The sequence below is a fragment of the Enterobacter sp. V87_3 genome (assembly GCF_029967835.1).
Lineage (GTDB): Bacteria > Pseudomonadota > Gammaproteobacteria > Enterobacterales > Enterobacteriaceae > Enterobacter > Enterobacter cancerogenus.
Genome location: NZ_JASCAM010000028.1, coordinates 1 through 115,343, shown reverse-complemented (window position 1 = coordinate 115,343; position 115,343 = coordinate 1). Strand labels below are relative to the sequence as shown.

Annotated in this window: 101 protein-coding genes, 1 tRNA gene and 1 other RNA gene (1 of these 103 running past the window's edge); 39 read left to right on the top strand and 64 right to left on the bottom strand. The window is 56.2% G+C overall.

Features of this window, described 5'->3' with window-relative positions; genetic code table 11:
• The 3 genes from mutH to QLG21_RS17450 form a co-directional block, all read left to right on the top strand.
• A protein-coding gene (mutH, locus tag QLG21_RS17460) for a DNA mismatch repair endonuclease MutH (protein ID WP_058608555.1) crosses the window boundary here: on the top strand, window positions 1-654 show its 3' portion. Its footprint begins 39 nt before the window's first position; the window shows 654 of its 693 coding nt (coding positions 40-693); its start codon lies off the left edge, out of view; it ends in the stop codon at window positions 652-654.
• Window positions 655-783: 129 nt separating this feature from the next.
• Entirely contained in the window at window positions 784-1,002 is a 219-nt protein-coding gene (locus tag QLG21_RS17455) for a YgdI/YgdR family lipoprotein (protein ID WP_006178316.1), read from the top strand.
• A gap of 131 nt (window positions 1,003-1,133) precedes the next feature.
• A complete protein-coding gene (locus QLG21_RS17450) occupies window positions 1,134-2,174 on the top strand; it encodes an NADP(H)-dependent aldo-keto reductase (protein WP_282484877.1) in 1,041 nt (346 codons plus the stop codon).
• A gap of 94 nt (window positions 2,175-2,268) precedes the next feature.
• On the opposite strand, the gene lplT is transcribed toward QLG21_RS17450, so the two are convergent.
• Window positions 2,269-3,462, bottom strand: coding sequence for a lysophospholipid transporter LplT (lplT, locus tag QLG21_RS17445; RefSeq protein ID WP_102890265.1), 1,194 nt, complete (start codon window positions 3,460-3,462; stop codon window positions 2,269-2,271).
• Window positions 3,455-5,614, bottom strand: a complete 2,160-nt coding sequence (aas, locus tag QLG21_RS17440) for a bifunctional acyl-ACP--phospholipid O-acyltransferase/long-chain-fatty-acid--ACP ligase (RefSeq protein WP_282484876.1) — start codon at window positions 5,612-5,614, stop codon at window positions 3,455-3,457. Before aas ends, lplT begins: the two co-directional genes overlap by 8 nt.
• 619 nt (window positions 5,615-6,233) lie before the next feature.
• Here aas and galR point away from each other — a divergent pair.
• Window positions 6,234-7,250: an HTH-type transcriptional regulator GalR gene (galR, locus tag QLG21_RS17435; protein WP_282484875.1), complete on the top strand. Its 1,017-nt coding sequence runs from the start codon at window positions 6,234-6,236 to the stop codon at window positions 7,248-7,250.
• Here galR and QLG21_RS17430 read toward each other — a convergent pair.
• From QLG21_RS17430 to QLG21_RS17415, 4 genes are all read right to left on the bottom strand, one after another.
• The gene (locus QLG21_RS17430; RefSeq protein ID WP_102890263.1) at window positions 7,211-7,687 is read right to left on the bottom strand and encodes a GNAT family N-acetyltransferase; all 477 of its coding nucleotides are present in this window, start codon (window positions 7,685-7,687) and stop codon (window positions 7,211-7,213) included. The two genes, galR and QLG21_RS17430, sit on opposite strands and share 40 nt — an antisense overlap.
• A complete protein-coding gene (locus QLG21_RS17425; protein WP_006178324.1) occupies window positions 7,684-8,457 on the bottom strand; it encodes a GntR family transcriptional regulator in 774 nt (257 codons plus the stop codon). The genes QLG21_RS17430 and QLG21_RS17425 overlap by 4 nt, the downstream gene beginning before the upstream one ends.
• A gap of 91 nt (window positions 8,458-8,548) precedes the next feature.
• Complete coding sequence (locus QLG21_RS17420; RefSeq protein WP_282484874.1) at window positions 8,549-9,976, bottom strand: glycoside hydrolase family 1 protein; 1,428 nt, start codon at window positions 9,974-9,976, stop codon at window positions 8,549-8,551.
• Between the two features lie 7 nt (window positions 9,977-9,983).
• On the bottom strand, window positions 9,984-11,309 hold the full coding sequence (locus QLG21_RS17415) for a PTS transporter subunit EIIC (RefSeq protein ID WP_282484873.1): 1,326 nt from the start codon (window positions 11,307-11,309) through the stop codon (window positions 9,984-9,986).
• Between the two features lie 300 nt (window positions 11,310-11,609).
• Between QLG21_RS17415 and QLG21_RS17410 the strand changes: the two genes are divergently transcribed.
• Complete coding sequence (locus tag QLG21_RS17410; RefSeq protein WP_006178327.1) at window positions 11,610-12,647, top strand: LacI family DNA-binding transcriptional regulator; 1,038 nt, start codon at window positions 11,610-11,612, stop codon at window positions 12,645-12,647.
• Here QLG21_RS17410 and lysA read toward each other — a convergent pair.
• Window positions 12,617-13,879 (bottom strand): diaminopimelate decarboxylase, encoded by a 1,263-nt coding sequence (gene lysA / locus QLG21_RS17405; protein ID WP_058608563.1) that lies wholly within the window; start codon window positions 13,877-13,879, stop codon window positions 12,617-12,619. The genes QLG21_RS17410 and lysA overlap by 31 nt on opposite strands.
• Before the next feature lie 123 nt (window positions 13,880-14,002).
• Between lysA and QLG21_RS17400 the strand changes: the two genes are divergently transcribed.
• Window positions 14,003-14,929: a LysR family transcriptional regulator gene (locus QLG21_RS17400; protein WP_282484872.1), complete on the top strand. Its 927-nt coding sequence runs from the start codon at window positions 14,003-14,005 to the stop codon at window positions 14,927-14,929.
• On the opposite strand, the gene QLG21_RS17395 is transcribed toward QLG21_RS17400, so the two are convergent.
• Entirely contained in the window at window positions 14,924-15,616 is a 693-nt protein-coding gene (locus QLG21_RS17395) for an aspartate/glutamate racemase (RefSeq protein ID WP_101737036.1), read from the bottom strand. The genes QLG21_RS17400 and QLG21_RS17395 overlap by 6 nt on opposite strands.
• 135 nt (window positions 15,617-15,751) lie before the next feature.
• On the opposite strand from QLG21_RS17395, the gene QLG21_RS17390 reads away from it, so the two are divergent.
• Window positions 15,752-16,075, top strand: a complete 324-nt coding sequence (locus QLG21_RS17390) for a cupin domain-containing protein (RefSeq protein ID WP_058608566.1) — start codon at window positions 15,752-15,754, stop codon at window positions 16,073-16,075.
• A 44-nt stretch (window positions 16,076-16,119) separates the two neighbouring features.
• Here the strand turns inward: QLG21_RS17390 and wzz(fepE) are convergent, their stop codons facing one another.
• Window positions 16,120-17,244 (bottom strand): LPS O-antigen length regulator Wzz(fepE), encoded by a 1,125-nt coding sequence (gene wzz(fepE) / locus QLG21_RS17385; protein WP_058608567.1) that lies wholly within the window; start codon window positions 17,242-17,244, stop codon window positions 16,120-16,122.
• 544 nt (window positions 17,245-17,788) lie between these two features.
• Here wzz(fepE) and QLG21_RS17380 point away from each other — a divergent pair.
• The 4 genes from QLG21_RS17380 to QLG21_RS17365 are packed head-to-tail and all read left to right on the top strand — an operon-like array spanning window position 17,789 to window position 22,014.
• Window positions 17,789-18,679: a sugar ABC transporter permease gene (locus QLG21_RS17380; RefSeq protein ID WP_137849889.1), complete on the top strand. Its 891-nt coding sequence runs from the start codon at window positions 17,789-17,791 to the stop codon at window positions 18,677-18,679.
• Window positions 18,672-19,574, top strand: coding sequence for a carbohydrate ABC transporter permease (locus QLG21_RS17375; RefSeq protein ID WP_006178334.1), 903 nt, complete (start codon window positions 18,672-18,674; stop codon window positions 19,572-19,574). The genes QLG21_RS17380 and QLG21_RS17375 overlap by 8 nt, the downstream gene beginning before the upstream one ends.
• Window positions 19,575-19,586: 12 nt before the next feature.
• A complete protein-coding gene (locus QLG21_RS17370; RefSeq protein WP_101737035.1) occupies window positions 19,587-20,714 on the top strand; it encodes an ABC transporter ATP-binding protein in 1,128 nt (375 codons plus the stop codon).
• A gap of 13 nt (window positions 20,715-20,727) precedes the next feature.
• The gene (locus QLG21_RS17365) at window positions 20,728-22,014 is read left to right on the top strand and encodes an ABC transporter substrate-binding protein (protein ID WP_006178337.1); all 1,287 of its coding nucleotides are present in this window, start codon (window positions 20,728-20,730) and stop codon (window positions 22,012-22,014) included.
• A gap of 86 nt (window positions 22,015-22,100) precedes the next feature.
• On the opposite strand, the gene QLG21_RS17360 is transcribed toward QLG21_RS17365, so the two are convergent.
• The 3 genes from QLG21_RS17360 to kduI form a co-directional block, all read right to left on the bottom strand.
• Window positions 22,101-23,534 (bottom strand): sugar porter family MFS transporter, encoded by a 1,434-nt coding sequence (locus tag QLG21_RS17360; protein WP_265348730.1) that lies wholly within the window; start codon window positions 23,532-23,534, stop codon window positions 22,101-22,103.
• Between the two features lie 294 nt (window positions 23,535-23,828).
• Window positions 23,829-24,590: a 2-dehydro-3-deoxy-D-gluconate 5-dehydrogenase KduD gene (kduD, locus tag QLG21_RS17355; protein WP_006178340.1), complete on the bottom strand. Its 762-nt coding sequence runs from the start codon at window positions 24,588-24,590 to the stop codon at window positions 23,829-23,831.
• Between the two features lie 63 nt (window positions 24,591-24,653).
• Window positions 24,654-25,490 (bottom strand): 5-dehydro-4-deoxy-D-glucuronate isomerase, encoded by an 837-nt coding sequence (gene kduI, locus QLG21_RS17350; protein WP_137849892.1) that lies wholly within the window; start codon window positions 25,488-25,490, stop codon window positions 24,654-24,656.
• Between the two features lie 412 nt (window positions 25,491-25,902).
• Here kduI and QLG21_RS17345 point away from each other — a divergent pair, with 412 nt between their 5' ends.
• Complete coding sequence (locus tag QLG21_RS17345) at window positions 25,903-27,078, top strand: oligogalacturonate lyase family protein (protein ID WP_006178342.1); 1,176 nt, start codon at window positions 25,903-25,905, stop codon at window positions 27,076-27,078.
• A gap of 161 nt (window positions 27,079-27,239) precedes the next feature.
• On the opposite strand, the gene QLG21_RS17340 is transcribed toward QLG21_RS17345, so the two are convergent.
• From QLG21_RS17340 to QLG21_RS17330, 3 genes are all read right to left on the bottom strand, one after another.
• Window positions 27,240-27,923 carry an oligogalacturonate-specific porin KdgM family protein gene (locus QLG21_RS17340; protein WP_006178343.1) on the bottom strand — a complete coding sequence of 228 codons (684 nt, stop codon included), beginning with the start codon at window positions 27,921-27,923 and terminating at the stop codon, window positions 27,240-27,242.
• A 316-nt stretch (window positions 27,924-28,239) separates the two neighbouring features.
• Entirely contained in the window at window positions 28,240-29,418 is a 1,179-nt protein-coding gene (locus tag QLG21_RS17335; protein ID WP_006178345.1) for an acetyl-CoA C-acetyltransferase, read from the bottom strand.
• Window positions 29,419-29,511: 93 nt separating this feature from the next.
• Complete coding sequence (locus QLG21_RS17330) at window positions 29,512-30,378, bottom strand: LysR family transcriptional regulator (protein ID WP_006178346.1); 867 nt, start codon at window positions 30,376-30,378, stop codon at window positions 29,512-29,514.
• A gap of 105 nt (window positions 30,379-30,483) precedes the next feature.
• Between QLG21_RS17330 and QLG21_RS17325 the strand changes: the two genes are divergently transcribed.
• Together QLG21_RS17325 and QLG21_RS17320 are read left to right on the top strand one after the other, a co-directional pair.
• On the top strand, window positions 30,484-30,945 hold the full coding sequence (locus tag QLG21_RS17325) for a multidrug/biocide efflux PACE transporter (protein WP_042321875.1): 462 nt from the start codon (window positions 30,484-30,486) through the stop codon (window positions 30,943-30,945).
• A 119-nt stretch (window positions 30,946-31,064) separates the two neighbouring features.
• Window positions 31,065-32,294 (top strand): amino acid permease, encoded by a 1,230-nt coding sequence (locus QLG21_RS17320; RefSeq protein WP_058608570.1) that lies wholly within the window; start codon window positions 31,065-31,067, stop codon window positions 32,292-32,294.
• A gap of 39 nt (window positions 32,295-32,333) precedes the next feature.
• Here QLG21_RS17320 and QLG21_RS17315 read toward each other — a convergent pair whose 3' ends face one another.
• From QLG21_RS17315 to yjdI, 6 genes are all read right to left on the bottom strand, one after another.
• Window positions 32,334-34,550 carry a TonB-dependent receptor gene (locus QLG21_RS17315; RefSeq protein WP_282484871.1) on the bottom strand — a complete coding sequence of 739 codons (2,217 nt, stop codon included), beginning with the start codon at window positions 34,548-34,550 and terminating at the stop codon, window positions 32,334-32,336.
• Between the two features lie 10 nt (window positions 34,551-34,560).
• Entirely contained in the window at window positions 34,561-36,660 is a 2,100-nt protein-coding gene (locus tag QLG21_RS17310) for a S9 family peptidase (RefSeq protein WP_282484870.1), read from the bottom strand.
• Between the two features lie 17 nt (window positions 36,661-36,677).
• A complete protein-coding gene (locus tag QLG21_RS17305) occupies window positions 36,678-37,454 on the bottom strand; it encodes an energy transducer TonB (protein WP_282484869.1) in 777 nt (258 codons plus the stop codon).
• Complete coding sequence (locus QLG21_RS17300) at window positions 37,451-38,311, bottom strand: ChaN family lipoprotein (protein WP_282484868.1); 861 nt, start codon at window positions 38,309-38,311, stop codon at window positions 37,451-37,453. Before QLG21_RS17300 ends, QLG21_RS17305 begins: the two co-directional genes overlap by 4 nt.
• Window positions 38,312-38,505: 194 nt before the next feature.
• Entirely contained in the window at window positions 38,506-38,778 is a 273-nt protein-coding gene (locus QLG21_RS17295; protein ID WP_088208591.1) for a GNAT family N-acetyltransferase, read from the bottom strand.
• 10 nt (window positions 38,779-38,788) lie between these two features.
• Window positions 38,789-39,019 (bottom strand): 4Fe-4S mono-cluster protein YjdI, encoded by a 231-nt coding sequence (yjdI, locus tag QLG21_RS17290; protein ID WP_006178359.1) that lies wholly within the window; start codon window positions 39,017-39,019, stop codon window positions 38,789-38,791.
• Between the two features lie 771 nt (window positions 39,020-39,790).
• Between yjdI and QLG21_RS17285 the strand changes: the two genes are divergently transcribed.
• The gene (locus QLG21_RS17285; RefSeq protein ID WP_102890252.1) at window positions 39,791-40,597 is read left to right on the top strand and encodes a DUF4225 domain-containing protein; all 807 of its coding nucleotides are present in this window, start codon (window positions 39,791-39,793) and stop codon (window positions 40,595-40,597) included.
• On the opposite strand, the gene QLG21_RS22150 is transcribed toward QLG21_RS17285, so the two are convergent.
• Entirely contained in the window at window positions 40,594-41,079 is a 486-nt protein-coding gene (locus QLG21_RS22150; RefSeq protein WP_348994646.1) for a hypothetical protein, read from the bottom strand. The two genes, QLG21_RS17285 and QLG21_RS22150, sit on opposite strands and share 4 nt — an antisense overlap.
• A 369-nt stretch (window positions 41,080-41,448) precedes the next feature.
• Here QLG21_RS22150 and QLG21_RS22145 point away from each other — a divergent pair, with 369 nt between their 5' ends.
• The 4 genes from QLG21_RS22145 (at window position 41,449) to QLG21_RS22140 (ending at window position 44,159) form a co-directional block, all read left to right on the top strand.
• Window positions 41,449-41,901 (top strand): DUF6538 domain-containing protein, encoded by a 453-nt coding sequence (locus QLG21_RS22145; protein ID WP_348994647.1) that lies wholly within the window; start codon window positions 41,449-41,451, stop codon window positions 41,899-41,901.
• 78 nt (window positions 41,902-41,979) lie between these two features.
• Complete coding sequence (locus QLG21_RS17275) at window positions 41,980-42,465, top strand: PAAR domain-containing protein (protein WP_102890251.1); 486 nt, start codon at window positions 41,980-41,982, stop codon at window positions 42,463-42,465.
• A 17-nt stretch (window positions 42,466-42,482) separates the two neighbouring features.
• Complete coding sequence (locus tag QLG21_RS17270) at window positions 42,483-43,640, top strand: PAAR domain-containing protein (RefSeq protein WP_282484867.1); 1,158 nt, start codon at window positions 42,483-42,485, stop codon at window positions 43,638-43,640.
• Window positions 43,641-43,895: 255 nt separating this feature from the next.
• On the top strand, window positions 43,896-44,159 hold the full coding sequence (locus QLG21_RS22140; protein WP_337249755.1) for a hypothetical protein: 264 nt from the start codon (window positions 43,896-43,898) through the stop codon (window positions 44,157-44,159).
• Between the two features lie 470 nt (window positions 44,160-44,629).
• Here the strand turns inward: QLG21_RS22140 and QLG21_RS17265 are convergent.
• Together QLG21_RS17265 and actS are read right to left on the bottom strand one after the other, a co-directional pair.
• Window positions 44,630-44,703 (bottom strand) — tRNA-Gly (locus QLG21_RS17265).
• Between the two features lie 80 nt (window positions 44,704-44,783).
• Window positions 44,784-45,527, bottom strand: a complete 744-nt coding sequence (actS, locus tag QLG21_RS17260; RefSeq protein ID WP_042321883.1) for an amidase activator ActS — start codon at window positions 45,525-45,527, stop codon at window positions 44,784-44,786.
• Between the two features lie 151 nt (window positions 45,528-45,678).
• Here actS and idi point away from each other — a divergent pair, with 151 nt between their 5' ends.
• On the top strand, window positions 45,679-46,221 hold the full coding sequence (gene idi, locus QLG21_RS17255) for an isopentenyl-diphosphate Delta-isomerase (RefSeq protein WP_282484866.1): 543 nt from the start codon (window positions 45,679-45,681) through the stop codon (window positions 46,219-46,221).
• Window positions 46,222-46,268: 47 nt separating this feature from the next.
• Here the strand turns inward: idi and lysS are convergent, their stop codons facing one another.
• The 5 genes from lysS to xerD form a co-directional block, all read right to left on the bottom strand.
• The gene (gene lysS, locus QLG21_RS17250; protein WP_006178365.1) at window positions 46,269-47,786 is read right to left on the bottom strand and encodes a lysine--tRNA ligase; all 1,518 of its coding nucleotides are present in this window, start codon (window positions 47,784-47,786) and stop codon (window positions 46,269-46,271) included.
• A gap of 9 nt (window positions 47,787-47,795) precedes the next feature.
• Window positions 47,796-48,894, bottom strand: a protein-coding gene (gene prfB / locus QLG21_RS17245; RefSeq protein ID WP_282484865.1) for a peptide chain release factor 2 whose coding sequence is annotated in 2 segments (ribosomal slippage) — window positions 47,796-48,818 and window positions 48,820-48,894 — 1,098 coding nt in all. Because the reading frame shifts where the segments join, the coding sequence is not laid out codon by codon here.
• A gap of 89 nt (window positions 48,895-48,983) precedes the next feature.
• Complete coding sequence (recJ, locus tag QLG21_RS17240; RefSeq protein WP_102890247.1) at window positions 48,984-50,717, bottom strand: single-stranded-DNA-specific exonuclease RecJ; 1,734 nt, start codon at window positions 50,715-50,717, stop codon at window positions 48,984-48,986.
• 5 nt (window positions 50,718-50,722) lie between these two features.
• Complete coding sequence (gene dsbC / locus QLG21_RS17235; protein WP_006178371.1) at window positions 50,723-51,436, bottom strand: bifunctional protein-disulfide isomerase/oxidoreductase DsbC; 714 nt, start codon at window positions 51,434-51,436, stop codon at window positions 50,723-50,725.
• Between the two features lie 28 nt (window positions 51,437-51,464).
• Window positions 51,465-52,361 (bottom strand): site-specific tyrosine recombinase XerD, encoded by an 897-nt coding sequence (gene xerD / locus QLG21_RS17230; RefSeq protein ID WP_282484864.1) that lies wholly within the window; start codon window positions 52,359-52,361, stop codon window positions 51,465-51,467.
• Between the two features lie 101 nt (window positions 52,362-52,462).
• Between xerD and fldB the strand changes: the two genes are divergently transcribed.
• On the top strand, window positions 52,463-52,984 hold the full coding sequence (gene fldB, locus QLG21_RS17225; protein WP_006178373.1) for a flavodoxin FldB: 522 nt from the start codon (window positions 52,463-52,465) through the stop codon (window positions 52,982-52,984).
• Between the two features lie 7 nt (window positions 52,985-52,991).
• Here fldB and QLG21_RS17220 read toward each other — a convergent pair whose 3' ends face one another.
• A complete protein-coding gene (locus tag QLG21_RS17220; RefSeq protein ID WP_058608592.1) occupies window positions 52,992-53,402 on the bottom strand; it encodes a protein YgfX in 411 nt (136 codons plus the stop codon).
• Entirely contained in the window at window positions 53,383-53,649 is a 267-nt protein-coding gene (gene sdhE / locus QLG21_RS17215) for an FAD assembly factor SdhE (RefSeq protein WP_006178375.1), read from the bottom strand. Before sdhE ends, QLG21_RS17220 begins: the two co-directional genes overlap by 20 nt.
• 294 nt (window positions 53,650-53,943) lie before the next feature.
• Here sdhE and ygfZ point away from each other — a divergent pair, with 294 nt between their 5' ends.
• On the top strand, window positions 53,944-54,924 hold the full coding sequence (gene ygfZ / locus QLG21_RS17210) for a tRNA-modifying protein YgfZ (protein WP_058608593.1): 981 nt from the start codon (window positions 53,944-53,946) through the stop codon (window positions 54,922-54,924).
• Window positions 54,925-55,022: 98 nt separating this feature from the next.
• Here the strand turns inward: ygfZ and QLG21_RS17205 are convergent, their stop codons facing one another.
• Window positions 55,023-55,682: a hemolysin III family protein gene (locus QLG21_RS17205; RefSeq protein WP_006178378.1), complete on the bottom strand. Its 660-nt coding sequence runs from the start codon at window positions 55,680-55,682 to the stop codon at window positions 55,023-55,025.
• Between the two features lie 266 nt (window positions 55,683-55,948).
• Here QLG21_RS17205 and QLG21_RS17200 point away from each other — a divergent pair, with 266 nt between their 5' ends.
• Both QLG21_RS17200 and QLG21_RS17195 read left to right on the top strand, forming a co-directional pair.
• Window positions 55,949-56,680: a MurR/RpiR family transcriptional regulator gene (locus QLG21_RS17200; protein ID WP_101738561.1), complete on the top strand. Its 732-nt coding sequence runs from the start codon at window positions 55,949-55,951 to the stop codon at window positions 56,678-56,680.
• A gap of 115 nt (window positions 56,681-56,795) precedes the next feature.
• Window positions 56,796-58,229, top strand: a complete 1,434-nt coding sequence (locus tag QLG21_RS17195; protein ID WP_058608594.1) for a 6-phospho-beta-glucosidase — start codon at window positions 56,796-56,798, stop codon at window positions 58,227-58,229.
• Window positions 58,230-58,317: 88 nt separating this feature from the next.
• Here QLG21_RS17195 and QLG21_RS17190 read toward each other — a convergent pair whose 3' ends face one another.
• The 8 genes from QLG21_RS17190 to QLG21_RS17155 all read right to left on the bottom strand — a co-directional run bounded on the left by QLG21_RS17190 (window position 58,318) and on the right by QLG21_RS17155 (window position 68,387).
• On the bottom strand, window positions 58,318-59,061 hold the full coding sequence (locus QLG21_RS17190) for an SDR family oxidoreductase (RefSeq protein WP_282484863.1): 744 nt from the start codon (window positions 59,059-59,061) through the stop codon (window positions 58,318-58,320).
• Window positions 59,062-59,131: 70 nt separating this feature from the next.
• Window positions 59,132-62,005, bottom strand: coding sequence for an aminomethyl-transferring glycine dehydrogenase (gcvP, locus tag QLG21_RS17185; protein ID WP_282484862.1), 2,874 nt, complete (start codon window positions 62,003-62,005; stop codon window positions 59,132-59,134).
• A 124-nt stretch (window positions 62,006-62,129) separates the two neighbouring features.
• Entirely contained in the window at window positions 62,130-62,519 is a 390-nt protein-coding gene (gcvH, locus tag QLG21_RS17180) for a glycine cleavage system protein GcvH (protein WP_006178383.1), read from the bottom strand.
• Window positions 62,520-62,542: 23 nt separating this feature from the next.
• Window positions 62,543-63,637 carry a glycine cleavage system aminomethyltransferase GcvT gene (gene gcvT / locus QLG21_RS17175; RefSeq protein ID WP_088208583.1) on the bottom strand — a complete coding sequence of 365 codons (1,095 nt, stop codon included), beginning with the start codon at window positions 63,635-63,637 and terminating at the stop codon, window positions 62,543-62,545.
• A gap of 436 nt (window positions 63,638-64,073) precedes the next feature.
• The gene (gene ubiI / locus QLG21_RS17170) at window positions 64,074-65,276 is read right to left on the bottom strand and encodes an FAD-dependent 2-octaprenylphenol hydroxylase (RefSeq protein ID WP_282484861.1); all 1,203 of its coding nucleotides are present in this window, start codon (window positions 65,274-65,276) and stop codon (window positions 64,074-64,076) included.
• 12 nt (window positions 65,277-65,288) lie between these two features.
• The gene (gene ubiH, locus QLG21_RS17165) at window positions 65,289-66,467 is read right to left on the bottom strand and encodes a 2-octaprenyl-6-methoxyphenyl hydroxylase (protein WP_282484860.1); all 1,179 of its coding nucleotides are present in this window, start codon (window positions 66,465-66,467) and stop codon (window positions 65,289-65,291) included.
• Window positions 66,464-67,777 (bottom strand): Xaa-Pro aminopeptidase, encoded by a 1,314-nt coding sequence (pepP, locus tag QLG21_RS17160; RefSeq protein WP_282484886.1) that lies wholly within the window; start codon window positions 67,775-67,777, stop codon window positions 66,464-66,466. The genes ubiH and pepP overlap by 4 nt, the downstream gene beginning before the upstream one ends.
• Before the next feature lie 31 nt (window positions 67,778-67,808).
• Window positions 67,809-68,387: a YecA family protein gene (locus tag QLG21_RS17155; RefSeq protein WP_072208719.1), complete on the bottom strand. Its 579-nt coding sequence runs from the start codon at window positions 68,385-68,387 to the stop codon at window positions 67,809-67,811.
• A gap of 167 nt (window positions 68,388-68,554) precedes the next feature.
• On the opposite strand from QLG21_RS17155, the gene zapA reads away from it, so the two are divergent.
• The 3 genes from zapA (at window position 68,555) to QLG21_RS17140 (ending at window position 69,729) form a co-directional block, all read left to right on the top strand.
• Complete coding sequence (gene zapA / locus QLG21_RS17150; protein ID WP_006178390.1) at window positions 68,555-68,884, top strand: cell division protein ZapA; 330 nt, start codon at window positions 68,555-68,557, stop codon at window positions 68,882-68,884.
• Between the two features lie 41 nt (window positions 68,885-68,925).
• Window positions 68,926-69,109, top strand: a non-coding RNA gene (gene ssrS, locus QLG21_RS17145) — 6S RNA.
• Window positions 69,110-69,132: 23 nt separating this feature from the next.
• Entirely contained in the window at window positions 69,133-69,729 is a 597-nt protein-coding gene (locus QLG21_RS17140) for a 5-formyltetrahydrofolate cyclo-ligase (protein ID WP_282484859.1), read from the top strand.
• Window positions 69,730-69,830: 101 nt separating this feature from the next.
• On the opposite strand, the gene serA is transcribed toward QLG21_RS17140, so the two are convergent.
• Both serA and rpiA read right to left on the bottom strand, forming a co-directional pair.
• Window positions 69,831-71,063, bottom strand: a complete 1,233-nt coding sequence (gene serA, locus QLG21_RS17135; protein WP_006178392.1) for a phosphoglycerate dehydrogenase — start codon at window positions 71,061-71,063, stop codon at window positions 69,831-69,833.
• A gap of 266 nt (window positions 71,064-71,329) precedes the next feature.
• Entirely contained in the window at window positions 71,330-71,989 is a 660-nt protein-coding gene (gene rpiA, locus QLG21_RS17130) for a ribose-5-phosphate isomerase RpiA (protein ID WP_101737021.1), read from the bottom strand.
• A 127-nt stretch (window positions 71,990-72,116) separates the two neighbouring features.
• Here rpiA and argP point away from each other — a divergent pair, with 127 nt between their 5' ends.
• Window positions 72,117-73,010: a DNA-binding transcriptional regulator ArgP gene (gene argP, locus QLG21_RS17125; protein WP_006178395.1), complete on the top strand. Its 894-nt coding sequence runs from the start codon at window positions 72,117-72,119 to the stop codon at window positions 73,008-73,010.
• 48 nt (window positions 73,011-73,058) lie between these two features.
• On the opposite strand, the gene QLG21_RS17120 is transcribed toward argP, so the two are convergent.
• Both QLG21_RS17120 and argO read right to left on the bottom strand, forming a co-directional pair.
• Window positions 73,059-73,799 (bottom strand): oxidative stress defense protein, encoded by a 741-nt coding sequence (locus tag QLG21_RS17120; protein ID WP_006178396.1) that lies wholly within the window; start codon window positions 73,797-73,799, stop codon window positions 73,059-73,061.
• A 92-nt stretch (window positions 73,800-73,891) separates the two neighbouring features.
• Window positions 73,892-74,527 carry an arginine exporter ArgO gene (argO, locus tag QLG21_RS17115; RefSeq protein WP_006178397.1) on the bottom strand — a complete coding sequence of 212 codons (636 nt, stop codon included), beginning with the start codon at window positions 74,525-74,527 and terminating at the stop codon, window positions 73,892-73,894.
• Between the two features lie 204 nt (window positions 74,528-74,731).
• On the opposite strand from argO, the gene dctP reads away from it, so the two are divergent.
• The gene (gene dctP, locus QLG21_RS17110; RefSeq protein WP_282484858.1) at window positions 74,732-75,790 is read left to right on the top strand and encodes a TRAP transporter substrate-binding protein DctP; all 1,059 of its coding nucleotides are present in this window, start codon (window positions 74,732-74,734) and stop codon (window positions 75,788-75,790) included.
• Between the two features lie 47 nt (window positions 75,791-75,837).
• On the opposite strand, the gene mscS is transcribed toward dctP, so the two are convergent.
• The 5 genes from mscS to tkt all read right to left on the bottom strand — a co-directional run bounded on the left by mscS (window position 75,838) and on the right by tkt (window position 82,601).
• Window positions 75,838-76,692 (bottom strand): small-conductance mechanosensitive channel MscS, encoded by an 855-nt coding sequence (gene mscS / locus QLG21_RS17105; RefSeq protein WP_006178399.1) that lies wholly within the window; start codon window positions 76,690-76,692, stop codon window positions 75,838-75,840.
• A 186-nt stretch (window positions 76,693-76,878) separates the two neighbouring features.
• On the bottom strand, window positions 76,879-77,958 hold the full coding sequence (gene fbaA / locus QLG21_RS17100) for a class II fructose-bisphosphate aldolase (RefSeq protein WP_282484857.1): 1,080 nt from the start codon (window positions 77,956-77,958) through the stop codon (window positions 76,879-76,881).
• A gap of 92 nt (window positions 77,959-78,050) precedes the next feature.
• Window positions 78,051-79,214 (bottom strand): phosphoglycerate kinase, encoded by a 1,164-nt coding sequence (gene pgk / locus QLG21_RS17095; RefSeq protein ID WP_006178402.1) that lies wholly within the window; start codon window positions 79,212-79,214, stop codon window positions 78,051-78,053.
• Window positions 79,215-79,263: 49 nt separating this feature from the next.
• The gene (gene epd, locus QLG21_RS17090) at window positions 79,264-80,283 is read right to left on the bottom strand and encodes an erythrose-4-phosphate dehydrogenase (protein WP_006178403.1); all 1,020 of its coding nucleotides are present in this window, start codon (window positions 80,281-80,283) and stop codon (window positions 79,264-79,266) included.
• Between the two features lie 326 nt (window positions 80,284-80,609).
• Entirely contained in the window at window positions 80,610-82,601 is a 1,992-nt protein-coding gene (gene tkt / locus QLG21_RS17085; RefSeq protein WP_006178410.1) for a transketolase, read from the bottom strand.
• Between the two features lie 272 nt (window positions 82,602-82,873).
• On the opposite strand from tkt, the gene QLG21_RS17080 reads away from it, so the two are divergent.
• A complete protein-coding gene (locus tag QLG21_RS17080) occupies window positions 82,874-83,632 on the top strand; it encodes a M48 family metallopeptidase (RefSeq protein ID WP_006178411.1) in 759 nt (252 codons plus the stop codon).
• A 210-nt stretch (window positions 83,633-83,842) separates the two neighbouring features.
• Window positions 83,843-85,111, top strand: a complete 1,269-nt coding sequence (locus tag QLG21_RS17075; protein ID WP_236345935.1) for an OprD family outer membrane porin — start codon at window positions 83,843-83,845, stop codon at window positions 85,109-85,111.
• A 150-nt stretch (window positions 85,112-85,261) separates the two neighbouring features.
• On the opposite strand, the gene QLG21_RS17070 is transcribed toward QLG21_RS17075, so the two are convergent.
• From QLG21_RS17070 to QLG21_RS17005, 14 genes are all read right to left on the bottom strand, one after another.
• Window positions 85,262-86,902: a thiamine pyrophosphate-binding protein gene (locus tag QLG21_RS17070; protein ID WP_282484856.1), complete on the bottom strand. Its 1,641-nt coding sequence runs from the start codon at window positions 86,900-86,902 to the stop codon at window positions 85,262-85,264.
• A gap of 13 nt (window positions 86,903-86,915) precedes the next feature.
• A complete protein-coding gene (locus QLG21_RS17065) occupies window positions 86,916-88,385 on the bottom strand; it encodes an aldehyde dehydrogenase (protein ID WP_282484855.1) in 1,470 nt (489 codons plus the stop codon).
• A gap of 9 nt (window positions 88,386-88,394) precedes the next feature.
• Window positions 88,395-89,165, bottom strand: a complete 771-nt coding sequence (locus QLG21_RS17060) for an aspartate dehydrogenase (protein ID WP_058608607.1) — start codon at window positions 89,163-89,165, stop codon at window positions 88,395-88,397.
• 9 nt (window positions 89,166-89,174) lie between these two features.
• Window positions 89,175-89,969 (bottom strand): SDR family oxidoreductase, encoded by a 795-nt coding sequence (locus tag QLG21_RS17055; RefSeq protein ID WP_088208569.1) that lies wholly within the window; start codon window positions 89,967-89,969, stop codon window positions 89,175-89,177.
• Complete coding sequence (locus tag QLG21_RS17050; RefSeq protein WP_282484854.1) at window positions 89,953-90,723, bottom strand: alpha/beta hydrolase; 771 nt, start codon at window positions 90,721-90,723, stop codon at window positions 89,953-89,955. The genes QLG21_RS17055 and QLG21_RS17050 overlap by 17 nt, the downstream gene beginning before the upstream one ends.
• Before the next feature lie 9 nt (window positions 90,724-90,732).
• The gene (locus QLG21_RS17045; protein WP_006178420.1) at window positions 90,733-91,263 is read right to left on the bottom strand and encodes a cupin domain-containing protein; all 531 of its coding nucleotides are present in this window, start codon (window positions 91,261-91,263) and stop codon (window positions 90,733-90,735) included.
• Between the two features lie 10 nt (window positions 91,264-91,273).
• Window positions 91,274-92,530 carry an MFS transporter gene (locus tag QLG21_RS17040; protein WP_058608609.1) on the bottom strand — a complete coding sequence of 419 codons (1,257 nt, stop codon included), beginning with the start codon at window positions 92,528-92,530 and terminating at the stop codon, window positions 91,274-91,276.
• Window positions 92,531-92,555: 25 nt separating this feature from the next.
• The gene (locus QLG21_RS17035; protein ID WP_282484853.1) at window positions 92,556-93,743 is read right to left on the bottom strand and encodes an FAD-dependent oxidoreductase; all 1,188 of its coding nucleotides are present in this window, start codon (window positions 93,741-93,743) and stop codon (window positions 92,556-92,558) included.
• Window positions 93,740-94,666, bottom strand: a complete 927-nt coding sequence (locus QLG21_RS17030; protein ID WP_058608611.1) for a VOC family protein — start codon at window positions 94,664-94,666, stop codon at window positions 93,740-93,742. Before QLG21_RS17030 ends, QLG21_RS17035 begins: the two co-directional genes overlap by 4 nt.
• A 78-nt stretch (window positions 94,667-94,744) precedes the next feature.
• On the bottom strand, window positions 94,745-95,533 hold the full coding sequence (locus QLG21_RS17025) for an IclR family transcriptional regulator (protein WP_282484885.1): 789 nt from the start codon (window positions 95,531-95,533) through the stop codon (window positions 94,745-94,747).
• A 12-nt stretch (window positions 95,534-95,545) separates the two neighbouring features.
• Window positions 95,546-96,295 carry an SDR family oxidoreductase gene (locus QLG21_RS17020; RefSeq protein ID WP_006178425.1) on the bottom strand — a complete coding sequence of 250 codons (750 nt, stop codon included), beginning with the start codon at window positions 96,293-96,295 and terminating at the stop codon, window positions 95,546-95,548.
• Window positions 96,295-97,317 (bottom strand): aromatic ring-hydroxylating dioxygenase subunit alpha, encoded by a 1,023-nt coding sequence (locus QLG21_RS17015; RefSeq protein WP_006178426.1) that lies wholly within the window; start codon window positions 97,315-97,317, stop codon window positions 96,295-96,297. Before QLG21_RS17015 ends, QLG21_RS17020 begins: the two co-directional genes overlap by 1 nt.
• Before the next feature lie 10 nt (window positions 97,318-97,327).
• Window positions 97,328-97,636 carry a recombinase-like helix-turn-helix domain-containing protein gene (locus tag QLG21_RS17010; RefSeq protein ID WP_006178427.1) on the bottom strand — a complete coding sequence of 103 codons (309 nt, stop codon included), beginning with the start codon at window positions 97,634-97,636 and terminating at the stop codon, window positions 97,328-97,330.
• Window positions 97,633-97,956: a non-heme iron oxygenase ferredoxin subunit gene (locus QLG21_RS17005; RefSeq protein ID WP_013098654.1), complete on the bottom strand. Its 324-nt coding sequence runs from the start codon at window positions 97,954-97,956 to the stop codon at window positions 97,633-97,635. Before QLG21_RS17005 ends, QLG21_RS17010 begins: the two co-directional genes overlap by 4 nt.
• A gap of 406 nt (window positions 97,957-98,362) precedes the next feature.
• Between QLG21_RS17005 and QLG21_RS17000 the strand changes: the two genes are divergently transcribed.
• Window positions 98,363-99,574 carry an MFS transporter gene (locus QLG21_RS17000; protein ID WP_282484884.1) on the top strand — a complete coding sequence of 404 codons (1,212 nt, stop codon included), beginning with the start codon at window positions 98,363-98,365 and terminating at the stop codon, window positions 99,572-99,574.
• A gap of 3 nt (window positions 99,575-99,577) precedes the next feature.
• On the opposite strand, the gene speB is transcribed toward QLG21_RS17000, so the two are convergent.
• On the bottom strand, window positions 99,578-100,498 hold the full coding sequence (gene speB / locus QLG21_RS16995) for an agmatinase (protein WP_058608614.1): 921 nt from the start codon (window positions 100,496-100,498) through the stop codon (window positions 99,578-99,580).
• 412 nt (window positions 100,499-100,910) lie between these two features.
• Here speB and QLG21_RS16990 point away from each other — a divergent pair, with 412 nt between their 5' ends.
• The 7 genes from QLG21_RS16990 to QLG21_RS16960 all read left to right on the top strand — a co-directional run.
• Window positions 100,911-101,477, top strand: coding sequence for a fimbrial protein (locus QLG21_RS16990; RefSeq protein ID WP_282484852.1), 567 nt, complete (start codon window positions 100,911-100,913; stop codon window positions 101,475-101,477).
• A 54-nt stretch (window positions 101,478-101,531) separates the two neighbouring features.
• Window positions 101,532-102,269, top strand: a complete 738-nt coding sequence (locus QLG21_RS16985) for a fimbria/pilus periplasmic chaperone (protein ID WP_282484851.1) — start codon at window positions 101,532-101,534, stop codon at window positions 102,267-102,269.
• A 29-nt stretch (window positions 102,270-102,298) separates the two neighbouring features.
• Window positions 102,299-104,872 carry a fimbria/pilus outer membrane usher protein gene (locus QLG21_RS16980; protein ID WP_282484850.1) on the top strand — a complete coding sequence of 858 codons (2,574 nt, stop codon included), beginning with the start codon at window positions 102,299-102,301 and terminating at the stop codon, window positions 104,870-104,872.
• A complete protein-coding gene (locus QLG21_RS16975) occupies window positions 104,869-105,864 on the top strand; it encodes a fimbrial protein (RefSeq protein ID WP_282484849.1) in 996 nt (331 codons plus the stop codon). Before QLG21_RS16980 ends, QLG21_RS16975 begins: the two co-directional genes overlap by 4 nt.
• Before the next feature lie 17 nt (window positions 105,865-105,881).
• The gene (locus QLG21_RS16970; RefSeq protein WP_137849922.1) at window positions 105,882-107,615 is read left to right on the top strand and encodes a ShlB/FhaC/HecB family hemolysin secretion/activation protein; all 1,734 of its coding nucleotides are present in this window, start codon (window positions 105,882-105,884) and stop codon (window positions 107,613-107,615) included.
• A 14-nt stretch (window positions 107,616-107,629) separates the two neighbouring features.
• Window positions 107,630-109,501, top strand: coding sequence for a filamentous hemagglutinin N-terminal domain-containing protein (locus tag QLG21_RS16965; RefSeq protein WP_282484848.1), 1,872 nt, complete (start codon window positions 107,630-107,632; stop codon window positions 109,499-109,501).
• Window positions 109,498-115,343: hemagglutinin repeat-containing protein (locus QLG21_RS16960; protein WP_282484847.1), on the top strand; the 5,846-nt coding region annotated here is incomplete at its 3' end. The genes QLG21_RS16965 and QLG21_RS16960, both read left to right, overlap by 4 nt.

The following is a 115,343-nucleotide window of genomic DNA, read 5'->3' as shown; positions in this document are numbered from 1 at the left end:
GAAGCTCAACTGCTGCATCAGGCGCAGCGTCTGGCGGGCTATTCGCTTGGGGAACTTGCGGCTATGGCGGGGTTAGCCATTCCGGGGGATCTCAAGAGAGATAAGGGGTGGATCGGTATGCTGCTGGAGCTGTGGCTTGGGGCAAGCGCAGGCAGCAAGCCTGAACAGGATTTTGCCGCGCTGGGCGTAGAGCTCAAAACCATCCCTATAGACGGTCAGGGCAGGCCGCTGGAAACCACTTTCGTGTGCGTTGCCCCGTTAACCGGTAACAGCGGCGTGACATGGGAAACCAGCCACGTACGCCATAAATTAAAGCGCGTACTGTGGGTGCCGGTAGAGGGAGACCGACAGATCCCGCTGGCGGATCGACGCGTGGGCGCGCCTCTGCTGTGGAGTCCCAGCGAAGAGGAAGATCGTCAGCTGTCTCAGGACTGGGAAGAGCTGATGGATATGATTGTTCTTGGTCAGGTGGAGCGCATCACCGCCCGACACGGCGAGGTGCTACAGATCCGCCCGAAAGCGGCGAACAGCAAAGCCCTTACCGAGGCAGTCGGCGCGCGGGGTGAACCGATCCTGACATTACCGCGCGGCTTTTATCTCAAAAAGAATTTCACCGGGGCGCTGCTCGCTCGCCATTTCTTACTGAATACATAGCTTTTTAACCATTTTTGCGCTCTACCTAACACAATCGACTGGTTTTTAAGATTTTACCGCTTCCTCCTGACGAAATATCAGGTTATTACTACACTATGATTTGATACGAGCCAGGTGAGGACGATAACGATGAAAAAATGGGCAGTGATAATCTCGGCAGTGGGTTTAGCGTTTGCGGTATCGGGTTGTAGCAGCGATTATGTCATGGCGACAAAAGACGGGCGTATGATTTTGACCGACGGTAAACCTGAAGTCGACGACGATACCGGTCTGGTGAGTTACCGTGATCAGGCGGGCAACAACCTGCAGATTAACCGCGACGAAGTCTCCCAGATTATCGAGCGTTAAACGATTAAGGTCAGTAACCTGCTGGCCTTTTTGATTTTTCCCTTCCCCTTTTGCTTCCCCTCTGCCATGTTTATATTCCTTTGTCGGGAGGTTCCTGACGCGGTCTACATGTCTAATGAAGGAAGCCGGCTATGCATTATCACCGTATCCCCCACAGCGCTCTGGAAGTCAGTCAACTGGGGTTGGGCACGATGACATTTGGTGAACAAAACAGCGAAGCCGATGCCCATGCACAACTCGATTATGCCGTCAGCCAGGGCATTAACCTGATTGACGTAGCAGAGATGTACCCTGTCCCTCCCCGTCCGGAGACGCAGGGACTTACCGAAACCTATGTCGGTAACTGGCTGGCGAAACGCGGTAACCGCGAAAAGCTGATCCTCGCCTCCAAAGTCAGCGGCCCGTCGCGCAATAACGACGCAGGGATCCGCCCCAACCAGATCCTCGATCGCAAGAACATCCGTGCCGCTCTGGATGCCAGCCTCAAGCGCCTGCAAACGGATTATCTCGATCTTTACCAGGTACACTGGCCGCAGCGTCCAACCAACTGCTTTGGCAAACTAGGCTACAGCTGGAATGAGAGCGCTCCTGTCGTGAGCCTGCTCGACACGCTGGAAGCGCTGACGGAGTGCCAGCGCGCTGGCAAGATCCGCTACATTGGCGTCTCGAACGAAACGGCGTTTGGCGTGATGCGTTACCTCCACCTGGCGGACAAGCACGATCTGCCGCGTATCGTGACCATTCAAAACCCCTACAGTCTGCTGAACCGCAGTTATGAAGTTGGTCTGGCCGAAGTGACGCAGTATGAAGAGGTGGAATTACTCGCCTATTCCTGTCTGGGGTTTGGCACGCTGACGGGCAAATACCTGAATGGCGCAAAGCCCGCCGGTGCGCGTAATACCCTTTTCAGCCGCTTTACCCGCTACAGCGGTGAGCAGACGCAAAAAGCGGTTGCTGCCTACGTGGACATCGCGAAACGTCACGGGCTCGATCCCGCGCAAATGGCGCTGGCGTTTGTGCGCCGTCAGCCGTTTGTGGCCAGCACCCTGCTGGGCGCGACCACCCTGGAACAGCTGAAAACCAATATTGAGAGTTTTCATCTGAACCTGAGTGAAGAGGTGTTGGCGGAGATTGAAAGGGTGCATCAGGTTTATACCTACCCTGCGCCGTAGCCCGATGCTTTTGCCCGGTGGCGCTCCGCTTACCGGGCCTACAAGTGCACAGACGTAAGCCGGGCAAGGCGAAGCTGCCACCCGGCTATATCTATCAACGGCGACGCTGCCAGAGCCACAAACCTGCAATCGCCAACGCAAACAGCGCGCCAAACCCGATGCCAATCGCAACCACCGGAGCACCCGCTTTAACCGCCAGCGAGTAGAGCCCCAGCATCAGCAGCATCGCCATGTTTTCGCCCAGGTTTTGCACCGCTATCGCATTCCCCGCGCCGACCGTCTGCTTGCCCCGCGCCTGCAACAGCGCGTTCAGCGGCACCACAAAGAAACCGCCCAGTATCCCGATCAGGATCAGCAGCGCGTAGGCGGGCAACAACGCGTGTTGAAGCGAAAAGAACAGAACGCCAACGCCGATCAGGATCCCCGCAGGCATACAGCGCGCCACGGTCTCGAGCGTTACCAGCTTCGCCGCCGCGCCCGCGCCGACGACAATCCCGACGGCGACCATCGCGTTAAGGTAGGTAGGCGTCGCGTTGTCCACAATCCCCAGCGCCACCGGAACCCACAGCACCAGCAGGAAACGCAGGGTCACGCCCGCCCCCCAGAACATGCTGGTGCCCATCAGCGAGAAGCGCGTTTCGCCGTTACGCCACAGTACGCGACAGGCATTAAAGAAACTCCCGGTCATCGGCGCGAAACGCCAGGATTGCCCCGGACGCGCCACCGGCAGTTTGGGAATAAACAGGTTGGCCACCACCGCGCCGCCGTACACCACCGCACACACGCCCAGTGCCGCCAGCACATGCCAGTCCGCCAATACCCCGCCCGCCACGGAACCGAGCAGGATCGCTGCAATGGTGGATGACTCCATCAGGCCGTTGGCTTTAACCAGCTTATCACCCGTCGTCAGTTCGCCCAGGATGCCGTATTTCGCCGGCGAGTAAGCGGCCGCGCCAACGCCCACCAGCGTATAGCCGATAAACGGGTTGATACCAAAGCAGATACTGGCCGCGCCCAGCAGCTTCAGGCCGTTCGCAAACATCATCACCCGGCCTTTCGGGAAACTGTCCGCGACCTGCCCCACAAACGGCGCAAAGATAATGTAAGCACCCACAAACACCATCTGGAGGACAGGCTGACTCCAGTCGGGGTAAAACTCAGCTTTTAACAGCGCCAGGGTCGCGAACAGTAAGGCATTGTCCCCGAAGGCAGAGAGAAACTGGGCGGCCGTCACCGCCAGCATGCCTCTCGACCAGAGGGAGGTGTTAGTGTGTACTGACTCACGCATTTTGCTGTTCTGCCTCTTCAACCATGCCTTTGAGGGTCACGAAGTCGGGCTTGCCGCTGCCCAGGACCGGAAGTTGCTTGAGATAACGAATGTCGCGCGGCACCGCCAGTTCAGGAATGCCGTGCTCGCGCGCATGCTTAAGCAACTGCTCGCGCTTCAGCTCGCTGTCGGTGGTAAAGAGCACCAGCGCTTCGCCTTTGCTGGCATCGCTTTTCACCACGGTGGCGTGCAGCTTATCGGCAGAGACCGCCGTCGCCAGCATTTCCACCATTTCCAGAGAGACCATCTCCCCGGCAATTTTGGCAAAGCGTTTTGCCCGGCCCTGGATCTGCACAAAGCCCTGAGCATCAAAGCGGACGATATCGCCGGTGTCGTACCAGCCGGCCTCTGTTTCACCCTCAACGTTTTCCGCCGTCGGGGCTTCGAGGACACCCGGGTTTTCCACACGCAGGTAACCGTTCATCACATTCGGCCCTTTCAGCTGCAGTCGGCCGCCCTCTTCAATACCCGGTACCGCCAGCAAGCGAGCGTCCATTCCCGGCAGAATACGCCCGACCGTGCCAGGCTTCGCCGCCATCGGCACGTTAATGGAGACCACCGGCGCGCACTCCGTCACGCCATAGCCTTCGAGGATGCGCAGGCCAAACTTGTCCTGCCAGATCTGGCGCGTGCTCTCCTGCAGTTTTTCCGCCCCGGCGACGACATAGCGCACCCGGAAGAAGTCATACGGGTTGGCAAAGCGCGCGTAGTGGCCGAGGAAGGTGGACGTCCCGAACAGCACGGTGCAGTTACGGTCATACACCAGCTCCGGCACGATGCGGTAGTGCAGCGGGCTTGGGTAAAGGAACACCTCCGCGCCGGTCAGGAGCGGCGTAAAAAGCCCAACCGTCAGGCCAAACGAGTGGAACAGCGGCAGGGCCGACATAAAGCGATCCTTCGCCGTAAAGTCGGCGATGGTTTTGATCTGCTCGACGTTAGCCAGAATGCTTTTATGGCTGTGCACCACCCCCTTCGGATTGCCTTCCGAGCCAGAGGTAAAGAGGATGATCGCGTCATCTTCCGGCTGCTGTTTCACCTGCGCCAGGTGCGGCATCAGCAGGTGAGCAAAAATCCACAGCTTGTCGCCGGGGGTGACGTCGGCTTTCAGATCTTCCAGGAAAACCCAGCGCACCTGCGTGAGCTGCTCCGGCAGGTGCCACAGCTTGCCTTTGTCGAGGAACTGGCGAGACGTAAACACGGTTTTGATTTGCGCAGCGGTAATCGCGCTGGTCAGCCCTTTCACGCCCGCCGTGTAGTTCATCATTGCCGGGATACGGCCACGCGACACCGCGCCAAAAATGACCGCCGCGCTGATGCCCGCGTTAGGCAGCATCAGGCCAATTTTTTCACCCTGCTTGCTGTACTTCTCGAGGATGCGGCCAACAAACAGCGTTTTCGTCAGCAGTTTGCGGTAGGTGTCCGGCGTAAAGTTGACATCTTCGATGCAGTTTTTGTTCGCACCGTAGCGGTACTGGGCCGACAGCAGCGATTCGTAGAGCGTTTCGCGCGGGCGAACGGCCATGCGCGCTTCCATCATAATCTGGTGCAGCATTTCACCAGCGATTTTGCGGCGATCCCGCGCGCGCGGCGCCTCGGGCATCGGCAATGAGGTCGGAGGAAGAATATGCAAGGTGATGGCGGGGAACAGTCGCTGCTTCACGAGCCCTTTCAGGCGGCTGAACCGGGTAAGCTCGGCACCTTCAATGCGCATCGGCACCACGGTGGCCTTTGACTTTGCGGCAACAAACCCCGCGCCGTCATAGATTTTCATCAGCGAGCCGGTCACCGAGATCCGCCCTTCCGGGAAAATAACCACCGGACGCCCCTGCTCAACCAGGCGCACCAGGTGTTTGATCATCATCGGTTTTGTCGGGTCGAGCGGCACAAAATCAATCAGCGGCGCCAGCCAGCGCATAAACCACTTTTCGCTGATGGAGCTGTAGACCGCAAAGACCGGGCGCACCGGCAAAAACAATGCCAGCAGAATGCCGTCAATAAAGGAGACGTGGTTTGGCGTGATCAGCACGCGTTCGCCATAAAGCGCCTGCGGATCGCCGGTTACGCGAATACGAAAGAGGATACGGAACAGTGTACGAAAGAACCCAAAAAGCATTTCAACTCCCTTTGCCAGCCAGTGTGGAGGGTGACTAAATGGTGGCAGATTACACGAGAAGTGGTAAGGGAGCGACAGCAAAAAAAGAGGCAAAAAAAAACCTGCGCATCCGCGCAGGTTGGTGCAAGAGATGAGTACGAAACCGTACTAAGAATTCTCACCAATCAATACCTCTGGGATCTTGATTGTGGCTGTTCACCCTGTGCTTCGCCACCTGGAAAACGCAAAGGAATGAGCCTAAGTGCAACCAGGTGTGAATATTCTCTGTTGCTGTTACAGGTTGAACTTACAGGCAAAAAAAAACCTGCGTAAAACGCAGGTTGGTGTAAATCGTGTTAATCAACCGGAGTTGATACCACCTATCAATACCTCTGGGATCTCGACTCTATCAACCCACTCCGGGACTCTGCTATCGGACAATCGCAACAGCCTGAGGCAAAGTGTAACTAAAGGTTCAGAATCACACGGCTTTGACATGACTCTACGTGTAACGATTACACCGTCCGGGGTGGTCTGGGTCACGTTTGTTGAGGCGTCCCGCCTGCTCCCCTTGAATGCGCGCCACTTTTCCGCAACACTGTTTACGTGTAAACGCTTACCCCAAATAAGAAGGTATTGAATGGCGACAATAAAGGATGTGGCTCGTCTGGCCGGTGTTTCCGTCGCGACCGTCTCGCGCGTGATCAATAACTCCCCGAAAGCCAGCGATGCATCACGCCAGGCCGTGCAGGACGCCATGGAAAACCTGAATTATCACCCCAACGCCAACGCGCGTGCGCTTGCCCAGCAGTCTACCGAGACGATCGGGCTGGTGGTGGGCGATGTCTCCGACCCTTTTTTCGGTGCCATGGTCAAAGCCGTGGAGCACGTCTCTTACCAGACGGGCAATTTTCTGCTGATCGGCAATGGCTATCACAACGAGCAAAAAGAGCGCCAGGCCATTGAACAGCTGATGCGCCACCGCTGCGCGGCGCTGGTGGTCCATGCCAAAATGATCCCCGATGCCGAACTGATTCATCTGATGAAGCAGATCCCCGGCATGGTGATCATCAACCGTATCATTCCCGATTTTGAAGAGCGCTGCGTGGCTCTCGACGACCGCTACGGCGCGTGGCTCGCGACGCGTCACCTTATTCAGCAGGGCCATACCCGCATCGGTTATCTCTGCTCCAACCACCCCATCTCCGATGCCGAAGATCGTTTGCAGGGCTATTACGACACGCTGCGCGAACACGGTCTGCCATGCAACGACCGGCTGGTGGCGTACGGTGAACCCGACGAGAGCGGCGGCGAGCAGGCCATGACGGAACTGCTGGGCCGCGGGCGCAACTTCACGGCCATCGCCTGCTATAACGATTCGATGGCCGCCGGTGCGATGGGGGTGTTAAATGATAATGGCGTTGAGGTGCCGGCTGAAATTTCGCTGATTGGTTTTGATGATGTGCTGGTGTCGCGCTACGTTCGCCCTCGCCTGACCACCGTGCGTTACCCGATCGTCACCATGGCGACCCAGGCCGCCGAGCTGGCGTTAGCCCTGGCAGAGAATCGCCCGCCGCCGGAAATTACCCATCTGTTCAGCCCAACGCTGGTGCGCCGTCACTCCGTAGTCCCCCCGGCAGAGGCATCCGAGGCATAGCGGTAGAGGTGAACCCTTTTGTCAGGGTATTCGAGCGCGTCACCGATGTATTGCCAGCCGTAGCGTTCGTAGAAGTCACGGCAGGCAGACCAGAGGTGCAGCTCAGTAAACCCGGCCTGCGCGGCATACGCGATGACATGCCGTTGCAGCTGCCCCGCCAGGCCTTGTCCCCGCGCCGCCTCGTCGACGTATAGCGCAGCGAGCCACGGGTAAAGATCCTGACGGCTGATCAAGTCGCAGCGCCACAGCCCGACCGTGCCCAGCAGGTTGTCTCCGTCGACAGCGATAAAGGTGAGCGGCAACGCATCGGGCGTCTGGCTATGGTCGACAATGCTCTGGAAAAAGGCGCGCGGCAGCCCGTCGCCAAACGCCTGCCAGATCCAGTCGGTTACCCGGTCCGCAAACTGCGGCGCGGCATATAGCGGCAGAATGTTCACACCAGCTTACCCTGAAAAATAGGCACCGATTCAAAGAGATACCCGTCAAAATCGGGCGCGTCTTCGTCGGACAGCTCCAGCAGGCTCTTTTTCACATTCTCAAGATGCTGGAACATCGCCTGCCAGGCGCCCATCACATCCCGGCGGCGCAGCGCGGCGAGAATGGTTTGCCTGTCGCCCAGCCATTTCAAGCGCCAGGCCCGGCTGGCAATATGGACGTTAAACTGCTGCCACAGTGGGCTGCTGTCCATGTGATGCCAGACGCTCTCGACGGTCGCCAGCAGCATCTGGTTTTGCGTGGCCCCGGCCAGCACCAGATGGAACATCTTGTTGTTGTCCTGACTGTTATCGTCCGCGGCAATCGCCCGCTGTTCCTGTTCGATTATCCGGCGCAGATTGTCGATATCCGCCCGCGTTGCCATTTTGGCGGCAAACGCGGCGATATTGCTTTCCAGCAGCTGGCGCGCCTGAAGGATCTCAAACGGGCCGACGTCGCTGTTAAGAAAGCGCTCTTCCTCGTTTTCGTGCTCCTCAGGAATGCGCATGACATAGACGCCAGACCCCTGGCGGATATCCACGGTGCCCTGCAGCTCAAGCATCAGCAGCGCTTCCCGCACGATGGTGCGGCTCACGCCGTAGGTTTCAGCAATGTTGCGCTCGGGCGGCAGACGCGACCCAACGGGATAGTGCCCCTGGATAATTTGCGTCCGTAAATCCTCGCCAATTTCCTGGTACTGTTTTTTTTCCGGCAGGATGACAGCCTTATCCACGTGACCACCTGTGATTGTCAGTTAATGCGCAGGCCGGGCATCCTCCCGGCCAGTTTGTGCGCTATTTTATCAGAACCCGCACGCTTTTCGCCTACTTCCATTCATCATCAACCGTGAGCGTGAGCTCGCGCGCATCGCGCAACTGCCGGAACCAGGCCGCCGATTTTTTCGCACGCCGGGCGCGATTGTCGTTGAGATCGATCTCAATCAGGCCATAGCGGTTTTTGAATGCGTTCATCGGAGAGACGTTGTCGGTAAACGCCCACAGCATATAGCCGTGACAATTTGCCCCTTCTTCGCGCGCCAGCAGCGTGTAATAGAGGTGCTCACTGATAAAATCGATGCGGTAAGTGTCTTCGATAATGCCGTCACTGTTGCGAAACTGCGCTTCGTTCTCCACGCCCATTCCGCTTTCCGCCACGAACCAGTCGATGTTGCGATAGTCTTGTTTTATTCGCATCGCCATGTCGTAGATAATGCGTGGGTATATCTCCCAGCCGCGGGAGGCATTCATCCGCCGCCCCGGCAGTTCGAACGGCTCATAGTAGTACGCCGGGTGGAACGGCGTCTCCGGGTGCCAGGCGTGGGAAGGCGCTTTCACGCGGTGCGGATAGTAGAGGTTGATGCCCAGTTCATCGACGGTGTTGTCGGCAATCAGCGCCAGTTCGTCTGCGGTGTATTCCCACTGAACCTGATGCTGCTCCAGCAGGGAGAAAAGTGCCTGCGGATAGCACCCATGGACCAGCGGATCAAGAAATACGCGGTTATAGAACAGGTCGTACATCTCTGCGGCGCGCACGTCATGCGGCGCGCGCGAGCGTGGATAGGTCACTTCCGGGTTGAGGATGCACCCTACCGTCCCCCGATAACCCTTGTCACGAAACAGCTTCACCACCTTTGCCGTCGCCAGCACCTTGTGGTGGTTCCACTGCATCCATGTGTCGGTATTCTGCTCATAGGGCCAGCGCAGGGCGTCGAGATAGACGCGGGTTTGTACCACAATGGGCTCATTGAAGGTAAACCAGCGGCTCACCTTGTGGTGATAGCGTTCAAACACCTTTTCGGCATAACGCGTGAACAGCTCAACCACGTGCTTTGACGTCCAGCCGCCATAGGTCTGCAGCAGTACGCCCGGCAGCTCGTAGTGCTCAAGGCAGATCATCGGCTCGATGCCCTGACGGTGCATCTCATCGAACAGCGCGTCGTACCAGGCCGCGTACTCCTCGTCTACCGTTGCGTTTTCGTAGTCGGTGAGAAAGCGTGACCAGTTGATTGAGGTGCGGTAGTGCGTTAACCCCGCCGCCTTCATCAGCGCCACGTCTTCGCGAAAGCGGTTGATAAAGTCGGTGGCCACGGCCGGGCCGTAGCCGTTATGCCAGACGTGTCGGTCATTTTTGTACCACAGATCGATCCATGAATCCTGCCCCGCTTTCTTGCCACTCCAGCCTTCGGTTTGCCAGGCTGAGGCCGCCGCGCCAAGAATGAAATCCTGCGGTATCGTCATCTTTTTTATGCTCATAGCGTCCTCAAGCGTTGTCGGTGGCGTGTTGCAGCGCGGCCTGCTCTGCGCGGCGCGAGGCAATCTTCACAAACGGCAGGTAGATCAGGACGGCGGTGACAATACAGATAAGCTGGGTCACCACCGCCCCCATTGAGCCTGCCGTAGAGAGCCAGGCGTTAATCAGCGGCGGCGTGGTCCAGGGCACCATCACCACTGCCTTACCGGCAAAACCGGTCACCGTGGCAAAGTAGCCAATCGAACCGGTCACCAGCGGAGTGATGATAAAGGGAATGGCGAGGATCGGGTTGAGCATGATTGGCATACCGAAGATCACCGGCTCGTTGATGTTAAACAGGCCCGGCCCGATAGAGAGCTTGGCGATCTCTTTCATCTCCTTGCGTTTGGTGGCGATCATCACGGCGATCAGCAGGCCGATGGTCAGGCCGGAGCCGCCGATGCTCATGTACACATCCCAGAACGGCATGGTGATGATGTTCGGCACCTCTTTCCCCTGCTCGAAGGCGCTCATGTTGACGGTAATCGCCCCCAGCAGCAGCGGCTCGCGGATCGGTTTGATCATCTGGTTGCCGTGAATGCCGATCACCCAGAACAGCTGAGCCACGAACATCAGCAGCAGGATGCCAGGCAGGCTCTGCACCACGCGCTCCAGCGGCTGTTGCACAACCTGGTACACCGCGTCGTAGAGGTACATGCCGGTGGTTTGATGGAAAATAAAGCCAAAGGTCGCAATGGCCGTGGTGGTAATAATCGCCGGGATCAGTGCGGAGAACGAGGCCGCCACGTTAGGCGGTACGGTATCCGGCATCTTAATTTTTAGCCCTTTACGGTTTTCCAGCCAGCAATACACCTCTACGGAAAGAATGGCGATAAACATGCCGAGGAACAGGCTTCGGGTATCGGAGAACTGGCGCAGCAGCACGTCTTTCACCACGTGCATTTCGCCGTCCACCAGCATCTCGACCGTCGTCGGCGTAACGCAGATAAAGCAAATCACCGCCAGCAGCCCCGGGAACAGCGACTTGATGCCGTTAATGCGCCCCAGCTCCACGCCGATGAGAAACACCGCGCCAATGTTGAGGAAGTTCAGCGTGGCGTAGTTCAGCGCGCTGGTGATGGGCTTAAGTGCGGCGAGAAACGACAGCGACTGGAAGCTGGCCAGGCCGTTTTTCGGATCCAGTACCATGTTGGAGATCAGCACGGAGAAAGCCCCCACGATGATGACCGGCATGAGGGTGATAAAAGCGGATTTGATCGCCATGATATAGCGATAGCTGTTGAAGTTGGTGGCGAAACTGCCCAGAGCGTCGATCAGTTTTTCCTGTAATGCCATAAGGTAATACCTCAGTAAAAGGGCTTTTATTGAAAAAGGTGTACAGCCGGCTACTATTGGCATACCAAAAATAGACGCATGACGGTTTTTGTTCTGTGATTCGGCTCTCAGTGCCGCCAGAGGTATTCCAGATTGCGATTTACTACCAATTTGGCATACCACTTACAGGTAATTATTCCGCTCAGGCAGATCGTTACCGAAAAGCGTGATCGTGATGGGGGTTTTGCCCTTGCCGCGTCGCTTATGCGCCGTGGGGTCTGTGTTAAACTGCAGGGCATTACGTGGAAGCAGGAATTACTCATGGCAACAATGCTGGATGTCTCATTACGCGCGGGCGTGTCGAAAGCCACCGTCTCGCGCGTGCTGAACGGCACGGGTCAGGTTAAAGAGAGTACGCGTCAGCAGGTGTTCACCGCGATGGAAGAGCTGGGCTATCGCCCGAACTTTCTCGCGCGTTCGCTGGCGAACCAGACCAGCAACAGCATTGGTCTGGTGGTCTCCACCTTTGACGGTTTTTACTTTGGTCGCCTGCTGCAGCAGGCTTCCCGGCAGACCGAAACGCACGGCAAGCAGCTGATCGTCACCGACGGTCATGATGCGCCCGAGCAGGAAGAGCAGGCCGTTCAGATGCTGGCGGATCGCAAGTGCGACGCCATCGTTCTCTATACACGCTACATGAGCGAAAAGGCGATCATGAAGCTCATCAACACGGTGCAAACCCCGCTGGTGGTGATCAACCGTGAGGTTAGCCAGGCGGCGGATCGCTGCGTATTCTTCGAGCAGCAGGATGCCGCGTTTAAAGCCGTGGATTACCTGATAAGCCAGGGCCATCGCGAAATCGCCTGCATCACCGTTCCCATTCATACTCCTACCGGTAAAGCCCGCCTGATGGGCTACCGCAAAGCGCTGGAGAAGCACGGCATCCGTCTTGACGAACGACGGATTAAATACGGTGATGCGGGAATGACGCGGGGTTATGAGCTGTGCAAGGAGCTTATCGCCGATGCCGTGCCGTTCAGCGCGCTGTTTGCCTGTAACGATGATATGGCGCTGGGTGCGTCCAAAGCATTACACCAGGCCGGGCTGAAGATCCCGCAGGATATTTCGCTGTTTGGGTTTGATGATGCGCCGAGCGCGAAATGGCTGGAGCCCGCGTTGTCCTCGGTTTATCTGCCGATCGACAACATGATCGTCACTGCTATCGATCAGGCGATCCGGCTGGCGAAGAACCAGCCGGTGGAGGCGATCCCGCCGTTTACCGGCACGCTGGTCTTGCGCGACTCGGTGACGACGGGGCCGTATTTCACTCAGAACAGCTCCAGCGCCAGCAGTTCCTGAATGGTCTGGCGGCGACGGATCAATCGTGCCACGCCGCGATCAAACAGCACTTCCGGCAGCAGCGGGCGGCTGTTGTAGTTAGAGGACATCGACGCCCCGTACGCGCCGGTATCGTGCAGCACCAGATAGTCACCCGGCTTCACTTCAGGCAGCGCGCGGGTTTCCACTTTACCGCCCTCCTGCTGGGTGAACACGTCCCCGGATTCACACAGCGGACCGGCGACCACCGTCTCCACGCGCGGTGCGTTCAGCAGATCGCGCCCGTCGGCGGCGAGTGCCGTAATGTGGTGATAGCTGCCGTACATGGACGGGCGCATCAGATCGTTAAAGCCCGCGTCGATCAGCACAAAATGGCGCGATCCCATCTCTTTCACGCTGCGCACCTGCGCCACCAGCACGCCGGACTCCGCCACCAGGAAACGCCCCGGCTCAATTTCCAGCTTCACCGCGTGGCCCAGGTGGGCCGCAATTTTGTCGCGCGCGGCGCTCCACAGGCCGTAATAGTGATCGGTATCGATCGCCTCTTCGCCTTCGCGATACGGAATGGACAGGCCGCCCCCCGCGGAGATCGCCTCCAGATCCTGACCACACGCCAGCACCTGATCCACCATTGCGCCACACACCTGCTCAAGATGACCGTAGTCCACGCCGGAGCCGATATGCATGTGAATGCCAACCAGCTTCAGGCCGTAGCGCTGCAGTACCTCCAGCGCGGCAGGGAGATCGCCATGCCAGATCCCGTGCTTGCTGTTCTCGCCGCCGGTGTTGGTTTTTTGACTGTGGCCGTGACCAAAGCCTGGGTTGACGCGCAGCCAGACGCGATGGCCGGGTGATACCTGTCCCAGCTGCTCCAGCATATCCACCGAACCGGCGTTAACGGGAATGTGCAGCTCATGAACGCGGGCGAGGGTTGCGTCGTCGATCAGATCGGCGGTGAACACAATCGCGTCGCTGTCGGATTGCGGATCAAAGCCGGCCGCCAGCGCGCGCTCGATTTCGCCCAGCGAAACGGAGTCTACCTTTACGCCCTGTTCACGCATCAGTCGCAGAATATGAATATTGGAGCAGGCTTTTTGGGCGAAACGCACCACGTCAAACTGATGAAGGGCGGCAATTTTCTCGCGAATAATCTGTGCGTCATAGACCCACACCGGACAGCCAAATTCAGCGGGCAGGCGCAGCAGGTTGTCGGCGTTCAGATCGGTATCGGTCTGGTTGAGCGGGCGTGGCATGGTGGTACTCCGGATTATGACTGTTTTGTCCATTACGCCACAGCCGGAAGAGAATAAAAAATATCGTTTTGTCGCGAGTCTATGCAAAAATGATATGGATAACGCTCAACGTTCAGGTGACTTATGCCCGCCGTTAACCTCCGCCACATCGAGATTTTTCACGCCGTGATGACGACTGGTAATCTCACCGAAGCCGCACAGATGCTGCATACCTCCCAGCCGACGGTCAGCCGCGAGCTGGCGCGGTTCGAGAAAGTGCTGGGGCTGAAGCTGTTTGAACGCACACGCGGCAGGCTGCACCCGACGGTGCAAGGGCTGCGTCTGTTTGAGGAAGTTCAGCGCTCCTGGTACGGGCTGGATCGCATTGTCAGCGCGGCGGAGAGCCTGCGCGAGTTTCGCCAGGGTGAGCTGTCTATCGTCTGCCTGCCCGTCTTTTCTCAGTCCTTTTTACCCATGCTGTTACAGCCCTTTCTTGCCCGCTATCCCGAGGTCAATCTCACCATCGTGCCGCAGGAGTCGCCGCTGCTCGAAGAGTGGCTCTCTGCACAGCGTCACGATCTGGGCCTGACGGAAACGCTCGCTACGCCCGCCGGTACGGAACGCACGGAGCTGCTGGCGCTGGACGAAGTGTGCGTGTTGCCCGAAGGGCATCCGCTGGCCGCAAAAGAGGTGCTGATGCCTGCGGATTTCCAGGGGGAGAATTACATCAGCCTGTCGCAAACCGACAGCTATCGACAGCTGCTGGATACGCTGTTTGCCGAGCATCAGGTGAAGCGGCGGATGGTGGTAGAAACGCACAGCGCCGCCTCAATTTGCGCCATGGTGCGCGCAGGCGTGGGTATTTCGGTGGTGAACCCGCTCACGGCGATGGACTATGCCGGAAGCGGCATTGTGATCCGCCGCTTTAGCGTTTCCGTTCCGTTTACCGTGAGCCTGATCCGCCCGCTGCATCGCCCGGCGTCCGCGCTGGTCGAGGCTTTCACCGGACATTTAATTGAGCACGCGCGTCAGGTGGCGCTTCGCTTACCTGACCTACAGAACCCCTTATGACAGCATAAATTCCACCGCATCTGCGGCATGAATGGCGGCGGTATCAAACACCGGGATCGGGCTTTGCTCCACGGGAACCAGCAGGCCGATTTCGGTACAGCCGAAAATCACTCCTTCCGCCCCCTGACGCGCAAGCTTCTCAATGACGCTGACGTAATACGCGCGCGAGGTTTCGCTGAAAGTGCCAAGGCACAGCTCCTCAAAGATGATCTGGTTGATGCGCCCCCGATCGGCTTCGTCCGGGATCAGGCTTTCAATGCCAAACGCGCTTTCTAAGCGGCCCCGGTAGAAATCCTGCTCCATGGTATAGCGCGTGCCCAGCAGCGCCACGCGCGACATCCCCGAAGCGGCAATCGCCCGCCCGGTCGCGTCGGCAATGTGCAGGAACGGCAGCGCACAGCGCGTCTCAATGTGGGACGCCACTTTGTGCATGGTATTGGTACAGAGCAGGATCCCCTCTGCGCCCGCACGTTCCAGCCCAAGCGCCGCCTGCGCCAGCATCTCTCCGGCTTTATCCCACTCCCCGCGAGACTGGCAGGCTTCAATGTCGTGGAAATCCACGCTGTGCAGCAGGAGGCTTGCCGAATGCAGTCCGCCCAGGCGTTGCTTGACCCCTTCATTAATCAGACGGTAATAGGGAATGGTCGATTCCCAACTCATGCCACCTAACAGACCGATCGTTTTCATAGACTCTCCTTAATGTTGCTCCCAGTGAAGCAAACTTGTGATCCTGTTTCCAGTTCTTTAGCAGCGCGTTTCTTTTTCATTTTTGCTGGGATAAATTAAATGAAACAATGTTTCACATTAAATCAAGGCGGAGATATGTTTGTTTTCCATAAAGAGACGACGCTGGACGATCTGGGCAACGGCGTCACGCGACGCATTCTGGCGCATAACGGTAAGATGATGGCGGTTGAGGTTAATTTTGAACAGGGCGCCATTGGCCCGATGCATAACCATCCGCATGAGCAGCTAACCTATGTTCTCTCCGGTGAGTTTGAGTTCACCATCGGGGAAGAGAAACGCGTGGTGACGGCGGGCGATACGCTGTACAAGGAGCCGCATGTAATGCACGGCTGCGTGTGCCTGAAACCCGGCACGCTGCTGGATACCTTCACGCCGGTCCGCGAGGATTTCCTGAAATAAAAAGGGGCGCTGAAACAGCGCCCCTTCTCGTTATTACCGCAGGTTTATTCCGTGACCGGTTCAGGCAGCGGAGCGCGTGCAATCATGGCGCCGCGCAGCAGCACGCTGCCGCAGGCAAACAGGCCGCCAACCAGCGCGGCAAGAATCACAATCAACGCTTTACCCGGGCCGTCTTTTTTCACTGGCATTGACGGAGTAAGCTGATATTTAAACGGCTCCAGCTTGACGTCTTCAACGGACAGGTTTTGCAGCTGGGCCAGGAAGTATTCGCGGTTCTGGAAGTCGGCGTTCAGCTCGGCAACGTCTTTGAGGTTCTTTTCAATCTGCAGCTTTTGCGCGATACCGTCCGCCCCGAGCGCAACGGAATAATCCGGGTCATCTTTCACTGCCTGACCATTGCTGTAGACCGGTTTTTTGATGCCGGCCGCGTTCGCCACTTCCAGCGAATAGTTAAGACGCTGCAGATTAGTGTTATGCAGATTGGTCAGACGCACACGATCCAGCGCCAGCTGCTGCTGCACCACTTTCGTTTTCAGCGCGATCTGATTACGAATATTCTGCATCGTCTCCTGCTCAACGATATGGGTGATATAGTCAACGTAACCCTCCAGCACCGTCTGCGCGTCACCTGCCGTCGGCGCGGTAAAGCTCAGCGTCCAGGAGACGTACGGCGCTTTATCCGCATCTTTCGCCAGGGTGTTATCCGTCGCTTTCATTTTTTCAGAGATATTCACCACCGCGCGGTGCAGTTCCAGCGGGTCCACGTTGGTGCCTTCCAGCTGCGACATCACATACGGGGAGTTCTTCATGTACTCTTCGAGCAGCGTCTGCGACTGAAACTTTTTGATGAACATATTAAATACGTCAGGACGGTCGACCTTCACGTCCACATCCAGTACCTGCAAGGCCACCATCATCTGTCGCAGCGGGTTCCACTGCGTCTGCTCGGCAGGGGTGATCACGGCTTTACTGGTCCACTTTTGCGGCATGAGATACGCAATGGCCAGGCCCGCCAGGGCAAAGGTAAACGTAATCGCAATGATGCGTTTTTTCGCCGCCAACAGGACGTCCAGCAGTCCCAGAAGGTCAATCTCTTTTGCGCTGTGAGCCGGGGAGGTATAGCGGGGAAAATCGAGGTCCGTATTTTTCTTGAAGTCCATTGCTGACATAACCGTTCTTCTTTTTAAGAGGCAGTAAATTTCTGCTCGATGGGTTCTCGTAAACCGATGATACAAGAAAGTAAGAATTATCTGAACGCGAGATTAGTCCAACTGTACACCGACTATCAGAATTAGTAGTTACCCTGTTCACAATTTCGTTGTTAATTATCCCTCCCTCATTTTTCGACCTTCCGCCGCAAAACTGGGTTCTGGGGCTTACTGAAAAGTCAAAAATGCCACCGCCCTCACCTTATTGAAACACCGTTTCGACATTGATCACATTTCCATCATTAAGCGAATGACGCGGAAACAAATCGCAATAAAATAAATTAAAACGACGTTTTAGTATTCAAAAACAGTGGTTCGTCTCTTTTGAAACTAAACCCGCGCGCAGCGAGCACAGCTCTACAAAATCCTTAAAAAACAATATGTCAATGAGTACAGCCGAGACGCGCAGCCCTAAGCATTCTCGCTCATGCCGCACTTAACAGGCGTGGGCGCGGTAACGAAACGCAGATTCCGTTTTAAACCATCGATCGCCAGGTAGGTATGTATGAATGAAAACAAGCTGCTGGGGTTAGCGTGGATATCGCCCTACATAATTGGGCTGATACTCTTTACGGCTTTCCCTTTTGTCTCATCGTTCTTTCTCAGCTTTACGGATTACGATCTGATGAGCCCGCCGGTGTTTAACGGCATTGAGAACTATCGCTACATGTTTACCGAAGACACGCTCTTCTGGAAATCAATGGGCGTGACGTTCGCGTATGTATTTTTAACCATCCCCTTAAAGCTCGCGTTTGCATTAGGAATAGCGTTTGTTCTGAACTTTAAATTACGTGGCATCGGATTCTTCCGTACCGCCTACTATATTCCCTCTATTCTCGGCAGTTCCGTCGCCATTGCGGTGCTCTGGCGCGCGCTTTTTGCCATTGATGGCCTGCTTAACAGCTTTATCGGGGTGTTTGGTTTAGACCCGGTGAACTGGCTGGGCGAGCCGTCTCTGGCGCTGATGTCCGTGACGCTGCTGCGCGTCTGGCAGTTTGGCTCCGCGATGGTCATCTTCCTCGCGGCGCTGCAAAACGTGCCGCAGTCGCAGTATGAAGCGGCGATGATCGACGGGGCGTCAAAATGGCAGATGTTCATGAAAGTGACCGTGCCGCTGATTACCCCGGTGATTTTCTTCAACTTCATCATGCAGACGACCCAGGCGTTCCAGGAATTTACCGGGCCATACGTCATCACCGGCGGCGGGCCAACCTACTCGACCTACCTGTTCTCGCTCTATATCTACGACACCGCGTTTAAATACTTCGACATGGGGTACGGGGCGGCGCTGGCGTGGGTTCTGTTCCTGGTGGTCGCCGTCTTTGCCGGTATCGCCTTTAAGTCGTCGAAATACTGGGTGTTCTACTCCGCCGATAAAGGAGGCAAAAATGGCTGATATCCAACAACTCTCCACGGCGAGAAGCGTCGCCGAGCGCGAAGTGGCGCGCACCCTGCGCAAAGAGAAGATCAACGCCAGCATTCGCTACGTGATCCTGCTGTTTGTCGGCCTGCTGATGCTTTACCCGCTGGTGTGGATGTTCTCGGCGTCGTTCAAACCGAACCACGAGATCTTCACCACCCTGAGCCTGTGGCCTGCCCACGCCACATGGGACGGCTTCGTTAACGGCTGGAAAACCGGGACCGAGTACAACTTTGGCCATTACATGCTGAACACCTTTAAGTATGTGATCCCCAAAGTGATCCTGACCATTATCTCCTCCACCATCGTGGCGTACGGCTTTGCCCGCTTCGAGATCCCGTGGAAGAAGTTCTGGTTCGCCACGCTCATCACCACCATGCTGCTGCCGAGCACCGTGCTGCTGATCCCGCAGTACCTGATGTTCCGTGAAATGGGCATGCTGAACAGCTACATGCCGCTGTACCTGCCGCTGGCCTTCGCCACGCAGGGGTTCTTCGTGTTCATGCTGATCCAGTTCCTGCGCGGCGTGCCGCGTGACATGGAGGAAGCCGCACAGATTGACGGCTGTAACTCCATTCAGGTGCTGTGGTATGTGGTCGTGCCGATTCTGAAGCCTGCCATCATCTCCGTCGCCCTGTTCCAGTTTATGTGGTCCATGAACGACTTTATCGGGCCGCTGATCTATGTCTACAGCGTGGATAAATACCCGATTGCACTGGCTCTGAAAATGTCCATCGACGTCACCGAAGGGGCGCCGTGGAACGAAATTCTGGCAATGGCGAGCATCTCCATTTTGCCATCCATCATCGTCTTCTTCCTGGCACAGCGCTACTTCGTCCAGGGCGTGACCAGCAGCGGAATTAAAGGTTAAGAGGGAAATACCATGGCTGAAGTTATCTTCAACAAACTGGAAAAGGTCTACTCCAACGGCTTCAAAGCGGTACATGCTATCGACCTGAAAATCGCTGAAGGCGAGTTTATGGTGATCGTCGGGCCGTCCGGCTGCGCCAAATCCACCACCCTGCGCATGCTGGCCGGGCTGGAGACCATCAGCGGCGGCGAAGTGCGCATCGGCGAGAAGATTGTGAACAACCTCGCACCGAAAGAGCGCGGGATCGCGATGGTGTTCCAGAACTATGCGCTCTATCCGCACATGACGGTGCGCGAGAACCTGGCCTTTGGCCTGAAGCTCAGCAAGCTGCCGAAAGATCAGATTGAGTCTCAGGTGAACGAGGCGGCCAAAATCCTCGAGCTGGAAGAGTTGCTCGACCGTCTGCCGCGTCAGCTTTCCGGCGGTCAGGCACAGCGCGTGGCCGTAGGCCGTGCGATTGTCAAAAAGCCGGACGTGTTCCTGTTCGATGAGCCGCTGTCGAACCTCGATGCCAAGCTGCGCGCCTCCATGCGCATCCGCATTTCCGACCTGCACAAACAGCTTAAGGCGTCAGGCAAACCGGCCACCACCGTCTATGTGACTCACGACCAGACCGAAGCGATGACCATGGGCGACCGCATCTGCGTGATGAAGCTCGGCCACATCATGCAGGTGGATACCCCGGACAACCTTTATCACAAACCCAAAAACATGTTCGTGGCGGGCTTTATCGGCGCGCCGGAGATGAACATTCGCACCTGCCGTCTGGTGGAAAAAGAGGGCCGACTGCATATCGCCATCGGGGCTGAATCCATGCCGTTAAACGCGGCCATGCAGGAGAAAGTCTCCGCTTATGCCGGGCAGGAGGTCTTTTACGGCGTGCGCCCGGAATTTGTTTCGCTCTCCGACGAGCCGTTCCCGAACGGCGGATGCAGCGGCGAGATGGTGCGCGTCGAAAATATGGGCCACGAATTCTTTGTTTACCTCAAAGTCGCGGACTACGAACTGACCGCCCGAATTCCTTCCGATGAAGCCAAACCGATGATTGATAAAGGCCTTCATCGCAAGGTGTACTTCACGTTTGACATGAATAAGTGTCATGTTTTTGACGCGAAAACCGAGCAGAACATCTCTCTTTAATGGAGTTATAAAAATGAAAAAAGTGCTTTTAAGCGCAGCAATCTCCGCGACTCTGGGCCTTACCGCATTGCCATCGATGGCGCAAAATGTCGATTTACGCATGTCCTGGTGGGGCGGCAATGGCCGTCACCAGGTCACCCTGAAAGCGCTGGAAGAGTTCCATAAACAGAACCCGGACATTAACGTCAAAGCAGAATACACCGGCTGGGACGGCCACTTATCGCGCCTGACGACCCAGATTGCAGGCGGCACCGAACCGGACGTGATGCAGACCAACTGGAACTGGCTGCCGATTTTCTCTAAAACCGGTGACGGCTTCTACGATCTGAACACGCTGAAAGACACCATTGACCTGACGCAGTTCGATCCGAAAGAGCTGCAGTCGACCACGGTTAACGGCAAGCTGAACGGCATTCCGATCTCCGTCACCGCGCGCGTTTTCTATTTCAACGACGAGACCTGGAAAAAAGCGGGCGTTGAATACCCAAAAACCTGGGACGAGCTGATGGCCGCCGGTAAGGCGTTCGAGAGCAAACTCGGCAAGCAGTATTATCCGGTAGTGCTGGAACATCAGGACACCCTGGCGCTGCTGAACTCCTACATGATCCAGAAATACAACATTCCGGCGGTGGACGAGAAGACCAAAAAGTTCACTTATTCCAAAGAGCAGTGGGTTGAGTTTTTCCAGACCTACAAAAAGCTGATCGACAGTCACGTCATGCCGGACACCAAATACTATGCGTCGTTTGGCAAGAGCAACATGTATGAGATGAAGCCGTGGATCCAGGGCGAATGGGGCGGAACCTACATGTGGAACTCAACCATTAACAAATACTCCGACAACCTGAAGCCACCGGCAAAACTGGCGCTGGGTAATTATCCGATGCTGCCGGGCGCGACCGACGCGGGCCTGTTCTTTAAACCGGCGCAGATGCTGTCGATTGGTAAATCCACCAAGAACCCGCAGGCGGCGGCGAAGCTGATTAACTTCCTGCTGAACAGCAAAGAGGGGGTGGACACGCTGGGGCTGGAACGCGGCGTGCCGCTGAGCAAAGCGGCGGTGCAGTTCCTCACCGAGGACGGCACGATCAAGGAGAACGACCCGTCGGTTGCCGGCCTGCGCCTGGCGCAATCCCTGCCGACAAAACTCTCCGTTTCACCCTATTTTGACGACCCGCAAATCGTGGCGCAGTTTGGCACGTCGTTGCAGTACCTCGACTACGGTCAGAAAACCGTCGAAGAGACCGCCGCTGACTTCCAGCGTCAGGCGGAACGTATTTTAAGACGTGCGATGCGGTAAAAAAACAAAGCCGGGTGGCGCTTACGCTTACCCGGCCTACAGGCTATCGTAGGCCCGGTAAGCGTAAGCGCCACCGGGCAATAAAATCACACGCCTATGTTTTTTAACTTCTCCCCCGCCATCAGCTTGCGTTCAATATGCTCCAGCGTCACCCCTTTGGTTTCTGGGATCAGCCAGAACGTTACGCCAATAAACGCCACGTTCAGCACCGTGTAGAGCCAGAATGTTCCCGCTGCACCAATGGCATCCAGCAGCGTCAGGAACGTCGCACCGATAATCATGTTCGACACCCAGTTGGTGGTGGTGGAACAGGTGATACCAAAGTCGCGGCATTTTAGCGGCTGAATTTCAGAGCACAGGATCCACACCACCGGCGCGGCGCTCATTGCATAACCGGCAATGCACATCATGGTCATGCCGACGGAGAGCCAGGAAAGCCCGCTCGACGCCGTGCCCTGATCAAACTGCATCAGGCAATAGCCGAGGATCAGCGTACCGAGCGCCATCACGCTAAAGCCAATTTTCAGCGCCGGTTTACGTCCGGCTTTATCGACGGTAAATACGGCAATAAAGGTGGCGAACATAAAGGTCAGCCCGACCACCAGGGTGGCGATCATCTGCTGCTCGGTCGTGGTGAAGCCCGCCATTTTAAAGATGCGCGGGGCGTAGTACATGATGATGTTCATGCCCGTAAACTGCTGCATCGCCTGCAAGAGCATTCCCAGAAACACGGCGCGGCGCACGTTGCGGTTGACCTTAAACAGCGCCCAGCCGCCCTGCTTCAGCTTCAGGCTTTCGCGGATCTCGTTCAACTCGTCACGCGCTTTTTCAGAGGTGTCACGCAGCATTCGCAGCACTTCTTCCGCCTCGACGTGGCGGCCTTTTTGCGCCAGCCAGCGCGGGCTATTCGGCAGAAAAATCACCAGCACCATCAGCAACAGCGCGGGCAACGCCAGCACGCCGAGCATGGCGCGCCAGTTACCGGTGTAGCTGAACCAGGTATCGGAAAGAAACGCCAGCACGATGCCGAGCGTCACCATCAGCTGATACATGCTGATCATCTTGCCGCGCACGTTCTCGCTCGCCATTTCGGAGAGATACAGCGGCGCGGTGTAGGAGGCGATCCCCACAGCCACGCCAAGCAGCACGCGGGAGAGCAACAGCACCTCAACGCTTGTGGCAAACGCCGACCCCAGTGAACCGGCCACAAACAGGATCGCCCCGACCATCAGGCTGTACTTTCGTCCCAGGCGGAACGAGAGCCAGCCGTTGAACAACGCCCCAATTGCGGCGCCCAGCATCATGCTGCTCACCACCCACTCCTGCAGGCGATGACTTAACGTGAAATGATCGGTGATAAACGGCAGCGCACCGGCGATAACGCCGATATCCAGCCCAAACAACAGACCCGCTACGGCCGCCGCGACGGAGACAAACTGGTTCATGCGGCGGGTGTCGCGCAGCGCCGCAGGCATGAGGGTAGAGTCATTGAGAGATGTCATAGTTTCCTGCCTGAACAGCGAAATTCGTTCACTGAAATTACGAGATAGCGCGGAAAAGTGTCAGGCCGGAACTGGTGAAGATATGGATTATTTCGCTGCAAGGTAGCGTTATGTGATGGACATTACACTTTCAACTAATCCTGAATAATCCTCTGTTTTGACTAATTTCTTAATTTACAACAGATTATAGTGTGACCAGCATCAACCCACGCTTATCAATATGGATTTTTCATCTTTAGCGATATGGATAATGGGTATTTCGAGGCAAAAAAAACCTCCGCCCAAGGGCAGAGGTTATTACCGACTGGGGTATTAACGCGCCAGCCAGCCGCCGTCAACGGCCACGGTGTAACCGTTGATATAGTCAGACGCCGGGGAAGCCAGGAAGACAACCGGCCCCATCAGATCGCTCGGCAGGCCCCAGCGTCCCGCAGGGATACGCTCAAGGATAGCCGCGCTACGCTCTTCATCAGCACGCAGCTGCTGGGTATTGTTAGTCGCCATGTAGCCCGGTGCAATCGCGTTAACGTTGATGTTGTGCTGCGCCCACTCGTTCGCCAGCAGGCGGGTAACGCCCATTACCGCGCTTTTAGACGCCGTGTAGGATGGCACGCGAATACCGCCCTGGAAGGAGAGCATCGACGCGATATTAATGATCTTGCCACCGTTGCCCTGGGCAATAAAGTGCTTCGCCGCCGCCTGAGACATAAAGAACACGCTCTTGATGTTCAGGTTCATGACGTCGTCCCAGTCGCGCTCGCTAAAGCTGATCGCGTCTTCGCGACGGATCAGGCCCGCGTTGTTGACCAGAATATCGATATGTCCGTACTCCGCCACCGCGCGCTCCAGCAGCTCCGGGATGACGTCAATTTGACGCAGGTCGGCGGTCAGGCTCAGGAAGCGGCGGCCCAGCGCGGTAACGCGCTCGATGGTTTCCGTTGGTTCAACGATGTTGATGCCCACGATATCGCAGCCCGCTTCCGCCAGGCCTAACGCCATCCCCTGACCCAGCCCGGTGTCACAACCGGACACGACAGCCACTTTACCCTGCAGAGAAAATGCATCCAGAATCATGTTTGTTCCTCACTCTATCAGCGCCTGTCACCAACAGGCAGGTTTAAACTTAACTGCCTGCGACTAGCGCAGATCTTTTACTGCGACGTGGTCCATGTCATCGAAGACCTGGTTTTCACCGACCATACCCCAGATGAAGGTATAGGCCTTCGTTCCCACGCCTGAATGAATCGACCAGCTCGGCGAAATGACCGCCTGTTCGTTATGCATCACGATATGACGCGTTTCCTGCGGCTGCCCCATCATGTGGAACACGCAGGCGTCGTCATCCATATTGAAATAGAAGTAAACTTCCATGCGGCGTTCGTGGGTATGGCACGGCATGGTATTCCACAGGTTACCCGGCGCCAGCTCGGTCAGCCCCATGCTCAGCTGGCAGGTTTCCAGCACATCCGGCACAAAGTATTTGTTGATGGTGCGGCGGTTGCTGGTGAGGTCATCGCCAAGCGTGACCGGAGCCACGTCCGCCGGGGTCACTTTTTTGGTGGGATAAGAGGTATGGGCCGGGGCGCAGTTGTAGTAAAACTTCGCAGGTTTACCGCTGTCGATGCTGGCAAACACCACCTCTTTGGCCCCTTTCCCCACGTACAACGCATCGCGATGGCCGATTTCGTAGCACTGGCCGTCGACGGTAATGGTGCCCGGCCCGCCGATGTTGATCACGCCCAGCTCACGACGCTCCAGAAAATAGCTCACGCCCAGCTGCTTACCCACTTCCCCGCCTACTGAGACGTTTTTTGCAACCGGCATGATCCCACCGACGATAATGCGGTCAATGTGGCTATACACCATGGTGTAGTTATCGGCTGTAAAAACCTGCTCAACTAAAAACTCACTGCGCAGCCCCTGGGTATCCAGCGTTTTTGCATGCGCACTGTGGATGCTTTGTCTGACGTCCACCTTAACCTCCAGAATTGATCGTGCCCGAAGGCAGAGATAATTAACGAAACGATGTTCCGTTTTGTTGATGAAGACATACTATCCCTTGAATCAGGGGTTTTCAATTACATTTAAAACAACGTTTCAATTTTTCTGTGAGTTTATAGCAAAAATGGCGTTCGGATCACGATTGTCTGGTGTCAGTGAAATGAGAGCAAGGGGACAAAATGAATATTTATGATAAGAAACAAAGCATTATAAAACCTTCAACTTTTAACGCCGACAAAAACATTTCGCGTTAAAAATCAAAGATTGCGGCTTAGCGGTCACTCTTTATTACAAAGTGCGCGGCCAGTCACACACATTGAAACGATGTTTTGATAATTTAGAGGCAAGTTTTCAATTCAACTTTTCTCTTTTAAAGGAGTGCATTATGGCTAAAGGTATGCGGGTCAAGCTGAACTATGCGGTCAGCCGCGATCCGGATACGGGCGTGGAAGTCACCCGCCTGACCCCGCCCGAGGTAACCTGTCATCGCAACTACTTCTACCAGAAGTGCTTCTTTAACGATGGCAGCCATCTGCTGTTTGCCGGGGAATTTGACGGTCACTGGAATTACTACCTGCTGGATCTGAAAAATGCAGAAGCGGTGCAGCTGACGGAAGGTGCGGGTGATAACACCTTCGGCGGGTTCCTCTCGCCGGATGACACTTCGTTCTACTATGTGAAGAACGATCGCACGCTGCTGGAGGTGAATTTAAAGACCCTGGCCGAGCGCGAAGTGTACCGCGTCCCCGATGAGTGGGTCGGCTATGGTACCTGGGTTGCCAACAGCGACTGCACCAAACTGGTGGGGATCGAAATTGACAAAGCTGACTGGACGCCGCTAAACGACTGGAAAATTTTCCACGACTTTTTCCACAAAGGGCCGCACTGCCGCCTGCTGCGCGTGGACCTGAAAACCGGCGAAAGCACGACCATTCTCGACGAGAAAATCTGGCTCGGCCATCCGATCTATCGCCCGTTTGATGACAATACCGTGGCCTTCTGCCATGAAGGCCCGCACGACCTGGTCGATGCCCGCATGTGGCTGGTTAACGAAGACGGTAGCAACGTACGTAAGGTAAAAGCGCACGCGGAAGGCGAAAGCTGCACCCACGAATTCTGGGTACCGGACGGTTCTGCGCTGATATATGTCTCTTATTTAAAAGGGCAACAGGGGCGCACCATCAGCCGCTTTAACCCGGAGAGCGGCGTGAATGAAGAGGTGATGCAGATGCCCGCCTGTTCACACCTGATGAGCAACGCTGACGGCACCCTGCTGGTAGGCGATGGCTCCGGCACGCCGGTCGATGTGAAAGACACCGGTGGCTACACTATCGATAACGATCCATATCTTTATGGCTTTAACGTGGCGGAAAAAGCCTGGTTCCGTATCGCCCGTCACGATACCTCCTGGGCGACGGTCGCGAACAGCCGCCAGGTCACCCATCCGCATCCCTCCTTTACTCCGGATGATAAGGCGGTACTGTACAGTTCCGATAAAGACGGCAAACCGGCGCTCTATATCGCGAAACTCCCCGAGCAACCCGACATGTTGCATGCATGATTTGAGTTTGTGTTTCTGTAACTGGCCTTGCCCTCCGCTACGGAGGGCTTTTTTTTAGCTGATTGCGCGATTATTTTTTGCCAGCCAGAGACGTAGAGGAAAAGAGCAGGCCGGGTAAGCGTTAGCGCCACCCGGCGGGTTTTGGGGAAGGGGCTGAATGATTAGAACGAGTACGCCACGCCTAAACGGAAACGGGTCTGACGCTCATCGGTCTCTTTCACGCCCACGTTGCCAACTTCAACATACGGCGCCCAGTTTTTATCCCATTTATACGCCAGCTTGGCGTTATATTCGTTGGAGTAATCTTTATTGTTATTACGAACCATGCCTTCTGAACTTTTCGCATAAACATAGTTCAGCTCGGTACGCCAGTCGCCTAATACCCAGCCTACCCACGCATCGCCACGGTTAACTTTATCGTCTTCTTTATTTGCGCTGGACGGATAGCGGGTATATTCATAGCGGTAACGCGCAGCCACATAGAAGCCACTGTCGAAGCTATATTGCAGATGCAGATTCGGTTTATAGATAGTTCGGCTGTCATTGCTCTCAATAGTAAATGCAGGCGTCAGCGCAATATTGTCCGTGGCTTTCCAGCGCCAGCTAATTTGATCTTCATGACCGTTACCCACCATATCGGTAAATGGCCGGTCGGCCTTATCACCACCGGATTTCCATTTCGCTTCAACAGAAAAACCCAGGCCATTGGCAAAGCGATGCGAGACCGAGACGCGGTCCGCATTCGAGCCGCTATCGATGTATTCGTGGCGCAGGTCGACCGTGACAGCCTGTGCCGCGAATGACGCACCAATAAGGGAAGCAAGGACCAGAGATTGTTTAAACATGACAAAACCCTCAATTAAAATAACGTTTCGTTTTTATGAAACTGGAGTTTATTTTTTAAATAGCGTTATTTTAGTGACCAGGATCGAAATTATTTGTTTCACTTTTTTTGGCAAGAATGGACGTGAAGCCCATCAACAAAACGCGGCGATTAAGGGTAAATTTCAGGAGAGAGATCACACAAAGCACTTAGCGACGTTAATTATTTCGCGCGCAAGCGTTTTTAAATGCATCAGAAAGAGCTGATAAGGGTAAAAATAGATTTCCGGATGTCAAAAAAAAACCTCCCGGCAGGAGGTTTTCTCAGAGGCAGAACCGTCAGCGTTCAATCGCCAGCGCCACCCCTTGCCCACCGCCGATACAGAGCGTTGCCAGCCCTTTGTGAGCGTTACGTTTTTTCATTTCGTGGACCAGGGAGACCAGAATGCGGCAGCCAGACGCGCCAATCGGATGACCGAGTGCGATTGCCCCGCCGTTAACGTTAACCCGTAGCGGATCCCATTCCAGCATTTTGCCCACCGAAATCGCCTGCGCCGCAAAGGCTTCGTTAACCTCTATCAGATCGACGTCGGAAAGTTGCCAGCCCGCGCGCTCAAGGCAGCGTCGGGTGGCATACACCGGGGCGATCCCCATCAGCGCAGGATCGACGCCTACACTGGCAAAGGCTTTAATGCGCGCGAGCACAGGGAGATTCAGCTCCTGCGCTTTGCTTTCGCTCATCATCAGCACCGCCGCCGCACCGTCGTTAATGGACGAGGCATTGCCTGCGGTGACGGATCCAAGCGTTTCAAAAGCGGGATTGAGCATTGCCAGCCCTTCTGCGCTGGCGTCGGTGCGCGGCTGCTCGTCGGTGTCCACCGCAATGGCCTCGCCGTTCTGCCGCTGTGTGCTGACCGGGACGATTTCATCGCGAAAACGCCCGGAATCAATGGCGGCACGCGCCTTTTGCTGTGAACTCAGGGCGTAGGCGTCCTGAAGCTCACGGCTGATGCCGTATTCACGCGCCAGATTCTCTGCCGTTACGCCCATGTGATAGTCATTGAAGGCATCCCACAGCCCGTCATGCACCAGGCTGTCGAGCAGCTGGCTGTTGCCGAGTTGCGCGCCGGTGCGGCTGTCGGTCAGGACGTGCGGGGCGCGGCTCATGTTCTCCTGGCCTCCGGCAATCACCACCTCCGCTTCGCCACACTGGATGGCCTGGGTCGCCAGGTGGAGCGCCTTTAAGCCCGAGCCACAGACATCGTTGATGGTTATCGCAGAGACGGTATTCGGCAAACCGCCCTTGAGCGCCGCCTGACGGGCAGGGTTTTGCCCCGCGCCCGCGGTCAGCACCTGGCCGAGGATCACCTCGTCTATTTCATGTGCGGCGATCCCGCTGCGTTCGACCAGCGCTTTGACCACCACGCTGCCAAGATCGACCGCAGAGTGACGCGCAAGCGCTCCCTGAAAACAGCCGATAGCCGTACGCAACGCACCCACTATAACGACATCTTTCATCACGACCTCTGTGCAAAATGACAGGACGATAGTAGAGGATTGTTATCAACAATTGATGCAATTGTTTAAAAATAGTGAGTTTAATCACAAGGATTAGCGTGCGTCCTGCAAATACTGGCGCAGCCAGCTTCCCGCGACGCCAGGTGGCGATCGTTTATTCCACAGCAGATCGATGGCTATCGATCGCGGCCAGCCCGGCACGTTGAGTTGAACCAGCGATTTTGCGGCCGCGAATTCATCCACCAGCGCACAGGGCAACGCGCACCAGCCAAAGCCCTGCACGGCCATACTCAGGAGTAACAGGTAATTCGGCGCGGACCAGACCGGCCCGCGCGCCCGCGTCGCCTCCCGCTCGAGGTAGGTGCTCAGCTGAAGCTCGCGCCAGCCGTGCAGTTCATCGGCTTTCGTCTCATGCTGACCCGCCAGCGGGTGGTTCGCCGAGACGTAGATTGCCATCCGGGTCTGCATGGGAAGCCGGGTCACGCCAATATCGGTCGGGTAGCTTTCCCGCGCTTCCGTCAGGCCAATCTGCGCCCGCTCCTTCTGCAGCAGGTCGATGACGTCCTCTTCCTCGCCAATCAGGCATTCGAATTCCGTATGGGGAAAACGCTGGTCGAACTGGTTCATCAGATCTTCCAGTACGTCCGGGTTGAGCGTATCGGAAAGCACGAACGTCAGGCGCGCTTCGGTCTGCGCGGTCAGCGACACCGCCAGCTCGTCCAGACGGGCGCTGGCGGCAAGAATCGACTGCACGTAGCCCAGCACCTGCTCGCCCTGGCTGGTTAACACCGGCTGGCGCGCCGAGCGGTCGAAGAGATCAAACCCGAGGTCGGCCTCCAGGTTCGCTATCGAGGTGCTGATGGTGGACTGGCTTTTGCGCAGGCGGCGCGCGGCGGCGGAAAAAGAGCCGGCGGCAACGGTTTCAACAAAGGCGGTGAGAGCTTCGGGAGAGTAACGCATGAAGTATCTACTTTATCGATGGATACCATCTTTTATATATCATCTTTAGCGATAAAAATAGGCGGCATTAACGCCCCATCTGGCGAAATAACGAGGTCTAATGCTATGCAACATCAGGATGCACTCCAACGTAAACTGCCGGAGCGGATCTTTCATGCCGTCTGTTTTGAAGGGATTGCCACGGCGATCCTCGCCCCGACGGCGGCGTATTTTATGCAGCGCTCCGTCGTTGAAATGGGCGGGTTAACCATTATTCTGGCGACCACCGCGATGCTCTGGAACATTATCTATAACTTTGGCTTCGACCGGTTCTGGCCCGTTCACCGCATCAAACGCACGGCTAAAGTGCGCGCCCTGCACGCGCTAGGGTTCGAGTGCGGGTTTATCGTCATCGGCGTCTCCATCGTTGCTGCGGTGCTGGGCGTCACGCTGTGGCAGGCGTTGTCCCTGGAGATTGGGTTCTTCCTGTTCTTCCTGCCCTACACCATGTTTTATAACTGGGCGTATGACACTCTGCGCGAGAAAATCATCAAGCGACGCCAGCAGCGACGCGCCCTGGCAAACTGATTTCCCTCAGGCCGGCTTACATCGCCGGCCAATCTCCTTCGAAGCAACTGCGCCCTCCGCTCACAATTATGATAAATTGCACTTCTTTTTGTTCGTTTTACAGTTGATACGTTGCTCTAATGTCGAAAATTTGGTCAAAAGAAGAGACTCTCTGGAGTTTCGCCCTCTACGGCACTGCCGTGGGCGCAGGAACGCTGTTCTTGCCCATTCAGCTCGGCTCCGCAGGCGCACTCGTCCTGCTGATTACCGCCCTCGTGGCATATCCCTTAACCTACTGGCCGCATAAAGCGCTCGCGCAGTTTATCCTGTCCTCGAAAACCACAGGCAACGAGGGCATCACCGGCGCGGTGAATCACTACTACGGCAAGAAGATCGGTAACCTGATCACCACGCTCTATTTCATCGCCTTCTTTGTGGTGGTGCTGATCTACGCGGTGGCGATCACCAACTCCTTAACCGAACAGCTGGCGAAGCGCATGACGATTACGCTCCCGGAGCGCATGCTGGTGAGCTTTGGCGTGGTGCTGGTGTTAAATCTGATCTTCCTGATGGGCCGCCACATCACCATCAAGGTCATGGGTTTCCTCGTCTTCCCGCTGATTGCCTATTTCCTGTTTGTGTCGCTCTATCTGACCGGCAGCTGGGAGCCAACGCTTCTGACCAGCCAGATGGCGTTCGATAAACATACGCTGCATCAGGTGTGGATTTCGATCCCGGTGATGGTTTTCGCTTTTAGCCATACCCCGATTATCTCGACGTTTGCCGTTGACCGTCGCGAAAAATACGGTGACGCGGCCATGGGTAAATGCAAAAAAATCATGAAGGTGGCTTACCTGATCATCTGCCTGAGCGTGCTGTTCTTTGTGTTCAGCTGCCTGCTCTCGATCCCGCCGTCCTATATCGTCGCCGCCAAAGAGGAAGGGGTCACCATCCTCTCTGCGCTGTCGATGATGCCTTCGTCTCCGGCCTGGCTGGGGGTCTCCGGCATTATTGTGGCGATTGTCGCGATGTCAAAATCGTTCCTTGGCACCTATTTCGGGGTGATTGAAGGGGCAACGGAGATCGTCAAATCGGGCCTGAATCAGGTGGGCGTGAAGAAAAGCCGCGCCTTTAACCGCGCGATTTCCATTCTGGGCGTGTCGCTGATCACCTTTGTGGTCTGCTGCATTAATCCGAATGCCATCTCGATGATTTACGCCATCAGCGGCCCGCTTATTGCCATGATCTTGTTCATCATGCCAACGCTTTCGACCTACCTTATCCCTTCGCTCAAGCCGTACCGCTCCATCGGCAACCTGCTGACGCTGATCGTCGGCGTGCTGTGCGTATCGGTAATGTTCGTCGGTTAAACACACGGTGTTCAGCGCCCGGCTGAACACCGCTTTTTATCAGAAGCGAATTTCCCCGCCCGCAATCCAGGTTCGGCCGCGCGCCGTGGTATTCAGCGACGCCCCTTCAACGGCATTGTCCAGGCTCTGATTCATGCGGTTGAGCGCCTCGGAGTAATCGCGGTTAGTGACATTCTGCACGCCCAGACGCAGCAGGACGTTATCCGTCACCTGATAGCTACTGTAGAGATCGACGATGGTCGGAATATCAGGCATGCTCTCTTTCGGGACCGTATTCGAATCAATACTGATGCCTTCGGTGCTCAGGCGTTTTGATTTCCCGGTGAATTTAAACAGGCTCCCCACCACCAGCTTTTCATCGAAAAAGCGAGCGCCAAGATCCAGCGTGGCGTAATAGTCAGGCAGATCGCTCATGTCGTCGTAGGCAAAGCTGTAGCTTGTGCTGGCGATAGAGGTAGGCTGATCCGTCTGCTGCTTGCTCCAGGTGACGTTGACATAGGCATAGCCGACATCGTATCCGGCTTCGATTTCATATCCCCGGGACGTTACCGGGGACGGCGTATTGATGTAGATATTGGCATTGAAGCCGCTCGACGAGTTATCAATATCCTTGCAGCGCGACCCGTCGTAGCACAGGAAAAAGGATTCGCTGTTGATGTAATCTTTAATGCGCGACTCGTAGGCCAGCGCCTTCATGTGGAACGAATCCCTTTCCGTCAGCAGCCCCTCTTTGACGATATTGACGCCCGCCTGCCAGGTATCCGCCTTCTCCGGTTTCAGGAACGGGTTCATCGACGCGCCGCCCTCGTTCGCGAAAAAGACCTCCTGCACGTTAGGCGCGCGGGAGGAGCGACTCCAGCCGACGAAAGGCTGCAGCCATGGCGTGACCTGGGCAGACAGGGTCGCGGACGGGTTGAGCGCTTTATCGTCCAGGTCGATCGTTGCCTCCCCCTGCGGGAAACATTTTTCGTTGGCGTCACAGGCCGGTTTTATGCCTGACACCTTGCTGCGGGTGTAGTTGAGGTTGAGATCGAGCTGGTAGATGCTTTTATTCAGGGTTAAGCCGGTATAAAGCGACGAAATCTTCTGCTTACCGGACGGCACAAAGGCGTTCCTGTCGGTATCATTGTCCTGCTCAAAACGGCGGGTGTATTCGGTGTCCATCAGCTTACCGCCGAACAGAAACGCGACGTCAATATCGGCGTAGCGGAACCGACTGGTGTTACTCATATCCAGCGCGTTCGATTTATTCTCCGTCGAGGCGTTATTAAAGTTGTACAGCGATTCCGGCTTGTAATCCTGCTCGGCACGGCTCGTGCTGGCCAGCAGGTTAAAATCGATCAGCTCGGTGAGCGGCGCAAAGTTGTAGCGCAGGTAGTAATCGTCGCTGGTGATATCGCGTCGGGTAAAGACGTTTTGATAGTTACGCCCGGCAAACTCGATGTGATGGTACGGATTAGGATCAAAGTTGAGCTTATACAGCTGGGAGCGTGGCTCCTGGCGCATATACTTCACGTCCTCGCCGATAAACTCACTGCTGCTGCGCCCACCGCCGTTATCGAAGGTGGCGTAGGTCCGGCTGCCGCTGATCCCCACCAGCGCGCCAACCAGCCCGCCGTTATCAAAGGGATCGGCCTTACCGGCCACCGTCACCATCCCGGTCCGCCCCAGGCCGTTATCGCCAACCGAAAAGCGCGAGAGGACGCCGGTTTGCCTTCCCGCTTTGATCACATCGTCAATGCCCAGCGTGCGCATGTTGGCGCTGCCCGCCAGGGCGTTCACGCCCTGCGATCCGGCGCTGCTGCCGCGCGTAACGTCAACCCCGGCAAGAAAGTTAGGATCGATCAGCACGCCTGCGCCGTTATTTTGCCCGAAGTGATAGGTCGTGGGTGCCATACCGTAGTATGTCTGGGTCACGCCATCCACCATGGTATTAACGCGCCCCAGCCCGCTCATCCCACGAATGTTAACGTTCACCGCCCCCTGTAGCGCATCGATTTGCGTGTATGTCCCCGCCATGCTGCGCAACGAGGCGTCCAGGCTTTGCAGATTCTCGTTCAGCGTGCGCGAGCTGTAGGCACCCGGGCGCGTATAGGTTTCTGCCGACGAGCCGGGATGGTTCGTTTCCGCCTGTGCGTTATCCGTAATGGTCAATGTCGAAAATACCGATTCCCCTTCTTTCTCAGCGGAGAAGGTGGTAACGGGAACAATAAGACACCCTGTCAGCATATAGCCAACGACGTGTGTGCTTTTCAAAATACACCCCTTATTTATTTTTCTGGCTATCAACAAAAATGAGGAAACTAAACGCCTCGGCGGAGTCCTCAAGACGGGAATAACGACCGCTGCGGCCGCTATGCCCCGAATTCATATTGACGTTCAGGAGCTGAACGTTATTTTTTTGCGTATTGGTTGCGCGCAGACGCGCGACGTACTTTGCCGCTTCCCAGTAAGGCACGCGGGAGTCATACAGCCCTGTGGTGACAAGCATCGTCGGCCAGGCGTTTGGCGTAATATTGTCGTAGGGGCTCCAGGCTCTGATGGCGTTGTAGTCTGCTACCGTATTAGGATTGCCCCATTCGCCGTACTCCTGCTGAGTGAGCGGCAGGGTTTTATCCAGCATGGTGTTGAGCACATCGACAAACGGCACCTGCAGCACCACGGCCTGGAAAAGATCTGGTGCCTGGTTCACCGCACCCGCAAGCAGCAGGCCGCCCGCGCTGCCGCCCATGCCGTAGACGCGACGGGCGTCGCCATAGCCCTGTTTCACCAGGCCCCGCGTGGCGTCGATAACGTCGTTGAAGCTGTTCTGCTTATTGGCTTTTTTGCCCGCCAGATACCAGCCCATGCCCTTCTCGCCGCCGCCGCGCACGTGCGCCAGCGCGAAGACAAAACCGCGATCCAGCAGGCTCATGCGCGGCACGCTGAACGCCGCGTCCAGGCTCATGCCGTAGGCCCCGTAGCCGTAAACCAGCAGCGGGTTATGTCCCTGCGTAAAGCGATCTTTTCGCCAGACAAGCGACACGGGAATGGACTCGCCGTCGCGCGCGGGAACGAAGATCAGCCTGCTGGTATAGGTGCCTTCCACCAGCCCGGGGACGGCTTTTTGATGGATGCGCGTGACCTTACCGCTCGCCAGATCCCAGGTGTAATACCCAAGCGGGCGGTCGAGCGAGGCGTAGATATAGTGAAAGACGGTGGCGCGGCCATCGCTATTATTGCCGGTCCGCGCCATATAGGTTTGATCCGGAAAATGTAATGACTGCCAGTGGTTGTCCGCAAAATTCAATTTGCGGTAATGGGTTTTCCCGTCGTAGCGCTCTGCGACCACCACCGCACGGTTAAATAAGGTAAACCCTTCCAGCTCATAATCTTTCTCAGGCGTCAGTACCCGCTGCCAGGCCGTTTTTCCGACCCCCTGATACAGGCCAAAGCGTTTATTTTGGTGGTTACTGCGAATATAAAAGCGGCCATTGGCGTGATCGGCGTAATATTCCGTCCCGCTGCTGCGCGGGCGTAGGAGCTGCAAAGGCGCATCGCGATGATCTAAAGCGAGATAGCGCACTTCGGAGGTATCATTGGCGCTAAGGGTAATAAGTAAATACTTATCTGAGGCCGAACGCGCGATGCCGGTATAAAACTGGCCGTCTTTTTCCTGCCAGATGGCGTGCCTGTTTCCGGTGCTTAACTCCACGCGCATTACGTTGTCTGGCGTTAGCGTCTCGGGCTGAAGTGCCACGTAATAGAGCAGTTTGCCGTCATTGCTGAAAACGATATCGTCAGAGGCCTGTTTAATTTGCGTTTTCAGCCATTGCCGATTCTGGCTGTCATAGACCGAGATACGGTACTGCCCGTCGCCGGTATAATCTTCCGCCAGCGCGATATAGCGATTATCTTCACTGACGGTAAAACGCCCCGGCGCATAATAGTCGTGATTTTTGCTGCGCCCGGCGGTATCCAGCACCAGTGCCCATTTCGTCTCGCCCTCTTTCTGGCGCAGGATCCGCGGAAAATTCGCCCCGCGCTGATAGTCGACTTTATAAAGGTAATGTCCCTTACGTACCGGCTGGGTATAATTATCCTCAACCTGTCGCGCCTGCATCTCTTTATATATCTGCGTTTTTAACGGCTGCCACGTGGCGGAAATATGCTGCGTGTAGAGATTCTCCTGACGCAGATAATCCAGCACCGTTTTATTTTGGCGGGTATCGTCGCGCATCCAGGCATAGTCGTCCTGACGTGTGTCGCCAAACATTTCCGTCGCATGGGTCACTTTTTTGGCCACCGGCGGCTGCGGCAGGTTTTGGGCAATAGCCCACTGTGCCGCAAGCAGAATGCCTGCGGCCATTAACCGGAAATAGTGCATTTGTCGTCCTTTCGGTTTTAAATCCTGAGAAGCGTAAACTCCACGGGTAACGTCACGTTATGAATACCGTTGCGCAAAATACTGGCCGGCGGCTGCGGGAGCGGCTGCGCTTTTTGCAGGGCATCCAGCGCGGCGCGGTCAAGCGACAGCGTGCCGGAGGAGTCCACCAGCCGACTGGCCAGCACTTCACCCCGGCCATTCACGCTAAAGGCAATCACCACTGTGCCGGTGCGTTTGCGCCGTCGGGCATCTTCGGGGTAATTGCGCATGCGGTTGATTTTGCCTTTCACCAGCGCCTCCCAGCCGATTGTCTGGCGACTTTGCACGGCGGAGTCCGTATCAAGCGGCGCGGCGTTGCGCGTGCTGACGATGGCCTGCACGGGCGGTGCCGCGCGGCTGGTCAGGGTCGCGTTGCCCTTCTCTTCCCGCTGCTGCTGGTGAGGTGTCTTTTTCACCTCGGTTTTTTTCACCGTTTTTTGCACGGGCTTGCGCGCCACCGTCTGGAATTCCGCCTCGTCGACGACCGGCAGCACCGGCATTTCTTTACGCTGCGGCGCGTCTTCGGCGCTCATCGCCTCAACCTTCCGCTGCTGGCTGATGCCGGGGGGCAGCGTCGGGTGAAGCAGCGAGACTTCAAGCTCGGGTGACCAGGCGACCATGACCGCCGCCGGGGAGGCTACCGGCGGCAGGCTGGCGAAATGCAGGATAAACGGCAGCGCAATGGCGGCGTGCGCAATGACGCTGGTGGCCGCCCCTCTTACCCAGGGCGCGCGAATATCACAGTGCAGGTTCATGGTTTGCTGGCCGGCACAAACCAGACGTAATCCGCCTGCTTCGCCGTTATCGTGGTGCCTTCAGTCGCGAGCATCAGGACGACAGGCGCGGAGCCGTTGAGATCCTGGATGTGCACTGGCACACCGATATCTTTCGCCGCATGGTAGCCACCGGCGAACAGAACAGCAGGCTTAGGCGCGTCGATCAGCGCCTGCGCCATCGCCCGATCGCGGTTTTGCTGGATAGCGACCATCGCCTGTATCTGCGCCGCCTGGATGTCGCCGCCGTGCATCAGGTAGATGATGGACGCCTGAGCGTCGCGGACAGTTTTCTGAGAGGAGTTTTCACCCGCCGGGAAAACGGGATTTTGGTAAATTTCGCCGATCCGTTCGCGCGTAATATTGGCCGCCAGCAAAGGGTAATCGGCCTTAAGCGCGGTCATCACCAGCGCGCCATACAGCGGCCACGGCCACCCCGCGTTCCAGCGCAGCGCCTCCTGGATCCGCGGCTCGCGCATTGCGGCCCCGTCATGCAGCGCCTGTTTAACACGGTCAACCGCAGGCTGTTGGTCTGGGGTTAACATCTCCAGCAACACGCTGCCCTGCGGGCGTTTCTTGACCATGTTTTGCAAAAGCCAAAGCTCAATGGCGTGATGATCGGCGTTGGTGTGCTCTTCACCGACGATCGCCGTCGGCGCACGGCTCAGCACCGCCAGAAGTGCATCGGGCGTAAGCGTCTTGCCCGTTTGCGCATCAATAATGCGAGAGGTGAGAGGAAGTTGCGCAGCAGGCTGCGGTGGAGTATCCATTGACTGGCAGCCAGTCAGGACCAGAGTGCTACAGAAAAGCAGCCATGCCGTAAAACTATTCTTTTTCATAGTGATCAATGTCTTACCTTCTATATTTGAAGGTTTCGCCCGTAAATTGAATAAACAACGAGCAAACATTAATGCCAATGAGAATGAATATCAAGATCATTCTCATTTACAATTAATCACCATGCTAATTAACAGGTCTTTATTTTTCAGGCTGTTACATGCGGATGGGTGTTGATGACGTCCCTGTCGACGGATCAGGCGCGAATATCGTCATACTCGCGGGTGTTATCAAACTCGTGTTTGGCAAACGGGCAGAGCGGGATAATTTTACGCTGCTCACCGCGCATTTTTTCCACCACTTTCGCCACCAGCTGTTTGCCAACGCCCTGCCCTTTCAGGCTTGGGTCAACGTCGGTATGCTCAATAATGCTCAGGTGCTCGCCGGTTGGCACGAAAACAATCTCGGCAACCTTATTCCCGTTCGCATCGTTCACGTAAAACATATTATGGCCTTCCAGAATATCCATGGTTCCTCACTTATTTTTGGCGATACTTCAGCGCACCGCTTGGGCAGGTATCAATGACGCGTACAACCGTTTCAGCGTCCACTTCATCAGGCATAATCCACGGTTTACGTTTCAGGTCGAACAGCGCCGCGCTGCCGCGCACGCAGTTTCCCGAGTGTTTGCAGATGCCGGTGTTGAAATAGACATCAATTTTTTCACCGGTATAGGCCCGGTACCCCGCTTCCAGGAGCTCTTTATCCATGACATTGCCTCTTAATTATTATGATGCAGGATGAAGCATAGCCTCAGGCGATCGTTGTGGCTATAAGGTGGGTAAACGAAAAGACAGTCACAACGCTGCTCACGCCGGATGCTTCATGTTTTTGTGCATGTCATGCTCTGGTTGGTTTCCTGCCTGACATTGTCAGACGGAACGAAAGGCAGGCATCATGAAGCGATATTTGACGAAGAAAAGCGCTTTTAAACAAGGCCTGGCGCAGGCGAAGCGGGGCACCCACGGGGCGGGTTGTGAAAATGATTAGTGTACAAGTAGCTAAAGCCCCTTTTCTTATTATCATAAGCGAATTATCAGTATTGCTAATATCCAATTAGAATTAGTTGCTTGTCCTGTCAGCCGCTACCTTACAAAATACCCCTTCAAATCATTACCACATTAGTAATCAAATCTATAAAAACAACCATGAAAATATACTTTGAGATTGCGGCACTCTTAGTGCTGTGGCTTGTCGTCGGCTGGATTTTTTGCCGGGCATGGATGCGAGGCTGCACTGGAGAATATAGGGGATACGAAAACAGCATTTACTTGGTCACGTTGGTGACTCGCTCGCAGTCCTGCCCATACTTCAATACGTTTGGAACGTCGGACAATGAAAAATAAAGAATTGTGGCGTGGAGTTTCAAGGTTTGAACATGTGTTCTTTCCGCTAAAATCAGATATTGGGAAATGTATTTCCTGTTGCCTCCGACTTTATTGCACGTAAAATGACCAGATACATTTGGGAAAGGAGGCTTTATGGATATCGCGCTGCTTAATAGGGGATGGAACAGAACATGGTCAGATACCATGGTGAATCTGGAAGCCCGGAAACTCGTCGAAACAGCAAACCGGCTGTCAGCATTCTATTTGCAGGATGGTCTTACACGAATCAAGTTTGTTGAAGAGATAAAACAGGTTGTAGATAAAGAATTTGAAACTGCACGACGAGCTAAAACCGATGAAGAATGCATTGCATGCATCAAAAATCTGCGTGCCGAAACGGATAATCTGCACGAACAAGAACGCCTGTTAAGAACCAGAGCCGCACAGCTTTACGCGAAGGTCGAATTTGTTAAGGAAAATAATAAAATCGTCGGATATATGATTTCGGCTGTGAATATTATTATATCAGGGATGGTTTTCTACGGCGGAATGATCATGATCTCGACGATGACCCCTATTGGAGTCCTCGCTGGTGCAATCTTAGTTGCTGATGGCACTAACGGTATAACTAAAGAAGTGAATAAATTTTTATCTGAGGGGAAATCCAACTCTGAAGGTGTGGTCGCTGACAAAGTAATTAATATTGCTCAGTTTATGGGGTTTAAGGCTAAATCTGGTCTGGCTTTTTATAACACACTAACACTAAGCGCAAACATCTACAGCATTGTTGGATTAGCGCGAAAAGCAGGAGCCTGGCGATTGTTCCGTTGGCTTCCCCACGATTACTACCGCAAAGTCAACACAATGAGCCGCCCCAAATTAACTATGAAAATAGTAGGATACGGTATCAAAGCCAAAGTTATTTTTGATCTGCTTTCCACCGAAGCACCAAATCATTAACCCCTGTATTTTCTCCAGAACCGCCAGGATTTGTAAGAAAGGACTGGCGGTTGAACAAAAACAGCAATCAACATTGCTATAGATAAACTGATCCCAGTTGATATGATGTATTCTATTTCATTTGAAATAATCACCCAGAGAAATATTGCTATGAAAGCGTAAAAGATCCATAGAACAATCCTGAATCGATTAGCCAGATCCTGAATCGCTTCCCCCAAGGTTCCGCCGTAGCTTTCAACGTTGTTTTTTATTTTCTGCAAATCCGATGGTGTAAATCCTGAACGTAACAAAGCCTCATCAGTCACTTTCATATTGTCCCGTCCCTTATCTTCCAAAAGTGTATCCATTCGCTGATTGTGCAAGCAATCATACTGATGAACTTTACAGCAATCCATATGATGTTTATGCAATGTATGAGATTTCAGACAATAGCAGCCATAAAGCCCCGTTAGTGGTACAAGCAACAAGCGTAGCGACTTCATCAGGCCAACCTGGTTGGTTTCGTTTTGCGAAAGTCACCAGTAACCAAATCGGATTGTCAGAGGGATCACACCTTATCAGGGTGCTCGTGTACCGTTAGGAGTGTGAGCGAAGCGCTGGCAGAGGCGGGCTTGTAACTACCGGATTACCACTATTCACCTGTTTACGTGGTTCATAGGGCCGCACATCGGGCTTGAAATGCATTGGATGAATCTGTCCAAAAGTAACTAACTGAGGGATAGTAAATTATTGATTTTCAGAAGACTGGAGCGGGCGAAGGGAATCGAACAAAAATCCATTCCACTTCTGTAACCTACTGACAGATAACGAGTTGTAATCAGAATAGGTAACTGATTACGTGATAATAGAGGATCATTATCGTTTCAATCAAGGGCCAGGCTTACTTATTTCAGAGAAAGGATGGGATCTGGATGTTCCAGATTTTCGTTCCGAAGTATCTACGATTTTTATATCCGTGCCGGATGTGGCGTAAAACCACCTCAACCCGCAATCTCAATGAGGCTCGACGGTTCAGAAATCACCTGCTGTTAGAGTGGGAAGAGCTAAAGCGTAAGTACAATCCGAGTAACCCGGATCAGTGGTTGCAGCAGTCAATAGGGGCGATCAGCGCCCCATTTCCACCAGCCCACGGATATTTGGGCGGGGTGGCTGTCAGAATGGGGTACGTCATTTTTTGCCCCGTTCAGCACCTCACGCAATCGCGCAGCGACAAGCCACCAGCCCCTATCCTTTATCACCACTTAACTAAAATTTCAGCCTCACTAACCATCTCTCACTTTGTTACGAAACGCAGTTTCACTTAGGTCTAGTACTTGTTGCTCATGTAGCCATTGCTTGTAAAATGACCGCTGTGATTATTTCCATAACAAGTAGAGGGACTTATGAAACAGTACACCAACGAACTTACCCCGCCTGTGCTCGCATCATTTAAGAATCCATTCAGTGCAGAGCAACTGGCAAACGCAGACGACGAACAACGCCAGATTTTCAAATCTCATGTTGAAGAAATGAAAGACCGTTCTTTACTGGCGATTTGGCGTTTTGCCACTACTGGAGCACTCACCCAGAACGGCGGGAAGATTGAGAAAGCCAGCGCTAACGACTCTTTTACCCTTGAGGACGGGAGTGAAGTTAATCGGGCAATGGTTGGTGATTACGTTGTTTACCCTGACGGAACACGCGCGAAAATCATCAACGGATCGGGATCAGTCAATACTAACGGGAGTGGCGTTTCTTATGCACTCGTAGGAAGTCAGCTTGATAACGGTGATGTGATTATCAGTACCCCACAAGACTATGCTCTTCTGTGCCAGTTAGATAATAGCCCCGCAATGCCAGCCGATTTTCTCGCTTCAGTCGCACTCTAAAATAAGGAGTTCAGAAAATGGCTATAGGCTTTTGGGTTGTGAAAGGCGATAAAACAACATGCGGGGGATCTGTACTGACCGGACATCCGAAAGGGAAGCAGATTGGCCCGAATCTAAACAGACAAGCAACAGTAGGCTGCCAGGTATCCTGCGGTAAACACCCAGGCATTTTCAGCGTGGTTGGTGGATACCCTGGAGAATATATTCATGGGCAGTTAGCCGCCAGTACGATTTACAGCCGTTCGACCTGCCCGTGCAAGGCTTTTTTCATTGCCACCCATACTTTTATGAAACACGGCCCTTACCAGGAACCCGTGAGAGCTACCTCTGCACCAGTGGAAACAAAAGCCGTATCTGACCCAGTGCAAGAGCCGGAACAACACGCTCAGGTAGCGAAAAAGCCAAACAGCTTTGCTGACACCTGCAAACCAGAAGATAACCCGCTATTGAACGGCGTTTACATCTGGACTGAAACCAAAAACGCAGGTCACGCTTTCGTTTCGGTGCACGAGAATAATAATGTCTATCTCTACACGTATGGTCGCTACGGCAGAACCAATCGTGGAGGCTTTACGGGAGATGGTATTCTTAACTTCCTGCAAGATGAAGACGCAAGGGTTTACTATCGTTCTGAACTCTATGAGATGGGTGCTCGTGTTTTCCGCATAGACGATGCTGATCCGGTGAAGACAAGAGTGTTCTTCGAAGACCTCTGGAACAGCAGTAAGCCAGCCATACAAACATCAAAAATGCCAGAGACAACAAGAAGGAGAGGCCATACCATTGATGAGTATGACGTAACTGGCAGCAACTGCACCACACATTCAGTTGCAGGGATTAAGTTTGCTGGCTCTACGGTATTTGAGCACGATTACACATCTACGACGACCCAACTACCTATTGAAGCCGTGGAAGATTTCACCGTTCCGGTATCGCTGCAAAGATTTCTCATCGCGAAGAGTGGAAATATATCCTCAATGCTTGTCGTTGAGATGACAGGAGTATTCAAAGAGCAATATCCTAATTCAGGTAACTTACAACCATTCCAGGAAACTCCCGGCGGGGTAGTTCAGCATGTTGCTGCGGAAGGTGCAGCCACTGGCGATTCATTGTCTCCGTATTCCGGCGGCACTGGAGGTGGTGTATTAAGGGGATCTTATGGCGATGACGAATAGAACAAAAACCGTTTTCCGATGGGGTGGGATTGTCATTGTATCGCTATGCTACTTTATCGCACTGGTGCTATCTACCTTCTCTTTTTCCGCATTCAGCGAGAGTGAAAGTATGAGGTTTTCTGGCCCAATCCCATTAAAAGAATACCACGCGTCTATAGACTCGATCATGCAAGCCACTGATGGCGTTTTTACTGTCGCCCTTTTTGGCTTTGCGATCTGCGTGCCTCTCATACTACTGATCTTTAAAAAGGTGAGATGATGAATAAGAAGTTCTGGATCAGGTGGGTGAGTATCGCGCTGATCTGTTTAGCGTATTACGTTATCGTGCTGTATTTCGATCTGGTCTTCGCCGTTAACTTCTCAGAGACAATGAGCCAGGGCGGGGAGTTTACACCTTCTCAATGCACTTGGTTTGTTAAGGATCTATCGCAAAATCACTCTGCTTCAGCGTTAGCCTCTATTGTTGGTTTCGCTGTCTGCGTACCTCTGATCCTTCTCATCTTCAAGAAGGTGAGATGACCGCCAAAGGCTGGAACCCACCAGCCTTTTCTCTTCCCCCCGATTTTAGATAATATTAGCCATAAAGCCCCGTTGGTGATACAGCACCAAGGATACCGTTTACCTTTCGGAGCGTGGTTGAAATGCTGATTAAGCTTGCATGTGGTGCGCAAGTACCGTTCACCATAAATCTGTTTACGTGGCTCATAGTGCCGCACATCGGGTTTGAAATACGTATGATCAGTCTGGTGTAAGAGACAATGCCCGGATCCGGCTTTTCCTCCATGTTGGATTATCGCGGTATAAGGCTGGAACTGCCGCCGAAGAAGAGTTTTACTCTCATTTCAGTAGTAAGTATCCGTGACAACTAACAATGTACCTTGTGTTGGTAAATCATCGTTCAATGATAGAACGATTAGAGACAACTTAGCTAAGGTAATTTCTTGATAAAGGAGGAATTATAATGGCGTTTTGCAATAAAGGGAGTCTTTTGGAGCGGGCGAAGGGAATCGAACCCTCGTATAGAGCTTGGGAAGCTCTCGTTCTACCATTGAACTACGCCCGCTTTGAGGTGCGTAAGGCATTATAGACCTTACGCATTTTGAGACAAGCCTTCGCAACGCTAACCGGCGATAAAATAATCACTTAGCACTTCGGTTTACCGCCCGGTGCCGGGAGATAACGCTGCGGATCGATGGCGGTAGCCTTATAGCGGATCTGGAAATGAAGTTTCACCGAGTCCGTTCCGGTGCTGCCCATCGTCGCGATCTTCTGCCCGGCCTTCACGTTTTGCCCGTTATTAACCAGCATTGTGTCGTTGTGCGCATAAGCCGTGATGTAGTCTTCACCGTGCTTAATCATGATGAGATTACCGTATCCGCGCAGCTGGTTGCCGACGTAAACCACCTTCCCGGCGCCGGACGCATAGACCGGGGTTCCGCGCGCCGCCGCGATATCAATGCCTTTATTGCCGCCCTCAGATAAGGAGTACGGCACGACCACTTTGCCGCTGGCTGGCCAAATCCAGCAGCGTTGGCCGACCGGCGGCCAGGAGGATTGCGGCACCGTGTAGGACGGCGTCACTTTGGCGGTTTTGCCTTTTGACGATCCCGATTTCTTTGCAGAAGAGCCGCCGTTAACCTTGAGCTTCTGCCCCACCTCAATGGTGTAAGGCGGCGAGATATTATTCAGACGCGCCAGTTCCTTCACGCTGGTACCCGTCGCACGCGAAATACGGTACAGCGTATCACCGCGCTTTACGGTATAAACCGCGCCGGAATAACTGCCCATATCGGAGGATTTACTGCCGGAACATCCCGCTAACATTAGCGCAAGCGTCAGGCAGAAAACGGCGGTGATGGGCTTTCTGGTCAGGCTTCCTGCAAACAAATCAGATCCTCGTTCAGCGTGAATGGCGCACTATGATAACAGTCGATCCTCGTTTGGGTCATGCCCTTTTCCGCTCTGCGGGTCAAACCGTTCGTATAAGAATGCCGTATAATGATTCAGCCCTTTCCGGCAATTTGGTACTGGAGCAAGAATGAGTATTCAGGAACATGTGATTTTAGTGGACAATCAGGGAAAGACGATTGGCACCCAGGAAAAGTATGCCGCGCATACGTCTAACACGCCGCTACATAAGGCCTTCTCATCCTGGCTGTTCAATAACCAGGGTGAATGTCTCGTCACCCGACGTGCAATGAGTAAAAAAGCCTGGCCGGGCGTCTGGACCAACTCCGTATGTGGTCATCCGCAAACGGGTGAAGAGATTGAACAGGCGATTATCCGCCGCTGCCGCTTCGAAGTGGGCGCAGAGCTCGTCGACATTACCCCGGTGGCAACGGAATTTCGCTACTGCGAAACAGACCCTTCCGGGATCGTCGAGAACGAAATTTGTCCGGTCTATGCCGCGCGCGTTATCAATGACATCGCCCTCAACGAAGACGAAGTGATGGACTGTCAGTGGGTTGAACTTGAGGCGCTGTTCCGCGCACTCGATGCCGCACCGTGGGCCTTTAGCCCGTGGATGAGCATGGAGGTAACGGTCGCGCGCGACGCGCTTCGTGCCTTCGCCGCGCAATAAAAAAGCCCCGGCGAACATCGCACGGGGCTTTTTTTAGTCTTAACGACTTATTTCACCGGACGCATCGCCGGGAACAGGATCACGTCACGGATGGTGTGGCTGTTGGTGAACAGCATAACCATACGGTCGATACCAATACCCAGGCCCGCAGTAGGCGGCAGGCCGTGTTCCAGCGCGGTCACATAGTCTTCATCGAAGAACATCGCTTCGTCATCACCGGCTGCTTTCGCATTTACCTGGTCCTGGAAGCGCTGCGCCTGATCTTCTGCATCGTTCAGCTCGCTAAAGCCGTTGCCGATTTCACGGCCGCCGATGAAGAACTCAAAGCGATCGGTGATTTCCGGGTTCTCGTCATTACGACGCGCCAGCGGAGAAACTTCAGCCGGATACTCAGTGATGAAGGTTGGCTGAATCAGGTGCGCTTCGGCCACTTCTTCGAAGATCTCGGTCACGATACGGCCCAGACCCCAGCTCTTCTCAACCTTGATACCAATACTTTCGGCGATCGCTTTCGCCGAATCGAAGTTATCCAGATCGGCCATCTCGGTTTCCGGACGGTATTTCTTGATCGCTTCACGCATGGTCAGTTTTTCAAACGGCTTGCCGAAGTCGAAGACCTCTTCACCGTAAGGCACTTCCGTGGTGCCCAGAATATCCTGCGCCAGGGTACGGAACAGGGACTCGGTCAGCTCGATCAGATCTTTGTAATCTGCATACGCCATATAGAGTTCCATCATGGTGAACTCTGGATTATGACGCACGGAGATGCCTTCGTTACGGAAGTTACGGTTGATTTCGAACACGCGATCGAAACCACCCACCACCAGACGCTTCAGGTACAGTTCCGGCGCGATACGCAGGTACATGTCGAGGTCCAGGGCGTTGTGATGAGTGATGAACGGACGCGCAGATGCGCCGCCAGGGATCACCTGCATCATCGGGGTTTCCACTTCCATAAAGTCGCGATTCACCATGAACTGGCGAATACCGGCCATGATCTGAGAGCGAATTTTGAAGGTCTTGCGGGATTCATCGTTAGAGATGAGATCCAGATAACGCTGACGGTAGCGCGCTTCCTGATCCTGCAGGCCGTGGAATTTATCCGGCAGCGGGCGCAGGGCTTTGGTCAGCAGACGCAGCTCGGTGCAGTGGATAGACAGCTCGCCGGTCTTGGTTTTGAACAGCTTGCCTTTCGCGCCGAGGATATCGCCGAGGTCCCACTTCTTGAACTGCTCGTTGTAGATGCCTTCCGGCAGATCGTCACGGGAAACGTACAGCTGAATACGGCCGCCCACGTCCTGCAGCGTCACGAAGGAAGCTTTACCCATAATACGGCGGGTCATCATACGGCCAGCAACGGCCACTTCGACGTTCAGCGCTTCCAGCTCTTCGTTCTCTTTCGCGTCGAAGTCAGCGTGCAGTTGGTCTGAGGTGTGGTCACGACGGAAATCGTTCGGGAACGGCACGCCCTGCTCGCGCAGTGCAGCCAGCTTCTCGCGGCGGGTTTTCAGTTCGTTGTTAAGATCGACTACCGCGTCAGCGCCCTGTGATTGTTGTTCAGACATGTTGGTTCCTCATAACCCTGCTTTCAAACTTGCTTCGATAAATTGGTCCAGGCTGCCGTCCAGCACCGCCTGCGTGTTACGGGTTTCAACCCCGGTACGCAGGTCTTTGATGCGGGAGTCATCAAGGACGTAAGAACGGATCTGGCTGCCCCAGCCGATGTCGGATTTGTTATCTTCCATCGCCTGCTTCTCAGCATTTTTCTTCTGCATTTCCAGTTCATAAAGCTTCGCTTTCATCTGCTTCATGGCCTGGTCTTTGTTCTTATGCTGGGAACGGTCGTTCTGGCACTGCGTCACCAGCCCGGTTGGAATGTGGGTAATACGCACCGCGGATTCCGTACGGTTAACGTGCTGACCACCTGCACCGGATGCGCGGTAAACGTCGATACGCAGATCCGCCGGGTTGATATCAATGTCGATATCATCATTCACTTCCGGGTAGACGAATGCGGAGCTGAAGGAGGTATGGCGACGACCGCCGGAGTCAAACGGACTCTTACGCACCAGGCGGTGTACGCCAGTTTCGGTACGCAGCCAGCCGTAAGCGTAATCGCCGATGATTTTGATGGTCACGGATTTCAGACCCGCAACTTCACCTTCGGACTCTTCGATAATTTCGGTTTTGAAGCCACGCGCTTCCGCCCAACGCAGGTACATACGCGTCAGCATGCTGGCCCAGTCCTGTGCTTCGGTACCGCCGGAACCTGCCTGAATATCGAGATAGCAGTCTGCGCTATCGTACTCGCCGGAGAACATGCGGCGGAATTCAAGCTGTGCCAGCTTCTCTTCCAGAACGTCGAGTTCTGCTACGGCTTCGTTAAAGGTCTCTTCGTCGTCGGCTTCGACGGCCAGCTCCAGCAGACCGGAAACATCTTCCAGACCCTGTGCCATTTGATCCAGCGTGTCTACGATGGCTTCGAGGGAGGAACGTTCTTTACCCAGCGCCTGCGCGCGTTCAGGTTCGTTCCAGACGTCCGGCTGTTCCAGCTCGGCGTTTACTTCTTCGAGACGCTCTTTCTTGGCATCGTAGTCAAAGATACCCCCTAAGAACGTCGGAGCGCTCCGTGAGGTCCTGAATGCGGTTTTTTACCGGATTAATTTCAAACATGGTCTGTTTTCTTTTATGAGCTTGTCAGAATGCGGTGATAAGAGCGGGATTGTACCGAATCCACGCCCTTTTTTGTAGCTTTACTGACGCTAAATTGGCCAGATATTGTCGATGATGATTTGCAGGGAGCGATTACCGCGAAACTCGTTAATATCGAGCTTATAGGCCAGTTCTACCTCACGCACGCCGTTGTCCGGCCAGACGGAGGTGTCCACGTTAAACGCAATCCCGTCCAGAAGCGGGCCGCCGCCCACAGGCTCAACCATCACCTTGAGGTGACGTTCGCCGACAATGCGCTGTTGTAGCAGACGGAAGCGGCCATCGAACAGCGGTTCAGGGAACATCTGCCCCCATGGACCGGCATCGCGCAGCATCTGCGCCGTTTCCATGGTCATTTCGGCTGCCGGGAGTTCACCGTCAGAGACCACTTCACCGTGCAGCAGCGCCGGATCGATCCACGCGGTCACCAGTTCGCCAAACAGCCGCTGAAACTCGTCAAACTTCGCCTCTTCCAGCGACAGGCCCGCCGCCATTGCGTGGCCGCCGAACTTAATCATCAGATTCGGATGAAGCGTGTGAAGACGCTCCAGCGCATCGCGCATGTGCAGCCCCTGAATCGAGCGGCCCGAGCCTTTCAGCGTGCCGTCTCCCGCAGGCGCAAAGGCGATCACCGGGCGGTGGAAGCGCTCTTTAATGCGCGACGCCAGAATGCCGACAACGCCCTGGTGCCACTCGGGATGATACATCGCCAGCCCGCCCGGCAACGTATCGCCGCTGCGCTCCAGCTTTTCGCACAGGGTCAACGCTTCGGCCTGCATCCCCTGCTCAATCTCTTTGCGGGTCTGGTTCAGGGCATCCAGCTCGTTCGCCAGTACGCGCGCTTCGCCGATGTTGTCGCACAGCAGCAGCGCCACGCCGACGGACATATCGTCCAGCCGCCCCGCCGCGTTGAGACGAGGCCCAAGAGCAAAGCCGAGATCGCTGGCCGCCAGCTTGAGCGGATCGCGGTTAGAAATTTCCAGCAGCGCTTTGATCCCAGGACGGCACTTGCCCGCCCGGATGCGGCTTAAGCCCTGCCAGGTCAAAATGCGATTATTGGTGTCGAGCGGCACCACGTCCGCCACGGTACCCAGCGCCACCAGATCGAGATATTCCGCCAGGTTCGGCACGGCAATACCGCGCGATTCAAACCAGCCTTTATCGCGCAGCAGCGTGCGCAGCGCCAGCATCAGATAAAACGCCACGCCGACGCCCGCCAGAGATTTCGACGGGAAATCACAGTCGCGCAGGTTGGGGTTAATGATGGCTTCGGCATCCGGCAGGGTATCCCCCGGCAGGTGATGATCGGTGACCAGCACCGGGATCCCCAGCGCATGGGCACGATCGACGCCCGCATGGGAGGAGATCCCGTTATCCACGGTCATGATCATCTGCGCGCCGCGCGCGTGAGCCTGATCGACCACTTCCGGGCTGAGGCCGTAACCGTCTTCAAAACGATTCGGCACCAGATACGCAACGTTATCGCAGCCCAGCGCGCGCAGGCTGAGAACGCTCAGCGCGGTGCTGGTTGCGCCATCGGCGTCAAAGTCCCCTACCACCACAATCCGCGTCCCTTCACGGAACGCGTTGTAGAGCATCTCAGTCGCTTTTTCGACACCGCTGAGCTGCTGCCAGGGCAACATGCCCTTGACGCTGCGCTCAAGATCTTCTGCCGTCTTGACACCACGGCTGGCATACAGCCGCTTTAACAGCGGCGGAAGATCGGCGGGTAAACCTGTCGTGTCAGCCGCGTCGCGGCGGCGCAATGTTATCGGGGCTTTCACGCGGATTATTTACCACCAGTCTGTTTCTGGTGCGCGTCGAGGAATGCTTTCATCTCTTTTGGCCCCTGATAGCCCGGCACAACGTAGCCGTTGCTCAGCACGATCGCCGGCGTACCGCTAACGCCAAACTGCACGCCAAGCGCGTAGTGATTAGCGATGTCGATATCACAGGTGGCAGGCTTAACGCCTTTACCGTTCATGGCATCATCAAACGCTTTGTTGCGGTCTTTCGCACACCAGATGGCCTTCATATCCTGCTCCGGCTGGCTCTGTACGCCAGCGCGCGGGAAGGCCAGATAGCGCACGGTGATCCCCAGGGCGTTGTAGTCTTTCATCTCTTCATGCAGCTTGTGGCAATAGCCACAGGTGATGTCGGTGAAGACGGTAATGACATGTTTTTCCTGCGCGGCTTTATAGACAATCATCTCTTTTTCAAGCGCGTTCAGGTTTTTCATCAGCAACTGGTTGGTCACGTTGATCGGCTGCGCGCCGCTCACGTCGTACATTGGGCCCTGGATGATGTGTTTACCGTCTTCGGTCACGTACAGCACGCCGCTGTTGGTCAATACCGTTTTCATCCCTGCAACCGGTGCAGGCTGAATGTCGCTGCTGGTCACGCCCAGCTTGGTCAGCGACTGTTTAATGGCGGCATCGTCAGCGTGGGCAAAACCGGTAAAAGAAGCTGCCAGCAAAGTGAACAGCGCGAAAGACTTTTTCATAGTTGATCCTGTTACAATTCGTCTGCACTCACGCACGAGGGTGGTGCTGTTGGTGTAGCTGCCGCAGGCGTTCCGTCGCGACATGGGTGTAAATTTGCGTCGTTGAAAGATCGCTGTGTCCTAACAGCATCTGCACCACGCGTAAATCCGCGCCGTGGTTTAACAGATGCGTCGCGAAGGCATGACGCAAAACGTGCGGCGACAGCTTTTCACTGTCTATACCTGCCAGTGTGGCGTAATGCTTGATGCGATGCCAGAACGTTTGTCGCGTCATCTGCTGCGCGCGCTGGCTCGGGAAGAGAACATCGATAGACACGCCGTTCAGAAGCCATGGCCGACCGTGTTCCAGATAGGTCTCCAGCCAGTACACCGCCTCTTCGCCCAGCGGCACCAGACGCTCTTTGTTACCTTTACCGATGACGCGCACCACGCCCTGACGCAGGCTGATATCGCTCATCGTTAGCCCAACAAGCTCAGAGACGCGCAGGCCGGTTGCATACAATAACTCAAGCATGGCTTTATCGCGTAACTCCAGCGGCAGGTCAACCGCGGGCGACTTTAATAATCTCTCAACTTGTGCTTCGCTGAGATCTTTAGGCAGCCGCTGCGGAAGCTTGGGCGATGCCAGCAGCGCGCAGGGATCGTCCGCGCGGATCTTCTCGCGGAAAAGATGCTGGAACAGGCGACGCATGGCGCTTAACAGACGCGCGGAGCTGGTGGCTTTGTAGCCGCCGTCCACGCGCTCGCCCAGCAGCGCCTGAAGGTCGTCGTGCTGCACGGTCTCAAGTGAGAGTTTTCTGCGCGACAGCCATTCCACCAGCATGGTGAGGTCCCGTCGGTAGGCGCTGAGCGTATTTTCGGCCAGATTCTTCTCCAGCCACAGCGCATCAAGAAACTGTTCGACAAGTGCGAGATCCTTTTCCACATCGGCCCCTTTGATTCTGCAATCTTCCCATTATGCCTGATTGTCATCGGTTTCTGGTACACTACGCGCAATGTCATAGCAAGAATTGAGATTGTTACGCGATGAATATTGGTCTGTTTTACGGCTCCAGCACCTGCTACACCGAAATGGCGGCGGAAAAAATCCGCGACATCATTGGCCCGGAACTGGTGACGCTGCATAACCTGAAAGATGATGCCCCCGCGCTGATGGAGCAGTACGACGTGCTGATCCTCGGTATCCCGACCTGGGATTTCGGTGAGATCCAGGAAGACTGGGAAGCCATCTGGGACCAACTCGATACGCTCAATCTTGACGGCAAAATCATTGCGATGTACGGCATGGGCGACCAGCTGGGCTACGGCGAGTGGTTCCTGGACGCGCTCGGAATGCTGCACGACAAGCTGGCACCAAAAGGGGCGAAATTTATCGGCTACTGGCCCACTGAAGGCTACGAGTTCACCAGTAAAAAGCCGATCGTCGCCGACGGTCAGCTCTTTGTTGGGCTCGCGCTGGATGAAACCAATCAGTACGATCTCAGCGACGAGCGCCTGCAAAACTGGTGCGAACAAATTTTGGGTGAAATGGCCGAGCAGTTCAGCTAGCGCGCCGTTAATCCTGCGTCGGCTGTTGCAACATCGTCCGGCGCAGATCCCGCCACTCGGCAGCGTCCATACTGTCAGCCGCCAGCCACAGGTGCTGCCGACGCTCTCCATCCACGCTTCGCAAGCGCAGCATCATGCCGGAATTGAGCATCCACGGCGTACCGATGATGTCCCACTCTTTTCCCTGCCAGCGCAGGCGGGAATCCATCAGCAGTTTGATCTCACCCTGACGGGCATTAATCCGGCGCTGGCTGCGCACGCTGTCAAACACCACAAATGACAGCAGCAGCAACCACAGAGGCGTGTAGCTGAGGGGCCACGGCATCAGTAATACAAAGGCCGCCACCAGGCCGTGGAGCAATAAAGACATCCACTGCGAGCGCCATGAGACGCGAAGTTCAGATTGCCACAGGACCACGTTCCCGATTCCGTGTTTGAATTAATTGCACCATCCGTTGCAACTCGGTGTCGGCGGGTTTGCCGTGATTCATCAGCCAGTTGAATAAATCCGGATCGTCTGATTCGAGCAGGCGCACAAAGAGCCGCTTATCGTCATCGCTCAGGGTGTCGTACTCATACTCAAAGAACGGCATGATGGAGATATCAAGTTCACGCATACCGCGACGGCACGCCCAGTGAATACGGGCCTTGTTGTTAATATCCATGTTCTGTTTCCTGCATTACATTTGGCACAGTCGGTATCCCATTACAGGTGCTTTATTTCTTTGTGGGAACACTCGCTAGTGTAACGTGTTTTTGACCGTTTCTTTACTGGAATATTACGACCTGGAAGCGGGCTGCCAGATTATCCCCCACTAAGACAACGGATTACATAATTTTGCGTGGCACTACGCAGAAGTCTTCGATGGCACGAATGGCCTGCTGAAAGCACTTGCAATGCCGACAGTCTCTTTTACCATTAGGCATTATCAAAGCGTTAAGCAATTCAGGACATCCTTATGGCATTTACACCATTTTCTCCTCGCCAGCCTGCCGCCTCCGCGCGTCTGCCGCTGACGCTTATTACTCTTGATGACTGGGCACTGGCGACGCTCACCGGTGCGGACAGCGAAAAATACCTGCAGGGTCAGGTGACGGCTGACGTCGCCCAGTTGACCGAGCATCAGCATTTGCTGGCGGCGCACTGCGATCCTAAAGGCAAGATGTGGAGCAACCTGCGTCTGTTCCGTCGTCAGGACGGTTTTGCCTTTATCGAACGCCGTAGCCTGCGCGATGCCCAACTGGCCGAACTGAAAAAGTACGCGGTCTTTTCCAAAGTCACCATCGCCCCGGATGATGAACATGTTCTGCTGGGCGTGGCGGGTTTCCAGGCGCGCGCCGCGCTGAAAAACCTGTTTGCCGCGCTTCCGGATGCTGACAAACCGCTGGTCAGCGAAGGCGTTACCTCCCTGCTGTGGTTTGAACATCCGGCCGAACGTTTTCTGCTGGTGACCGACGAGGCAACGGCTGAACGCGTTACCGAGGCCCTGCGCGGTGAAGCGCAGTTCAACAATAGCCAGCAGTGGCTGGCGCTGAATATCGAAGCGGGTCTGCCGGTAATCGACGCTGCAAACAGCGCCCAGTTTATTCCGCAGGCGACTAACCTGCAGGCGCTGGGGGGCATCAGCTTTAAGAAAGGTTGTTATACCGGCCAGGAAATGGTGGCTCGCGCTAAATTCCGTGGGGCGAACAAGCGCGCGCTGTGGACCCTGGCGGGACATGCCGGACGCGTTCCACAAGCAGGTGAAGATATCGAGCTGAAGATGGGTGATAACTGGCGCCGTACCGGCACCGTATTAGCCGCCGTACAGCTGGACGACGGCCGCGTGCTGGTTCAGGTGGTCATGAATAACGATATGGAAGCCGACAGCGTATTCCGCGTGCGGGATGATGCCAATACCCTGAGCATCGAGCCGCTGCCGTATTCGCTGGAAGAGTGATGCTGTATCGCCCGGTGGCGCTGTGCTTACCGGGCCTGTGGTTTTGGTGTTCTCCCTCTCCCTGTGGGTGAGGGCAACCGCCCGGACGGTGTAAAAAACTACACCTGCCCGACATACAAATAGATCGCCAGGAAGTGACACACGCTGCCGCCCAGCACAAACCCGTGCCAGATTGCGTGGTTGTACGGAATACGCTTGCAGACGTAGAAAATCACACCCAGCGAGTAGACCACGCCGCCCACGGCCAGAAGCGTCACGCCCCCTACCGCCAGCTTGATCGCCAGCTGATACACCACAATCAGCGACAGCCAGCCCATCGTCAGATAGGTCACCAGCGACAGCACTTTAAACCGGTGCGCGATGGTCAGCTTGAACAGGATCCCCAGCAGCGCCAGGCTCCAGATAACAATCATCAGCCCGCGCGACAGCGGCGAGTTTAAGCCCACCAGCAGGAAAGGCGTGTACGTCCCTGCGATAAGCAGATAGATCGCGCAGTGGTCAAATTTCTTGAGCCAGGTTTTGGCGCGCTGATGCGGAACGGCGTGATACAGCGTCGAGGCCAGAAACAGCAGGATCATACTCCCGCCATACAGGCTGTAGCTGGTAATCGCCATCGCGCTGGCGTTGGTATCGACTGCCTGCACCAGCAGCAATACCAGTCCGACTATGCCAAACACCAGCCCGATGCCGTGGCTAATGCTGTTGGCTACTTCCTCAGCCAGTGAATATCCCTGTGCAATTGATGGTTTGCTCACCATAGGTAACTCCGGGAAAACGAAAGATGATTATTCATCGTGTAACCATGCTAACTGAGAATTTTTCCAGTGAACACCTGTTAGCTAAAATAAATGCACATTCCAGATTTATCTTTTAAAATCAGCGCAATGACAGATAATTTCACCTAACAGGTGTTCCATTTATCGGTAAGCTATTGATAATCAATACCATAAAAGTGCATGTCCTCTCAGGGCTGCATGGTATGATTCTCATAAGATGTCTGAATATGAGTTTTACCATAGTGAGCATGTTTACCCACTCCGCCATAGCCAGCCTCAATAATCTTGAGATGATGGTCTACAACTATGTCATCAAAAATCGTGACAAAGTGATGTACATGACCATCCGTGAACTGGCGGATGCAGCTGGCGTATCCACGACCACCATCCTGCGTTTTTGCCGCAAGCTTAACTGTGAAGGCTACTCGGAATTCCGTGTGCGCTTTAAGCTCTATCTGGAGCAGAACGAACCGCAGCAGGCCAATTTCGGTGCCAGTGAAATCATCAGTTTCTTTAAGAGCGTAAATAACGAAGAATTCGACACCCTGTTAGATAATGCCGTGGATATTATTCTGTCATCCGAGCGTATTATATTTGTCGGGGCAGGTACCTCTGGCTCGCTGGCTAAATATGGTGCTCGCTTCTTTTCTAATATTGGCAAATTCAGCAACCATATTGACGATCCTTATTTTCCGGTCACTAACGATATGGCAAAAAATGCCCTGGCAATCGTTCTGTCCGTTTCCGGCGAAACCGAGGAGATCCTCCGCTTTGCCAGCCAGTTCAGCCTGCACCGCTGTAAAGTGCTCTCCATCACCAGTCACGAACACTCCCGGCTGGCAAAGCTCGCCGACTTTAACCTTTCATGGCATGTGCCCCAGACGCGCATCGGCGGCGTGTACGATATCACCACGCAAATTCCGGTCATCTATATTCTGGAGTCGCTCGGGCGCAAACTGGCGAAGAAATTAACGCAATAAAACACCCTGTTTTTTCGCTGTGACAAATCACATTTTGCTGAAATTGTTATATCGTGACATTTAATTTCGCTTTGCTAGACTCGAATTCAGTTGTCATTTATTGAGAATAGCATCGATGAAAAAATTGACCTTACCGAAAGATTTTTTATGGGGCGGCGCGGTTGCCGCTCACCAGGTTGAAGGCGGCTGGAACAAAGGCGGCAAAGGGCCGAGCATTTGTGACGTTCTGACCGGGGGTGCCCACGGCGTGCCACGCGAAATCACCCAAGATGTGGTGGAAGGAAAATACTATCCAAACCATGAAGCCATCGACTTCCACGGCCACTACAAAGAAGACATCAAACTGTTCGCCGAGATGGGCTTCAAATGTTTCCGCACCTCCATTGCCTGGACGCGCATCTTCCCGAAAGGGGATGAAACCCAGCCGAATGAAGAAGGGCTGAAGTTCTACGATGACATGTTCGATGAGCTGCTGAAATACAACATTGAGCCGGTGATCACCCTCTCCCACTTTGAAATGCCGCTGCATCTGGTACAGGAATACGGCGGCTGGACCAACCGTAAAGTGGTCGATTTCTTTGTACGCTTCGCCGAAGTGGTGTTTGAGCGCTACAAAAATAAGGTCAAATACTGGATGACCTTCAACGAGATCAATAACCAGCGCAACTGGCGCGCGCCGCTGTTCGGCTACTGCTGCTCCGGCGTGGTCTATACCGAGCATGATAATCCGGAAGAGACCATGTACCAGGTGCTGCACCACCAGTTCGTGGCCAGCGCGCTGGCGGTGAAGGCAGCGCGACGTATTAACCCGGAAATGAAAGTCGGCTGTATGCTGGCGATGGTGGCGCTTTACCCGTTCTCATGCAAACCAGAGGACGTGATGTTTGCCCAGGAATCCATGCGCGAGCGCTATGTCTTTACCGACGTCCAGCTGCGCGGCTATTACCCGTCTTACGTGCTCAACGAGTGGGAACGCCGCGGGTTCTCCATCAACATGGAAGCTGGCGACGAGCAGATCCTGCGCGAAGGTACCTGTGACTATTTAGGTTTCAGCTACTACATGACCAACGCAGTGAAAGCGGAAGGCGGCACGGGCGATGCCATCTCAGGTTTTGAGGGCAGCGTACCGAACCCGCACGTCAAGGCGTCTGACTGGGGCTGGCAGATTGACCCGGTGGGCCTGCGCTACTCCCTGTGCGAACTGTACGAGCGCTACCAGAAGCCGCTGTTTATCGTGGAAAACGGCTTCGGCGCGTACGACAAGGTGGAAGAGGACGGCAGCATTAACGATGATTACCGTATCGACTACCTGCGCGCACACGTTGAAGAGATGATGAAGGCGGTCACTTACGACGGCGTCGACCTGATGGGTTACACCCCGTGGGGCTGCATCGACTGTGTCTCCTTCACCACCGGCCAGTACAGCAAACGCTACGGCTTTATCTACGTGAACAAGCACGACGACGGCACCGGCGATATGTCCCGTTCGCGTAAGAAGAGTTTTGAATGGTACAAAACCGTGATCGCCAGCAACGGCGAGCAACTTTAACGCCGTAACGCCGGGCGGCGCTACGCTTGCACCGGCCTACAAAACCTGCGAATCGTAGGCCGGGTAAGGCGAAGCCGCCACCCGGCGTTTATTTCCCGCCCGCCAGTTCAATAAAACTGCCCGTCACGTACGATGCCTTCTCGCTGAGCAGCCAGACAATCGCCTGCGCCACCTCTTCCGGCTGGCCGCCGCGCTGCATCGGCAGCATGGACTTGACCCGATCCACGCGTCCCGGCTCGCCGCCCGAGGCGTGAATATCGGTATAAATCAGGCCAGGGCGTACGCAGTTGACGCGAATGCCCTCTGCCGCCACCTCGAGCGATAAACCGGTGGTCAGCGAATCCACTGCCCCTTTGGAGGCCGCGTAATCCACATATTCACCCGGCGCGCCCAGACGTGAAGCTGCGGATGAAACATTCACTATCGCCCCGCCTTTGCCGCCATGTTTAAACGACATGCGTTTTACCGCTTCGCGACAGCAGAGAAAGTAGCCCGTCACGTTGGTGGCGAGCACGCGGTTGATGCGCTCGGCCGACAGGTTTTCGATGGTCGATTGTTCAAACAGTATGCCGGCGTTATTCACCAGCGCCATAAGCGGTTCGCCTTCGCGATCGATGCTGTCATACATGGCCAGCACCTGCGCTTCATCGCTGATGTCGGCGCGCACGGCAAAGGCTTTGCCGCCCGCCTCGACAATCTGATTGACCACGTCCGTCGCGGCCTTGATGTTGTGGTGAAAGTTCACCGCCACGGTGTAGCCCTCGCTTGCCAGCTGCAGCGCGGTGGCTTTACCAATCCCGCGGCTGGCGCCGGTAACCAGTGCAATTGCCATTGTCTTCTCCCAATAAAAAAGCCGGGTGGCGGCTTCGCCTTACCCGGCCTACGTTACTACAGCAACAGAATTACTGGTATTCGCTCATCGGCACGCAGGAGCAGAACAGGTTACGGTCGCCGTAGACATCATCAAGACGCTTCACGGTCGGCCAGTATTTGTTTGCCACGCCCGCCGGGAAGACCGCCAGCTCGCGGGAGTAACCGTGGTTCCACTCCGCCACCAGCTCGTGCTGGGTATGCGGCGCGTTGACCAGCGGGTTGTCGTCGAGCGTCCATTCGCCGTCCTGCACGCGATCGATCTCCATGCGGATGGCGAGCATCGCGTCGATGAAGCGGTCCAGCTCGGCTTTGCTTTCCGACTCCGTGGGTTCCACCATCAGCGTGCCCGCCACCGGGAAGGACATGGTCGGGGCGTGGAAACCGTAGTCGATCAAGCGTTTGGCGATATCCAGCTCGCTGATGCCCGTCGCGTCTTTCAGCGGACGAATATCAAGGATGCACTCGTGCGCCACGCGGCCATCACGGCCGGTATAGAGCACCGGGAAGGCAGATTTCAGGCGCGTGGCAATGTAGTTGGCGTTGAGGATCGCCACCTGGCTTGCCTGCTTCAGCCCTTCCGCGCCCATCATGCGGATATACATCCAGCTGATAGGCAGGATAGAGGCGCTGCCGAACGGTGCCGCAGAGACCGCGCCCTGTCGGGTCAGCATCCCTTCAATCTGGACCACGCTGTGGCCCGGCACAAACGGTGCCAGGTGCGCCTTCACGCCGATCGGTCCCATACCCGGGCCGCCACCGCCGTGCGGAATGCAGAAGGTTTTGTGCAGGTTCAGGTGCGACACGTCCGCGCCGATAAAGCCCGGCGAGGTAATGCCCACCTGGGCGTTCATGTTCGCGCCGTCGAGGTAGACCTGGCCACCGAACTGATGCACCACTTCGCACACCTCGCGGATGGTCTCTTCATACACGCCGTGGGTCGACGGGTAGGTCACCATGATGCAGGAAAGTTTCTCGCCCGCCTGTTCGGCTTTCGCCCGCAGGTCGGCGAGATCGATGTTGCCGTTTTTGTCACAGGCGACCACCACCACGTCCATACCTGCCATCTGAGCAGATGCCGGGTTGGTGCCGTGCGCGGAGCTTGGGATCAGGCAGATATCGCGATGCCCTTCGTTGCGGCTTTCGTGATAATGGCGAATCGCCAGCAGACCCGCGTATTCCCCCTGCGCGCCGGAGTTAGGCTGCATGCACAGCGCGTCGTAGCCGGTCAGCTTCACCAGCCAGTCGGAGAGCTGGTTGATCATCAGGTGATAGCCTTCCGCCTGCTCAGCCGGGCAGAACGGGTGCAGTTCAGAGAACTCAGGCCAGGTGATTGGGATCATCTCGGCCGCGGCGTTCAGCTTCATCGTGCAGGAGCCGAGTGGGATCATCGCCTGGTTCAGCGCCAGATCTTTGCGCTCCAGAGAGTGCATATAACGCATCATCTCGGTTTCGCTGTGATAACGGTTGAACACAGGATGCGTCAGGATAGCGTCATTGCGCAGCATGCTCTCCTGAATGGAGCGGCTGTCGTGCGCGACGTCTTTGTCCAGCGCGTCGATGTCCAGGCCGTGCGCATCGCCCAGCAGTACGTTAAACAGGTTAACAATATCATCACGGGTGGTGGTTTCATCCAGCGTAATGCCGACCGCGTTGTGGATATCGCTGCGCAGGTTGATTTCTGCAGCATCGGCACGCGCCAGCACCGCTGCTTTATCGGCGACGTCAACGCACAGGGTGTCGAAATAGTGGGCGTGGCGCAGCGTCAGGCCTTTCTGCTGCAGGCCGCAGGCCAGAATGTCGGCCAGACGGTGAATGCGGCTGGCAATGCGTTTCAGCCCTGCCGGGCCGTGGAAGACGGCATACAGGCTGGCGATATTGGCCAGCAGTACCTGTGAAGTACAGATGTTGGAGTTCGCTTTCTCGCGGCGAATGTGCTGCTCGCGGGTCTGCATCGCCATGCGCAGGGCGGTGTTACCGGCGGCATCTTTCGACACGCCGATAATGCGGCCAGGCATGGAACGTTTGAATTCATCTTTTGCAGCGAAGAAGGCTGCGTGCGGGCCGCCGTAGCCCATCGGCACGCCGAAACGCTGGGCAGAGCCAAAGACAATGTCTGCGCCCTGTTTGCCAGGCGCAGTCAACAGCACCAGCGCCATAAAATCAGCCGCGACGCTGACAATCACTTTGCGGGATTTCAGCTCGGCGATCAGCGCGCTGTAGTCATGCACTTCCCCGGTGGTGCCTACCTGCTGGAGCAGCACGCCAAAGACGTCCTGGTGATCCAGCACTTTATCGGCATCGTCGACAATCACGTCAAAACCGAAGGTTTCCGCACGGGTGCGCACCACGTCCAGCGTCTGCGGATGGACATCTGCCGCCACGAAGAAGCGGTTGGCATTCTTCAGCTTGCTCACGCGTTTAGCCATCGCCATCGCTTCGGCTGCGGCAGTGGCTTCATCCAGCAGAGAAGCGGAGGCAATGTCCAGTCCGGTCAGGTCCAGGGTTACCTGCTGGAAGTTCAGCAGCGCTTCCAGACGGCCCTGAGACACTTCCGGCTGATACGGGGTATAAGCGGTGTACCAGCCCGGGTTTTCCAGCATGTTGCGCAGGATAACCGGCGGTAACTGCACGTTGGTGTAGCCCATGCCAATATAAGACTTATAGCGCTTGTTGAGGCCGGCAATCGCCTTCAGCTCCGCCAGCGCGGCGAACTCCGTCGTGGACTCCCCCACCTGAGGCGGCGTGGCAAGCTGGATGTCTTTCGGCACGATCTGGCCGATCAGTGCGTTTAATGAATCCGCGCCAACCGTCTTCAGCATCTCCTGCTGTTGCTGAGCGTCCGGCCCAATGTGACGTTCAATGAAAGCGCCACGGTTTTCAAGCTGGCTTAAAGTCTGTGTCATGAGCGATGGTTCCTGAAACGTGCAGTGAATTTAAGTTCCCTCTCCCTTTGGGAGAGGGTTAGGGTGAGGGGAAAATGGGTACCCTCACCCCGGCCCTCTCCCAAAGGGAGAGGGAGAAAAACGGTTATTCGTCTTCCAGTAATGCTTCGTACGCGGTGGCATCCAGCAGCGCGGCTACCTGCGCTTCATCGCTGGCTTTGATCTTAAAGATCCAGCCGCCTTCATACGGCTCGCTGTTCACCAGCTCCGGCGAATCGCTCAGCGCGTCGTTCACGGCGACGATTTCACCGCTTACCGGGGCATAAATATCAGAGGCCGCTTTAACGGACTCCGCCACGGCGCAGTCGTCGCCTGCGCTCACGGTGGTGCCTACGTCGGGCAGATCAACAAACACCATATCGCCCAGCAGCTCTTGCGCATGCTCGGTGATCCCTACGGTGTAAGTGCCGTCCGCCTCTTTGCGCAGCCACTCGTGTTCTTTGCTGTATTTCAGTTCTGCTGGCACATTGCTCATAAAATTTCTCCTGATAAAAAGCGTTAAGCGACCGGCTTACCGGCGCGAACAAAAATCGGTTTGGTCACGTTGACCGGCATCTCGCGGTTGCGGATCTGCACCACCGCCGTGTTGCCAATGCCCGCCGGGACGCGCGCCAGGGCAATACTGTAGCCAAGCGTCGGGGAGAAGGACCCGCTGGTGATCACCCCCTCGCGGTGATTGCCGTCGGCATCGGTGAAGCGTACCGGCAGCTCGCCGCGCAGCACGCCCTTCTCGGTCATCACCAGGCCAACCAGTTGGTCGGTGCCCTTCTCGCGCTGCATCTCCAGCGCTTCACGGCCAATAAAGTCGCGGTCAGCCGGTTCCCAGGCAATGGTCCAGCCCATGTTAGCCGCCAGCGGCGACACGCCTTCGTCCATCTCCTGACCGTAGAGGTTCATACCGGCTTCCAGACGCAGCGTATCGCGCGCACCCAGGCCCGCAGGCTTCACGCCCGCCTCTACCAGCGCTTGCCAGAACCCTGCGGCTTTCTCATTCGGCATCGCAATTTCATAACCCGCTTCACCGGTATAGCCGGTGGTCGCAATGAACAGATCGCCCGCCTGCACGCCGAAGAACGGCTTCATGCCTTCGGTAGCGTGGCGCTGTTCATCGGTGAACAGCGTGGCGGCTTTCGCCTGCGCGTTCGGCCCCTGCACGGCGATCAGCGACAGATCGTCACGCACGGTGATGTCGATGGCGTAAGGTTCGGCGTGTTGGGAAATCCAGGAGAGGTCTTTTTCGCGGGTGGCGGAGTTTACAACGAGGCGGAAGAAATCTTCGGAGAAGTAATAGACGATTAGGTCATCAATCACGCCGCCGGAGGCATTAAGCATGCCGGTATAAAGCGCTTTGCCCGGCGTTTTTAGCTTCGCGACGTCGTTTGCCAGCAGATAACGCAAAAACTCCCGGGTGCGGCTGCCGCGCAGGTCGACAATGGTCATGTGGGATACGTCGAACATCCCGGCATCCGTGCGCACCGCGTGGTGCTCATCAATCTGCGAGCCGTAGTGCAGCGGCATCATCCAGCCATGGAAATCCACCATGCGTGCGCCGCATAACACGTGTTGTTCGTACAAAGGAGTCTGTTGAGCCATCTTTTCCTCGTTGAATAAGCAGGGCTGTCTTGCGTTTCACAGGCAACAACATTGCCACGAAACCCGGCGCCGACCTCCGTTTCAGACGCCGACGCAAACGTTCTCTTTTACCTGAACTTACCACCGAAACCGGCGGTTAACCATAAGGTAAAACGGGTCATCACATTAGCTTATGACCAAAAAACGCTAAAAAGCCTACAGAGTTATTCACTGGGAAAATGCGATTAAACCCGCATAAAATTAACAATGACCTAACAGTATTTAGCAGATGGTGATATTTCGTGCGGAAAAGCGGGCCGATTTTCCGTTCCGAAAAAAACGTAAGATTAGATTATCTAATGCGAAAAACGGCGTGAAATTAGATTATTTCAAACGAGGAGATTTTCCCGGCGTCAGCGCCGGGAAAATAAAGTGTGACGGGGGTCAAAATTAGCGTTTAGCGAAGCCAGTGAGGGAGATCGTTAAGGCCCATCGCCTGACGAAGAAGTTGAGGCTTAACGCCGGGAAGCGTGTCGGCGAGTTTCAGGCCAATGTCGCGCAGCAGTTTTTTCGCCGGGTTCGCCCCGGCAAACAGCTCGCGGAAGCCCTGCATTCCCGCCAGCATCATGGCCGCGCTGTGCTTACGGCTGCGCTCGTAGCGACGCAGATACATATGCTGACCAATATCCTTGCCTTCGCGGTGCAGACGGCGCAACTCTTCAACCAGCTCGGCCGCATCCATAAAGCCCAGGTTGACCCCCTGGCCGGCCAGCGGGTGAATGGTATGCGCTGCATCGCCAACCAGCGCCAGACGGTGCGCGGCAAACTGGCGGGCGTAACGGCCCGTAAGCGGGAAGACCTGACGCTCGCTTTCAAGCGAGCACAGTCCAAGGCGGTTATCAAACGCGATGCACAGCGCCTGGTTAAAGGCATCGGGCGTCGCGCCCTGCATCTTCTGGGCTTTTTCAGGCACCAGGGACCAGACAATCGAGCAGAGATGCGGATCGCTGAGCGGCAGGAAGGCCAGTATGCCGTCGTTATGGAAAATCTGACGCGCTACGCCGCCGTGCGGCTCGGTGGTGCGGATCGTGGCCACTAACGCATGGTGATGATAATCCCAGTATGTCAGCGGAATGTCAGCTTTATTGCGCAGCCAGGAGTTGGCGCCGTCGGCCCCGACCATCAGACGCGCGGTCAGCATATCGCCATTTTGCAGGGTGATAAACGCTTCGTTTTCACCCCACGCCACCTGCTGAAGCTGTGCGGGTGCAATCAGCGTAACGTCGCTACAGGCCTGCGCCTTTTGCCACAGCGCGTGGTGAACCACCGCGTTTTCGATGATATGGCCGAGATGGCTATAGCCCAGGCTTTCATCATCGAAAGTGATGTGACCAAAGCTGTCTTTGTCCCACACTTCCATACCGTGATAACAGCTGGCTCGCTGGGCCACAATATCTGACCAGACGCCAAGATGAGTCAGCAACTTCTCGCTCGCCGCATTAATGGCCGAGACGCGGAGTTCCGGCGGCGCATCCTGCGCGACGGGCTGAGGCTGATTTTGCTCAAGCACGGCCACACGCAGGCCGCTGCCCTGCAGTCCACAGGCCAGCGCCAGTCCAACCATTCCGCCGCCAACGATAGCGACATCAACATTTTGCACGGTGATAACTCCTTAACGCGCGACCCAACCAAGAGTCCGCTGCGCCAGCACGTCGCGTGCCGGAATGAACAATTCCATCGCCATCAGCCCGAGGTTACGACCCGCAACCAGCGGCCCCCAGCGATTAGCAAACAGGTGTACCAGGCCATCGGTGACGCCAATGGTCGCCTCTTTATCGGCCCGGCGGCGGTTTTGGTAATGGCTCAACACGGCATAGCCGCCGACGTCTTTTTGCTCAGACCATGCCTGCGTCAGCGATTCCGCCAGGCTCATGACGTCGCGCAGCCCCAGGTTGAAGCCCTGCCCCGCAATCGGATGCAGCGTCTGCGCGGCGTTGCCGACCAGCGCCACGCGATGCGAAATACACTGTGATGCGGTGGTTAACGATAGCGGATAAACCGTACGTTTGCCTGCATGCGTGATGCGTCCGAGTCGCCAGCCAAAGGCTTTTTGCAGCTCGTTGCAGAAACGGTCATCTGTCCAGCCGAGCACCTCGTCCGCCTTCTCCTGCGGATGGCACCACACCAGCGAGCAGCGCCCGTGCGACATCGGCAGCATCGCCAGCGGTCCGTGCTGCGTGAAGCGCTCGAACGCTCTGCCGTTGTGCGCACCCGCCGTGGAGACATTGGCAATCACGCCGACCTGCCCGTACGGCTCCTGCTGCCATTGCACGCCAAACCGGGTGGCAATGGCGGAGCGGGAGCCGTCCGCGGCCACCAGCACCTGGCCTTCAAGCGTGGTACCGTTCTCTAACGTCACGCTGACCGCCTCTTCACTGCGGCTCACGTTCGCCACGCGGGCCGGGCAGTGCAAGGTTACGCCCGGCGCGTCCTGCAACAGACGGAACAGCCGCAGCCCGACGTCGTGCAGTTCGACAACCTGGCCCAGAGCATCAATGCGGTAATCATGGGCATCCAGGGTTACAAACCCGGCGTGTCCGCGGTCGCTGACGTGAACGGTCTTGATCGCTGTCGCACACTCGGCGATAGCCTGCCAGATGCCAATGCGTGACAGTTGCTGACACGTCCCCTGCGCCAGCGCAATGGCTCGCGAATCAAACCCGGGGTGGTTCGTCGTCTGCGGCGCCACGGCCTCGACCAGATGCACCGGCAGCTGGCCCTGGGTCAAATGCGAAATGGCCAGCGCCAGCGTGGCGCCATTCATGCCTCCGCCAACGATAATCACGCTCATCCGCGTGCCGCCGCCATCAGCACCTCGATGTCGTCGGCATTTTTCACGACGCTCGCGGTCAGGTTTTCGTTGCCGGTTTCGGTGATGACGATGTCATCTTCTATACGAATGCCGATCCCACGGTATGCGTCTGGCACATCGGCATCCGGTGCGATATACAACCCCGGCTCGACGGTTAACACCATACCCGGCTCCAGCACGCGTGAACGATCCGGGCCGTATGCGCCGACATCATGAACGTCCAGCCCCAGCCAGTGGCTCAGGCCGTGCATAAAGTACGGACGATGGGCATTTTCGGTAATCAGTGTGTCCACGTCGCCTTTCAGAATGCCCAGCTTCACCAGGCCAGTAATCATGATGCGAACCACTTCCCCGGTGACCTCCTGAATAGAGGTCCCCGGACGGAACAGCGTCAGGGCGGTATTCAGTGATTCGAGCACGATATCGTAGATTTCGCGCTGCGCGGGCGAGAATTTGCCGTTCACCGGGAAGGTGCGTGTAATGTCTCCGGCATAGCCGAGGTATTCACACCCGGCGTCGATCAGCACCAGTTCACCGTCGCGCAGTTCGCTTTCGTTTTCGGTGTAATGCAGGATGCAGCCGTTTTCGCCGCCGCCCACGATGGTGTTATAGGACGGGAAGCGCGCGCCGTGACGGTTAAATTCGTGGTGAATTTCACCTTCGAGCTGATATTCAAACATCCCCGGACGGCATTTTTCCATCGCGCGGGTGTGCGCCAGCGCGCTGATTTCGCCGGCCCGACGCATCACGTTCAGCTCTTCTTCTGACTTAAACAGGCGCATCTCGTGCACCACCGGACGCCAGTCCGTCAGCGTGGCGGGCGCGGACAGGTTCTGACGCGCGCCCTTACGCAGCTTGTCCAGCGCGGTGAAGACGATCTCATCGGCGTAGGCGTATTCGCCCTGAGCATGGTAGAGCACGTCCAGACTGTTCAGCAGCTGGTAAAGCTGCTGGTTGATTTCGCTGAACGCCAGCGCACGGTCAACGCCCAGCTTCGCAGGCGCAGCCTCCTGGCCGAGGCGGCGACCAAACCAGACTTCTGCGGTCAGATCGCGCACGCGGTTAAAAATGACGCTGTGGTTGTGGGTGTCATTGCTTTTGATCAGCACCAGTACCGCTTCCGGCTCGTTAAACCCGGTGAAGTACCAGAAATCGCTGCTCTGGCGATAGGGGTATTCACTGTCGGCGCTGCGCGTCACTTCGGGCGCGGCAAAAATCAGCGCGGCGCTGCCCGGCTGCATCTTTGCCAGCAGCGCCTGACGACGGCGAGAATACTCTTGAGTAGACATAACCATGACACCCTCCTGTGCGTTGTTTTTCTTAATGTAAGGTTGGCTTGCGCACTTCCGGCGCGGTGGGCTGCGAGCGCGTGAAGTTGTCGTGGCACAGCAGTGACGCTACGCGAACGTATTCAATGATCTCTTCGAGGGACATCTCCAGCTCTTCCTGATCTTCGTCTTCTTCGTAGCCCAGCTGCGCAATATTACGCAGATCGTCGATGGCCTCACCCGCTTCGCCGGTCACTTTATCCAGTTTAGGTTGGGTTACGCCCAGCCCCAACAGATAGTGGTTGACCCAGCCCGCGAGCGCATCGGCGCGATCGAACACGCTGACATCGTCGCCTTCAGGCAGATAAAGCTGAAAAAGGAAGCCATCGTCTTCCAGTGAATCGCTGGTTGCCGCGTGCATTTTACGCAGCGCTTCCGCCAGCTCATGACCAAAGGCCAGCCCTTCGTTCGTCAGGTCGTGGATCAGCGGCTGCCATGAGCTGTCGCTGTTTCCGCCGCACAGTATGCCACTGATCAGACCGTGCATTTCGGCAGGGGTTAAACCGACTCCCTGCTGGTTCAGTAACTGGTTTAAATCCTTGTAACCAGGCATTTCGTTCTGTATAGACATACGCATTCGTCATCAAAGGGAGGATATTCATGATATGCTACCACTTTGGACCCTGGTGATACCAGAAAAGGGCTTGTATCTTCACATCAGGGTAGCTATAGTGTCGCCCCTTCGCAGCCCCCGGGGCAGTAAGCGAAGGCAGCGCAGTCAATCAGCAGGAAGGTGGCATGTCTGCACAACCCGTCGATCTCCAGATTTTTGGCCGTTCACTGCGAGTGAATTGTCCACCTGAACAAAGGGATGCCCTGAATCAGGCTGCGGACGATTTGAATCAGCGGTTGCAAGATCTCAAAGAACGCACTAGAGTCACAAATACTGAGCAGCTGGTCTTCATCGCCGCGTTGAACATCAGCTATGAACTGACTCAGGAAAAAACGAAGACCCGCGATTACGCGGCAAGCATGGAGCAGCGCATTAAAATGCTCCAGCAGACCATTGAACAGGCGTTGCTTGATCAGGGTCGCAATCCCGAAAGACCGGGACCAAAGTTTGAATAACACTTCTCAGTTGACTATGGTAGAGTAACTGTGAAGACAAAATTTCTCTGAGATGTTCGCAAGCGGGCCAGTCCCCTGAGCCGATATTTCATACCACAAGAATGTGGCGCTCCATGGTTGGTGAGCATGCTCGGTTCGTCCGAGAAGCCTTAAAACTATGACGACACATTCACCTTGAACCAAGGGTTCAAGGGTTACAGCCTGCGGCGGCATCTCGGAGATTCCCCCTCTCTTCTCTACCGACTACCATGACACAATTCCCTGAAGTACCCGCGTCTCGCCAGGCTATTCGTCAGCTTATCCGTCAATGTCGTCGTGCGTTAACCCCCGAACAACAAGCGTTTTTTGCCCAGCAGGCCGCCGCGCGTATGATGGCGTATCCCCCTGTTGTGATGGCGCATACGGTCGCGCTGTTTCTCTCTTTTGATGGCGAACTGGATACCCAACCGCTTATCGACCAGCTCTGGCGCGCCGGAAAGAAGGTTTACCTGCCTGTGCTACACCCATTCAGCAAGGGCAACCTGCTGTTTTTGCACTACCATCCGCGCAGCGAACTGGTGGTGAATCGTCTGAAAATTACCGAACCCAAACTCGACGTCCGCGATGTGCTGCCGCTGGCAGGTCTGGACGTGCTGATCACGCCGCTGGTGGCGTTTGATGAGCAGGGTCAGCGCCTGGGTATGGGCGGGGGATTTTATGACAGAACGCTGCAAAACTGGCAGCAGCATGGCTTTCAGCCGGTAGGGTATGCGCACGATTGTCAGGCTGTAGAGGCCTTGCCGGTAGAGAAATGGGATATCCCGTTGCCTGCGGTGGTGACGCCCGGCAAAACCTGGACCTGGTAGAATAAAGCCGGGTGGCGCTTACGCTTACCCGGCCTACATAACTCCCCGGATCTTCCAGGTCGGGTAAGCGTAAGCGCCACCCGACACCACAGCCCGCACTATCAGTACAGCAGACGCGCGCGGATCGTCCCCGGAATCGCCTTCATGCTCTGCAGTGCTTTCTCAGCGACATCTTCATCCGCTTCAATATCAATAACCACATAACCCATCTGCGAGTTAGTTTGCAGATACTGTGCGGCAATGTTCACGCCCTGCTCGGCGAAGATCTGGTTGATGGCAGTCAGCACGCCCGGACGGTTTTCATGGATGTGCAGCAGACGGCGGCCACCGTGCAGCGGTAGAGACACTTCCGGGAAGTTCACGGCGGAAAGCGTCGAACCGTTGTCAGAGTATTTGCTCAGCTTGCCCGCCACTTCCAGACCGATATTCTCCTGCGCTTCCTGGGTTGACCCGCCGATATGCGGCGTCAGGATCACGTTGTCGAATTCGCACAGCGGAGAGGTGAACGGATCGCTGTTGGTCGCAGGCTCGGTCGGGAAAACGTCGATGGCAGCGCCCGCCAGGTGTTTACGCTTCAGGGCATCCGCCAGCGCCGGAATATCCACTACGGTGCCGCGCGCGGCGTTGATCAGCAGGGAGCCCGGCTTCATCAGCGCCAGCTCTTCCGCCCCCATCATGTTTTTGGTTGACGCATTTTCCGGCACATGCAGGCTCACCACGTCGCTCATGTTAAGCAGATCGGACAGATGTTGTACCTGAGTAGCATTGCCGAGCGGCAGCTTGCTTTCGATATCATAGAAGAAGACGTGCATCCCCAGCGACTCAGCCAGAATCCCCAGCTGCGTGCCGATATGACCGTAGCCGATGATCCCGAGCTTCTTACCACGCGCTTCGAATGAGCCGGACGCCAGTTTGTTCCACACGCCACGGTGCGCTTTGGCGTTCGCTTCAGGGATACCGCGCAGCAACAGCAGCAGTTCACCAATGACCAGTTCCGCCACGGAACGGGTGTTGGAGAACGGGGCGTTAAAGACCGGAATACCGCGTCTGGCGGCCGCGTTTAAATCCACCTGGTTGGTACCGATGCAGAAACAGCCGATAGCCACCAGCTTTTCCGCCGCAGCAATAACGTCTTCAGTCAGGTGGGTACGGGATCGCAGGCCGATGAAATGGGCATCACGGATGGACGCTTTCAGCTCGTCGGTGTCGAGCGCCCCTTTGTGAAATTCGATATTGGTGTAGCCTGCCGCACGAAGACTATCGATGGCTTTCTGATGCACGCCCTCGACCAGCAGGAATTTAATCTTGTCTTTCTCCAGTGATACCTTTGCCATTTACCCGACCCTGTTTTTGTCTGAACTGATGTTGTGCTGGATATGCATCCGCTCCAGCCAACATATCAAAAAAAACTATTGCAGCAATATGAACGTTTGCGTCGGCACTCTGAAGAAAAGTCATACAGGGCAAAATGGCAGAGGAAAATGCTAAGGAAGATTGCGAAAGCGGCAGGATCGGCAAAACAGGCGTAAAAACGTGACACAAGTCACCGAATTTAGCGGTTCAAAATTTTTTTAGTGGGGGGAAGGCTCCCCCCGTCAGATCATTTTACGATGGTTTTCACGCCGTCAGCGGTTCCGATCAGCGCCACATCCGCGCCACGGTTGGCGAACAGCCCTACCGTCACCACGCCGGGAATGCCGTTGATGGCGTTTTCCAGCGCCACCGCATCGAGGATCTCCAGGCCGTGCACGTCGAGGATCACGTTGCCATTATCCGTCACCACGCCCTGACGATATTCCGGACGCCCCCCCAGCTTCACCAGCTCGCGCGCCACTGCGCTGCGTGCCATCGGGATCACTTCGACCGGCAGCGGGAAATTACCCAGAATATCGACCTGCTTGGACGCATCGGCAATGCAGATAAATTTGTCCGCAACGGAGGCAATGATCTTTTCACGCGTCAGCGCCGCGCCGCCGCCTTTGATCATCTGCATATGGCCGTTGATTTCATCCGCGCCGTCAACGTAGATGCCGAGACGGTCCACTTCGTTCAAATCAAAAACGGTAATACCAAGGCTTTTCAGCTTTTCCGTGGAAGCATCGGAGCTTGATACCGCGCCCTCGATCTGCCCTTTCATCGTGCCCAGGGCATCGATAAAGTGTGCCGCCGTTGACCCCGTACCAACACCCACAATGGTACCTGGCTGTACGTACTGGAGAGCGGCCCATCCTACTGCTTTTTTCAGTTCATCCTGCGTCATGATCGTTTTGCCTGTGGTGTGAAAACTCAGGCCGCATTATAGAACACGCGGAATGGATTTCGTCTGTCACGAGGGGAAAATTGTGTCATAGTGCAGAATAAGTAAAATTCAGGAGTATTGACCCGCAATGAAACGTCCGGATTACAGAACATTACAGGCCCTTGATGCCGTCATTCGCGAACGTGGTTTTGAACGCGCGGCGCAAAAGCTGTGCATCACCCAATCCGCCGTGTCACAGCGTATCAAACAGCTTGAAAACATGTTCGGACAACCCCTGCTGGTGCGTACCGTGCCACCACGTCCGACCGAGCAGGGCCAAAAGCTGCTCGCCCTGCTGCGCCAGGTTGAGCTGCTGGAAGATGAATGGCTGGGTGATGAACAGACCGGTTCCACGCCGCTGCTGCTGTCGCTGGCGGTGAACGCCGACAGCCTGGCAACCTGGCTGCTGCCTGCCCTTGCGCCGGTGCTGGCCGACTCCCCTATCCGACTCAACTTGCAGGTAGAAGATGAAACCCGCACCCAGGAGCGTTTGCGTCGCGGTGAAGTGGTCGGCGCGGTCAGTATTCAGCCTCAGGCGTTGCCAAGCTGTCTGGTCGATCAGCTGGGTGCGCTGGACTACCTGTTTGTTGGCTCAAAAGCCTTTGCCGAACGCTACTTCCCGAACGGCGTAACGCGCGCCGCGCTGCTGAAAGCGCCCGCCGTGGCGTTCGACCATCTCGACGATATGCATCAGGCCTTCTTGCAGCAAAACTTCGACCTGCCGCCGGGCAGCGTGCCGTGCCACATCGTGAACTCGTCGGAGGCCTTTGTGCAGCTTGCGCGTCAGGGAACCACCTGCTGCATGATCCCGCATTTGCAGATTGAGAGAGAGTTGAAAAGCGGTGAGCTGATTGATTTGACGCCGGGGCTGTATCAGCGCCGGATGCTCTATTGGCACCGTTTTGCACCGGAAAGCCGCATGATGCGCAACGTCACCGACGCGCTGCTGGCATTTGGTCACAAGGTGTTGAGACAGGATTAATCGCCTGAATTCCCTCTCCCTGTGGGAGAGGGTTAGGATGAGGGCAAATTACTGCGCCTTAGCCGCCTCAGTTTGCTGAGTCTGCGTTGGCTCCAGCTGGAACACCACATCAACCTGATCGTCGAACTGGATCGTCGGCTGTTCGTACGTTTCCTGCGCGGATACCGGTGCGGCATCGGCCTTCATCATACGCACCATCGGGCTTGGCTGGTAGTTAGAGACGTGGTAGCGCACGCTATACACCGGGCCGAGTTTGCCTTTGAAGCCGGACGCCAGCTGCTGCGCCTGGTGGATGGCGTCATCAATAGCGGCTTTACGCGCTTCGTCTTTGTATTTTTCCGGTTGCGCAACGCCCAGAGAGACGGAACGGATTTCGTTCAGCCCCGCTTTCAGCGCGCCGTCCAGCAGCGAGTTCAGCTTATCCAGCTGGCGCAGGGTGACTTCCACCGTACGCACGGCGCGGTAGCCTTTCAGAATGCTTTTACCGTTCTGGTAGTCATAATCCGGCTGGGTGCGCAGGTTCGCGGAGTTGATATCTTTTTTCGCCACGCCGTTCTGCTCCAGGAAGGAGAGATATTGCGCAACGCGATCGTCCGCCTGCTTCTTCGCGGACGCGGCATCTTTTGCCGCGACGTTCACTTCAATCGCCAGGGTTGCAACATCCGGTACCGCATCCACGCTTGCGGTGCCTGACGTGACGATGTGCGGACCCGCAGGCAGTTCATTCGCCTGCGCCGAAACCGCACCTAAACTCACTAACGCCGCCAGGGCTATCACGTTAAACTTCACTGTTATTCCTCCATGTTGCGAAGAGTGCCCTAACAACAGGGCTCATGCCAGCAAGCTTAGCGGGTCTTATTCAGATGTCCATAAGACAACGCTTAGTTGAACAATGCCTGAACATGGTGAACGCCCTCTTTCGCCAGCTGGAACGCGATAAACCACATCACCAGCCCGACCAGCGTATTAATGATGCGCTGGGCTTTTGCCGTACGCAGCCTCGGTGCCAGCCACGCAGCCAGAATGGCGAGGCCAAAGAACCACAGGAATGACGCGCTCACGGTTCCCAGCGCAAACCAGCGCTTAGGCTCCACATCGAGTTGTCCGCCAAGGCTACCCAGCACCACAAAGGTATCGAGGTAAACGTGGGGGTTCAGCCACGTCACGGCCAGCATGGTGGCAATAATTTTCCAGCGCCCCTGCTTCATCACCTCGGCGCTGGCGAGTTCCAGATTACTGCTCATCGCCGTTTTCAGCGCCCCAAACCCATACCAGAGCAGGAATGCGACGCCGCCCCAGGTCACCAGCGCCAGCAGCCATGGTGACTGCATCAGCAGTGCGCTACCGCCAAAAATACCGGCACAGATCAGCAGCAGGTCGCTCACCGCGCACAGCAGGGCAATCATCAGATGATACTGGCGGCGAATGCCCTGGTTCATGACAAACGCATTTTGCGGGCCGAGAGGAAGGATCATCGCTGCGCCTAGCGCAAGCCCTTGAAAATAGTAAGATAACATTGCATAACTCTCATCAGATTTTCTCTATGTGCAGACTATACTGCGAGCGCGCCATTAGCGAAAATTGATAATTTTAATGATTAATTAGAATAATTAATAAAACCCTGTGAAGGGTGCAATATTCAGATTTTATCAAGTCCCCTGCTCCATTAACCGGCGTATCCTTATGCGCTCCCTGACTCATTAAACTTCTCCTGGAAAACTATGAAGCATCAAGGCCTTGCAGCGTTCGTCTATGCCACATTCGCGCTGTTATCTGCCTTTCCGGCCACCGCGAGCGCGGAAAAGATCCTGCGGTACACTGACCACGAACCGTACGGCAATATGCGCACTCAATTTATAAAACAGGTTTTCTTTCGTGAGATCGAAAAAGAGTCGCAAGGCCGCCTGAAAATTGATGCCCACTGGAATGGCCAAATTTCAAGTAGTTACAATGCGCTAAGGACGCTGGGTCAAGGTAAAGAAGCTGACATCGGCATTGTCGTGCCCGAATATACGGCTGAAAAACTTCCGCTGCATCAGATATTTAAAAGCTTCCCGCTGGGGCCAGATAACGGTGATGCACAGGTGACGTTCTTTCATCGCGTCTTCGGGCAACATCCACAGTTTGCCCAGGAACTGGAGCGAAATAACCTGGTTAATTTGCAGTTCTTCCTGGGTTATCCGGTAGGTTTTTTTACGCGTCAGCCAGGTGTGAAGTTAAGTCAGTTAGAGGGAACAACGTGGCGAACCGCCAGCTTCTGGCATCAGTCATTTTTACGCAACGCTGGCGCAACCACCATGGCAATGCCCTGGAACGACAACATTACCGACGCGTTGCGCGCCGGACAGTTGAACGGGCTGATGGTCAACCTCGACAGCGGGTATGACATTCATGCTCAGCGCGAGGCACCTTATATCTACTCTTCCCCAGCGCTCTGGCTTGGACATGTCTATCTTCTGGTGATGAATAAAGACACCTGGAACGCCATGTCCGGGCAGGATCGAGAGGCTATTTATCGCGCGGCTAACATCACAGAGAAACAGCTCGGCGCGACCCTGGACAAGGGGCTGGCATCTCTGACCGCTATGCTGGAAAAGGAAGGCGCTCAGTTTCATCTTCTTAGCCGTGGCGAGCTGGAGAAATGGCAGAGAGTGACTCAGTATCAAGCAGTACAACGTGAGTGGGTGATTCAGCAGGAAAGAAAAGGTAATGCGGACGCGGGCACATTGATGCGCGAGGTAAGCCAGCTTCTGGAGGAAAGCGCGCGCAAACAGCCATAAAGCACAACGCCCGCTTTTCCGGCGGGCGTTGACTGAATCGACACGCGTTATTCGGCTTCTTTTACGCGTTTGAAGTTCACGTCCATCTGCGGATACGGGAAGCTGATGCCGTTGGCGTCAAAATCACGTTTGATGCGCTCAAGCACGTCCCAGTAAACGTTCTGCAGATCGCTGCTCTTGCTCCAGATACGCACCACGAAGTTAATTGACGATGCGCCCAGCTCGTTCAGGCGTACGGTCATTTCGCGATCTTTCAGGATACGTTCGTCAGACTCGATAATATCGGTGATGAGCTTTTTAACCAGCTCGGTATCGGAATCGTAACCCACGCCAATCACCAGTTCATTGCGGCGAACCGGCTCACGGGAGAAGTTGGTGATGTTCCCGTCGATGACTTTCTTGTTCGGCACAATAACGATTTTACCGTCCGCCGAACGCAGCGTGGTGGAGAAAATCTGCACGTTCAGCACAGTGCCCGCCGTGCCGCCCAGATCGACATATTCACCCGCGCGGAACGGACGGAAGGTGACCAGCAGAACGCCAGCCGCCAGGTTAGCGAGCGAGCCCTGAAGCGCCAGACCAACGGCCAGACCGGCGGCACCCAGCACGGCAATGACGGAGGCGGTCTGAACGCCAACCCGGCCTAATGCCGCAATGAGAGTAAACGCGATAATGCCATAGCGCACCAGCGCTGACAGGAAATCAGCAACCGTGGCGTCAATGTGGCGAGTGAGCATGACGCGATTGATGGCCCGGGAAACGGTACGGGCAACAATCATCCCCACGACAATAATGGCAATTGCCGCCGCAATATTCACGGCGTAGCTAATGAGCAGCGCCTGATTACGCACCAGCCAGGAGCCAGCGTTATTGATGCTATCTACAACACCGAGATCTTCCATTTATCTTTCCTTATGCTCTTATAAACAACAAAAACCATCCCATAGCGAGACAGGCAGGTCAGTAAAGGGTAAACAAAAAGTACGCGTATTGCCAAGCAGATCACAAAAACAGGTATTGCAGGATATTGAAAAACCATAAAAAAAGGCCCGCGATTGCGGGCCTTATAACGCTTTCAGCAGTTCAAATTACAGAACGTCAACCGCGTTCAGTTCTTTGAATGCCTGCTCCAGACGCGTAATCATTGAAGTCTGTGCAGCACGCAGCCATACGCGTGGATCGTAGTATTTCTTGTTCGGCTGGTCTTCGCCTTTCGGGTTGCCCAGCTGGCCCTGCAGGTAAGCTTCGTTAGCTTTGTAGTAGCCCAGGATACCGTCCCATGTTGCCCACTGGGTATCGGTATCGATGTTCATTTTCACTACGCCGTAGCTGACGGAGTCTTTGATTTCCTGAGCAGAAGAACCGGAACCGCCGTGGAAGACGAAGTTCAGGCTGTTGTGCGGCAGGTTGTGTTTCTTGGACACGTATTCCTGAGAATCACGCAGGATAGTTGGCGTCAGAACCACGTTACCTGGTTTGTAAACGCCGTGTACGTTACCGAAGGACGCTGCAATGGTGAAGCGTGGGCTGATTTTGCTCAGCTCGGTGTACGCGTAATCAACGTCTTCTGGCTGGGTGTACAGGGCAGAAGCGTCCATGTGGCTGTTGTCCACGCCGTCTTCTTCGCCACCGGTGCAACCCAGTTCGATTTCCAGGGTCATATCCATTTTGGACATGCGCGCCAGGTATTTAGAGCAGATTTCGATGTTTTCGTGCAGTGACTCTTCAGACAGGTCGATCATGTGAGAAGAGAACAGTGGCTTACCGGTCGCGGCGAAGTGTTTTTCACCCGCGTCCAGCAGACCGTCGATCCACGGCAGCAGTTTCTTCGCGCAGTGGTCAGTGTGCAGGATAACTGGAACACCGTAGTGCTCAGCCATCTGGTGTACGTGATGTGCGCCAGAGATAGCACCCAGGATTGCAGCACCCTGAGGAATGTCAGTTTTCACTCCTTTACCTGCGATGAACGCAGCACCACCGTTAGAGAACTGAACGATAACCGGTGCTTTTACTTTAGCAGCGGTTTCCAGTACGGCGTTGATAGAGTCGGTACCGACGCAGTTAACTGCTGGCAGAGCAAAGTTGTTTTCTTTAGCTACCTGGAACACTTTCTGTACGTCATCACCAGTGATAACGCCAGGTTTTACGAAATCAAAAATTTTAGACATGTTGCTTAGTCCTGTATCTTCGGCCGTTAGAAAAGGTGCGTGCTCTTATAAGCGCGCTGAAAATTGGGCAGGTTTCCCTGCCCTTGAATGGCTTACTGCTTAGCGCGCTCTTCGAGCATTGCTACTGCTGGCAGAACTTTGCCTTCCACGAATTCGAGGAATGCGCCGCCACCAGTGGAGATGTAGGAAATTTTGTCAGCGATACCGAACAGGTCGATTGCTGCCAGGGTGTCACCACCGCCTGCGATAGAGAACGCTTCGCTGTCTGCGATAGCATTAGCAACGATTTCAGTCCCTTTACGGAAGTTCGGGAATTCGAACACGCCAACTGGACCGTTCCACAGGATGGTTTTTGCGTTTTTCAGGATTTCAGCCAGTTTCTGTGCAGAAACGTCGCCCAGGTCCAGAATCTGCTCGTCATCTTTGATGTCGTTGACAGATTTCAGGGTCGCGGTTGCGGTTTCGGAGAACTCGGTCGCCACGCGAACGTCAGTTGGAACCGGGATATCACAGGTAGTCAGCAGGCGTTTCGCTTCGTCAACCAGGTCTGCTTCGTACAGGGATTTACCCACGTTGTGGCCCTGAGCCGCTACGAAGGTGTTGGCGATACCGCCACCGACGATCAGCTGGTCAGCGATTTTGGACAGAGAATCCAGAACGGTCAGTTTGGTGGAGACTTTAGAACCACCGACGATAGCCACCATCGGACGTGCTGGCTCTTTCAGTGCTTTACCCAGCGCTTCCAGTTCGTCAGCCAGCAGTGGACCTGCACAAGCTACGTCTGCGAATTTACCGATACCGTGGGTAGAAGCCTGAGCGCGGTGCGCCGTACCGAATGCATCCATCACGAATACGTCACACAGCGCAGCGTATTTTTTGGACAGCGTTTCGTCGTCTTTCTTCTCGCCTTTGTTGAAGCGAACGTTTTCCAGAACAACCAGTTCACCGGCAGCAACTTCTACGCCGTCCAGGTAATCTTTTACCAGGCGAACCGGGCTGGACAGTTTGTCTTTGAGGTAATTAACAACTGGCAGCAGGGAGAACTCTTCGTTGTACTCGCCTTCAGTTGGACGACCCAGGTGGGAGGTGACCATCACTTTTGCACCTTGTTTCAGTGCCAGTTCGATGGTTGGCAGAGAAGCACGGATACGCGCATCGCTGGTCACTTTACCATCTTTAACCGGTACGTTCAGATCGGCACGGATGAAAACGCGTTTACCTGCCAGATCCAGATCGGTCATCTTAATTACAGACATGGTGAATCCTCTCGTTGATTCTTAAAGTTTTGCAAGCGCAACGTGCGCTCTACCTGAAACCTTTCGCGGCCATTGCTAACGTGGTGTCGAGCATCCGGTTAGCAAAGCCCCATTCGTTGTCACACCAGACCAGCGTCTTGATAAGGTGTGCACCACTGACTCGCGTTTGTGTGCCATCAACAATGGCACTGTGCGGGTCATGGTTAAAATCTACTGAGACCAACGGTAATTCCGTATAGTCAACTATACCATGAAATGAACCCTGTGCCGCTTTTTGCAGCAACAGGTTGACTTCACAGGCTTTTACCGGTTTTTTCACCGTCACGCTGAGGTCGATTGCGGTCACGTTAATGGTGGGAACACGCACGGCAATCGCTTCAAAACGGTCGTTAAACTGCGGGAAAATTCGGGTGATCCCGGCCGCCAGCTTGGTATCAACCGGAATGATGGACTGGCTCGCCGCACGGGTGCGCCGCAAATCCGGGTGATACGCGTCGATAACCTGCTGATCGTGCATAGCGGAGTGGATCGTGGTCACGGTACCGGACTCAATGCCATACGCATCGTCTAACAGTTTAATGACCGGAATAATGCAGTTGGTGGTACAGGAGGCGTTGGAGACAATGCGGTGTTCGGCCTGCAGTTCGTGCTGGTTGACGCCGAAAACGACAGTGGCATCGAGGTCGTGACTGCCGGGATGGGAAAACAGCACCTTTTTCGCGCCGGCGTTCAGATGTGCTTCACCGTGCTCACGGTTGCCGTACACGCCGGTACAGTCCAGCACGACGTCCACTCCCAACTCGCGCCAGGGTAGCGACTCAAGAGCAGGCTCGTGCAGCACGCGAATAACATCGTCGCCGACAAACAGCTGCTCCCTCTCCTGGCGAACGTCCCAGGCAAAGCGCCCATGGCTGGTGTCGTATTTCAATAAATGCGCCATGCCCGCAGCATCCGCCAGTTCATTGATTGCCACCACGGTGATTTCCGCACGACGCCCGGATTCATATAAAGCACGAACCACGTTACGTCCAATGCGACCGAAGCCATTAATCGCTACGCGTACGGTCATAGATCTCCTGCAAAGCTATCCCTGGGTTTGAGGTGGCTGAAAGAGTAATCCAGCTACGTTCTGAGGGGAATCCTTGCCTGTCACAAACTGCGATTGATTGGTCATTTGTCGAACATTTAATCGACTGAAACGCTTCAGCAAGAATAAGCGAAACGGGGAATAAAAGGAACTTTTGCCCAGCGGAATAAGCGAGCTATATGACTTGGGTCACATTTCTGATGGAATAATGCCTGAAAAAAAGCCGGGTGGCGCGCTAGCGCTTACCCGGCCTACTTTAGTGCCATTTGTACGCCCGGTTAGCATAGCGCCACCGGGCAAAATAGCCGTTACAGCAGTTCTTTCGCCTTAGCGACAACGTTCTCAACGGTGAAGCCGAACTCTTCGAATAGCAGCTCTGCCGGAGCAGATTCACCGAAGGTGGTCATACCGACGATAGCGCCGTTCAGGCCCACGTATTTGAACCAGTAGTCCGCGATACCGGCTTCCACCGCCACGCGAGCGGAAACCGCTTTAGGCAGTACGGATTCACGGTATGCCGCATCCTGCTTGTCGAACGCATCGGTAGACGGCATGGATACCACGCGCGCCTTCACGCCTTCGGCAGTCAGTTTTTCCCATGCCGCAACGGCCAGTTCAACTTCAGAGCCGGTAGCAATGAAGATCAGCTCAGGCTGGCCTGCGCAGTCTTTCAGCACGTAACCACCGCGCGCGATGTTCGCCAGCTGCTCAGGCGTACGCTCCTGCTGTGCCAGGTTCTGACGGGAGAGGATCAGCGCGGTCGGGCCGTCCTGACGCTCAACGCCGTATTTCCACGCTACCGCGGATTCAACCTGGTCACATGGACGCCATGTAGACATGTTCGGGGTCACGCGCAGGGACGCTACCTGCTCAACCGGCTGGTGAGTTGGGCCATCTTCGCCCAGACCGATAGAGTCGTGGGTGTAGACCATCACCTGACGCTGTTTCATCAGCGCAGCCATACGCACGGCGTTACGCGCGTACTCAACGAACATCAGGAAGGTTGAGGTGTACGGCAGGAAACCGCCGTGCAGGGAGATACCGTTGGCAATCGCGGTCATACCGAATTCACGTACACCGTAATGGATGTAGTTACCCGCAGTGTCTTCGTTGATTGGCTTAGAACCAGACCACAGAGTCAGGTTAGATGGTGCCAGATCAGCGGAGCCGCCGAGGAATTCAGGCAGCAATGGACCGAACGCTTCGATCGCATTCTGGGACGCTTTACGGCTCGCGATTTTGGACGGGTTCGCCTGCAGCTTAGCGATAAACTCGTTGGCTTTCGCATCGAAGTCAGACGGCATATCGCCTTTCATACGACGGGTAAACTCAGCCGCTTCCTGAGGGAAGGCTTTCGCATAGGCAGCGAATTTCTCGTTCCACGCAGACTCTTTCGCCTGACCCATTTCTTTCGCATCCCACTGCGCATAGATTTCAGACGGGATTTCGAATGCCGGGTAGTTCCAGCCAAGTTGCTCACGGGTCAGTGCAATTTCCGCGTCGCCCAGAGGCGCACCGTGGGAATCGTGGGTGCCCGCTTTGTTCGGAGAGCCGAAGCCGATGATGGTTTTGCACATCAGCAGGGACGGTTTGTCCGTTACTGCGCGTGCTTCTTCTACTGCACGTTTAATCGAGTCAGCATCGTGACCATCAACGCCACGCACCACGTGCCAGCCGTAGGCTTCGAAACGTGCAGCGGTGTCATCGGTGAACCAGCCTTCAACGTGACCGTCGATGGAGATACCGTTGTCGTCATAGAACGCAACCAGTTTGCCCAGCTTCAGGGTACCGGCCAGGGAGCACACTTCGTGAGAAATGCCTTCCATCATGCAGCCGTCGCCCATGAAGGCGTAGGTGAAGTGGTCAACGATGTCGTGACCAGGACGGTTGAACTGGGCTGCCAGCGTCTTCTCAGCAATCGCCATACCCACAGCGTTGGCAATACCCTGACCCAGCGGGCCGGTGGTGGTTTCAACGCCTGCGGTGTAACCCACTTCCGGGTGACCTGGAGTTTTAGAGTGCAGCTGACGGAAGTTTTTCAGCTCTTCAATAGGCAGATCGTAGCCGGTGAGGTGCAGCAGGCTATAGATCAGCATAGAGCCGTGGCCGTTGGACAGCACGAAACGGTCACGGTCAGCCCATGCTGGGTTCTGCGGATTGTGGTTAAGGAAATCACGCCACAGGACTTCGGCGATGTCTGCCATGCCCATAGGGGCACCCGGGTGGCCGGATTTGGCTTTCTGTACTGCGTCCATGCTCAGCGCACGAATAGCATTAGCAAGCTCTTTACGTGAGGACATTTTAACTCCAGATCGGACTGTTAAAGGCCATGCCCTTGACGACAGCGCGTTTTGGGCTACGCCGGAAAAAAGTGCCAACAATGTAACCCAAGCCGTAGGGCATGTACATGGACCATTCTTTTGCCGCTTAAGAAATCTCTGGAACATGCTCGCAAGTTGCGCAATCTTCTCGCCCGCCCCTGCAGATATTCCTTATACTTAGCGCGACACCGGCTTCGCTGACGGTGCATTTTTCGGATTTAATTCATGTTAACGAGTACGGAAGCAACATCATGAAAATGCGTGCAATAGTGCTGGCCCTGGGAACAACGCTCCTGCTAAGCGGCTGTCAGAATATGGACTCTAACGGCCTGATGAGCTCAGGCGCAGAGGCCTTCCAGGCATATTCCCTGAGCGACGCGCAGGTGAAAGCGCTGAGCGACGAGGCCTGTAAAGATATGGATGCAAAAGCCACTATCGCCCCGGCTAACAGCACCTACACGCAGCGTCTGAACAAGATTGCTTCTGCGCTTGGTGACAACATCAACGGCCAGCCGGTGAACTACAAGGTTTACGTGGCAAAAGACGTGAACGCCTTCGCAATGGCGAACGGCTGCATCCGCGTCTATAGCGGGCTGATGGACATCATGACCGACAACGAAGTGGAAGCGGTTATCGGCCACGAAATGGGCCACGTTGCGCTTGGCCACGTCAAGAAAGGGATGCAGGTCGCGCTCGGAACCAACGCGGTTCGCGCGGCGGCAGCCTCTGCGGGCGGGATCGTCGGCAGCCTCTCCCAGTCGCAGATTGGCGATATGGGTGAAAAACTGGTGAACTCCCAGTTCTCCCAGCGTCAGGAGTCTGAGGCCGATGACTACTCCTACGATCTGTTGCGCAAACGCGGAATCAATCCATCAGGCCTGGCCACCAGTTTTGAAAAACTGGCGAAGCTGGAAGAGGGTCGTCAAAGCTCAATGTTTGACGATCACCCGGCCTCCGTTGAACGTGCGCAGCATATTCGCGACCGCATGGCGGCAGACGGAATTAAATAATCCTGAAAGGAGGCGTAATGGCCTCCTTTTTATTTCGCATGAATTGCTAATATAACCGCACGTATCGGTAACGCCCCTCAACACCGCGCCACGCCTGCCCTCGCCCGCTGAAACGCCTGGTCACTTATTGATTGCAATCATTAACCTTTCCGGTAATTATCCAATGTGCAGCAATACAAATTAATATATCCAGACAGAGACGTTCCCTCCGTGAAAAAAGAATTATCGTTAATCGCATTAAGTTTATTTTCGGCCCTTCCCGCCGTAGCAAGCCAGCAGTCTGACAGCCAGGGTTTTATTGACGACAGCCATCTGGATCTGTTTTTCCGTAACGCGTACATCAGCCGGGACTACCATCAGGGCCAGCAGGACAAAGCTGAATGGGGTCAGGGGCTCATCGCGACCTTTGAATCCGGTTATACCCAAGGGCGGGTAGGATTTGGCGTCGACGGTATCGCCCAGTACGGCGTGCGTCTCGACGGCGGGCGCGGCAAGAGCGGCGCGGGCGGTATCGACTTCTTCAGACAGGAAGACGATGGCCGGGCAAAATCCGACCTGGCAAAATTTGGCGCCACGGCAAAAATGCGTTTTTCAAATACCGTGCTGAGCTACGGCAACCAGCGCCCGGCGCTGCCGATTGTCACCGCCGACAGCTCGCGTCTGCTGTTTGAAAGCTACACCGGCACGATGTTGACCTCGAAAGAGATCGACGGCCTGGACGTAAACGCTGGCTACTTCACTGACCAGCAGCGTAAAAGCGATGACCGCCACGACAGCGGCCTGAAAAGCCTGACCTTCGGCGGCGCAAGCTACCAGTTCAACGACCAGTTCAGCGGCGCGCTGTACGCCTCTCACAACGAAGAGGTGATGAATAAACAGTATCTGGGCATGAACTTTAAACAGCCGTTCAGCACCGGGCAGCAGTTGATTCTGGACTTTAACGGCTATAATTCGCGTCTGGATCAACGCTACGCGGACAGCCTCGACACCGGGCGCAGTAATACCATCTGGAGCCTGGCGGCGAGCTACATTTGGGACGTTCATACCTTTAAGGTGGCGTATCAGCAGAGCAGCGGCAGCACCGGCTATAACTACGGTGGCTATCGCGATCGCGGCGGCGTGGGTGACGGCGGTAACACCATCTGGCTGGCGAACTCCTACTGGTCTGACTTTAACGGGGAAGATGAACGCTCATGGCAGGCGTCTTACGGCCTGGACTTCGCCGGGCTCGGCCTGCCGGGCCTGAGCTGGACCACGGCCTACGTGCGCGGCGATAACATCAAAACGTCTGAAACCAGCAATGGTAAAGAGCACGAGTGGTTTAACCAGGTCCAGTATCAGGTGCAGGACGGCCCGGCAAAAGACCTGACGCTGAAGCTGCGCTACTCCGTGCTGCGCGTCTCCAGCAACGCCAGCGACTATAACGTCGGCGGGGATGAGATCCGCGCGTATGTGGAATATCCGTTTAAGGTGTTCTGAGTTTGTCCCCTCACCCTAACCCTCTCCCAAAGGGAGAGGGAACGCGATCACCCTCTCCCTTTGGGAGAGGGCCGGGGTGAGGGAAAACGGTCCGCACCTCAACAAACGTAGGCCCGGTAAGCGCAGCGCCACCGGGCGATATCCACCATATCAATACAGCGACTTCTGCGGCGGCCCGGCAAACTTCAGCGCGCCAATCTGCCCCATCCGCACCTCCACCACCGATGGCCCCGGTATTGACAGCGCCTCCGTCATCACCGCGTCAAAATCCTCGGCCCGCTCCACGCTCCACGCCTGCAGGCCAATCGCCTGCGCCAGCAGGGTAAAGTCCGGCGTGTGCAGTTCGTTGTAATATTGACGACCACCGAAATACTTATCCTGGATGCCGCGCATTACGCCGTAGCCGCCGTCGTTCATGATCAGCAGCGTCACGTTCGCTTTCTCCTGGGCAAGCGTTGCCAGTTCCCCCAGGTTAAGGCTCAGGCCGCCGTCGCCCACCAGCCCCACCACCTTGCGCTGCGGGTTGGCAATCGCGGTGCCGATCGCCATCGGCAGCCCCATACCAATCGCCCCCGCCAGAGAGTGAATGTTCATCAGCGGGCCGTTAGCGCGGAACAGACGGCTGCCCCACAGGCTGCCGGAAACGGTGATATCCCGCACCAGCAGGCCGTCGTTCGGTAGCGCCTTTTCAATCGCATCGTTGAGCTTCGCATACGCCCCGCATTGCTCGCGTAGCCCCTGCTCTGCTGTTGCCACCGCCTGCTGGACCTGCCCATCCCACTGGGCATTGCCCCATTCGCGCCCCTGCGCTTTGTTCGCCAGCGCCGCCAGCAGCACAGAACAGTCGGCGACCAGAGTGTTATCCATCAGATAGTTACGGCTCGCCGCCGCCGGATCGATATCAATCTGCACGCGGGGATGCGGCAGCTCGAGCGTCCATGAGCGGGTTTCGTTACTGCGCAGGCGCGAGCCTGCCACCAGCGTAAAGTCGCACCGGGCAATCAGCGCCTCGACCGACGGTGAATTATGGAACGCCCGCAGGCTGGCGCGATGGCTGTCCGGCAGCACGCCGCGCGCGTGGGTGCTGGAGATCACCGTGACGCCCGCATCCGCCAGCTTTTGCACGGCATCAGCGCTTCCCAGCGCCCCACCGCCCAGCCACAGCAGAGGCTGTTTCGCCTGCTTAAGTTGCGCCCAGAGCGCCTCGACCACTGCGTTATCAACGGTGTCCGGCGCGGAGGATTTCACCGGTGCCGTCACCAGCGAGGCCGGGATCTTCGCCCCCTGAATATCAATCGGAATTTCCACCGAAACCGGCCCGCACGGCGGCGTCTGCGCCTCCTGAATGGCCTTATGGAGAATAGCGACCGCCTGGTGAGCATTGCTGATGCGCCAGGCCCGTTTCGAGCTGGCCTTGAGGAAGGTCAGCTGATCGCGGGTTTCGTGGATAAACCCGGTGTCGGCATCCAGCCATGCTTTTTCAACCTGGCCGGTCAGGTGCAGCAGCGGCGTACAGGCGTTCATGGCTTCCACCAGCGCCCCCACCGCGTTGCCCGCCCCTGCGCCGGTGCTGGTCAGCGCCACGCCAAGGCCGGAAAAGCGTCCGTGGGCGTCGGCCATGGTGACTGAACCCGCTTCGCCGCGCGCGGGCACAAAGCGGATGTTGCCCCGCTGCCCCACCGCATCCGCGATTGGCAGGTTGTGGATAGAGATGACGCCGTAGATGGCCTCAACCTGATACTGCTCCAGCGTTCTGGCGATGGCGTCGCCGACGGTTATCATTTCGCTCATTGCTCACCCTTTCTCAGTCGCACCAGTGGTTGACGCTATTACCCGTCGCCAGATAAATGCTTTTTTGCTGCATCCAGGCTTTCAGCCCCTGAATGCCCTTTTCGCGGCCCAGACCGCTCTCTTTAAAGCCCCCAAACGGGGTCGAAATCGCAAACACTTTGTAGGTGTTGATCCACACAGTGCCCGCTTCCAGTTGCTCGCTCAGGCGCAGGGCGCGTCCGGTATCGCGCGTCCAGATGCCCGCCGCCAGGCCGTACACCGAGTCATTGGCCTCGCGGATCAGCGCCGCCTCGTCACTGAACGGCATCGCCACCAGCACCGGGCCGAAGATCTCCTCCTGACAGGCGCGGGCGGCGTTGGTCAGACCCTCGATGATTGTTGGCTGGAAGAAGCTTCCGCTGGCAAGCGCCGGATCGGCCGGGATCTCCCCGCCGCACAGCACGCGGCCCCCTTCGCGTTGCGCCAGCTCTACGTACGCCTGCACGCTCTGGCGATGCCTGTCGTTGATCAGCGGCCCGATATGCGTGCCGTCGGCAAACGGATGCCCGACGCGCAGGCCGCGCGTGAGCTCCAGCAGCCGCGCCATCAGCGGAGCGTAAATGCTTTCGTGGATAAACAGCCGTGAACCGGCAATGCAGGCCTGCCCCGCCGAGCTGAAAATGCCGTAGCAGATCCCGCGCGCGGCCTGCTCGACGTCCGCATCTTCCAGCACGATGGTCGGGGATTTCCCGCCCAGCTCCAGCGACGCCGGGATCAACTTTTCCGCCGCCACGTGCGCCAGATGCCGCCCCGTGGTCGTGCCGCCGGTAAAGGAAATTTTCCGCACGCGAGGGTGGCGCGCCAGCGCGTCGCCAACCACCGAGCCTTTGCCCGGCAGCACGCTCAGCAGCCCGGCGGGCAGCCCGGCCTGTTCAAAAATACGCGCCAGCTCCAGTGCCATCAGCGGCGTGGCCTCGGCAGGTTTGAGGATCACCGCATTTCCGGCGGCAATGGCCGGAGCAACCTTCTGCATTTCGCTGGCAATCGGCGAATTCCACGGCGTGATGGCCGCCACCACGCCGAGCGGCTCGTAGCGGCTCAGCGTCAGGAGATCGGGCTGGCGCGGCGTGGGCAGTTCGCCTTCCAGCAGCTCGCAGGCGGCGGCGAAATAGCGCGCCGTGCCCGCCGCACTCATCACCAGGCCACGCGCTTCCGCCAGCGGCTTGCCGTTGTCGCGGCTCTGCATCTGCGCCAGTTCATCGACGCGGGTTTCAATCAGATCGGCCACCTTGTGCAGGATCTTCGCCCGCATATGCGGCAGGCGGGTGCGCCAGTCCGGATCGCGCCACGCGCGTTCGCCTGCGTCGATGGCGTCCTCCAGATCGTCCAGGCTTGCGGCGTTAAGCGTCGCGTTGATTGAGCCGTCCGCCGGGAACTGGCTCTGCATCAGGTTGCCGCCGCCGTGTCGCCAGTGGCCACCGATAAAAATCTTCAGATCGTCCATCGTGACTCCTCAGCTCAGGGCCAGCTCGCGGCAGGCGCGCACCGCGCTCAGTGCTGCCAGGGTGGAGGTTTTGGGGTTGCTGGCAAGCGGCAGGCCGCTCAGCTCCAGATGAAACTCGCCAAACAGCCCTTCGACGTGCAGCGTGTGGGTGTTGCGCGTCGTCGCCGGGTCGACCATCAGCTGCACGCGGGTGTCATCCATCCCAACGCCGCCGAGCGCCACGGTCGCCGCCACGTTGGCGTTCGCCGGGAACAGCCGCGCCGCCTCGCGGGCGCTGCCCTCAAAAAACACCTGCGCCTGCGACACCGCGTTAAGATCGATAAGCTGCTCGGCGTAGCTGCCGCGCCAGCTGGCTGGGCTTTTGCGCGACCGATAGGTCACACGCTCCAGGCCGCCCTCTTTGGCGGCGGAGAGCCCGTCGATGCCCGCCACCGCGCCGGAGAGCAGCGTGAGTTTTCCGCCCGCGCTGAGCAGACGCTGTTCCAGCGCGCTGTCCGCCAGCGCGCCGGTGGATATCACGGCCAGATGCCAGCCGCGATGCAGTATCTCTTCGCCGTACTGCGCCACCGCCTGCTGGCTGGCGCACTCCAGTACCAGGTCGGGCGCTTCAGCGCAGTCCACTGGCGAGGCCAGCGCCGCCACCGCACCGCCGAACTGCGCACGAATGGCCTCGTGGTGAGCCTCGCGCGCCACGATCCAGCCGATGCTGACGCCATCAGGCAGGCGCTCAATTACCGCCTGCGCCATCGCGCCAAAGCCAATTAACATGATTTTTTTCATGATGCGTCCTTACAGGTGACGGCAGAAGCCGCCGGAAACGTCCAGCGCGGCACCGGTGGTAAACGAGGCCAGCGGCGAGGCGAGAAACAGCAGCGCCTGTGCAGGCTCCTGCGGCTTGCCGAGGCGCGCCATCGGTATGCCTCGCTTGCGCGCAATATCCGCCGTCCACGCCGCCCAGCTCTGGCTTTTATCCGCCCGGTTCTCAAAGCGGCGCTGCCACTGGCCGGACTCCACCATGCCGAGCAAAATGGAGTTGACGCGAATACCTTTGCCCACCAGCTCCTTTGAGAGCGTCAGCGTCATGTTCAGCAGCGCGGCGCGGGCGGCGGAGGTGGCGATCATGTGCTCCTCCGGCTGCAATGCCAGCAGGGAGTTGACGCAGGTGATCGAGGCGATATCGGACTGCTCCAGCAGAGGCTGAAACGCCTGCACCGGGTTGATCACCCCAAATAGTTTCAGCTCGGCTTCGTGCAGCCACGCCTCGCGCGGGGTGTCGTTGAAGTGCGCCACGTAGCCCTGCCCGGCGTTATTGATCAGCATATCCGCCGCGCCAAAGCGCGCCTGAACCGCCTGCGCAAAAGCCTGCACCTCATCGGCGTTGAGCACGTCGCAGCGGTAAGCGAAGATCTCCCCGTCGGGGTAGTCGTTTTGCAGCGCCGCGTGCGCGCTGGCGAGCCGGTCCGGATCGCGACCACAGAAAGCCACTTTTGCCCCCTCGCCCAGCAGCAGGCGCAGCGTTTCAAAACCAATCCCGGACGATCCGCCGGTGACTACCGCTACGCGTCCGTCAATGTGTGCATTCATCGCCTACCTCCTGGTGAATACGTAAAAGCTGTTGATTAAAAAACGCCGCGTTATCGAGATAGCTGGCGTGTCCGGCCTGCGGAATGGCGGTGAAAGGCATGCCGTAGCGCAGCGCCAGCCCCTGCACCAGCTCGGGTTGGGTGATGGCATCCTGCTCGCCGCACCAGACTTCAAAGGTGCCCGAATAGCGCGTCAGCCAGCCGTGTATATCGTCGTGCGCCAGCATCCACGCGGCGGCGAGATAGCCTTCCGGGCGCAGGGCACGCATGCCCGTCGCAACGGTCGCGATGTCCTCCACGCGCGCGCCGGGGCGCAACAGCTTCGCCGCGCGGGTCTGGGCGAGTATGTCGCCGCCCAGCGCGATCTGCTGCTCGCGGTTGCGCCACACCTGCTCGCGCTGCTCTGGCGCGGCCTGGCCGTAGCCCTGCGCCGCGTCCGCCAGCACCAGATGCAGCACGCGTTGCGGAAATTTCGCGGCAAAGGCGCTGGCGACCAGCGCCCCCAGCGAGTGCCCGACCAGCACCGCCTGCCAGACGCCCGCGCGATCGAGCATCGCTGCCAGCGCGTCGGCGTAATCGCCCGCGTTCGCGCGTTCGGTCGCCAGCATTGGGCTTTCGCCATAACCGGGCATGTCCCACGCCAGCACGCGAAAACCGCTCAGCGCCATCTGCTTATGCCAGGAGGCCGCGCCGGAGCTGATACCGTGCAGCAGCATCAGCGGAGTGCCGCTTCCCTGTTCGCGAAAGCCCGTCATACCGCCCCCTTACCCGCGCTTCACTTTAGAGAGCGGATGATCGGCCGGATAGGTTGGGATTTCCGGCTTGTTGGTTCCCAGCATCACGCACATCAGCGCCTCTTCTTCGCCGTGGTTAAACAGCCCGCGGTAGATTCCCGGCGGAACGGAGATCAGGTCGCGCTCGCGCAGTACGGTTTCGGTGTAGTTGTCGCCGTCCTGAATCATCAGGGTGATCTGCCCTTTGAGCATGAAGAAGACCTCTTCCACGTCGTCGTGCAGGTGCAGCGGCCCTTCGCACTTCGACGGCAATACCATGGTGGAGAAGGTGAAGTGGTCGGCCTGAACGGTATTGGTGTCGTTCGCCACGCCGGTTGCGCCGGTGCCGATATAGCGCATCTGCGCGCGGCGGTATTTCGGGTCATAGTCGGCCTGGAACTTCAGGGCGTTCCAGTCATACTTGCGGCCTTCAAAGCGCGCAATGCGCGACTCGACCCACTCTTCCATGGTCAGATGCTCAGGCTTAACGCCCGGTTTTGCAGTTACGGTTGAATCAGTCATGACACTCTCCTCAGTAACGTCTCAGCAGCGGCAGTAACAGGACGCAGCCCACCGCCGCCATCACCGCCAGAAAAATCAGCCCGGAATCCATGCTGTGGGTGAAGGCGATAAGCGCCCCCATCACTGCGGGCGACAGCGCCCCGGCAAAGTTTCCCAGCCCGTTGAAAATGCCGCCCGCCGTCGCGCTCACCCGGGGATGGGTGGCCTTCGCCAGCAGGGCAAAAATGTTCGGCGCGCCCGTGCCCCACATAAAGGTGCTAAAGCTCATCGCCGCGATAATCGTCAGGGGTGTATCAAGGTGCATCACCGCCGTCAGCCCGACGGCTGCGCCCGCCATGGAGATAAAACAGGCCGCCGCACGCTTATCGACGCGGTCCGAGAGCCAGGCGCCAATCACCTCGCCCGCCAGCATGGCGATAAACGGCATCGACGACAGCCAGCCCGCGTGCTCCAGATGAATGCCCTTGCCCTTGATCAGGTAGCCCGGCAGCCAGCCGTTGATCCCCCACAGGTAGGTGAGAAACGCAACGTTAAAGACGCAGATTACCCAGAAGTGCGGGCTGACAAACAGCTCGCGCCGGGCCGCACGCCGCTCGTCCCGTGACGCCTGCGCGGTTGTCGGCTTCACGTCGAGACGAATACCGCGCAGGCCAATGCGCACGAAGATCAGCACCGGCACGGTGAGCATCGCCATGACAAAGAAGGTGCTTTGCCAGCCGAAGGTGTTGAGCAGCCAGAGGGAGAGCGGGAAGCCAATTGCCGCCCCCACCGGCGTGCCGAGCAGCCACAGCATGGTGGCGCGCGCCTGCAGATGCTGCGGGAAGTTATGGCGCACGATGGCGAACGCCAGCGGGAACAGCGGCCCTTCGGCGATGCCCAGCAGAATGCGCAGGACAATCATCACCGTGTAGTTATGGGTGAAGCCCATCGCCACCATCAGCACGCACCACACCGCCATCATGCCGGTGAGCAGGCGCAGCGGCGGGATTTTGTCCCCCAACCCGCTGAGCAGGACCGATGAAAAGCCGTAGCTCAGCAGAAAAGCGCTCATCAGGATGCCGAGGCGCGTGGTGTCGAAATCGATGCCCATCGCCTGCTGGAAATGGCCATCGGAAAACAGCGCCGCGATACTGATTTTGTCGAAAAACGCCAGCAGTACGCAGGCCAGCAGCGACAGCGGGATAGCCCAGCGCACCGCGTTTTCAGGCGTGCGGGTCCCCTCGCCGCTCGCCTCTGCGGGCGCGGCGTTGGTCTCGAATGTGGTCATGTCTCCCCCTACGGGTGCGGGTTAGCTATCGCAGTGACATCAGTGAAAAGGCCGGATCGCTCAGCGGCACGTCCGACAAGTCTCGTCCCGCCGCCATCCAGCGCTTCGCCAGCTTGACGGTACGCGCGTCGTTAAAGGCCACCAGCTGCGTCAACCTTCCGCCGTCGTCCAGCGAGAAGAACAGCGCGTTATCACGAACGACGGTTTTGCCGCCAGGCTGCGGAATGCCGAGGATCTGAATGTTGTGCTGATATTGATCCGACCACAGCCACGGCGCGTCGTCGTAGCCCGGCGCGTCGGGGTTAAGCATCGCTTTCGCCGTCGCCACCGCCTGATTCTGGGCGAAGGCCCACGACTGGATACACAGCCCGTAGTGGTGATGCTGCGCCACATCGCCCGCGGCAAAGATGGCCGGATCCAACGTGCGTCCCTGCGCGTCGACCACGATCCCGCGGTCGGTGTTCAGCCCGGCGTCGCGGGCCAGCTCAAGGTTCAGATCGACGCCGATCCCCACCACTACCACATCGAAGGTTTCGCGTTTGCCATCGCAGTGGATCACCGGCAGACCGTGGTGATCGTCAAGCTCCAGCGCGCCGCAGCCGGTGCGGATATCCACGCCCTGCTCGCGGTGGATCCGCTCCAGCTGTCGGGACACCTCGCCGCTCACCGAGCGCATGCACAGGGCAGGCTGCTGCTCGAACAGCGTGACCGCCACGCCGCTTTTGCGCGCCGAGGCGGCAATCTCCAGGCCGATCCAGCCGCCGCCGACAATCGCCAGGGTGTTGCTTTGCGCCAGACGCGTTTTCAGGCGCTGCGCGTCCTGCCAGTGGCGCAGGGTGTAGACCTGCGGATGTTTTCCCCACGCCTCGCCCGGCAGACGCGCCCGCCCACCGGTCGCAATTAAAAGGATGTTGTAACTAAGAAGCTCGCCGTTGCTTAAATGCACCTTTTTCGCGGCGCGATCGATCTGCGTGGCGCGCAAGGGGCGGTACCAGGTCAGATTCAGCGCCTGCTGAGCGTCTTCCGAAAACAGGCGCGGCAGTGCGGCATCGGCGTCCAGCAACGCGGCTTTCGAGAGCGGCGGGCGTTCATAAAAATCCCACTCCTCTTCCGCCACCACGCAAATCTCGCCGTCGAAGCCCTCGTCGCGCAGGGTTTTCGCCGCCCAGCCGCCCGCCTGGCCGCCGCCGATGATGACAATGCGCGAGGTCATACCGCCTCCGGCTTTTTCTGCTGGCGGCGCGTGTCATGGTCAATCCCGCCCTCTACCGCCCATTCGGTGAAGGAGATCAGGGAGTGCTCCAGCTCGCGCGGCTGCCAGTTTTCGGTCAGGTAGTCGTCGTTGGTGTAGTACTCAAACGCGCCGCCGGTCGGGCTGTTGACGTACCAGAAGTAGGCAGACGACACCGGATGGCGGCCCGGCCCGATAAAGGTGCTCCAGTCGTTTTTATTCATCGCAATGCCGCCGCCGATCACCTCGTGAATGTCGCGCACGGTAAAGGCGACGTGGTTCAGGCCGCGCTTGCGGTTCGGTAGCTGAAGCAGGAACAGATTGTGATGGCCGCCGCGCGGGCCACAGCGCAGGAACACGGCGCGGTTGATGTAGCGGTCGGAAACCTGGAAGCCGAGCACCTCGCGGTAGAACTGTTCTACCGCCGCCAGCTCCTCGACGAAGAACACCACGTGGCCGACGTTGATCGGCTGGGCGCGGTCATACACCGGGCTTGGCGTGTCGATGCGGCGGGCGTCGCCCCACTGGTTAATCGGCTCGACGTTCAGCTCAACCGGCACCTGCTGGCTCACCTGTACGCGCAGGGTCATGCCGTTCGGATCGCGGCACTCCAGCGCATCGCCCACCTGGCGAAAACCGGGCTGCTGCGCCAGCGTCGGGCGCAAGGCATCCAGCTCGTCCTGAGTTGTCACCGCCCAGGTCATGCGGCGCAGGGTGTTGCCCGCTTCAAACGCCGGCGGCAGGTCGGGGCTGTCAATCGGGTTTAGCTCGACGCGCGCACCGCTCAGGGTGGTAAAACGCTGGCCGCTGGCATCGCCCGTCAGGCCAAAATCACGCATGAATTTGGCGCAGTGCGTCAGGTTGTCGACGCCAAATTCCAGCTTTTCAATTCCGGTTACACTCATCGTTCGTTGCCTCATCTGGCCCAAATTGGGCGTAAAACATGCCCGACGCAGCAAAGCGCCTGACGTTAACTCACTGATTTAACTGGCCTGTGACAAATACCCTAAGAAGCCAGAGATTTTATCCGCCGCCAGACGGACCTCGTTTTGCAGGCGCTCGCGGTCGGGCTGGGGGATCTCCTCCGACGGCACCAGAATGCTGACCACCGCCGCCACCCGTCCACTGCGGTCATACACCGGATAGACGATGGAGGAGATACCGTGACGGAAGAAAGATTCGCCGATGACAAACCCGCGGGCTTTGTCCTGCTGCACCATCTGCCACAGCGCTTCGCGGTCATAAAGCTGCCCCGGCGTGTTGCCCGGCAGGCGCTCATGCGGGAACAGGTGTTCAAAGTCAGCGCGCGAAATGTCGGTCAGCAGCATGCGGCCAAGCGAGGTGCAGTGCACCGGCAGGCGGGTGCCAATGCTCACCTGGTTGATGCGCGAACCGGCAGCGCTGACGCGGGCGACGTAGATGATGTCGCGCCCGTCGCGGATCGCCAGATGGCTGCTGCACTGGCTGACGTCGCGCAACTGTTCGATAACCGGCTGGCCGACCTGGGCCACATCCAGCGAGGCGATGTATTCAAAGCCCAGGCGCAGCACGTTCATGCCGAGCGAGAAAGTATTGGTGCGCGCGTTGCGCTCCAGAAAGCCCATGTATTCCAGCGTCTGCACCACGCGGTAGGCGGTGGCTTTTGGCATGTCCACCAGCCGGTGCAGCTCGGCAAAGGTCAGATCGCGGTGCTGCTCGCCGAAGGCCAACAGCAGCTGGAGACCGCGCTCCAGCCCCGGCACGAGATACTTCACTTCACGATCGTTTTCCATATTCATCAGGCCTCAGTTAAAGACAAAACCGCCGTTGACCGGAATCAGCTGCCCGGTAATGAACCGCGACAGATCGCTTAACAGCCAGACCACGCTGCCCGTCACATCGTCCGGCTGCTGCGCGCCGGTTAACGCGCGGCCATTTTCGTACAGCTGATGGCGTTCGGCGGGCACATACTCGGTCGCCTCGACGCGGGTTAGCCCCGGCGCGATGGCATTGATGCGGATACGTTTTTCACCCAGCTCACGGGCCATCGAGCGGGTCATGGCAATCACCGCGCCCTTGCTGGCGACATAGGCCATCAGGCGCGGCGCGCCCCACAGCGCGGTGTCGGAAGCGACGTTCACAATCCCGGCCCCCTCGCGCAGCAGCGGCACGGCGGCGCGCGTCACCAGCCAGGTGCCCTTGACGTTCACGCTCATCACCCGATCCCAGAGATCCGGATCGTAATCGAGCATGTTTTTGCCCCCCACGCCGGTCGCCATGGCCGCGTTATTCACCAGCCCGTCAATCTGGCCCTGCTCGCCGATGGCGCTGAATACCTGCTCAATGGCGTGCGGATCGGCCAGATCGATAATGTGGGATTCGATCGCGTAGCCCTGCTCACGCAGCCCGTGCGCGCTTTCGGCCAGCTCGCCTTTCAGGATGTCGCACATCACCACCGCCGCCCCCTGCTCCGCGCAGGCTTTGGCGAAGTGATAGCCCAGGCCGCGCGCGGCACCGGTCACGACGATGCGCTTCCCGTTCAGCAGGCCGTTCATCAGGCGGCTCCCTGCTGTTCTTCACGCATCGCCAGCTGCTCTTTCGCCGCCTTTTGCATCATACGGCGCAGGCGGGAGAGACCGACGTCGTGCTGGTACAGGTATTCATGCTCGCGGGCGTTCGGGGCGAGGCTTTCGAGCACCACGCGGTCCTGCTCGAGGACTTCCCAGTGCAGTTTCTCCAGGCGGTTGCGGTACATGAAGCGCCACATGTCGCGCTGCCAGCCCTGCACCCGGCGGATACGCCAGAAGAAGACGCGGCAGTTGTCGTTATCTTCCGGCACCACCATGCCGACGATGAAGAAGTGGCCGCCCGGCCCGAAACGCTTCTTATAAGGAATGGACAGGCGCATCCAGCAGGTGCCACTGTTGCCCAGCTCCACCCAGTCGAAGTTGATGCCGCTCTGCCCTTTTTTCTCAAAGATGAAGCCGGTTTTGGTCGGCTGCAGCACCATGTCCGCCTTGCGGTCCCCTTCCGCCATCGAGTGCGACGACGAGTGCAGATAGGTACCGTGCATCGGGTCCATCACGTTTTCCAGCGCGTACTGGTAGTTGCATTTCCACCCGGCGGTGCAGAGGAAGTTGCTGAAATTGTCGGTGTCGGCGAGTTCATCCGGGAAGCTCAGCTCGTCCGGCTGCTGGTCTGCGGTAACGCCGAACCACAGGAAGATGGCCCCGTGTGCCTCCTGCACGTTATAGCTGCGCACGCACTGCTGGCCGACCAGCGGGCATTTGTCCACCGCAGGCACATCTTTCACCTCGCCGTTACCCGCCACTTCCACGCCGTGATACCAGCAGGCGATGCGGTCGCCGAGATTCCAGCCCATCGACAGCCGTGCGCCGCGGTGGGGACAGCGATCTTCCAGCGCCTGTACCTGGCCGTCTTTGTTACGCCAGACCACAATCTGCTCGCCGAGGCGGGTAATGCCCACCGGCGCAGACTGCACTTCCCAGCTCGCCAGAACCGGATACCAGAGGCCGCGCAGACCTTTATCAAGATAGTGTTGTACGGGAGTCGTCATCGCGTTGTCCTCAGTAGCCGTTAACCTGTAAGAATGCCTGGAAGCTGTTCTCGCTCCAGGGCTCGCCCTGCTGGTCGTGCAGGCGGACGGCGTTCAGGCCGTTCACCAGCTCCGGCAGGGTTTCCGCGCCCTGCTCAAACAATTCTTCCAGGGTGGCGATAAGGTGGAGCTCCCAGTTTTCCGGCTCGCGACTGCGGGTCTGCCAGATTAGGTTCTGGTATTCACCCGGCTTGTGGATCGCGCCGTTACCGCCCTCTGCCGGAGGGGTAAACTGGCGGCTTTCCGGCAACGCCGGGTTAAAGTTCAGGGTCTCGCTCATGCCACGGTCTCCTCGACAAAGGTAATCTGGATTTGGTTTTCAAAGACCCGAACCGGGTAGCGGTTGAGGTTGCGACCGCCGGGGCCGTGCAGGCACTGGCCGGTTTTGACGTCAAAAACCGCCTCATGCAGCGGGCACTCCACTTTGCCGTCTTCCACAAAGCCCTGGCTCAGCAGCGCGTAAGCGTGCGGACATACGTCTTCCAGCGCGTAATATTCACCGTCAATTAAATAAACGCCGATCTCTTTACCCTCGACGTTGCCGCTAAATGGGAAATCTTCCTGTACTTGTTCTGCGTCACATACGCCTATCCAGCTCATCACGATCCTCCAGGCTTTTGTTTCATATATGAAACTCTGTTTCTTATTTAATACGGTCAATATAAAAGCGATGAATCTTTCGTCAAGCGCCAATGTGACGAATTTGTTAACCAAATGGCAATTAATTAACTAAGTGTGCAAAGGATCACGAAAAAATGCAGCGATATGAAATTTTCATTATTCAGGCGTGAGGGAATACGTTTTAGTGATGGGAGGAAATGTTCTCTGAAAGATATTGACTTATTTTATCTTTGATCATTAGAAATAAATAAAAGGGATAACCCCGGTGTTTCACCCGTGAAACGAATTTTTAATTTACTGTTTATAAACAACGAGTTTCACTGGTGAACCATTTTACCTGCGTGACAATCACTTTAATAAAAAATCAATTCATAAGGCGGGCATGATGACGGCAAGATGGCAAGGTACGATGGCATTGTTATTGCTGATTATTATTTCGTATGTCGACAGGGTAAATATTTCGGTGATGATTTTAAACCCGGAATTTGCCGAATACTTTCAGTTAAATGAAAACAGAATGTTACAGGGAATGCTGATGACGTGCTTTCTCCTGGGCTATGGTTTCTCCGCGTTACTCTTAACGCCGGTTATCGAAAGCAAACTGCATTATCGGCAGGGTTTGTTGGTCAGCATTGCCATCTGGGCTGCGGTGTGTGCCATTTCACCGTTGCTCGGATCGCTGATGGGAATGCTCATCGCGCGCGTGATTTTAGGGGTTGCCGAAGGGCCGCTCTTTTCACTGAAAACGCGCTTTATTAGCGATAACTTCTGTGCAGAGGCGATCGGCAAACCCAACGCCGTGACCGCCCTGGGCGTTTCGCTGGGGCTGGCGATCGGTTTTCCGCTGGTCACCTGGCTGATGGCGCACCTCGGCTGGGCCGGATCGTTTTACGCGCTGGCGGCAATCAACCTGGTGCTGGGCGGCGGCGCGGTCTGGCGTTTTCTGCCCGCGCCGCGTGAGGTGAAGGCCATCCAAAAACCGGGTTTTATGCAGACTTTTACGCTCGCCTGGCAAACCCCGCTGCTTGGCCTGATCCTGCTGGTTGAAATCGCCACGCTGAGCTATCTCTGGGGCAGCAGCGCATGGCTCCCCGCCTGGCTGCGCGATGAGCATCACTTCTCGCTGCACGCGACCGGGCTGCTTGCCGCGGTCCCCTTCCTGTTAAGCCTTGGCTCAAAATTTCTCGGCGGCGTGCTGCTCGATAAAATGCGCCCGGAGCAGGCCCCGGTGCTGTTTGTGGTGGGTGGCTTGCTGACGGCGTTGTCGGTCATCGCGCTGATGCTGAGCCACCAGCCGGTGTGGCTTGCGCTGTTTATGCTCTCGGCAAATATCTTCTGGGGGCTTCAGGGGGCAGCCATTCCTGCGGTGATCCAGCATCACGCGGCGCGCGAGGCGGTCGGCAGCGCGTACGGCATTATTAATGGCATCGGTAATCTCTGCGCCGCTTTTATTCCGCTGCTGATGGGGATGGTAATGAAATCGATGGGGTCGGTCAGCTCGGGTTTTTCGGTGCTGGTCGTGTCGCAGGCGATCACCCTGCTGGCGGGCGGCGTGTTGCTGCTGCGCATGCGTCGCGCAGCAGCAGTCAGTGCGTAAAGGTTATTCGCCTTTTTTCGCGGCCTGGATGTAAAGCATTTCCAGCGCCAGGGTCGCCGCGGCCAGCGCGGTGATCTCGGACTGATCGTATGCCGGTGCAACTTCCACCACGTCCATGCCCACGATGTTCAGATCTTTCAGGCCGCGCACCAGCTTGATGGCACGGTCGGAGGTCAGCCCGCCGATGACCGGCGTACCGGTACCCGGTGCAAACGCCGGATCCAGACAGTCGATATCAAAGGTCAGGTACACCGGCATATCACCAACGATCTGCTTCACCTGGGCGATGATGTCGTCCACGCCGCGATCGTTCACCTGGCAGGCATCCAGCACGGTGAAACCGTTGTCTTTGTCGAACTCGGTACGGATACCGATCTGCACGGAATGGTTCGGGTCGATCAACCCTTCTTTCGGCGCGGTGAAGAACATGGTGCCATGATCGAATTCACAGCCGTTCGCGTAGGTGTCGGTATGCGCATCGAAGTGCACCAGCGCCATTTTACCGAAGTGTTTGGCGTGGGCGCGCAGCAGCGGCAGGGTTACGAAGTGGTCGCCGCCGAAGGAGAGCATGCGCTTACCGGCAGCCAGCAGCTTCTCGGCATGGGCCTGCAGCTTTTCGCTCATCTCACGCGCGTCACCAAAGGCATACACCAGATCGCCGCAGTCCACCACGTTCAGGCGCTCGCGCATGTCGAAGTTCCACGGGAAACGGTTGTGCTCCCAGGCCAGGTTAGTGGATACCTGACGAATTGCCGCCGGACCGTGACGGCCACCGGCACGACCGGAGGTTGCCATGTCGAATGGAACGCCGGTGATGACCCAGTCAGCGTCGCTGTCGTACGGCTGGAAGTTCATTGGTAAACGTAAAAAACCAAACGCGTTAGATACCAGGGAGTTATCGTACTGATGACCTAAAGTGCTCATGTACTGACCTCTTTTAAAGTCGTTGCATTAGATACAGATGAAAAAAAATCCCCTCCGCGTCGTTAAACCCGACGAGGAAGGGATTGATGTCCTTACTGCTTTTGCCTAATGCTAGCCTCTGGAAGGTGAAGATTCAAGCTCACTTTTCAAAACAGAAATCAATCGTGTCACCAGACTTATACGGCCCCAAAATATTCACCATACAAATAAAATTCATTTTTATAATTTATATTTTCTAAAGCCAGCCATTTATTCACATCATTTGTGCTTAAACGTCCGAAGCAAAACTTAATTCATAAATTTAATAAATATATCATTTTAAAACTAGGAATATATTTAGGCCTGGACGATAGCGGTGGAGGATATGACCTATATACAATACCCCCCCCAATGACATGATATGGATATTTTTATGAATAAGTTGTCTAAGCTGGCAATCCTGGCCGTTCTTTCAACCATCGGTACCGCCGCGGCAGCAGAAGATGGCACTATTACTTTTGAAGGTACTATCAGCGACGCCACCTGTACTATTACCGGCGGCGACGCACAGGGTGAATCTTCTACCCCTGATTTTACCGTTCATTTACCTTCTATTAGTGCAACCGCGCTTGCAACGGATGGACAGCGCGCAGGCGACACACCATTCCACATTACCTTAAGCGGCGCAAACTGCACCAATGGCAAAATTGCCAACGTATTTTTCGAACTGGCACAAAGCACCAATATTGATGCCACCACCGGTAACCTGAAGAATACCGTGGCGAAAGCGTCAGGCGGTGCGGAGAAAGTTCAGGTTGGTTTACTGGATTCTTCAAAAGCCATTCTGAACCTGAATACCGCAAACAATAACGCTAAAACCGTTACGGTTTCCGGTAATACGGCTCGCTTTGATTACTGGGCACAATATGTCGCGACGGGCGGGGCATCTACTGCCGGTCAGGTATCTACCGACGTTGTGTACTCCATTAAATATCAGTAATCGCGCATTTAGCGGGCATACCCGCTGAGAGTAATACCTAAAGGATTAGGCCAGATGTTAAAAAAACTTGTTATATCTTCTGTATTCATGACGACGCTGGCCTTTTCCTTTGCGGCCAGTGCAACGATTCAAATTATGACGACCCGTGTGGCATTTAACGCCGGGGAGAAAGAACAAACGATTCGTATTAACAACGTCAGCAAAACGCCCGAACTGGTTCAGGTGTGGCTTTCCAGCACCGATAAGACTGACGGCATCGCCAAAGAAGATGTGCCTTTCTTTATCACCCCACCGGCGGCCAGAATTAACGGCCAAAAGGGGAAAGTGTTCCGCATATTCCAGACGGAAGGCGCAGCGGCGAAATATCCAAAAGATCGTGAGACGGTACTGTGGCTCAACGTCCTGGATATTCCACCTGAAATGGCAGAAGACGCGGATAAAAATCAGCTAAAAATGGCGTTCAGAACGCTGATTAAATTTTTCTATCGTCCGGTTGGCCTGAAGGGTAACCCGATGAAAGCGGCGGACGAATTAACCTGGCAATTGAAAAAAACGGCCAAAGGTTATGACGTCGTTGGAACAAATAATTCTCCTTTCCATGTAAGCATGACGAATGTCTGGCTCAAAGATGCTCAGGGCAAAGATGTCATGATTGATGGAGAGATGATCGCGCCATATAGCACGATGGTGTATCACTTCCCGCAGGTTAATGCCGTGCAGGGAAAAGGGACATTCCAATACAATTATATTACCGATCTGGGTGCCTATATTAAGCGCACGTATAACTTCTGATTAGCAAGGATATTGACCAGGACGGTGATATGTCGATGTTTTTCAAAAAAACTTACACTCTCTGGGTGGTGAGTGGCTTTGTCATTTCGGTGACAAGCGCACCATCCACAGTTTTTGCCAGTGATACCAGTAAGCCGATGACATTTTCTCATGGGTTTATGAAGTATTACGATAGCGGAATCGATCTGACGCAATTTGACGGCGTAGAAAAAATACAGCCGGGTAAATATACGCTTGAGGTATATAGCAATCTCAAGCCTGTTGATACCTGGTCCGTCACCTTTGTGGCGGCAAATAATGAGCAGGGATTTAACGCCTGCATGACGCCCGAAATGGTCGTCCGCTTTGACGTCGACACATCAAAACTTCCCCCTGACTGGAAGCAGAATAGCTGCATTATTCTTCCTGAGCTGATTAAAGGCGCGACGGTTAATTATAACGCTGTAGAAGAACAGCTGGATGTCACTATTCCCCAGGCGATGCTGCTTAACACGCCTGCGGGTTACGTGAGCCCGGAGTTATGGGATAACGGCGTGCCGGCGCTGATGTCCTCCTATACGCTGAGCGCCACCAGTTCACGTTATCGCCCCACGCAGGATAACGCGACCTATCTCTACAGCAATTTGCACAACACCCTTGCGCTGGGGGCATGGCGCTTTACGACTTACGACAGCCTGAGTTCCGGCAGCGACACTGAAAATACCGGCGTGCAGCATATCCAGGCCTATGCAGAGCGGGCGATTGCGCCGCTGCAATCGCAGATTGTGCTGGGCGATATGAATACCACTGGGGATTTTTTCGACACCACTGCCCTGCGTGGCGTTCGTCTCGCCACGGACGATCGCATGCTTCCCGACTCCGTCCGCAACTATGCTCCGGTGGTGCGCGGCATCGCCAACAGCAATGCCACGGTGACCATCAAGCAGGCTGGCAACACTCTGTATGAAAAGGTGGTGCCGCCAGGGGAGTTCGCCATCAGCGATCTCTATGCGGCCGGCTATAACGGCGATCTTGAGGTCACCGTAAAAGAGACCAACGGTAAAGAGACCTACTTCGTGGTCCCCTACTCCAGCGTGCCGCAGCTGCTGCGCGAAGGTTACTCTCGCTACTCTGTGGCCGCCGGTGAAATTCGCGATACCTGGCTGAAAGAGGACCCGAAAGCGGTTGAGGGCACGTATCAGTACGGCTTATTCAATAACTTTACCGGATACGTTGGCGGGCAGAGCGCGTTTGAAGGCGACTACTCGTCGCTGATGACCGGTTTTGCGATTAACACCCGATTGGGCGCGCTAGGCGTGGACGTGACGCGCTCCTTTACCCGCTTCGAGGGACAGCCGGACACCGCCGACTGCGGCACCTTCTGCAATATGAGCCTGCGCATTAGCCTGGCGAAGACGCTCCCGACCACCGGGACGAACTTCAGCCTGATTGGCTATCGCTACTCCAGCGCGAACTTCTACTCCCTGAGCGATGCGGTCAGCCTGAAGCGCTCGATTGAAGCCGATGAGGATGACTATCTCCCGGAACGCTATCGCGAGCGCCTGGAAGCCAACATCAACCAGACGCTTCCCGCCGGTTGGGGAAGCTTCTACGTCAGCGGTTTTGTGGGCAACGTCTGGAACAACGAGCAGGGCCGGAATGAAAAGTCGAACTTCGTGCTGGGCTACAACAACCAGTTTGGCATCACGACCTGGGGGATCTCCCTTGGCCGGACCAATAACGACGATGGCGGCCACGAAGATACGCTCTATCTGAACATGAGTATGCCACTCGGCCACCACTACGAGAAGCAGGCTCGCCTGGGAGCGAACTTTAGCTATAACAGCGATGAAGCTAACTTCCGTACCTCGCTGAACGGCTCCGCCGGGGAACGCTCGCAGTTTGGCTTTGGCGGCTATTTCAGCCAGTCCAACACGCCGGAAACCAACTTCGGCATGAACCTCTCCTACACGGGCGAAAGCGCCTCGGGCGGGATGACCTACAGCCAGTCCCGGGATTCCTTTATGGGTGGGGTCAACCTGAACGGCGGCGTGGTGGTGCATGAAGGCGGCATCAACTTTGTGCCGACCCTGGCAGACACCATCGGCATCGTAGAAGCAAAAGGCGCAGAAGGCTCCCGCATCTACCCGGATTCCCAGGCCGTCATCAAAGACAACGGCTACGGCATTGTCGGGTATCTGGTGCCTTACAAGTACAACGAGGTATACGCCGACCCGAAAGGCACCGCCTATACCGTCGAGGTAGACGATACCCGCCGAACCATCGTGCCTACCTCCGGCGCGGCCGTGCTGATCAAAATGGACACCCAGGCCAATAGCCAGAGCTTTGTGCGCTTTGTGCACCCTTCCGGGGAGGTGATCCCCTTCGGTGCGTCGGTGCTGGATGCATCGCACAACGCCATCGGCATGGTCGGACAAAACGGCGTGGCGATGGTGTCGCTCAAGGAAGGCCAAAACGACTTCACCCTCCAGTGGAAGAAAAATAAACAGCCCGCACAGTGCGTTGCGCGTTATGTGAAACAAGGCGCTGAGGATCAGCCATCCGAGGAAGAGGCGTTTAAGGCTACTGAAATTACCTGCATCAATAACGGGGCAACACCATGAGACGGATCTTTACGGCTGCGCTGATTCTTTTATCCACGGCGTTTTTATCTTTAACATGCACCAGCGCCTATGCGGCGTTGTGCACCCGCACGTCCCCTCTGGCGACGCTCAATATCATGGACGACATCACGCTTAACGTCATTAAGCAGCGTGAGGTCGGCAAAGTTTTATGGAGCAAGTCCTACCAGGTGCCGGACGTTAGCTACACCTGTGACGCCTCCACACAATCCTCATGGCATTCAAGCTACTCGCGAAGCTATATCCGTTCGCAGCTTGATCATGTCTATAACACCGAAATCCCGGGGATTGGCATTCGCATGCGCTGGCCTACGCAGACCGAATCTTCCTGGCTGCCGGGTAACTCGGGTTCGCCGACCACGTGCTCCACCGGCTGTGGGGTGAGAAACAGCACGGTGCTGGTGGAAATGGTCCAGACCGGCGCGATGCCTGAAGGGGAATACATCATTCCAGCCGGTAAGGTGGCTGAAGCAATGGTGATCCCGACCGCCGATGCGAGCGAAAAACTGCCGATTATGGCCATCAACTTTGGTGTTGCCATTAAGGTGATTACCGCCGCGTGCACAATCTACCCCTCGGCAACAAACATCGATTTGGGCACTTATAACATCGCCGATTTTCAAAACAACGACAGTTTTCAGGGTGTTAAAAAAGATTTCAGTATCACCGTGGGCTGCCCTTCCACGGAAGATATTGGCATCACCTTCAACTCCTTAATTAACACCCCATTAGGCGCGTTGTCCGGCGTGATCGGCGTTGAAAGCGGCGACGGTTATGCAAGCAATTTTAGTATTCGCCTTTTTGAGAAGTACGGATCCGCGATCTCGCTGGGTAATGAGAAGATCTATACCGCCTCCACGCTCACCAAAAACTATCAGGCACAAATCTACGTTGGCAGTGGGGTCGATCGTAAGACCGCCCTCACCCCCGGCAGAGTTGTCGGCGCCGTTCAATACACCGTTCGCATTAAATAACGCTCAGGGAGAGAGAGATGCGTTGTCATTTTAAAATGAAAAAAGTCCTGTTCTTACTGCCTTTACTGCAGGTGGCCCATGCCGCCACGCTGCCCTCTGTTCAGAACAAGCAGGAGCTTGACCGCCTGGAGCGGCAGAGCAACCAGTATCTGATTGAAGAGGCGAAAAGAACGGAAGCGTTGCTGCAACAACAGCGCGCCAGTCGTGGAGAAGACGCGGAGTCCGGCCTGCCGGCTGACTCATCGTGGAAGTTCAATGTAACCCACATCGAGATCCTCGACGATCACCTGTTCGACGGTTCGCCGCAGCGCGAGGAGATCGTCCAGCGCTATCTGGGTAAAGATCTGGGTAAATCTGACATTTTCACCTTAGTGAAAGAGTTAACGGATTTTTATATTTCCCGTGGCTATGCCACCACCCTGATCAGCATCGATCCCGGCAACATCAAGAGCGGTACGCTCAAGCTTCGCGTGCTGTGGGGAAAGATCAACGCTTTCAAGGTTAACGGCCAGGCACCGGGCCTGCGTGATAGCACGCGTCTTTTTACCGCCTACCCGTTTGCCAAAGACAAGATCCTGAATATGCAGGATGTCGACCAGATGGTTGAGAACCTGATGCGGGTATCGCAGGGGGATAATATTCACGTCGAGCCCTCAATCATTAATGGTTATTCCGATCTTAACCTGATTCGTCAGCCCTCATTCCCGCTTGACGCGGCGGCGGGGTTAAATAACTCCGGGAATAAATCAGACGGCTGGCAGCAATATTACGGCAGCCTGACGGCAAAGAATATTGCCGGGTTGAACGACATCTTTAATGCGTATTACTCCTGGAACGACCTGAAAAATACGAATGATAAGCAGGACTCCTGGTCATTTAGCTACAGCGTGCCGCTGGGCTATTGGGGTTTTGATACCAGCTATTACAAATCTGAATACGAAAAAGGCATCGACGGCGGTTTCGGCATTTACGATTCCGATGGTACCTCCGAACGTGCATCCCTGCGCATTAGCCGCATGCTGGTGCGTGGCGCAACGGGTAAAACCAGCGCATGGATGAAGGTCGAACGCCGGGATAACTACAACGGCATCGAAAACGCGCGCATCGACGTTAGCTCAAAAACCTACACCTCGCTGGCGTCGGGCCTGACCTACGTTGGCGCAATGGGCGGCGGCTGGTTCTATGGCGATCTGAGCGTCACCGCGGCGGTGCCGTGGTTTGGTTCCGCCCGCGATGGCGATAAAGACCTGGAAGGTTTCGACGTCGATTACATGAAGTACAACGGTATTGCCTCCTGGACGCGCCCGCTCGCCAAGTTCGGCAGACTCGGCATGACCTATGAGCTGAACAGCGGTTTTCAGTACACGCCGGATGTGCTGGTGAGTGATGCCAAGGTCACTATCGGCGATGAATACACCGTTCGTGGTTTCAAAGACGACAACGTGATGAGCGACAACGGCGCATGGATTGCCAACAGCCTGCAGTTTCCTTTCGATATTGGGCTGGCCGGTATTTACCAGCTGACGCCTTATATTGGCTACGACTTTGGCTTTACAAAAGATAATTGCCCGAAAGGCGTCAATGTCTGCGACAGCCAATTCATGATGGGCGCATCCGTGGGTGTTAAAGCCACTGGCAGCCATTTCTCTTCCTACGTGATGGCAGGGTGGCCCGTTAAAAAACCAGACTCAATGGAAGAAGAAACCATCGATAACACGGTGGTTTATTACAAAACGGAAATTAACTTCTAACAAAGGGAAGAATAATGAAAAACAAAAACACACGCAGCGGAAAAATAACCACGCGCAATTTGCATAAGCGGCTCTGTCCTTTATATCTGTCTTTGGCAGGCATTTTCTCGGCCACCGCCGATGCGGCAACAACGCCTGATAATCGTCAGGCTAAAGGCCCGACCATGGGCCAGGCGGCCAACGGTACGCCGGTGGTCAATATTGCCGATCCTAATGCGAAAGGCATCTCCATGAATAAATTCAACGAGTTTAACGTTGAAAAACAGGGGATGATCTTTAACAACAGCATGCAGGACGGCGTGACGAAAATTGGCGGCTATGCGGTAAAAAACGCCCAGCTGCAGCACGAAGCCAGCGCCATTATCAGCGAAGTGACGGGCGCGAAAGCGTCCTACATTAACGGCACGATGGAAGTTTTCGGTAAAAAGGCTGACATCATCATTGCCAACGAAAACGGCATTAGCGTGAACGGCGCAACCACCATCAATGCCAACAGCCTGACCCTCAGCACCGGTAAGGTGCAGGCAAATAACGACGGTTCCTATAAGCTGGCAGTCGAAAAAGGGGCGGTATCCGTTACCGGTCAGGGCATTAATACCGACGGGCTGGGCTACTTCGACATCGTAAGCCGCAGCGCGCAGCTGGAAGGCGAAATTGCCGGTAAAGCAGACATCAAAGTGCTGGCGGGCCAGAACGATTACGATCTTGCGACCCGTAGCCACACCGTGCGTAACAAAGGCGACGGGCGGGGTCCGGCCGTTGCTATCGACGGTAGCGCGCTTGGCTCCATGTACGGCGGCAAGATCCAGCTGATCAGCACCGAATCCGGCGCGGGCGTCCGCCATGCTGGCGGCATTATCGCCAGCAGCGACCTGGACATCAGCGCGGATGGCGACATTACGCTCGCCAGCCTGTCGAGCGAGAAGAACCTGTCGCTCTCCGGCAAGAATATCACCCTGAACAAGTCCACTTCCGGCGTTCAGGCGAAAAACGACATTATCATGAACGCCCTGGCGGGCATCACGCTGAATAATGACGTGATCGCCTCAACCGGTAAAATCCGCATTGATGCCAGCTCGCTGGTGCAAAACGCCGCCTCGCTGGTGACCAACAACACCACCACTACCGTTCCGGCGATTCAGATTAACGTGGCGGGCCAGTATACCCTGAACGGCAAACTGCAGGCGCTGGACGCCAACGGTAAGGTCATTGCTGGCGGCGTAGTGACGCTGAAAAACGGCGATTTCGTCGTGAAGGTCAACGGCGCTGAAGTGCCGTTTGCCTCGCTGATCTCGGATACGCAGGTGACCAGCCACAGCGGTGATGTGCAGATTACCGCAGGCAGCATGAATAACAGCGGCGGTAGCGTCCTGGCGAAAAAAGGCACCCTGCAGTTCACCCTGAAAGAGGCCTTTGTGAACAGCGGTTCCGTCAGCGCGACGGGTGACCTGACGATTGCGTCCGGCTCACTGAAAAATGACGGCGTGCTTTACGCGTCCAACAACCAGACGCTGCGCGTCGGGAACCTGGACAACAATGGCCGCATCTTCGCGGAAAAACGGCTGGTGATGAACGCCAGCGCGCTGAACAACCGTGGAAACATCGGGGCGACCCGTGACGCACTGCAGATCACCACGACGGGCAATGTCACCAACAGCGGCACCCTCGTGGGTGATGCGGCGACCGTCAGCCTGAACGTGGGCGGCGACGTCGACAACAGCGGAAACATCATCAGCAACGAAAAAGATGTCACCCTCGCAGCCAGCGGTAAATCCATCAAGAACCAGGGCAAGATCGAGGGGAAAAACGTTACCCTGACCGCCTCCAACGCCGACGCGACGCTTGAAAACAGCGGTACGCTGAACGCCAGACAAAAGCGCAGGTGAAGGCGGCGAAGCTGAATAACAACGGCGGCACCCTGAGCGCAGCGGGCGATATCGCGCTGAACGTCAGCAAGCAGCTGAACAACACCCACGGCGGCGCGATCCTGGCGGGCGAAAACCTCGCACTGGACGGCGCGCATACGACCGCTCTGACCAACGACAACAGCCGGATTCAGGGGGAAAACATTTCCCTGACCAACATGGCGACGCTCAGCAACACGGGCGATGCCGTTCTGCTCGCCAACGGGGCGATGGATCTGTCCGGCGCGACAACGCTGACCAACACGGCCTCCGGCATTCAGGCAACGTCCATCCTGCTGGATCACATCGGCACGCTGACGAACACCCGCGATGCCACTGTCTACAGCAGCGGCAATCTCACCCTGTCCAACATTGGCACCCTCACCAACGATGCGTCACAGCTGGTGGCAGACGGTGCGCTGGCGATGCTGAATATCACCAACGTCTCGAACACGAACAGCGCCGCAATGGTCGGCAGCGGCAGCGTGACGATCGACACGGTGCATACGCTCAACAACAGCAACAGCGCGGTGATCCAGTCTGAGCATGCCCTCAGCATCAAGGACGTGGGTACGCTGAACAACAGTACTGACGCGGCGATCCTCGCCTCGGGCAACATGACCCTGGACGGCGTGAATACGCTGAACAATGCCTCGGTGATCCTCAGCGACGGCAGCATTACCGTGCAGAACGGCGACACGCTGCACAATAACGGCGTGGTGCAGGCGGGCACCGACCTGATTATCCGCAATATCCGAAGCCTGGTGAACGACGGGAGCGACCATGTGCTCATGGCCCTGCGTAACCTGACGATCGAGGATGTGGATTCCCTGACCAACTCCCACCAGGCGGTGATCACGGCCAGCATGAACACGGTGCTGAACGCCGTTGGCGTGCTGACTAACCTCTCCGGCGGGGTGATTCAGGCCGTTGACGGTGCGTTAACCGTCGCGGCAAATTCCCTGCTCAACAGCGGCAGCGAAAACGGTTCAAACTCCACCCTGGTGGCGGGCGGCGATGTGACCGTGACGTCAGAAAATGTGACCAACGAGAACGGCGCGGCCATTGTCTCGACGGATAACAACCTGACGCTGAACGTGGCGAGCAACCTGAACAACAGCGATGAAGCCGTGCTCGCCGGGGCCAAAACGACCTCGCTGAATGTACAGAAAGGCAACATCAAAAACACCACTAACGCAGTGATTGCGGGCACTAACATTGCGGTTGCGACCAAAAACCTGCAAAACGATGCCAACGCCTCCATCACCGCCGACCGGGATCTGCAGCTGACTCTCGCCAGCCTGAACAACACGGCCGGTATTCTTGAGGCCGGACGCGATCTCACGCTCAACGTCAACAATAGCCTGACCCTCGACGCCAATAACCAGAATATCAACGCCGGACGCGCGATGGCGATCACCACGCACGGCGACTTTACCAATAGCACCCAGATGGAAGCGATTGGCGATTTGACCGTGAATGCAGACGGTAACTTCACCAACGCCATGTCTATCGTGACCGGAGGCGATCTCAACGTCACCGCGGGCAACATCACCAACAATGCCGGTAGCCTGCTGTGGACGATGGGTGACCTGAGTCTGGATGCCCGTAACGGTAATTTCTTCAACGGCGTGTCGGGTAACGTGCTCAGCATGGGCGATATGTCGATTATCGCGAAGGAGATCTATAACCAGGCCGGGATTATTCGCGCTGAGAAGGACGTCAATTTAGACGCGGAATCCATCAGAAACGAAAGTAGCTACACCGGCGACGAAATCTCCATGACGGGGTATCAGAACGCCAGTGCGGTCTATGACACCGTTGAGCATCTCGCGACCAAATCTCAAACCCTGATCAACTTCTCAATGCCGATTGTGACCTCGGGACTGAAACTTGACCATCAGGCGGAGATCAGCGCGGGCGGCAACATTAATATCAACCAGCGCAATATCTTCGACAGTAAGCAGATCACGAACAAAGGCGGTCTGATTCAGGCGGCGAAAGATATTACGGTTACCGGTGATATCTACAACTCACCGGAATACGGTGAAATGTCCATTTATGATTATCTGCAGCTGCCGTTAGAGACGCAGGGCGGGATCACCTATCAGTGGCATTTAGGCGCTTACCATACGTCAACGTGGAATTTTGATACCCTTTATCAGTTCCTCGACTTCGAGTTTGGCAATGGCGCAGCAGCCGGTAAGTCAGGCAGTGACGATCCTGAAAAAGGGATCTGGTACAACGCCGTCGTGATGACCGGAAACGAGTCCACGCTTTTCAACAAAATGATGTCCGACATCTTCGGTGAAACCTGGCAAACCACCGACTACGGTACGATGCGTAATATCTGGGCGAGCGTCACGGCGACCAATAATGAAGCATTAAAAAACAATAAAACCTACTTCGTCCCGTCTGAAAAAGGCGAGATCACCGCTGGCGGTAACTTTACGCATAAAAGCGGCAAGCTGGATAACGGTATTGCGGGCGCCGGGGTGGTTAACAGCCACAGCAACGTGAGCGATATCGACGTGGGTGAATACACCGTGGATACGGTGATTGCCGGTTACGATGTCCAGGTCAATACCAAAAAAATTGACGAGCTGGCGATGGGCATTAGCCCGATGCCAACCATCAAGGACATGGTCTCTATTCCGGGCATGTTTGAAGTCTCTACCGACTTTAAGAAAACCGCCGAAGCAGAAAAAAATGGCACCGCTTATCCGGGGCCAGCCAACAATATCGTTCCGATCTTTGAAACGCGTCCGTCAATGATCGATCAGAGCGCGTATACCGGCTCGGATTACTTCTTCGATCAGGTGGATTATGACCCGCAGAAGCCGGTTAACGTTATTGGGGATAACTACTTCACCTCAGAGTTGATCCGCCGTGAAATCAGCAGTTCAGTCGGCAGCTTCTTTGCGATCCGAGATGGTCTGGAAGGCGACGCGCTGGTGCAGGCCCTGATGGACAATGCAGGCGTGGCGGCACAGGACAGCGAGCTGGGGCTGGTTGTCGGTCAATCCCTGACCGAGGAGCAGCGCAACGGGCTGGACTCCGATATCGTCTGGTTCGTTAATCAGACGGTGAACGGCGTGGACGTGATGGTTCCGGTCGTGTACCTGTGCCCTGAAACGCTTCGTCAGATGGAGAGCGGAGACGTTAACGGCGGCACCGCGACCATTCATGCTGGCGGCGATATGAACGTCGACGCGGACAGCATCAATAACGCCAACGGTACGATCTCATCCAAAGGCGACATGACGCTGGTCTCAGATGGCGATATCAACAACATCAGCAACGGCATGAGCGCGGGTATCTCTGCGGGCGGCGACATCAATATGTCCAGTACCAGCGGTAATATCAATAACAACGGCGCGGCGATCAACGCTGAGGGCGACGTGAACATGTCCGCGGCGGAAGGTGACATCACCATGACGGCCAGCGTAGGACGCGATGAGAGCGGCAAGCAGGTGATCCACGCCTTTGAGGACGGCGTCACCGCGGGCGGCAGCATTAACATGGAGGCCAAATCCATCACCTCCAACGCGTCGGATATTACGGCGGGCCAGGATGTGAGCATGAAGGCCACCGACGGCGACGTCACCTTCAATGACCTGCATGAAATTGACGCTACGCGCATCATTGATAACGACGTCAGAAGCGCGCTCAACTTCACGATGTCTGATACCTCAACCACCACGGGCAAAGCCATTGGCGCGAATGTTTCCGCTGGCGGCAACATGAGCATCGACGCCAAAAACGACGTGGTGATGGAAGGCGGTACTTACAACGCCCAGACCGGCAGCATTACCGCTGAAAATGACGTGACGATCAAAACGTCCCAGGACGTGGCTCACGAAGAGCAGCACAGCTCGTCACGCGAGTTTGTCATCAGCGCGGGCGTCAGCGGTGGCGGCCAGTCGGTTAATACCAGTTACGGCACTATGGACGGCGGCAGCACCGAAACCACGTCCGGCGACTATGTCAGCGCAGGGTCAGAATCCGACACCTCCGCTATCGGCAAGAAGCCTGGCCGTGCGCCGGTCAATGATACGGCTGGCTTCACGTTTGGTATGAGTACCTCCAGCGACTCGTCCGTCACCGACAGCAAAAAGAACACCAATGCCGCAATCAACTTCGGCCAGTCCGGGACGATTGAAGCAGGTAAAACCGTTGATATCGGCGGGGCAGATCTCAGCGCGGGCGATTCACTGACCATCAACGCCGAGGACGTCGCGACCACGAAATATGAAGATGAGATGAAAAACACCTCATCCCATAAAGAGACGTCGTTTGGCATCAAGGGTGAGGCCCACAGCACCATTGTGGATACCATTGATAAAGCCGGTAACCTGGTTGAAAAAGGCACCGAAGGCCAGTCTGCCAACGCCGGAACAACGGCAGCGGAAGTGCTGGGCGAGGCCTCTAACCTGCTGCTCAACGATCTGGCGGGCGGTTCCGTTACCATTGGTGGCAGTTCGTCTAAATCGCACTCGACCTCCACCTCGACGGCGGAAAACATTAACCACATCAACGCGAATAACGTTTCGATCAACACCAAAAAAGACACCACGTTGAACGGGACAGACATCAGCGGCCAGAACGTTGAAATTAACGCAGGCGGCGATGTGACCATGAACGCGGCGAAATCCACAACCAGCTATAGCAACACCACCGAGGAGCACTCGGCGGGCATCACGGCTGGCGTAGGCGTGGATCTCTCCGGCGTGAGCGGCGGCGCGTCTGTTGACTATAGCGGCAGCAAAGAGACCGGAACAGGCAACAGCACCAGCTACACCAACAGCACCATTACGGCAGGCGACGTCAAAATTAAGTCCGGCGGCGACATGACCATGAGCGGTGCCAACATTGACGCCAATACTGCGGATGTGGATGTTGCAGGTGACATGACCGTTAACTCCCTGCAGGACACGGTTCACACGGACAACGAGCGTGCTAACTGGGGCGCATCCGTAGGGGTTGCCGTATCGGCTAAAGGCGTGATGCCTACCGGGGCCGTTAACGGCGGCGGCGGTTCAGAGGCTCACGACTCAGCAACCACCGCGAAGCAGTCCGGCATTCACACCACAGGCGACGTGCAGGTGAAAACCGGCGGCGACCTGAACATGGCGGGCGCCAATATCGTCTCGGACAATGGCACCGGTGAGGTCAACGTTGCGGGCAATATCAACGCCAAAGATCTGCAAGATACCGTTGAGCAGGACGGCCTGTACGGCGGTGGCGGCGTAGGTATCGGCGGTCTGCCAGGTAAAAAAGGCGGCATTCCATCGGCTAACATCTACGTGGATACGGTCGATGAGATCCACCGTAACGAAACGCAGAAATCCACCATTTCCGTGGGGGGCACCACCAGCAAAGGTACGACTGGCGAGATCAACACCAACAAGGATGAGATGTCCGTTGTCACCCGCGATGAAAAAGAAGCGGGTAACAATATCTCCTATACCCTTGCGGATCCTGGCATCGGTAAGAAGAAAAAAGGCAGCTACGACGTCGATACCCCGAACGACCACCACATTGGCGGCGGCTCGTCGAAGCATTCGAGCGATGGCACCAGGAAGAAAGAGGTTACGCCAGCGAAACCTGCGCACAGCGAAGATGTGCCAGCCGTTACGCCGTCAAAAGCCGACACTCTGAAGCCTGCGCCGAAACCGGCTGACAGCGCGAAGAAGACAGACACCACCCCGTCTGGGACTTCGCATAGCGAAGAGGTGCCTGCCGTTAAGCCGTCGAAAGCGGATGAGGTGAAGCCTGCGCCGAAACCGGCTGACAGCACGACGAAGACGGATACCACCCCGTC

What these genes read in the sequence shown, in the direction of transcription:
- QLG21_RS17325 (WP_042321875.1), top strand. Translation starts at nt 30,484, where the DNA reads ATGCAACATCAGGATGCACTCCAACGTAAACTGCCGGAGCGGATCTTT.
- QLG21_RS17195 (WP_058608594.1), top strand. Translation starts at nt 56,796, where the DNA reads ATGAAAAAATTGACCTTACCGAAAGATTTTTTATGGGGCGGCGCGGTT.
- mscS (WP_006178399.1), bottom strand. Translation starts at nt 76,692, where the DNA reads ATGGAAGATCTCGGTGTTGTAGATAGCATCAATAACGCTGGCTCCTGG.
- QLG21_RS17380 (WP_137849889.1), top strand. Translation starts at nt 17,789, where the DNA reads ATGAATGAAAACAAGCTGCTGGGGTTAGCGTGGATATCGCCCTACATA.
- serA (WP_006178392.1), bottom strand. Translation starts at nt 71,063, where the DNA reads ATGGCAAAGGTATCACTGGAGAAAGACAAGATTAAATTCCTGCTGGTC.
- QLG21_RS17450 (WP_282484877.1), top strand. Translation starts at nt 1,134, where the DNA reads ATGCATTATCACCGTATCCCCCACAGCGCTCTGGAAGTCAGTCAACTG.
- QLG21_RS17065 (WP_282484855.1), bottom strand. Translation starts at nt 88,385, where the DNA reads ATGGACGATCTGAAGATTTTTATCGGTGGCCACTGGCGACACGGCGGC.
- gcvT (WP_088208583.1), bottom strand. Translation starts at nt 63,637, where the DNA reads ATGGCTCAACAGACTCCTTTGTACGAACAACACGTGTTATGCGGCGCA.
- aas (WP_282484876.1), bottom strand. Translation starts at nt 5,614, where the DNA reads ATGCTTTTTGGGTTCTTTCGTACACTGTTCCGTATCCTCTTTCGTATT.
- argP (WP_006178395.1), top strand. Translation starts at nt 72,117, where the DNA reads ATGAAACGTCCGGATTACAGAACATTACAGGCCCTTGATGCCGTCATT.
- QLG21_RS17370 (WP_101737035.1), top strand. Translation starts at nt 19,587, where the DNA reads ATGGCTGAAGTTATCTTCAACAAACTGGAAAAGGTCTACTCCAACGGC.
- QLG21_RS17000 (WP_282484884.1), top strand. Translation starts at nt 98,363, where the DNA reads ATGACGGCAAGATGGCAAGGTACGATGGCATTGTTATTGCTGATTATT.
- QLG21_RS17310 (WP_282484870.1), bottom strand. Translation starts at nt 36,660, where the DNA reads ATGCACTATTTCCGGTTAATGGCCGCAGGCATTCTGCTTGCGGCACAG.
- QLG21_RS17365 (WP_006178337.1), top strand. Translation starts at nt 20,728, where the DNA reads ATGAAAAAAGTGCTTTTAAGCGCAGCAATCTCCGCGACTCTGGGCCTT.
- QLG21_RS17340 (WP_006178343.1), bottom strand. Translation starts at nt 27,923, where the DNA reads ATGTTTAAACAATCTCTGGTCCTTGCTTCCCTTATTGGTGCGTCATTC.
- zapA (WP_006178390.1), top strand. Translation starts at nt 68,555, where the DNA reads ATGTCTGCACAACCCGTCGATCTCCAGATTTTTGGCCGTTCACTGCGA.
- epd (WP_006178403.1), bottom strand. Translation starts at nt 80,283, where the DNA reads ATGACCGTACGCGTAGCGATTAATGGCTTCGGTCGCATTGGACGTAAC.
- QLG21_RS17005 (WP_013098654.1), bottom strand. Translation starts at nt 97,956, where the DNA reads ATGAGCTGGATAGGCGTATGTGACGCAGAACAAGTACAGGAAGATTTC.
- pepP (WP_282484886.1), bottom strand. Translation starts at nt 67,777, where the DNA reads ATGTCTACTCAAGAGTATTCTCGCCGTCGTCAGGCGCTGCTGGCAAAG.
- dsbC (WP_006178371.1), bottom strand. Translation starts at nt 51,436, where the DNA reads ATGAAAAAGTCTTTCGCGCTGTTCACTTTGCTGGCAGCTTCTTTTACC.
- QLG21_RS16980 (WP_282484850.1), top strand. Translation starts at nt 102,299, where the DNA reads ATGTCGATGTTTTTCAAAAAAACTTACACTCTCTGGGTGGTGAGTGGC.
- QLG21_RS17335 (WP_006178345.1), bottom strand. Translation starts at nt 29,418, where the DNA reads ATGAAAGATGTCGTTATAGTGGGTGCGTTGCGTACGGCTATCGGCTGT.
- QLG21_RS17415 (WP_282484873.1), bottom strand. Translation starts at nt 11,309, where the DNA reads ATGGCATTACAGGAAAAACTGATCGACGCTCTGGGCAGTTTCGCCACC.
- QLG21_RS17300 (WP_282484868.1), bottom strand. Translation starts at nt 38,311, where the DNA reads ATGAAAAAGAATAGTTTTACGGCATGGCTGCTTTTCTGTAGCACTCTG.
- QLG21_RS22140 (WP_337249755.1), top strand. Translation starts at nt 43,896, where the DNA reads ATGATGAATAAGAAGTTCTGGATCAGGTGGGTGAGTATCGCGCTGATC.
- fbaA (WP_282484857.1), bottom strand. Translation starts at nt 77,958, where the DNA reads ATGTCTAAAATTTTTGATTTCGTAAAACCTGGCGTTATCACTGGTGAT.
- QLG21_RS17045 (WP_006178420.1), bottom strand. Translation starts at nt 91,263, where the DNA reads ATGACTGATTCAACCGTAACTGCAAAACCGGGCGTTAAGCCTGAGCAT.
- kduD (WP_006178340.1), bottom strand. Translation starts at nt 24,590, where the DNA reads ATGATTCTGGATGCATTTTCTCTGCAGGGTAAAGTGGCTGTCGTGTCC.
- pgk (WP_006178402.1), bottom strand. Translation starts at nt 79,214, where the DNA reads ATGTCTGTAATTAAGATGACCGATCTGGATCTGGCAGGTAAACGCGTT.
- QLG21_RS17070 (WP_282484856.1), bottom strand. Translation starts at nt 86,902, where the DNA reads ATGAGCGAAATGATAACCGTCGGCGACGCCATCGCCAGAACGCTGGAG.
- QLG21_RS17140 (WP_282484859.1), top strand. Translation starts at nt 69,133, where the DNA reads ATGACACAATTCCCTGAAGTACCCGCGTCTCGCCAGGCTATTCGTCAG.
- QLG21_RS17330 (WP_006178346.1), bottom strand. Translation starts at nt 30,378, where the DNA reads ATGCGTTACTCTCCCGAAGCTCTCACCGCCTTTGTTGAAACCGTTGCC.
- QLG21_RS17015 (WP_006178426.1), bottom strand. Translation starts at nt 97,317, where the DNA reads ATGACGACTCCCGTACAACACTATCTTGATAAAGGTCTGCGCGGCCTC.
- QLG21_RS17080 (WP_006178411.1), top strand. Translation starts at nt 82,874, where the DNA reads ATGAAAATGCGTGCAATAGTGCTGGCCCTGGGAACAACGCTCCTGCTA.
- idi (WP_282484866.1), top strand. Translation starts at nt 45,679, where the DNA reads ATGAGTATTCAGGAACATGTGATTTTAGTGGACAATCAGGGAAAGACG.
- QLG21_RS17025 (WP_282484885.1), bottom strand. Translation starts at nt 95,533, where the DNA reads ATGGAAAACGATCGTGAAGTGAAGTATCTCGTGCCGGGGCTGGAGCGC.
- dctP (WP_282484858.1), top strand. Translation starts at nt 74,732, where the DNA reads ATGAAGCATCAAGGCCTTGCAGCGTTCGTCTATGCCACATTCGCGCTG.
- QLG21_RS17455 (WP_006178316.1), top strand. Translation starts at nt 784, where the DNA reads ATGAAAAAATGGGCAGTGATAATCTCGGCAGTGGGTTTAGCGTTTGCG.
- ygfZ (WP_058608593.1), top strand. Translation starts at nt 53,944, where the DNA reads ATGGCATTTACACCATTTTCTCCTCGCCAGCCTGCCGCCTCCGCGCGT.
- QLG21_RS22150 (WP_348994646.1), bottom strand. Translation starts at nt 41,079, where the DNA reads ATGAAGTCGCTACGCTTGTTGCTTGTACCACTAACGGGGCTTTATGGC.
- QLG21_RS17395 (WP_101737036.1), bottom strand. Translation starts at nt 15,616, where the DNA reads ATGAAAACGATCGGTCTGTTAGGTGGCATGAGTTGGGAATCGACCATT.
- QLG21_RS17320 (WP_058608570.1), top strand. Translation starts at nt 31,065, where the DNA reads ATGTCGAAAATTTGGTCAAAAGAAGAGACTCTCTGGAGTTTCGCCCTC.
- lysS (WP_006178365.1), bottom strand. Translation starts at nt 47,786, where the DNA reads ATGTCTGAACAACAATCACAGGGCGCTGACGCGGTAGTCGATCTTAAC.
- QLG21_RS17270 (WP_282484867.1), top strand. Translation starts at nt 42,483, where the DNA reads ATGGCTATAGGCTTTTGGGTTGTGAAAGGCGATAAAACAACATGCGGG.
- QLG21_RS17400 (WP_282484872.1), top strand. Translation starts at nt 14,003, where the DNA reads ATGCCCGCCGTTAACCTCCGCCACATCGAGATTTTTCACGCCGTGATG.
- gcvP (WP_282484862.1), bottom strand. Translation starts at nt 62,005, where the DNA reads ATGACACAGACTTTAAGCCAGCTTGAAAACCGTGGCGCTTTCATTGAA.
- QLG21_RS17020 (WP_006178425.1), bottom strand. Translation starts at nt 96,295, where the DNA reads ATGAACGGCCTGCTGAACGGGAAGCGCATCGTCGTGACCGGTGCCGCG.
- argO (WP_006178397.1), bottom strand. Translation starts at nt 74,527, where the DNA reads ATGTTATCTTACTATTTTCAAGGGCTTGCGCTAGGCGCAGCGATGATC.
- QLG21_RS17295 (WP_088208591.1), bottom strand. Translation starts at nt 38,778, where the DNA reads ATGGATATTCTGGAAGGCCATAATATGTTTTACGTGAACGATGCGAAC.
- QLG21_RS16965 (WP_282484848.1), top strand. Translation starts at nt 107,630, where the DNA reads ATGAAAAACAAAAACACACGCAGCGGAAAAATAACCACGCGCAATTTG.
- sdhE (WP_006178375.1), bottom strand. Translation starts at nt 53,649, where the DNA reads ATGGATATTAACAACAAGGCCCGTATTCACTGGGCGTGCCGTCGCGGT.
- QLG21_RS17305 (WP_282484869.1), bottom strand. Translation starts at nt 37,454, where the DNA reads ATGAACCTGCACTGTGATATTCGCGCGCCCTGGGTAAGAGGGGCGGCC.
- QLG21_RS17030 (WP_058608611.1), bottom strand. Translation starts at nt 94,666, where the DNA reads ATGAGTGTAACCGGAATTGAAAAGCTGGAATTTGGCGTCGACAACCTG.
- QLG21_RS17055 (WP_088208569.1), bottom strand. Translation starts at nt 89,969, where the DNA reads ATGAATGCACACATTGACGGACGCGTAGCGGTAGTCACCGGCGGATCG.
- fldB (WP_006178373.1), top strand. Translation starts at nt 52,463, where the DNA reads ATGAATATTGGTCTGTTTTACGGCTCCAGCACCTGCTACACCGAAATG.
- QLG21_RS17375 (WP_006178334.1), top strand. Translation starts at nt 18,672, where the DNA reads ATGGCTGATATCCAACAACTCTCCACGGCGAGAAGCGTCGCCGAGCGC.
- QLG21_RS17285 (WP_102890252.1), top strand. Translation starts at nt 39,791, where the DNA reads ATGGATATCGCGCTGCTTAATAGGGGATGGAACAGAACATGGTCAGAT.
- lplT (WP_102890265.1), bottom strand. Translation starts at nt 3,462, where the DNA reads ATGCGTGAGTCAGTACACACTAACACCTCCCTCTGGTCGAGAGGCATG.
- QLG21_RS17205 (WP_006178378.1), bottom strand. Translation starts at nt 55,682, where the DNA reads ATGGTGAGCAAACCATCAATTGCACAGGGATATTCACTGGCTGAGGAA.
- QLG21_RS16975 (WP_282484849.1), top strand. Translation starts at nt 104,869, where the DNA reads ATGAGACGGATCTTTACGGCTGCGCTGATTCTTTTATCCACGGCGTTT.
- QLG21_RS17200 (WP_101738561.1), top strand. Translation starts at nt 55,949, where the DNA reads ATGTTTACCCACTCCGCCATAGCCAGCCTCAATAATCTTGAGATGATG.
- QLG21_RS16990 (WP_282484852.1), top strand. Translation starts at nt 100,911, where the DNA reads ATGAATAAGTTGTCTAAGCTGGCAATCCTGGCCGTTCTTTCAACCATC.
- speB (WP_058608614.1), bottom strand. Translation starts at nt 100,498, where the DNA reads ATGAGCACTTTAGGTCATCAGTACGATAACTCCCTGGTATCTAACGCG.
- galR (WP_282484875.1), top strand. Translation starts at nt 6,234, where the DNA reads ATGGCGACAATAAAGGATGTGGCTCGTCTGGCCGGTGTTTCCGTCGCG.
- QLG21_RS16985 (WP_282484851.1), top strand. Translation starts at nt 101,532, where the DNA reads ATGTTAAAAAAACTTGTTATATCTTCTGTATTCATGACGACGCTGGCC.
- ubiH (WP_282484860.1), bottom strand. Translation starts at nt 66,467, where the DNA reads ATGAGCGTGATTATCGTTGGCGGAGGCATGAATGGCGCCACGCTGGCG.
- QLG21_RS17420 (WP_282484874.1), bottom strand. Translation starts at nt 9,976, where the DNA reads ATGAGCATAAAAAAGATGACGATACCGCAGGATTTCATTCTTGGCGCG.
- lysA (WP_058608563.1), bottom strand. Translation starts at nt 13,879, where the DNA reads ATGCCACGCCCGCTCAACCAGACCGATACCGATCTGAACGCCGACAAC.
- rpiA (WP_101737021.1), bottom strand. Translation starts at nt 71,989, where the DNA reads ATGACGCAGGATGAACTGAAAAAAGCAGTAGGATGGGCCGCTCTCCAG.
- QLG21_RS17040 (WP_058608609.1), bottom strand. Translation starts at nt 92,530, where the DNA reads ATGACCACATTCGAGACCAACGCCGCGCCCGCAGAGGCGAGCGGCGAG.
- QLG21_RS17155 (WP_072208719.1), bottom strand. Translation starts at nt 68,387, where the DNA reads ATGTCTATACAGAACGAAATGCCTGGTTACAAGGATTTAAACCAGTTA.
- QLG21_RS17050 (WP_282484854.1), bottom strand. Translation starts at nt 90,723, where the DNA reads ATGACGGGCTTTCGCGAACAGGGAAGCGGCACTCCGCTGATGCTGCTG.
- QLG21_RS17410 (WP_006178327.1), top strand. Translation starts at nt 11,610, where the DNA reads ATGGCAACAATGCTGGATGTCTCATTACGCGCGGGCGTGTCGAAAGCC.
- QLG21_RS17190 (WP_282484863.1), bottom strand. Translation starts at nt 59,061, where the DNA reads ATGGCAATTGCACTGGTTACCGGCGCCAGCCGCGGGATTGGTAAAGCC.
- yjdI (WP_006178359.1), bottom strand. Translation starts at nt 39,019, where the DNA reads ATGGATAAAGAGCTCCTGGAAGCGGGGTACCGGGCCTATACCGGTGAA.
- gcvH (WP_006178383.1), bottom strand. Translation starts at nt 62,519, where the DNA reads ATGAGCAATGTGCCAGCAGAACTGAAATACAGCAAAGAACACGAGTGG.
- QLG21_RS17035 (WP_282484853.1), bottom strand. Translation starts at nt 93,743, where the DNA reads ATGACCTCGCGCATTGTCATCATCGGCGGCGGCCAGGCGGGCGGCTGG.
- tkt (WP_006178410.1), bottom strand. Translation starts at nt 82,601, where the DNA reads ATGTCCTCACGTAAAGAGCTTGCTAATGCTATTCGTGCGCTGAGCATG.
- QLG21_RS16970 (WP_137849922.1), top strand. Translation starts at nt 105,882, where the DNA reads ATGCGTTGTCATTTTAAAATGAAAAAAGTCCTGTTCTTACTGCCTTTA.
- QLG21_RS17010 (WP_006178427.1), bottom strand. Translation starts at nt 97,636, where the DNA reads ATGAGCGAGACCCTGAACTTTAACCCGGCGTTGCCGGAAAGCCGCCAG.
- QLG21_RS17390 (WP_058608566.1), top strand. Translation starts at nt 15,752, where the DNA reads ATGTTTGTTTTCCATAAAGAGACGACGCTGGACGATCTGGGCAACGGC.
- QLG21_RS17345 (WP_006178342.1), top strand. Translation starts at nt 25,903, where the DNA reads ATGGCTAAAGGTATGCGGGTCAAGCTGAACTATGCGGTCAGCCGCGAT.
- QLG21_RS17275 (WP_102890251.1), top strand. Translation starts at nt 41,980, where the DNA reads ATGAAACAGTACACCAACGAACTTACCCCGCCTGTGCTCGCATCATTT.
- QLG21_RS17060 (WP_058608607.1), bottom strand. Translation starts at nt 89,165, where the DNA reads ATGAAAAAAATCATGTTAATTGGCTTTGGCGCGATGGCGCAGGCGGTA.